The following is a 115,343-nucleotide window of genomic DNA, read 5'->3' as shown; positions in this document are numbered from 1 at the left end:
CACAGCTTCTGGCAAGACAAAACTGGCCATAGAAGTGGCCAAACGTATAAACGGCGCCATTATCAGTGCAGATTCACGGCAGGTATACCGGGGTATGGATATTGGCACGGGAAAGGACCTCGATGTATACGACGATGTCCCCCATTTCCTCATTGACATTCTTGACGCCGGCGAAGCTTACCACGTGGCTCAATATCATGCCGACTTCCACCGAGTTATGCTTACGCTCCAGAAACAGCAAAAACAACCGATTCTATGCGGTGGCACCGGCCTGTATATCCAGTCCATACTGCAGCCCTTTGAATACAGCATCGTACCGGTAGATCCTGCACTTCGGCATGCGCTTAACCTGCTAACCATGGATGCGTTGCTGCAAACACTGCACAACTTGCCTCTTCCTCCGGGGTTTCATGCTGACACACGTACCAGGAAACGACTCATTCGAGCCATCGAAATCGCCACTTGGTGCCTTCATCATTCCCTGCCGGCAAAGCCCTATCCACCTGTATCAGCCCAGCTATTCGGCATTAGTCCCCCGGTCGAACTACGCCGTCAGCGCATCACCGAGCGATTGCAGCAACGGCTCGAAAACGGGCTGTTAGCGGAAGTTCAAATGCTATTAGACCGCGGAATAGCTCCGGAAAAATTGCTTTATTATGGATTGGAGTACAAGTATGCCACACAATACCTATGTGGCGAATTCAACTACGATATCTTTTTTACCCGGCTAAACACCGAAATACACCGCTTTGCGAAACGGCAGATGACTTACTTCCGAAAAATGGAAAAAGATGGATTAACAATCCATTGGCTGCCGTTAGGGACGGTGGAGGAAATGGCAGACGAAGTAATCCGGAGTTTCAAGGAATAGGGGGCAATGCCCCCTATTTACTTATAGTTTAATCTCAACGTCCTTACCGTTGAAGAAATGGAATTCAGTGAGGTAATACGAGGCTACCGGCTTTACTTTTATCCAACGGCCAAACTTGGTAAACCACTTCATCCGGCGCGAAATAAAACCGGACTTAATATATGCATAAATATAAGGATGCACACATAACGTGATATCCTTTTCGTTTTGTTCATGCAGAATGAAACTCAGGTTGTTCTCGATATCATCCATCAATACGATACTCGAGCGTATTTCTCCCGTGCCATCGCAAGCTGGACATTTCTCGTTGGTTACAATCGTCATTTCCGGTCTAACCCGCTGCCGAGTTATCTGCACCAATCCAAATTTGCTAGGAGGCAGGATGGTATGGCGTGCCCGGTCAGCAGCCATGCATTGTTTGAGATATGCATATAATTCTTTACGATTGGCAGGTTTATGCATGTCAATGAAATCGATGACTACAATCCCTCCCATATCGCGCAGGCGCAATTGCCGGGCAATTTCTTTGGCAGCCTCCATGTTTACCTGCAACGCATTCTCCTCCTGGTTTTCCTTATTGGCTGTCCGGTTTCCACTATTGACATCAATAACATGTAAGGCCTCCGTATGTTCGATCACAAGGTAAGCACCTCCATGCAAGTTTACCGTCTTGCCAAAGGCCGCCTTGATCTGGCGTTCTACCCCAAAATGTTCGAAGATAGGTTCGCGGTGTTTGTAAAACTTTACGATTTTCTCTAGATCGGGAGAAATTTCCTGCACATAAGACCGCGTTTCCTCAAAGATCGCCTGATCATTAACATAAATGTGCGAAAACTCATCCGTTAGGATATCGCGCAAGATGGTTGACGTCCGATCCATTTCACCGAGTACTTTGTGGGTGGGCTCGGCCAGTCGCAATCGGTTGGTCAGGACCTCCCACTTGGAAATCACATCCAACAGATCTTTTTGAAGCTCGCTTACCCCTTTACCTTCGGAAACCGTACGGATAATGACGCCGAAATTAGCCGGTTTAATGCTTTCTACGATCTTTTTGAGCCGAGTACGTTCCGCATTACCTTTGATCCGCTTGGAAATAGATACTGCGCTGGAAAATGGCACTAAGACGACGTATCTTCCGGCGATGGATAAATCCGAACTCAGCCGGGGACCCTTGGTCGAAATGGGTTCCTTTGCGATCTGGACAGGCAACAGCATATTTCGGGTCAATACCTCCGAAATCTTACCTGCTTTGTTGATGTCCTTCTCTAATTTTAAACTATCGAGCAGCTTTTCCTTATAACTGCCATTCTTTACCAGCTTCGTAAGCTTGATGAGCGATTGGACTTGGGGGCCCAAGTCCAAATAATGCAGGAACGCATCTTTCGAATATCCAACATCTACAAATGCAGCATTAAGACCGGGCATGATTTTCTTGATCCTACCCAAGTAGATGTCGCCTACCGCATAATTGTTGTTTACCTGTTCCTTATTAAGCTCTACAAGCTGTTTGTCCTGAAGTAAAGCGATAGTAACTCCCTTGTCGGGAGCCGAATCGATGATTAACTCCTTTACCAACAGCTATTTTCTTTTGCAAAGCAGGCAACAGCAAACAAGAAGAGCAGCTACCTACTTTGAATAAAACAATAAAATACGTTTAAACGCCCATTGCGTCTTCTGATTTATAGGATGAGGCAGAGTTCGATTGTGTGAAAATCACGCTCATTTATATACCCCATTTCAGAAGTGGGCTTCTGTCAGACTAACAAAGAAATGAATTTATTTCTTCTTATGTCTGTTTTTTCTTAAACGTTTTTTACGTTTGTGGGTAGCCATTTTGTGTCTTTTTCTTTTCTTTCCGCTTGGCATAGCTAAATTTTTTTAATGAATAAATTAAATGATTATTTGCTCAATTCATCGATTTTCCGATTGATAAATTGAGTGAGGGTCGGATCGGCGGCAAGATCCCGGCTTTTTTCAAAGGCCGAAATTGCCTCCCGTTTCAACCCAATATTTTCGTAACTTGTTGCAAGGTAAAAATAAGATTCGGCGTCCGGCTGTACAGATATCACGGTCTTAAACCGTTCGATAGCCCGGTCGAATTGACGTGACTGCATAGAAAACAGACCCAAACTTTTATTTGCACCGATGTGGGAAGGATCTGCTTCAACCACTTCCCGGAGAAGTGCGATTCCCGCCATGGGGTTATTTGTGCCGCTTACGTATGCACTACCCAGCCCCGTTTTTGCATCTAGATCGTCAGCATTCAGTTCAAGTGCCTTTTGATACGCATTAATCGCATATCCGTTAAGCGCTTTTACCATTGTTGTATCCTGCAAATTGGTATATGCGGCACGATAGGCATCACCCGCTTTCAGCCAATAGTCAAATTTCGGATCGAGTTCGGCCAATTCTTCATAGACAAATCCTAAGGGGGCCGGTCTGTTTACATCGTCCCACTCCGTAGCAAGCTGCTGTAACAGCTCAATTTTCTCCTGCCCTGATGCGTCCGGCAACTGCGACTCAATCGTCGATATTTCCTGAAGGATGCTAGCATTGAGTCCCTGTTTAGCCTGTAGCGAAACACTTTCAAACGTCACTGTCGATGATGAACTACCGGAAGTAGTTGCTTCGGTTGTATCATCGTTGACCAGCCCTTTAATCGGTTGCGCCAATAATAACCCCATCACAATGACGATGGAGGTAACGGCAACGATTTGTTTGGTCTTTTGCTGCATGGCGATTATCCTACATTGCTTTGGCTAAGGAGAAGCTTATTTGTTGCCAGATTTTACCTTTTCTACAAATGTCTTAGCGGGTTTAAATGTGGGCACATAGTGTGCAGGAATAATAATCGCTGTATTCTTTGAAATATTGCGAGCGGTCTTTTCGGCCCTCTTTTTCACTACAAAACTACCGAACCCTCTTACGTAGACGTTATCCCCCCCAATCATTGCACCCTTTACTACTTTAAAAAAAGCTTCCACCGTTTCCTGAACATCTACTTTCTCTAACCCGGTCTTGTTAGCGATTTCTGCGATAATTTCTGCCTTAGTCATATCTATATTTTTTGTAATTAATTATTTTTCAAGACATAAGCCTCTCCAATGTTGGGGATGCAAAAGTATCGCTTTAAAACGATATCTTAAAATAAAATTGTTAATTTTTTGTAAACGAGTCTTTTTCCTCTTTTTGCTCTTTGAAGGTGCTACAACGTTTTCGTAGATATTTGTCAAAAAAGTAAGCAGGTTCAGCCCATTTTTGACTAATATTGAACGATTAAATACAATATAGACCTTATTTTAATACGATGGATGGAATACAACAGTTTTCTTTAGCAGACAAGGTAGTGGTCATTACAGGTGCCACAGGCGTTTTGGGCGAGTCTTTTGCGTTGGCTACTGCAGCTGCGGGAGCCAAGGTAGCTGTATTGGGGCGCAATAAAGAACGGGCGGACGCACGAGTAGCTGCCATCCGGGCGCAGGGAGGCGAAGCAATAGCTGTAATCACTGACGTATTGAGTGAGCAAGCAGTACATCAAGCGAAAAATGAGATATTGGACGCGTGGGGAACGATAGATGGCTTGGTAAATGCTGCGGGTGGTAATATACCGGGGGCGACCATCGGTCCAGAGCAGAACCTGTTCGACAGCAACATCGCCGATACCCAAAAAGCTGTAGAACTTAATCTTTTCGGCACCGTCATCCCCACCCATGTTTTCGGCCGGGTTATCGCCGAAAAAGGGAAGGGATCTATCGTGAATATCTCTTCGTTAGCGGCGCAGCAGGCCATTACACGCGTGATGGGTTATAACCTGGCCAAATGTGCAATTGAAGGCTATACAAAATGGATGGCCGTGGAATTGGCTCAGCGGTACGGTGACAAAGTGCGCGTGAATGCCATTGCCCCGGGCGTATTTCTTACGGAGCAAAACCGCACGTTGCTTACGAATGCCGATGGGTCTTATACAGACCGCGCCCAACGATTTGTCAACAATACGGCATATGGCCGACTGGGAAGTCCCCAAGAATTAACCGGTGCATTGATTTTTCTATTGAGCGACGCATCGGGCTTTATTTCAGGAGAAACTATTTTGGTAGATGGTGGCTTCAATGCATGGAGCGGAGTGTGAACGAGGGAATAAGGAATGCCAAATAGAGAATAGGATTAGCATCGAATAAGGAACAAGAAAAACGAGTAAGAATAAAGCTGATAGCTGATAGCCGAAAGCTGATACCAAGAAACAACATCATGACAAAAAAACTTGAACAGACTTGGCGGTGGTATGGTCCCGCAGACACCGTATCACTGCAGGACATCAAACAGGCCGGGGCTACGGGAATTGTGACCGCGCTCCATCACATTCCCCATGGAGCGGTATGGCCGCTAGCAGACATTCAAGAGCGCAAGTCGTTGATCGAAGCTGCCGGACTCACCTGGAGTGTGGTGGAAAGCGTTCCGGTGCACGAAGCCATCAAGACACGTAGGTCGGATGCACAGCCCTATATCGAAAATTACCGGCAGAGCTTGCATAACCTGGCGACCGTGGGAATCAAAACAATTTGCTACAATTTTATGCCGGTACTGGACTGGACACGTACCCAACTTGATTTAGAAATGAGGGACGGTTCAAAGGCTCTCTACTTTGACTGGAACGATCTAGCAGCTTTCGATTTGTTTGTCTTAAAACGGGAAGGAGCAGCCGCTGATTATCCGGAGACCATACGGACAGAAGCTCGAAAAAGGTTTGACGCCTATACGCCTGAACAAATCGATCTGTTGAATACCAACGTGCTTATGGGCATCCCAGGGGAGCGAAGCATTGAATTGGATGAGCTGCGCGAGAGTATACGTGAATACGCAGCTATCGGGTTTGACGGCCTACGACAAAATCTAATTTGGTTCTTATCATCCATCGCGGACATCTGTGAGGAAAACGGAATCCGGATGACAATCCACCCCGACGACCCTCCCTATCCAATTTTGGGATTGCCGCGTATCGCCAGCAATAAGGATGACCTCTTGTATATTATCCGCACACTGGATAAACCTTTCAACGGCATCTGCTTCTGTACCGGCTCATTGGGCGCCGGTGTTTCAAATGACATCCCGACTATTTTTGACGCCGTGAAGGAACGGGTTAACTTTGTACACCTCCGTAATGTCAGAAAAGACGAGCAGGGCAACTTTTTCGAGGCCGATCACTTGGATGGCGATGTAAACATGTATGCAGTCATGAAAGCGCTGATTGCAGAAAATCAGCGACGGTCCGATCCGATACCTTTCCGGCCAGATCATGGCCACCAAATGTTGGACGACTTAGCGAAAACTACTGCTCCCGGTTATTCAGCCATCGGCCGCCTGCGGGGCCTCGCTGAACTAAGGGGATTGGAATTGGGAATCACTGGACAATAACCTACATTAATCGGAATCGAAATGGCTAACTTTCTTCATGATAATTTCCTATTGCAGTCTGATACGGCTGAGGTGCTATACCACGAGTATGCCAAGGACTTACCGATTATCGACTACCATTCGCACCTTCCGCCTGATGCTGTGGCTAGTGATGAGAATTTCCGGAATATTACCCATATCTGGCTGGCTGGCGATCATTATAAGTGGCGCGCGCAACGCGTGCTAGGAATCCCTGAAAAATACATTACCGGCAACGCCGATGATCGTGAAAAGTTCAGGAAATGGGCAGAAGTTGTGCCGTATACTTTACGCAATCCATTGTACCACTGGACGCACATGGAGCTGAAAAATCCGTTCGGCATTGAAGAGTTGTTGGGACCGGAAAATGCGGATGCCGTTTTTGACCATACAGCCGTACAGTTGCAGACTCCTGTCTTTTCTCCGCGGGGTTTGTTGCGCCATTTTCGTGTGGAAATGGTCGGTACGACGGATGATCCGATTGATACCCTAGCTCATCATCGCGCCATTTCCGAATCAGGTTTTGACACCAAAGTACTCCCCTCATTCAGACCTGATAAGGCTTTTCAGCTGAGCAAAGGCGACCAATACCGTCGATATATCCAACAGCTTGAGGCAAGCAGTGGAATCGCCATTGTAGATCTGGATACACTTTTGGATGCGCTTTCAAACCGCTTTTACTATTTCCACCGTCACGGATGCCGCATTGCAGATCACGGGCTGAGCCATTTGCCACGCGCAACCTTCTCCTCCGTTTCACTGGATGAGGTATTTAAGCAGGTGCTCAATGGCGACGACCGCCTCGCTGCGGAGTATGAGGAAGCATTTACCTATGTGGTCCTTACCGAGCTCTGCAAATTATACCATGATAAGCAATGGGTTCAGCAATTCCATTTGGGACCGCTGCGCAATACCAATACCCGTAAGCTGAGTCAACTGGGGCCGGATACCGGATACGATTCCATTGGCGACTTCCAGCAGGCCGAAGCGATGCAGCGGTTTTTCAATGCCCTGGATGGTGAAAACCGGCTGGCCAAGACGGTGGTATATAACCTCAACCCCGCAGACAATGCCGTATTCGCAGCCATGATGGGAAATTTTCAAGACGAAGGAACCAAAGGCAAAATGCAGTTCGGTTCGGGTTGGTGGTTTTTAGACCAGTTAGATGGCATGACACAGCAGATGAACACGTTGTCAAACATTGGCCTCATCAGCTGTTTTGTGGGTATGCTAACCGATTCGCGCAGTTTCCTTTCCTATTCACGCCATGAATATTTCAGGCGTCTGCTGTGCAATCTGTTTGCCGACGATATCAATAAAGGACTTCTGCCCAACGATATCGGGTGGACCGGAAAAATTATTCAGGATATCTCGTATTACAACGCGAAGGCATATTTCGGATTATAGCACCCAAACGGCCGCCCCTTACTACCTCTTGGTTTGTGACGCGTCGAAATTTTTGATTTCAAAATGACTGATGGTAACGGGCTTGTTGTTTCCCCTGGCGGCTAGGCCAATGCGGAAACCCATGCCCCAAGGCACCAATGGAGCGGCATCATAATTTTGCAAGCCCGCTTGCCATTTGTCATCTCCTTCATTCCAATAGAAATCAACCATATGACCGTCGGAAACAGCCATCTTGAGAGCTACCGTGCCCGCCCCTTCCGTGAGAGGGAGTGTTTGCAACAGCTGTACATCATCTTTCGCAATGCGCCACACCCGAACTTCCTTTCCGAACACACCGATACCGATGCCCGCAATCGGGGCACCGAAACGGTTGTTGGCACCGCCGACCATGGCGATAGAGGCACCGGATTGATCGTCGGTCGTATTTGCTGCCACATGTGCCATTACTTCATAGTTGATGGATGTAATAGGTTGTACAAGCAATGAGCCTATCCCGTCATTGGCCTGCGACGTTGTCAGCGACAGGCCTTCATTGCCGGTGGTGTATTCTGCCGGCTGATTGACCCGCCACCGCCACGCTGGCGTCATCGCAGTGAAATCATCGCTGTAATCCGATGAGGCCGCATCCCGGTCGTAGCTCGCATTATTGGCAAAGACGGGCCAACCGTCTGAAGTCCAGTTAATCTTCTCTAAAACCCCCTCCCGGCCTACATATACACTGCCCGCTTGATTGTAAGCATGGTAGAGGTAATAGAAATTACCCCCTCGTTCCACCACGGTGCCGTGGCCAGCGCACTTCCAATCATCATTATCTACCAGTACGGGGTTCCGATCGTACTTTTCCCAAGGCCCCAGCAGCTGTTTAGCACGGGCCACGCCTGTTTTGTAATTGCAGGTAACCTCACAGCAGGCACCTGCAGAATAAGTAGCATAATAATAGCCATTATGCCTGAACACGCTGATTCCTTCCACCAACCGGCCCTCCCACTCACTGTCGTTGGTAAACAACTGATGCTTGTCTCCCAGCAATGCCGTCCGCTCCGGGTTGATTTCCTGTGCCCACATCGGTGTGGGCTGGCCCTTGCTATTGCCGTCTTCCTTCCAAAGCAAGTAGATCTTGCCATCATCGTCCTTTACTTCAAACGCGTCAATGGATCCCAGCTCCTGGCTCACCAGCGGCCCATGATCAACATAGGGTCCTTCTGGAGAAGATGCGCTTGCAACCGCCACGGCAAGACGTCCGGTCGATTTGTCGCGGGCGGTGTAATACAGGTATACCTTGTTCTGTGCTTCGTCATAGGCTAATTCGGGTGCCCAGAAGTTATTCCGTGCCCAGGGGGGTAAATCCGCAAACGCGTAGGATGCTAACTCCCAATTAATCAGATCGGTCGATTTATAAATCGGAAACAGCGGTGCCCACTCATTAGAGGTTGCAGATGCCCAGTATGTATCACCTATTTTGATGACTGTTGGATCGGGATGATCGCCCGGCAATACCGGGTTTACAATCGCTATGGTTTCGTCCTGTTGACGAGTAGATTGACTATTCGTACAGCCGCCTGCAATAAACAGAATCAGAGCAAGGTATAATAGCGTTGTCTTCATAATTAACTATAAACATTGTGTATAAATGGTACCGATAATACACACAGCCCGCAAATAAAATAAATTTAAACTGTAAACTATAAACACACCGTCTCAAAAAGTACCTATATTGTCTCATCGCTGTTCTGTCCATCTCCTTGTTTCACTTGCCAACCGGGAAATAATATCGGCCCTTCCGGCTCTGAAAGAATGGTCTATGCCTTCCAACCTCACCAGTGAAGCAGTCGGTAGTGATTGGCACACGGTCTCGATCAGCGTCCACGTCGCCAGCGCATCTTTAGCGCCTTGCAAAAAAAGCATAGGAATCTCCAGTAATCGGAGGTGATCAGCGCGATCAATAGCAGGCTTCCCGGCAGGATGAAGCGGAAATCCATAGAAAATCAATCCCCTGACAGTACTCTCGGGATTGGCGGCAAGGTATTGGGAGCTCATTCTTCCCCCGAAAGATTTGCCGGAAGCAAACAACGGCAGATCGGGGCATAGCTCATGTGCACTGGCAATTGCAGCCCCGATAGTTGCATGCGCCACTACCGGCGGGTCCGGTCTGGCTTTGCCGTGTTCGGAAAAGGGAAAATTGAATCGCAGTGTAGCAATTGCCTCCATTGCCAGCGAATGGGCCAACGCTTCCATAAATCCGTGATTCATCCCTGCCCCGGCACCGTGGGCCAATGTCAGGATGCATTCGGGTTCCTTCGGAGCAGTATAAATTGCCGATACTGTCCCTATGGAAGGGGAAACCATCAGCTTACTGGATTGTATATACATGCGGATATGTGATGTTAAACAAAAACCCACTTTACGTACTTGTAAAGTGGGTTGGTAGCCCCGACGGGAATCGAACCCATATCTAAAGTTTAGGAAACTTCTATTCTATCCGTTGAACTACAGGGCCGAGCTATTTTGGTGCAAAAATACGATTTTATATAAACAATGGTAATTCTTTATTGGGAAGCCCACACAATTTGTCTGAACCATTAAACGATAAATTGATGACAATCCTAAGAATTATTATAATATTATAGGTAGATAATAGGTGTTTTCTAGGGACTTCATAGGGAGAAATACCTATAAAGTATTTATTAATTATTATTGATTTATTAATTGTTTCTATTTAATTAGCGGATCTTGATATTCCTGAATTGAGAACAGTAGCGGTCATAGACAGCAATAGACGATGTATATACCCCATTGACAAAAACGATAATTTACCACCAAGATAAACCGTATCTTTGCACTCGAAAAATAAACAGATAGTCATGAGTTTAACAGGAAAAAAATTCCCAAACATTACGGTTGATGCAATTGATTACCTCGGTGATTACTTGTCTATCAACATTTTTGAAGAAGCTACCCAAAAAGGCAAAAAAGTATTGCTGTTCTGGTACCCAAAGGATTTTACGTTTGTATGTCCGACTGAACTACACGCATTCCAAGAAGCATTACCCGAATTTGAAAAACGTAACACCTTGGTAGTTGGTGCCTCGTGCGACACCAATGAAGTGCATTTTGCCTGGTTAAATACCTCGAAAGACAACGGCGGTATCGAAGGTGTGACTTATCCTATTTTGGCCGACACCAACCGCAATCTGTCACGCGTATTGGGTATATTAGAAGGCGAAGAAAAAGAAAGTGAAGAATTCGGATATTTATTTGACGGCTCAAATGTGACTTTCCGGGCGACATACCTGATTGACGAAGACGGCAAGGTGTTTCACGAGAGTGTAAATGACATGCCGTTGGGCCGTAACGTAAAAGAATACCTCCGGCTGATCGACGCGTATGCTCACGTACAGAAATTCGGCGAAGTATGCCCCGCCAACTGGGAGGAAGGCAAAGACGCCATGCACGCCACCCGCGACGGTGTAGCCAGCTACCTAGCCAGCCAAGTTTCGCTGAGCTAGCAACAACACACAAGTGATAGCGGTAGCGCTCCACTGAACGGGGGCTACCCTTATAAAAGGAGAATTAGTATGTTACAGGAATTAGAAAACGACAACCTTTTCGACATCGTAAAAAACAACGATGTGGTCTTGGTACAATATTCGGCCACTTGGTGCGGCAACTGCAAAATCATGAAACCGAAGTTCAAAAAGCTCGCTTCAGAAAATGAACAAATTTCCTTTGTCATTGCAGATGCCGAGCGGTTTCCGCAATCAAGGCAATTGGCCAATGTCAGTAACCTGCCCACCTTTGCTGCATTCAAAAACGGTCAACTGGTGAACCAGGTACAAACGAATAAATTTGACCCGTTAATCGAGTTATTGAATGAAGTTACCCATAATTAAACACCTGGCTGAATTCATCGAACAAAACGACCAGGACTATGTCTTGGAAACCATCGAAACCCTTGAATCGCTTATCGAAGTACCCACGCTGAAGGACGAAGAGTTAGATGTCATCGGTGAGTTAATTTCGAATATGTATGGCGCCATTGAAGTAGATAAGTTGGTGAAAAGCGGAGTTGAGCGGAAAGAAGCGGTCAATACATTTATGAAGCGGGTACTCGGGTCGATTGACAAGGCGTAACAATGTTTAAAACCGTTTATTTGTGGAAAACTTGTCGCCTTGCAGTCAACGATATCGTACATATTTTTGTAACTTTACCGTTGTTAAAGGTTAACTTCTTAAAGTTCTTTGGCGTTTGCTTAAAGGGCGGTTTTAAGATTTAAATGATTTTTTAATTGTTAATTTGCAGGAGCCGTCCCGATGTACTTCGGGACGGCTTTTGTTTTGTTCCCTCACAAACCTTATCTTTAAACCCTTGAAATCTGCCATGTCAGCGCCTAACGTATAAGGCGCTGAAAATGCAGGTTCGATGAGGCCATTAAAGAAAAAACCATTTCGAATGAACATAAGTCGTACTGCCCTTTTCTTTTCATTTCTTTTCGTTCCCCTATCCGCAATTACCCAAACGCAAAAACCGAAGCACGCTGGTGAAATCAAACAAGCTATCAAGAAATTAAACACCTTGGGTTCCGCCCTATATTTTGCCGCCCATCCGGACGACGAAAATACCCGGTTAATTGCCTGGTTGGCGAAAGAGAAACTATACCGGACCGGCTATCTTTCATTGACCCGTGGCGACGGCGGTCAAAACCTCATCGGCACCGAACAGGCAGAAGAACTCGGACTGATCCGTACGCAGGAGCTCCTTGCCGCACGGGGCGTCGACGGGGGGGAACAGTTTTTCTCGCGGGCACTCGACTTTGGATTTTCGAAAACATGGGATGAGACATTCCGATTCTGGGGCCGTGAAAATATATTGGCAGATGCTGTATGGACAATCCGAAAATTCCGGCCAGATGTCATTATCACTCGCTTTCCGCCTGATGAGCGGGCGGGACATGGGCACCATCAGGCATCAGCACTATTAGCTATCGAAGCATTCAAGGCAGCCGCAGATCCTTCCCAATTCCCCGAGCAACTTACCCAAGTATCCGTATGGCAGGCCAAACGGCTGCTTTGGAATACCTCCAGCTTCTTCCAGGGATCTCCGCCCTCGACAGCACATTTACTTATAAACATTGGTGATTACAACCCATTTCTTGGTGAGTCTTACGGTGAAATCGCCGCAGAAAGCCGGTCTAACCATAAAAGCCAAGGATTCGGATCTGCCAGACAACGAGGAAATAGCATCGAGCGGTTTGAGATGTTGGCCGGCGATGCCCCTGAAAAGGAACTATTCGACGGAATCGGAACGTCGTGGACGCGGGTGGAAGGAGGCAAGTCTATTTCGCAATTGGTCACTACTCTTTACGATGCCTTTGACGAAGCCCACCCCGAAAATTCGATCAATGGGTTGCTCTCCCTTCTCACAGAGGTGGAAAAAGTCAAAGATACCTACTGGAGGGAACGAAAAACTAACGAGATCAAAGAATTGATTATCGCATGCGGCGGAATCTGGTTTGAAAGTTATGCTCCTGTGGCTAAATATGCGGTCGGTGAAGAGATTCCCATCAGCACGACATTCATCGTACGACGCCCCGGTGTAGAAGTGTCCATCGGGAATACGACGTTGACCTACAACGAGCCTTACGAAGAGTCTTCTACCATTGCGGCTAACCGCATTACGCAACCCTACTGGCTCCGTAGCCCGCATGGCTTGGGCAGTTTTGTAATAAATCACCAAGAAGATGTGGGTCGACCTACTAACATCGACGTTCCCAAAACTTCCGTCACTTTGCGCATTAATGGCAAAGAACTCGCTTTTGAACGTCCGATTGTTTATAAATATACTCACCCAGTCCGGGGCGAAGTATATGAACCGTTGACCATTGCGCCACCGATAACGGCCAACCTTGGCCAAAAGGCGTTCGTATTCAACGGCGATGAACCAAAGACATTGGAAGCTGTCTTTACGGCGCATACACAGGATCAGGTATCTGCCACAGCCTTCGTCGATCTGCCATCAGGCTGGCGGGCTGAGCCCCGGCAGATACCGCTGTATTTCTCAGAAAAATCCGAAGAAGTCACTGCTAAATTCACGATCTACCCAGCAGCGGACGCATCGCTTTCCGATTCATTGACTATTACTTTGAAATATGCAGATTCGACAGAGAAGGCCTACGCTATCCGTTCAATTGCACACGATCATATTCCCCGCATTACATGGTTTCCTCCCGCTATCGTCCGCCTAAGCAAAGTTGAAACCGGTGTATCAGCAACGCGCATCGGCTATTTGCCAGGTGCAGGCGATTTGATTCCGCAAGCGCTGCGGGAAATTGGATTGCGTGTGGATATACTGAACGAACAAGATGTTCTCTCAGATAACTTATCGCAATACGACGCCATCGTTACTGGGATACGCTTATACAATGTAAATGAACGCATGCGGTATATGCAACCTCATTTACTAGCTTACGTTAAGAACGGCGGTACGTTACTGGTGCAATATAACGTAAGTAGCGGATTGCCAGTATCTAACTTGGGCCCTTACCCGTTGACCTTAAGCAGAAGCAGGGTAACCGACGAAACTGCCCCTGTGACGTTATTGAGCCCTAATAGCCGGGTGCTGAATTATCCAAACAAGATCACAACTGCCGATTTTGATGGCTGGATTCAGGAACGCGGTCTATATTTTGCCGGCAAGGCTGATCGTCAATATGACCAACCCCTGCGCATGGCAGACCCCGAAGAAGCTCCCAGCAATGGATCGCTGCTGGTAGCCCGGTATGGAAAAGGTAACTTTGTTTATACATCCCTTGCTTTTTTCAGACAATTGCCTGCCGGCGTGCCCGGGGCATATAGATTATTTGTAAATTTGCTCGCAAAACCCAATTGATTAAACAAGGTATTGTCATGGAAAAACACATCGAAGAGCCATCCACCGAAAAAAACATCACCGGTTATTTTTATTTGCTTGGTGCCGTATTTGGCGGACTAACGGGCGGTTACATCCAGGAAAGTTTTCTCGGTGCCATCATTGGTATCGTAGTAGGGGTGGCTCTTGCCGGCTTTTTTGTGGGCAATCTCCTCAAAGGGCGCGAGCATGACCGATAAGGGACTTCCTCCCTTTATCCGTAACTGGAAGCGCTTTTATTGGATCGTAGTGCTCTGGTTGCTGGTACTTATCCTGTTATTTTATTTGTTCACCAATCACTTCGGATGAGTACGACAGATTGGGCTGTGTTATTTTGCACGTTGTTGCTGATTGTCGCCTACGGCGTATACAAGAGCAAAGGAATTCGCAACATCGACGGATACCTTTTGGGTAATAAGTCACTACCTTGGTATCACGTAGCTTTATCTGTGATGGCCACCCAGGCAAGCGCCATTACCTTCCTTTCGGCTCCAGGGCTGGCTTATTCCTCCGGTATGAGTTTCGTCCAATTCTATTTTGGTTTGCCCCTGGCGATGATTGTATTGAGCATTTCGTTTGTCCCTATTTTCCATCGGTTGCGGGTCTATACAGCTTATGAATTCCTGGAGAAACGTTTTGACGTACGCACACGCGCGTTTACCGCATTGCTTTTTTTGATTCAACGGGGCCTATCTACCGGCATCACGATCTATGCGCCTGCAATTATCTTATCAAGCATTCTTCAGATCAATGTCGTTTATACCACCCTTTTCATGGGCACACTCGTAGTGCTCTATACCGTTTATGGTGGTACCAAAGCCGTGTCGTATACGCAACTGCTTCAAATGACCATTATTTTCGGCGGCCTCCTCACCGCAGGCATATTGGTGATTTATATGTTGCCCGACGATATTGGTCTTTCCAAGGCACTGCACATTGCCGGCAAATCGGGCAAGGCTAACGCCATCGATCTTTCTTTCGACTGGAACAATCAATATACCCTGTGGAGCGGCCTTATCGGCGGTTTTTTTCTACAGCTTTCCTATTTTGGTACGGATCAAAGCCAAGTGGGCCGTTACCTCACCGGCTCATCGATCCGTGACAGCCGAATCGGATTACTTATGAACGGGTTGCTTAAGGTCCCCATGCAGTTTGCCATTTTGCTGATCGGCGTTTTGGTATTCGCCTTTTATCAGTACAACAGTCCACCCATATTCTTCAACAAATATGAACTCCATCGAATTGAGAACAGTCCATATGCTGACCAAGTAGCGGAACTGAAAGCGGAGCACCACGCTATTTTTGAAGAAAAAAAGAAACAGATACATCGATTGACTGCGGCATTGGATAACGGCGATGAAGCTGTTATTGCAGAGGTCCGCGACCAACTGCAGGGTACAGACTTGCGAACCAAGGAAATCCGACAGGACTTGGTGGAGTTGATGCAAGCCAACGATGCCATGGCCGACACCAATGACAACAATTATATTTTTCTCTCCTTCGTGACGGAAAATTTCCCGAAAGGCCTGATTGGGCTGTTAGTAGCTATTGTATTTATGGCTTCCATGGGTGCGACATCCGGCGCTATCAATTCCCTGGCATCCACTACCGTCATCGATATCTACAAACGTTTTGTCAGCAAAACAGGCAGCGAACGCAGGTATCTGTCAGCTTCACGCGTATTCACTTTGATGTGGGGGATATTTTGCATCGTCATTGCCCTCTACGCCAGCAAACTGGGCAATTTATTGGAGGCCGTTAACATCTTGGGCTCGCTGTTTTACGGCACCATTCTGGGTATTTTTGTCGTCGCATTTTATGTAAAACGAGCCGGTGGGAAAGCCGTGCTTGCGGCAGCTGTTCTTACTGAGGTTGTCGTGGTATCCTTTTGGTGGTTTGATGTCATGGCTTTCCTCTGGCTTAATCTAGTGGGGTGTGCTGGAGTGGTTTTATTCTCGCTGCTATTTCAGGGCACGCGTTCAAATCAGCAATCCATCGGAACGAGCGTATCCACACAATAAGTAACGTTATCGCTTACGATATAGACTATACAACACGCTGAGATCGTAATCCGTTAGTTCGCCACTGACATCATTTTGTATATAGTGCAGTTTGAACGCTTTGATTGCTGCATCCAGATTGCTGGTGTCGTAACCGATGATGCGCAGTGCGTCTTCGGGATTAAAATTTTCGGGAGGTGTCATCAGCACCTCGTCGGGCCAAAGCCCGAAACCACACGCTGCAAGGCGCTTCCAGGGGAAGAATGCACTTGGATCCACTTTGCGGGATGGGGCAATATCCGAATGCGCAATGAAATTAGTAGGAGGGATGTTATATCGCTGCTGCAGCGTGTCCAGAAGATTCAACAAGCTATAAATCTGCGGTTCGGTGAAAGGCTCCTTACCATTGTTATCCAATTCGACCCCCAACGATATGGAATTTAAATCGGTTACGGTACCCCATTTTCCGACCCCCGCATGCCACCCGCGTACATAATCGTTAAGCAGTTGATAGACTTCCCCATCACGCCCGATTACATAATGTGCACTTACCTCTGAATGCGGGACGGTGAATGTACGCAGCGTTTGTTCCAGACTATCCTGTGCCGTGTGATGAATGATCACGTAATTGGGTTTGCGCAAATTAAAATGAATGGATGCGACCTGGCGTGCCTCGCGTTTGGTTTGTGGAATCTCAGATACGGCGGTCACGCCTGTCGTCGAATCATAGGTGGCAACCAGACGAGGAGTCGCATACGGCAAAGGCGCCTGCATCTGCTCTGTGAATACTTTCAGTTGCTGCCTATATTGCTTATTCGTTTTTGCATAGCGATTAGCGGTACATGCGGAGAACACCAATGCCGCCAACAAAATCGACATCGCTTTGTGTATCGTGCAAATGCCGCCTCGCACCATGGTTATCTCGGGATTTTGTACAGAAGGCCCAATGCCAGTGTTTGGCTGGTCTGGACTTCTTCGTGCTGTCGGCTGTCGTACAATAAGATACCGCTTAGCGTCACGTTAATCAACCGGGTTACCGATGCGGTAAGTGTGGCATCCAGCCGATGAGCCGGATCACTAAGCTCTTCGTAGTTAGCAAACATATTATAACGACTTTTCAGATTGAGATTCTTACCAATATTTCGATCCAAATTGGCCGTCAGCTGAAATGCGAGGTCGTTCCGAAATCTTCGTCCGGGTTCCACCCCGAATCGCGGAGTAAACGTCGGTACGACGCGATCATCCAAAATAAATGTTTGCCGAGCGGTTCCTGTACCGATACGCAGCGAAAATGTATTATCCGGCTTGTATTCAACCCCGAAAGATTCAGTGAGATACCCCGGAGCCATAAATGCAGAAAGGGTGGTATCTGTTCTCACAAATTCATTTCCTTCTTCATCTTTGCCATACATCAATCCCACATCAAATTGGCTTTCAAATGTCAGTGAGGTATAAATTGACCAAAAGTTAGAGATCTTCAACGACAGTTTATTATCCCAAAAAATACGGTCATTGTTTTTACGGGGCAGTTGGTCTTTGTTTTTCTGCTTTCCATACTGCAACATCAATTCGGTCACGAAATTCGTGTTATTGCGCGTATAGTCGGACTTATGGTTAATCAGCGCGCCTACTGAAATTGAATTAACACCCCCACCGGTCCAGTTATCACTGAAAGAAGCTTGATTGGCGTTAATACCAAAAGATGACCAATGCCGCCAATAAATCACTTTCAGATCCAAGGTAGACATCGGTAGTTTAACCGGGCGGATTCCCGGTTCAGATTTTTCTACCTTAAGGCTATTGGAATCGGGCCGGTAACGTAATTCATCCAAATCATAAATTTGAGCCCGGCCTATTGAGATGCAAACTAGCAACAATATAAGCAAAGAGTAAAACCGTCGTTTCATATCTGCTGCTAAATTAACAAATATCGTGCTGCTTTTTCTTTATGTGTTTTTATTTGTTGGTTTGAGGGAAAGAAGGGAGTCGACGTGCGGCGGGATTTTGTCGATATTGCGCGAGCGACGAACGGATATAAAAAGCCAAATTATAGTCGTTGGCACTTAAAATAAAGTAATAGGAAGGCCGGTATTGCCGCATAAAATCTGCTAGTGTAGCACCGGTCAAACCTGTCACGCTCCTTACCAAATCAGGTGTAAATCGATAATCGATCACGGATTCCCGATAATCCTGCTCGATGATTTCCTGCAATCTGCGCGAGTTCTTGCCTTCGCGACTAATCAACTTATACAAGGCATCAATACTTACTCCGGCGCCGGTTGGCCCTACTGAAAAGATGGATCCCGCATTTCCCTTACTATAAGCTGTGCCGTACTCCCGCTTGTTCTCTTCCAGCCGTTCTTCAGGACTACGCCGGGCGATAACAGAAACCTCGTCCAGCCAGATCGACGACCGCTCCATGTTGAACAACACAACGCTTTTATTGGAAACAACAAGCGTATCGGGGTAGTAGCCTTTGGCTGCCGCTATCAAAACATCCCCTGGAGAAGCCTGAAGTGAAAATTCGCCACGCGTGTTATTATATCCACCGTCGTCATTGGCCGTATTATAAATGTATACCTGTGAAATACGTTGCTTGGTATGATTGTCAAACACGATGCCCTGTATGGCTGTTTGGGCCAACACGACATCGAACTGGATACCGAAAACAAGCAATCCGATAAAAAAGTGCTTTATTTTATTCACTGCCCTAAAACTACAGCTAAGTTTGCAGTTGACGAAAATTTTAACATCAATTTGCAATATTGCGTTTTTATTGTGACACCAAGATAAGCTGACCGATAAAAAGAGATTCGGTTTTCAACCCGTTTAGATCCATCAATTCACTGGTAGACATCCCATGTTTACGGGCTATGGCCGCCAGCGTGTCTCCCTGCTTTACCTCGTGGATATCGATGCGTACGGGAGCCTTGGCTGATGCAGGCTGCAGCTCTTCCGGTTTATTTTCAACGATCTCGGTCTGAACCATCTCTTCTCGTTTCACTTTTTCCATCCGGCTCTCGGGTCGGTCATACTGATATAACTGATAGCGTTCGATTAACTCGACAAGCATGTCGGCATAACGCGGATTGGTAGCATAGCCGGCAGATTTCAAACCCTTCGCCCACCCCTTGTAATCGTCTTTGTCCAATTCGAAGAGCGCCGCGTAGCGCTTTCGCAACAAAAACTGTGAGTGATCTTTGAAAGAATCTTCGGGCCTTTCGTATACTCGGAAGCAATCATCGTGGCGATCGTCATCTTGATACGTTTTCTTTCCTGGCCATTCCGGAGTACATTTAATGCCGAAGTGATTGTTAGCTTGCCGCGCCAACGCACTGTTGCCGTTCCCCGATTCGAGAAGTGCCTGCGCCAATTTGATACTGGCAGGTATACCAAACCGTTCCATTTCCTCGATCGCAATAGCTTTATAACGCTCGATGTATTCCTGTCCCGATGTACTCGCATGCGAAGTGGATGGGCGTGGGCTTTGGCGATGTTGCTCCCTCGGCTTTTGTACGGGTACAGGGCGCTTTGTTACGTGGGGATTTTGAAGCACATCTTGCTTGGATAAGCAGGAAGAAAATAAGATAACAACCGACAGTACATATAAATACCTTTTCATTTACAAAATCAATTGTTGTCCGATCCGCAAGCGTGAATGGGTAAGGCCGTTATTGCGTTGCAGTTCTTTCACGGTTGTTCCATATTTCCGGGCAATGTCATACAGCGTATCCCCTTGCTTCACCGTATACAATTCTTCGGTCTCGTCCGACTCGTCCAACGAGGCGATGGCCCTATCACCCTCGGGCTGTATGTCTAATTCGTCTAGGTTATACTTATGGATGATGCCGATTACTTTCGATGACCAGGATGGACTATGAGCATATCCAGAGCGGGCGATTCCCTGTACCCATTTCCGGTATTCATAGGGTTGATATTGCTCAAACAGTTGCTCGGTCTTTTTACGTCTCCGTAAAAAATCAATAAAGTCGGCATAGGATTCTTCTACGGAAGCATAACCTTTGTAAGCCGATCGGATTACCTTGCTGTTGTTTGGCCCTTTAATACCAAAATGATTATTCAAATGGCGTGCTATGCGACTACCTCCATATGCGCTCTCATGCATGGCGATGGCTAAAATGATGCTTGCGGGACACCCATACTCTTCCATATACTGCACTGCAGCATCTTTATACTGCTCAATATAGGTATGCGGCGTATACTCCTGAGCCAGCGAGCGGACTGCATTTCCGCCGACCAACCCGATGGTAAGGAATAAGGTAATTAGAAAAGTCTTCCGGGTTTCGTTCATGCGTCAACAGGTTAACTTTATTATCGCTTGCGCAACACGTATACGCCATCGCGAATGGGGAGAATTAATTTATCAACACGATTATCAGCCGCCAACTGCTTATTCAACGCGGCAATCTGCTGGGTCTGGGAATCGCCGGCATCGGCCACTACTTTCCCTTTCCATAACACATTATCTATTAAAATTAAACCACCAGTGGGAATTTTTTCGAGGGCCAACTCATAATAAAGACCATTGTTCTTCTTATCCGCATCGATAAAGACCAACTCAAATGGTCCCTTTAGTTGGGGAATAATCGTAGCCGCATCTCCAACATGATAGCGGATTGCGTGGTTCCATTCGGATAGGGCAAAGTAACCACGTACACGATCTTCTAATTCTATGTTGCTATCGATGGTGTGTATTTCGCCGCCTGGAGCTAGACCTTCCGCCAAACATAACGTTGCATATCCTGTAAACGTACCAACTTCCAGAATCCGATGGGGCGACACCAACTTACTTAGAAAAGCCAGCAGCCTGCCTTGATAGTGGCCCGACAACATGTGGGGCCTGGTTTCTTTCACATAGGTTTCCCTGTGGATGTGCTGCAACAACGCAGGTTCCGCATCGCAGGTCCTTTCCAGATAGCTCGTCAATAAGTCATCGAACATATCCATCGGTCGCAAACTTAGATAAAAACCTCGGTATCACAAAAGGGTAAAAATTTACAGTTGGCCGATTCCTAATTTAGACGCTAATGCCTCCAAGTTTTTTTGTACCGCTTCAACGAGGGGAATCCCATTTTTCCGGCGATCCAATTCAGCTTCATATTCGGGCTCTCCGGGAATGATTACGGGTTGTTGCTCGTCAACGCGTTTGGCTTGTTTAAAGCGTGCGATCCACTGATCCATATTGGCCTTAAAATCGGCCGCAGGGCGAAATCCATCCACGCGCATAGCCCCAACGAAATGGCCGATGCCCTGACCCGGTTGGTTGACCACCGGCTGCAAGTAAGCCACAAATGGAGGCACCCAAGGGCCATAGTTCGCACCAGACAATACACCGGAAAGTATGTCGACTATAGCTGAAAGGCCGAAGCCTTTGTGGCTGCCATGGTCGCGGTCGCTTCCTAACGGAAGCAGGGCGCCCCCCTTTTTGACGGCTGTAGCGTCGATAGTAGGATGCCCCTTCGCATCAAGTACCCATCCTTCTGGAATTGATTTGCCAGCTCGCTCGGCAATTTCCAGCTTGCCGTTTGCGGCAGCAGAAGTTGCCATATCTACCACTACGGGCGGATAGTTTCCGGCAGGAAATGCATAACAAATGGGATTAGTACCCAACAGCCGTTCAGTCGAAAACGTGGGTGCAACCAAAGGGCTCGCGTTGGTGAGTGCATAGCCAATCATCTCCTGTTCGACGGCTTTGAGCGCATGGTAGCCAGCAATGCCGAAGTGATTGGAATTGCGGATGGCCACCCAGCCCGAACCGTACTGCCGCGCCTTTTCGATAGCGATATCCATGGCAAAAGGGGCGGTAACCAATCCGAGTCCGCCATCGCCATCAACAGTCGCCGTTGTTGGGGTTTCATGCACTACACGGATATGGGGAGTGGAATTGAGGCGACCACTTTCCCACAATCGTACGTAGCCGCTAAGGCGTGCAACGCCATGGGAATCAACCCCCCGCAGGTCGGCAGCAAGCAATACGTCTGCAGCCAATTGTGCATCTGCATCGGGACAACCGATGGCCTTAAATACCCCTGTTGTAAAATCACGTAATCGCTTTTCGGGGATCATTGTCCACTCCTCCTCGCCCGTTGCATGGGATTGGGGCCCGTAGATTCTCCTCGTGCGGGACCCTGTTGCTGCTTGAATAACTCGAACCGTGTAGGCGTATGGTGGCGTGGCCAAGCATTGTTTTCTTCGTCGATATCACCGGTTTCTCGCAGGGGGTCTACCAATACGGCTGTCACTTCTTTGCTTTTCGCGAAGACCTTGGTGACCTCGTTTTCATTTTTGCGCCAGATGTAGGCAGGGATACGTTCGACTTCGGTAGTGCCGTCGGCAAAGGTCCACTGTAAAATAATGGGCATTACCAAGCCCCCCTTATTGGAGAATCTCAGTTGATAAAAGTGATACTTCCCATCATATAACGCTTTTTCTTCGGGCGACAGCGAGTGATAGTATTGTTCAAAGGCCTGCCGGTCTTCATCAGCGACTTCAAAACGATCCCATTTATTGTAAAAATCCTGCAAGCTGGTATCAGCCTCGACGGCAAAATTCACCCCTTCCTCGATGTTACGTTGACGTGATACCGTGTTCAAATCTTTCTCAAACGCCGCTTTCGCTGCTGCCTGAGCATCGGGGATATTTCCCATAGGTTGAAAGTGTTCCACGTCGTCAAGGGAAATATCCACGGGATCGATGCCGAAAAACCAGCCTCGCCAAAACCAGTCGAGATCTACCGCAGAGGCGTCTTCCATTGTCCGGAAGAAGTCGGCCGGAGTGGGGTGTTTAAAGGCCCACCGTCGTGCATATTCTTTGAAGGCGTAGTCAAACAGTTCCCGTCCCATTACCGTTTCCCGCAGGATATTAAGCGCGGTTGCCGGTTTGGCGTAGGCATTGGGGCCAAATTCCACGATGTTTTCGGAGTTGGTCATGATGGGCTCCAGCTGGTCTTTGGGAAGCTTCATGTAATCGGCAATCTTGTGAGCCGGCCCTCGTCGCGAGGGATAGTCTTTGTCCCATTCCTGTTCAGCCAGAAACTGGCAGAACGTATTAAGCCCTTCGTCCATCCAGGTCCACTGCCGTTCGTCAGAGTTGACAATCATGGGAAAGAAATTGTGCCCTACTTCGTGGATAATTACGCTGAGCATTCCGTATTTCGTCGCTTCGGAGTAGGTACCGTCTTTATCTGCCCGCCCGTAATTGAAGCAGATCATCGGGTATTCCATACCATTGGAAGCTTCCACCGAAATCGCAACCGGATACGGATAGGGGATGGTATGCTTGGAATATACCTTGAGTGTATGAGCGACTACTTTGGTCGAATAGGGGCGGTAGAGGGAATATGCTTCGGGGCCGTAGTAGGACATGGCCATAGGCATGTGGCTTTCGATCCCATCTTTGACGCGCATCGCATCCCAAACCAGGCGGCGTGAAGAGACAAAGGCGAAATCGCGCACATTCTTGGCTTCGTACACCCACGTTTTTTTGTCGGTAGCTTTTTTCTTCATCGCTTGGCGAGCCTCATCGAGTGTTACCACCTCAACGGGCTCATCCGCTTGCTGCGCCTGTTTCCATCGATCTAACTGAACCGCCGTTAGTACACTGGCATAATTGCGGCACTCGCCCGTAGCACCTACCACGTGGTCTGCCGGCACAGTGATGTTGACCTTAAAATCGCCAAATACCAAGGCAAACTCGCCCCGGCCCGTGAACTGCTTATTTTGCCATCCCTGAAAGTCGGAATAGACCGCCATACGGGGGTACCATTGCGTGATGGTGTACAAGTAATTGTCGTCTTCAGCGAAGTATTCATAACCTCCGCGGCCTCCTTCGGCCATGCGGTCGCTGATGTTATACTGCCACTCGATCTGAAGAACAAATTTGGCTCCGGGTTTTAATACGGTGGGAAGATCCACCCGCATCATGGTGTAGTTGATGGTGTAGCTAAGGGGCTTTCCAGCGCCGTCGGCGACTTTCTGTATCCTAACCCCCAAATCCTTATCGCTGCTGATCAGGTTTTGCAGCTGATTGGTGGTCATCTGTTCATTCAGCGAACTTTCGTCGAATTTCTTGCTTTCCGCATCGGCCTTGTGCTCATTTTCATCAAGCTGGATCCATATGTAGGAGAGCGGATCCGGCGAATTGTTGGTGTAGGTAATGGTTTCCGACCCAATGACGCGTTGGTTATCGTCGTCTACCTCTACGTCAATGACATAATCGGCTTTCTGCTGCCAATACTGATGGCCGGGGGCTCCCGAAGCAGTACGGTATACATTCGGATCGCTCAACAACGTTCCCAGTTGTTCAAATTTGTTGCCATGGTTTGAAGTCGGGTTATTTTGGTGTTGAGCGTGGACTGAAAATACAGCCATGCAAACCGCAAACACAAAAAAATAAAGAGAAGATGGTTTCACGTGCGTCGTGTTTTGTGGGTAAAGTTACTATTTTTTTTAAATCCGCTCCAACGCCATCACCAGTGCGATACCGAAAACAGCGGCCGATAGAAAAAATGTCCAATCGCGTTTGGAAACCGAAAAAATGGTAGTAGCGATGAACGATAAGATCAAAACTACGAAAACAATAACGAGTTGACCCAATTCCAATCCAACATTGAAAGCAAACAACGGTCCTGTGATGCTGCTTTCTTTGCCAAGCAGTGAGCGCAGGTAATTGGAAAATCCCAAACCATGTATGAGCCCGAAAAATAGCGCATAACCATACGTAAGCCAATCGGTATTCACCCTTCGTCTTTTACGTCTTACAGCGATATTGCTGATAGCTGTAATGACAATGGTGACAGGAATGAGAAATTCAATCAACACAGTATCCACCCGGATCAGATTAAAAACACTCAATGCCAGTGTGAAGGAATGCCCAATGGTAAAGGCTGTAACCAATACGATAACTCTCCGCCAGTCTCCGACAAAATAGGTGCAGCAAAGGGCTATGACAAAAAGAATGTGGTCATAACCTGCCAAGTCCAAAATATGCTGTAACCCTAATTCAAAATATACACCAAAGTCTTGCATATTGCACGTTATGTTGCGGTATTCGTTACAATATTACGTTAATTTGTGTCGAAAACGCAATAGGCTAGTTAAAATATGGGTAACCTTTTTATTCAGGTATTCTGGTTGGTTCTTCATCCGTTTTATGTAAGTATCACCGCGGTTGACTACAATAAGGAGGCACAACGCGTGGAAATCAGTTGCCGGATTTTTTATGACGATCTGGAAACTGCACTAAAAGCAGCAGGAGGTGCCTCAACAGTTGACCTCATCAATCCGGCAAACAGAAATGAAACGGATAGTTTGATTGCCCGTTATCTACGACGCCATCTGAGTCTTTCCGTGAATGGGCAGTTGCAAACGCTCCGCTATCTTGGCTATGAAATTGAAGACGATGTGGCTTGGTGCTACCTGGAAGCCGAAGGGGTCACCTTCGTGCAACGTATCGCCGTCGACAACCGGGTGCTGCTTGACCAATTTGCCAACCAAAGCAATATCTTACATGTAACAGCCTATGGCAACCGGAAGAGCACGAAACTGGATAATCCAGAACACCGTGCTGTTTTTGAATTTACTCAAAATCTTCCTCGCTGAAATCTCCATCGAAGAGGCTTCCCAGCATATCAGTAAATCCAATGCCGTTTTGAAGGTAATTCTTGCTAAGCTGCGAATACTCGGCCAACCCGTGTAGTACAAATTCCATCAGCAGCAATTGCTGGCTTTCGACCAGCTTGGGATGGAACTTTTTGATCAATGCATGTAAGCCGGGTACTGCCATGAGCGCTTTCTTATATTGGCTGTCAGACAGTGCATCGGTAAGCAACACCTCGTTTCCCAGTGTAAACCAATCGACAATAGATGCATAAGGATTTTCGCTCTTCGACTTTTTGGCTTTTTCCGGATGGGGGAAATATTGGGTGAACAGCGTTTTGACGGCACCGCCGATTAGCCGGTGTGCTACGTGGACAGGGCCCTCCAGTTCACCCTCGTACACCAACTCGATTTTGCCGGTAATTGCGGGGATGATACCGGAAAAATCAGCCAACCTGGCAACCGTCTTCTTCTGCCCGGAAATCAGTAGCCTCCGCTCTGCGGCACTGACCAAGTTTTCATATGCGGAGATGGTGAGGCGTGCCGATACACCCGATTTCTGATCAATGAATTCACTTTGCCGGGCTTCAAATGCAACCTGCTCCACCAGATCTTTCAGCAAGCCATCGACTTCGATGGCCCTTTGTTGTTCGGGAGTGATGCGGGCTTCTTGGAAAGTGATCTTCCGGGAAATATCGATACGCTTCGGATAGTGGGTGAGGATCTGACTTTCGATACGGTCTTTCAGTGGCGTCACGATGGAACCGCGGTTGGTGTAGTCTTCGGGGTTCGCCGTAAACACAAACTGAATATCAAGGGGCAGCCGAAGTTTAAATCCGCGGATCTGGATGTCTTTTTCCTGCAGCATGTTGAACAGCGCAACCTGTATTCGGGCCTGCAGGTCGGGAAGCTCGTTGATCACGAAAATACCACGATGCGCCCTGGGAATCAATCCGAAATGGATGACACGTTCATCATTGTAAGTGAGTTTCAGCGTAGCTGCTTTGATAGGGTCCACGTCGCCCACTAAGTCGGCCACCGTTACATCGGGGGTAGCCAGCTTCTCGGTATATCGTTCCGAACGGTGTAACCACGCAATGGGCGTGTCGTCACCATGGGTCTGAATCTCGTTTCGAGCATACCACGAAATGGGATCCAGTGGGTCGTCGAACAGTTCACTACCGGCTACATATGGCACATATTCATCCAACAAATGGACCATAAGCCGCGCGATGCGGGTTTTTGCCTGACCGCGCAGCCCCAGCAGCAACACATTATGTCGGGAAAGAATGGCCGTCTGCAATTCGGGAATAACGGTTTCGTCATACCCAACGATGCCCTGAAAACCGGCTTTGTGTTCCTGCAGTTGTCTAATAAGGTTGGCCCTGAGTTCGTCTTTTACGGTTCGGTGCTGGTATCCTGATTTTTTAAGTTCTCCTAAGGTATGGATATGAGTCATTTTGCTGAGTTGCTGGTTTTGCTTTCGTTACGGATTGCACAATTACCGTACAGTTTTTCGCCGGTTACGGATGTAGTCTTCAAAGATGTACTCGCCGAGTCCTTGAAGAGAGCTGTAAAACGCCTTGCCTCCGTTGGTTTCCGTAAACTGGCGCACAAATTGTTGCAGATAAGGGTCGCGGGCAATCATAAACGTCGTGATGGGAATATTGAGCCGTTTACACTGGGCCGCCATGTTGAGTGTTTTGTTGACTACCTTACGGTCCAATCCGACACTGTTTTTATAATAGCGGCCATTTTCTTTCAGACAAGTTGGTTTGCCATCGGTAATCATAAAGATTTGTTTATTATGGGTCTTGCGCCTGCGTAGCAGGTCGGTAGCCAGTTCCAGGCCGGCCAGCGTATTGGTGTGATAGGGCCCCACCTGCAGATACGGCAGGTCTTTGAGGGTGATGGGCCACGCATCGTTGCCAAATACAACGATATCCAGCGTGTCCTTTGGATAGCGGGTATGGATCAGCTCCGCCAATGCCATGGCGACTTTCTTGGCGGGTGTGATGCGATCTTCGCCGTAGAGGATCATACTGTGGGAGATGTCGATCATCAGCACGGTGGACGTCAGTGTCTTGTAGTCGCGCTCTTCTACTTCCAGATCCCGTTCCGTGAGCATGAAATTACCAATTCCGTGATTTACCTGCGCATTGTGGATGGAGGTGGTCATGTCGATCTGGTCCAGGCTATCGCCATATTGGTATTCGCGCCGATCGGCATTCTTTTCTTCGCCCAAACCGGATAGATTGCTGTTGTGGTTGCCCCGGCCACTTTTGCGGAGTTTACCGAAAATTTCTTCTAATGCGGACTGGCGGATGGTTTGCTCGCTTTTGGCCGTAATCCGGAATTCCCCAGAACCTGAGTCGTCACTGAGGTATCCTTTGTCTTTAAGCTCCTGTATAAAATCACCGATCCCATACTCGTCGTTCGTCAGGTTGTATTGTTTGTCCAATTCATTGAGCCAAGCCAATGCTTCTTCGGCGTCTCCGGCCGTGTATTGCAGTAATTGCATGAAAAGCTTTAGCAGTTCGTCAAAACTGCCTTTGGGCAATGTGCTGGGAATATATTGTGAAAAAAGATAACCGCGCATATATTTCTGTCTAAGTTAGCTCTTTTTTACGACTGTGCCAATCGCCTGCTGTTTTTTTACATTACAGCGATTTGTCGACAATTCTGTATTTTTACGAAAACATTCATTAGGAACTAATTGTTTTTAGTGATCTAATGGGCCCTGCATTTTCACCGCCTTTGGCGTCAGGCGCTGAACTGGCAGGTTTCATAATCGTTATTGTTTCTCCGTCAACATTTGTACGGTTATATATAAAAAAAATTATCGATAGTAAGCGTTACCTTCTGATGTATGAAGCCGATTTGGAAATGGGTTATTGGTGTTATAACAAGCCTGCTGATAATCGTAATAGTGGGCGCATGGTATCTGGGCCGCCATTGGAAGCCAATATTGGATGCACAAATTAAGGAGGCCGTAATCAAGTCGACCGACAGTCTCTATGTGATTGGATACGACGATTTGAATTTCAACTTGATCACGGGCAATGCATCCATCAAAAGTCTGCGGCTAACCGTTGACAGTGCACGATATGCCGAACTGGAGCGCCAACATCAGGCGCCTGACAACGCGTATAACATCCGTATTGAAAACCTACGGATCCGAAGCTTTCATCCACGGCGGATTCTGACCGATCGCAGGTTGCAGATTGATGATATCACCATCGATACACCTAGTATCCACATCTTGAACAAATACCATGCATACAACGATACGATTGTTATAAAGCGAGATACACAAACACTTTACCAGCGCATATCAAGCATCCTTAATGAGGTGAGTGTGGGTAATGTGCATTTCAATGATATTCACTTCAAATTTTCAAAGAAAACAGACACGGCCATTAACGAAACGGTATTAAACAACCTGAATGTAAAAGTGAGTGACATTCTGATCGATTCGGCCTCACAGTTTGATTCCACCCGATTTTATCACACCCGGGCCATTGACGTGGATGTGCCTGGATTCCGGTATGAAACACCCGACAGCTTTTATTACGTAAGTTTCGACCGGCTGCAGATTGCAACATTATATAAACAGGTAACACTTACCGGATTTAAATATGCTCCACGGATGAGCAAAGAGGAATTTTATAAACGGAAAAAAATGGCGAAGGATATGGCGGTGATCGCGTTTCCGACCATACGTCTAGAAGACATAGACTTGCAACGCTTTGTGAACAATCAGAATATACATGCGGGCAGTCTGCACATAGACAGCGGAACAGTACTCATCTCCAACGACTTACGCTATCCAAAGCACCCTACCGATAAGATTGGTAAATCGCCGCATCAGTTACTGCTGAAAATGAAACAGTCGCTGAAAATCGATTCGGTTGTGCTGAATAACGTAGACATCAGTTATGCCGAAGTGAGCCGTAAATACCAAAAGGAGGGAAAAATCACTTTCGACCGGACAAACGGTGTGTTCTACAACGTGACCAACGATTCGCTGGCACTGATTGAGAATAAAACAATGACGGCAGACCTGACAACGTATCTAATGGATATCGGCAAATTGGATGTGGAATTTGCATTTGATATGCTGGATAAGCGTGGCGCGTATACCTATAAGGGATTACTTGGCCCGATGAATGGGAGGCCGCTCAATCGGATTGTAATCCCCCTGCTGAATGCGGAGGTAGCCAATGCCAACATCAAACGGGTAAGTTTTGACGTCTCAGCAGACGATTACCGATCAAGGGGATCACTGCGTTTTGACTATAACAATATGCGACTTAATTTGCTGACCACGGAAGAGAATGGCAAAAAGGGATCGATGAAAGTAGTTTCCTTCCTAGCGAATAGTTTCATCATCAATGACAGTAATCCCGACGCAAATGGCAAATACCACACCGGCAGAATCAATTATACGCGGCCGCATACCTATTCATTTTTTAAGACGGTATGGCAGAGCCTGCTCCAAGGAATCAAAGAATGCGCAGGCGTCAGTCCCGAAAGGGAACAAAAGATTATGAATGCGGCCGAAGACGCTAAAAAGGTAAAAGAAAAGACAGGCGGTTTCTTTAAACGCGTATTCCGAAAAAAGGACAAAGGAAATGACGATCGGGATTAATATTTCGGTTTGAACAAGTCTAAAAATTTGATAAATATACCATTTTTAGGAGGTTGCCCTGCCTGTTCACGTTCGAGGTTGATTGCCTCCCTGCGTGTAAGTGGAATCATATCCATGCGTTGGTCCTGTAGGGGTCGGTCGTAGCGATCAGTCTTTACAGCGGCGATGCGGTCGATGACATCGACGCCGGAAACGAGTTCGCCAAATACCGTATAGTTTTGATCGAGATGGGGCGTTCCGCCCAAGGTTTTATATACTTCACGTTGGTAAGCCGGAATTTTGCGCCCTCCCAATCGCAATTGCTCCAAACTATCGAGGCCCGCATCCGTAAATGTCCTACCCTGCACGAGATAAAATTGGGAGCCACTGGAAGCCTTTTCTGGGTTTTCATCGCGTGCAGCTGCAATCGCACCTTTTTTGTGGAACAGGCTGTCGTTGAATTCCGCCGGAATAGTGTAATCCGGTCCTCCTTTACCCAATTGCTGCCTTTCTGCGGCAAAGCGGGAGTCAGGATCGCCCCCCTGGATCATAAAATTACGGATGACGCGATGAAATAGCAGGTCATCGTAATATCCCTGGCGTGCCAGTTTGAGAAAGTTGTCGCGATGCAACGGTGTTTCGTCATATAGTTTCAGCAGGCATTCGCCCTGGGTGGTGATCACACGGACATATTTATGAGGCGGGGCTGCGTGTGATGATAGCGTAAAGAATATAAGAAGCGTTACTACGGCCAAAATTCGTTTCATAATGGGTTACCTGTTTTCTTCAAAATAATCGATAATGAGTGACTTTAGAAGCATTTCCTGTTCGAGAAGGGTGTAGTTGGGTATGGGTTTGATGAGTCGCCAATGTGGCCAGCCATCCTGATCCAACCCCTCCAATTCGTAAAAACCCATGGCACTGAAAAGCCTACAGGTAGCGATATGCATCAGCTCCTCTTTTTGCCGCTTGGAAAACTTCATCGGGCCTTTACCCAATTCCTGAACACCGATCAGGAACAGCATGATCTTGATGTCGGGCTTTTCCATCTCAAACTGCTCAGCGGTATCCGCTTGCAATTCGGCCCATTTCCGATTGATTAACGATGCGTTCACCGGGCAAAAGTACATAAAAATACACGTGTTTGGTGAATCCCCCTTTCAGAACAGCAGGCATGTAATTTGACTGGGGGAGACCGGCAACAGTTTGGGGAATAATTCCCCGGTCGGCGTGTGAGAAATGGTCAACAAATTGGAATTTCCCGTGTTGCCGTTACGAAACAAAACAAGCCTTCCCTCACTATGATATTGATTTTCAAATCAATTGAAAAGGGGTTAATAAAATAATGGCTATTTGCTAAATACACTTAAATTGTGGCACAGTATTGTTTACCTCACTAAGCGTTATTTGGAACTACAAGTAAGATTTTAACAACGTAATATCTCTCCCCGGGGTATATTGAAGAAAACGGTAAATTACTTAAATATAGTATGAACTGTTTGTTTTAGTATCTGGAAAGGCGTCGCTTCGGTGGCGCTTTTTTTTATTTTAGACCCGTTAACTCAAGATCTCGATCAGTTCGTTGCACCGCTGTTGCACCAGCTGATAAACGGGCTCAAACAGGTGATTGTCATAATACGGATCGGGAACTTCACTGTCTTCCAGGAACAGTTGTATACGTGCACGTTGTCCGGCTGTTTTGCCCCGGGCCATTAAATTGCGGAGGTTCGCACGATCCATAGCGAATATATGGTCGAACGCATCGAAATGGTCATCACGGAACTGCTGTGCCCGCTGTTGGCGAATGTCGATGCCATGCTGCTTGGCGACCATAATTGCGCGGTGATCTGGCGGATTTCCCACATGCCAGCCGCCGATACCGGCAGACTCTATGGTCCAGTTAAGCCCTCTTTGATTGGCCATGTGCTGCAATACACCATGCGCCAGCGGAGAGCGGCATATATTGCCGAGACACACCATTAAAATATTCATGGATCACTATTTAAAACTGCAAAGTAAACACACTGCCTTTTCCTTCTTCACTTTGGACCAAGATATTGCCACCATGTAGCAGCATAATTTGCTTGCTCAGGGTGAGGCCCACGCCGCTGCCGGTCTTTCGCGTGGTAAAGAACGGGATAAAAATACTTTCGAGCAAATCGGACGGGATACCTTTTCCATTGTCGCTTATCTTAATCTGCGGTTTTCCGTCATTAGCGGCAGCAGAGAGCGAAATGTACGGACTAGGCATCTCTTTAACAGCCTCCATCGCATTGAGTAGCAGATTAATTAGCACTTGTTCAACTAAATTCACATCCAGTTCCAGCTGCAGTTGTGTATCTTTTAAGATAATATCCAGCTCAATATTTTTCTGGATGAGCGAGGGCTCCATGAGCTGATATAAGTTTTCGAAAAGGTCAGCAGCGTATACCTTGCTGAGACTGGGGCGCTCGATTTTATTCAGTGAGCGGTAGGTGCCTGCAAATTTGAGCAGTCCTTCGCTTCGACGTTTTATCGTTTCAGTACCTAAGCGGACGTCGTCGAGATCTTCGCTGGTGGGCATGTTGTCCAAACGGCTTTTTAGGGTATCGGCCAACGACGATATAGGTGCAATGGAGTTCATGATCTCGTGCGTGAGTACACTCAGTAATTTTTGCCAGGCCTTGGATTCCGTTTCGTCGATAGCTTCATTAACATTTTGATACACTACGAGCCGAAATTTTCCTTCGGGCGTCTGAAAATAGCTTGCAGTGAGCAGAAGCTTAATATTTCCCCCCGCGGCATTGACACTGAGTAAGGTTTGCTCTCCAGGGACCAACTGCATGGTTTTATGATAAAGATCTTCATTCCTGCGTTGAAGTGCTTCGAACTTATGCAGGTAAGGAATGCGAAACAGCTTTTTGAATGCCTCATTCATCCAAACAATCTGGTGTGTGTCGGCATTATAAGACAATATGGCGGTATCGACGATTTCCAGAATCTGGTGCAAATACTGATATTGGGTTTCGCGTTCACTACTAATTTTCTTGAAAACGCCGTTTATCTCGTTAAAAGCACTCCGCAGGGGAAGCAATTCCGCCTTCGCATAGCTAAGCGGAAAATGACGCGTAAAATCGCGGTACCGGGCGGCTTCGGCAAATTCCTCCAGCTCTTTATATGCCCGTAATTGCGATCGAAAGTTGAGCGTAAGCATCCAGATGCAAAAGGGGCTTACTAATGCAGCATACAGGTAGCGTTCTTGGAATAGTAAATAAGCTAGACCAGTTAGCGCTACCAAAAGCAGCAAGGCCCGGAAAAAAATCAACCGCCGAAATCGCCGCATTTTTAAAGATCGTATTTACTCAGCCGTCGGTAAAGTGCGGTCCGTGTGATTCCGAGTTCTTTCGCAGCCTTGCTGATATTTCCGCCATGTTTTTCCACCACATTGGCGATGGTGATGCGTTCGAGTTCGACGAGATTATGCTCTTCCGGGAGCTGCCGTTGAACCGATTGGCTTTGTGAAGTTTGTTCTATGGCGGAGAAAATAAGATCTTCGGCTCCGAGAATTTCACCATCGGCCATAATAACAGCCCGCTCAATACTATATTGGAGCTCCCGGACATTCCCCGGATAGTGATACCGAAGAAGCTTTTGCGCAGCTCCCTGGTCGAAATCCACAATCGCCTTTCTATATTTCTCCGCATATTTTTGGAGGAAGTAACGAGCAATGCGAAGAATGTCGTCACCTCGTTCACGCAGTGGCGGCACTTGCAAGTCTACCGTGTTGATGCGGTAGATAAGATCTTTACGGAAACGGTTTTCGTTGGCTAAATCTGCCAGGGGAACATTGGTTGCGCAGACCAATCGGATATCTATTGGAATAGGGGTATTGCTTCCAAGTGGTATAACCTGCCTGTTTTGCAAAACGCTAAGTAATTTCGCTTGCTGTTGGAGTGAAATGTTACCTATTTCATCCAGGAATAGCGTACCGCCGTTTGCGGCCTCGAAACGGCCTACACGATCTTCCCGGGCATCGGTAAACGCTCCTTTTTTGTGACCGAAAAGCTCACTTTCAAACAAGGTTTCCGTGAGAGCTCCTACATCCACTTTGATAAAAGGTCGGTCTGACCGTGCAGATTGTTTATGGATTGCAGTTGCGATCAGGTCTTTTCCCGTACCATTCTCACCTAATACAAGAATATTGGCATCTGTAGGGGCAATTTTATTGACCTTATATAACAAATCAAGCACCACCTCCGATTGTCCGATGAATTCTGAATCCATACTTTTCGCGGGATTAGTAGCTCTCTTGCGATCTTTTTTGGATAGCAACCCGGTAATTACGCCGATCAGCTGTTCATTTTGCCAAGGCTTTACAACGAAATCAGCGGCTCCTTGTTTGAGTGATGTCACCGCTAAGTCAATCGCACCGTAAGCTGTAATCATGACCACCGGCAAATCGGGTTTGATGGCTTTTATACGACTGAGCCAATACAGCCCCTCGTTTCCGGTGTTAAGGGTGCTTTTAAAGTTCATGTCCAGCAACACAAGGTCGGGTGTCTCCTTCGCGAGTATCGACGGAATCTGCTCGGGATTATGTTCAGTAATGACTTTATCTACTTGCTGTTTAAGTAATAGTCGCACGGCGGTTAACACATCCGGATCGTCGTCTATGATTAATATGCGCGAATTTTTCATTGGGAATATTTAGTTCTTAAGCGGCGTCGTGTTTTTTCCTTGAACGTGGGCAGTACACACCGCCCAATCAAAACGTAAAACTACAATTATAAGTTCGGCTTGCAAAAAATGAAAAAAATAATTTTGAATATCGATTTACAGCACTATATTTGCAATCCCAAAACGATGGGAGCTTAGCTCAGCTGGTTCAGAGCACCTGCCTTACAAGCAGGGGGTCACTGGTTCGAACCCAGTAGCTCCCACAACACCCGCCAACTGGCGGGTGTTCTTTTTTCCTGAAAACCTATGCATTATCTTTACATCATTTATTCCGCTTCTTTGGACCGCTATTACATCGGATCCTGCAACGATATTCCCCAGCGGCTCAGAAGGCACAATACCAATCACAGCGGTTTCACCGGCCGCGCCAGTGACTGGATGCTGGTTTACCGGGAAGCCTATCCATCAAAACATGACGCTACGCTTCGCGAGCGGCAGATCAAATCATGGAAAAGCCGCACGATGATAGAACGGTTGATCAGCAAAGCTTAGCTCGGCTGGTTCAGAGCATCCCGACCATAAGTCGGGAGGGTCACTGGTTCGAACCCTGTAGCTCCCACAACACCCGCCAACTGGCAGGTATTCTTTTTTCTTGAGAAACAATCCCTTAATCGTAAAATTTCCAGGCAATACCTATCCGGAGATTGGCGTTATTCATCGGATACCTGCGCACCGTATAATATCCTACGGGCCATACGTGCTGGTTTACGAAATTATAGCTCAGGAAGAGATTGGCCCGCTTAAGGGTTGCTGTAGCCCATACATCTGCAATGGGGTAAGTAGAATATTCGATGCCCACATTGTCGTTGTAAAACTGACCGATATTAATCGCGTATGAGGGCGTCCGGAACGGAGTGTTGAAGCGGACATCAAAGCCAAGGTTGAAATCCACAATTTTATAAAGCAGTCCGTTGTAATAAAGACTATGCCAGGTGTACAATTCGGGGATGGCTAGTACCGCATTGTAATCTGACTTTTGGTACACCGCATAATTTTTGAAATGAAACCTTCCTAATGTAAAGTTTTGACCGACGGATAGCTTTAACAGGTTAATGTTATTTCCGAGTTGTGTTGGTTCGATAACGCGCAATTTACGGGGATCAAAACTCGGATTATCCACTTCTTTGTAATAGAGATGATTACTGATGAGAAAATATTCAGCCTTTCCCGAGAATCCGATAGTGGCATTCCGGTAAGAAAATGAAAAGTTAGTGGTTTTCGTCTTTTCAAAACTATGATCCCATTGATGGTATGTGTAATTAACGCGTTGAAACAGCCATTCAGGTGATTTGTTCTGCGTATAGGCACCCAACACAACCCGGCCAATGGCATTGCTTAGCAGAATATCAGCTTTGGCTTCGTAAAGATAGTCTCCAAAGTTCGCCCCCTGCACGATTTGGTTCAGGTCTCCGGTAATATTGACCCGATCACTGAAGCGGTATCCGATGCCGGCTTTAAGGGTGTTATTTTGCAAGAATGTATGGTATGCTCGGTCGCGATACCAATACATGTCGTGTTGGTATCCCAAATCAAGTTTCACCTCATTTTTAATAAACGCAAGCGATTTTCCCCGCAGATAAAAGCTATAACCAAAATCATTGGTAATGGTCGTAACCTGTGTCGTATCTTCTGTCAATTTGCTTTGTACAAAGGGGAAAGCTCCGTAACTATCCTCCTCATTCTTATAAAACTGAAAATTCTGAAAATGCAGCTTCAAGCTGTGTGACATTCGGTTAGTAGGCAGTATCTGCTGCTCGGGTTCACCTGCTTGTATGGTGTCCAGCCGCCCCACAAAGAGGCTTTGCCGGAGAAAGATCGTGTTGTCACGCCATGTGTGCCTAGGACGATCATCGCGTGTTTCGATAAGTTTTGTGCGTTCGGCGTCACTTGCTTCCCGCTCTGGATCGCGGAAAACCGTGTCGTTGAGTATGGATCCGTTTTCCGTAGAAATAAGCTTATTGAACACTGCATTCGTCAATAAATTATACCGATGGTTTGAAGATTCATACCAGGCAAATACGGCTGATTTTAAATCATTATATCGCTGGTTGGTATAATAGCCATCGGCGCGCGCGGCATGAAACTCGCCGCCAATGTTTAGCCGTGGAGTGATATTCTGGGTTACTTTGGCCCGAATGATTTGATCATCGAAAAAGAAACCCACATTATACAATTCTGAAAAGGGCGCGCGTGCGCGATAGTACTTGACGGAATCAGATCGGTAAAGGTATCGTTCCAAACTATGAAATCCGGTTTGGAAACTAATGGTTTTATTGGGAACGAATAGCAGGTCGCGCGTAGCCAGTCCGTAACTCCCCAGATGAATGCTGGGATTCATCGGCTGATTTTGTGGGTTATAATACTGGAAATTCTGGTGGAGCGTATCGATCTGATACGTGAATGTACCCTGCTTCATCATGTCAAGGGTGGTATACCGCACGTACCTTGCCGAATAAATCACCGTGTCTTCCTTGCTATCTTCTGCCGCGCGCGCCGAGTCGAGTGCGCTGCTGAATTCCCCCTCTTGCGCGTGCAGTACCGGCAGGAAAGACAACGAACACAGTGAGAGCAGCAAAACACGCAGCAGGATATTCATTGCTGCAAAGCTACCAATTCTTTCAATATTAACGCCATTTTTGGTTCGGCAGCAGCGGCTACCTCGACGATTTCGGCAAGCGAGACAGGCTTTAGGTCTTCATGGAATCCTTCGTCTGTAATGACCGAAATAGCGAAGACGGGCAATCCCATGTGATTCGCCACAATAACTTCGGGCACAGTACTCATTCCCACGATGTCTCCCCCGATGAAGCGCATATAGCGGTATTCAGCCCGAGTTTCCAGATTCGGTCCCGGCGTGGATACATAAACGGCACGGTGGGTTGTGATGCCCTTCTCTTGGGCGATGGCCAACCCTTGTTGAATCATCTCGGTGTCGTACGGTCTGCTCATATCTGGAAAGCGCGGGCCAAAGCGGACGTCGTTAGCTCCGCGCAACGGATTGTCTGGCAAAAGATTGATATGATCCTCAATAACGGCCAGGTTACCTTTCCGTATTGCCGGATTGAGCGAACCGGAGGCATTCGACACGAAGAGCTTTTGTATTCCCAGTGCCTTCATTACCCGGACGGGAAAAGTAATCTGTTGCATACTGTATCCTTCATAATAGTGAAGTCGTCCTTGCATCGCCACAATACGCCGGCCATGCAAGGTGCCGAATATCAATTTTCCGGTATGAAACTCTACAGTGGAAATTGGGAAGTTGGGGATATTGGCATACATCAACTGATAGTCGATTTCGACCTCTTCAGCAAGTTTGCCCAATCCTGTACCCAGAATAACCCCAAACTCGGGGGTGAAATCGCCGATACGGTGTGTAATAAACGATGTGGTCTCTTCAATTAAATGAAACATAGTCCCTAAAACTTGTTGCCCAAACTTAACGTAAAATTCGCAAGCTGCAAAAACTATGTCCGTGTATCGTTGCCATGGTAGATACTCAGGTAACTTTCGTAGCGGCTCGGAGCAATCTTTCCTTCACGAAGTGCGGTCAATACCGCACAACCAGGCTCGTTGATGTGACGGCAATTATTAAATCGGCAATCGTTCATCAACGCACGCATTTCAGGAAAGAAATGCCCAAGTTCCTGCTGTTCAATGTCGATGATCCCCAATTCGCGTATTCCAGGTGTATCGATCAGCTGTCCACCAAAGGGAAGCAAGAACATTTCGGCGAAGGTTGTCGTATGTTTACCTTTGTCCGACCATTCTGAGACGGCCGCCGTACGGAGTCCAGCTTCCGGGTGGATGGCATTGATCAGCGTAGATTTGCCCACACCGGAATGACCGGAAATCAGTGTGGTCTTATCCTGAAGTAGATCTTTGAAGGTTTCGATGTTAATACCCTTGAGCGCGGAAACCTCATGACAGGGGTATCCAATGTTTTGATAAATGGTTTCATAATCGCGCAGTATGGTTAACCCTTCTTCGGAAAACAGATCCAGTTTGTTGAATATCAATCCAGCAGGTATGTCGTATGCCTCTGCAGTAACCAGAAAGCGGTCAATGAATCCCAACGAGGTGAACGGCGAAGCCAATGTAACCACCAGAAACGCTTGGTCCAGATTAGCAGCAATAATCTGGGCTTGCTTTGATAGGTTTATGGACTTGCGGATGATGTAGTTTCTCCGTTCATGCAGGTGTACAATGATGGCCGTTTTGGCCATAGCGCCTGCTTCAAGGGTTATATCCACCCAATCGCCAACCGCAATAGGATTGGTTGTTTTGATATCCTTGGTTCGGAATTTTCCTTTGATCCGGCTGTTGTAGGTGCTGCCATCGTCGGCAAGCACCTCGTACCAGCTCCCCGTTGATTTGGTGACAAGACCTTTCATCCGATTACCTGGTTGTATCCCTTTGTACTTGCTGCCATTGTCACAAAAGTCGTAAAATTTAGCAAAAGACACATCGCCCATCTACAGGAAAAACGAAAAAACAAAAACCCGAAAAAACAAAACAGTATCTTTGCATCATACCAATACGTGGATTGCCCGTGAAAAAATTATTTCTTTTAGACGGTATGGCCTTAATTTACAGGGCTTATTTTGCATTGAGTAAAACGCCTCGAATTACGTCATCGGGATTTAACACGTCTGCAATATTCGGGTTTGCCAATACACTACTTGAATTATTGCGGACACAGCAACCTTCGCACATAGCCGTCGTATTTGATACAATGGCGCCCACCAATCGCCATGCCGAGTTCGAATCTTATAAAGCAAACCGACAAGCCATTCCTGAAGATCTGGCAGCAGCGATCCCCTACGTCTATAAATTGATAGAAGGATTCAATATCCCTCTTATCACATTAGATGGCTATGAGGCCGACGACATCATCGGCACGTTGGCAAAACAGGCTGAAACCCGAGGCTATACGGTATATTGCATGACACCTGACAAGGATTTCGGCCAATTGGTTTCGGAGCATATTTTCATCTATAAACCTGCCCGGTTGGGCAATGGAGCGGAAGTACTCGGTGTGAAGGAAATCCTGGAAAAATGGGAAGTAACAGACGTTCAGCAGGTCATCGATATCCTGGGCCTTTGGGGAGATTCGGTGGATAATATACCCGGTATACCGGGTATCGGCGAAAAGACGGCCAAAGACTTGATCAAGCGCTTCGGTTCTATGGAAAATATATTGGCCAATACAGATCAACTCAAAGGAAAGCAAAAGGAAAACCTCGAAACATTTGCTGAGCAGGGATTGATTTCGAAGAAGCTGGCGACCATTCAGCTGGATGTGCCCGTTGAGTTGGAAGAGGAGAAATTAGTACTCCGCGAACCCGACCGGGAAGCGCTAGAGCCGCTTTTTGCCGAATTAGAGTTCCGTACGCTGGGCAAGCGGGTTTTTGGTGAAGAATTTAACGTGCTGGACGCAAAACCAGCAGTCGGTGCACAGATGGATCTGTTCGGAAATGCAGCCGACAACAGCCTGCAAGCACCGGGTGCGGCAGCCGAATATGTGCCGCCCTCCGCTGGCCGAAGTGTTCACAATACACCGCATGCGTATTTTCTGGCAGATACGCCGGAGCTGCAACAGGAGCTGGCCGCTTTGCTGTCTAAACAGCAGCGTTTTTGTTTTGATACGGAAACCACCGGTACGGATGCCAACACCGCAGATTTGGTGGGACTTTCGTTTGCCGTTGAACCGGGAAAGGCTTGGTATGTTCCTGCTTGTCCTGACCGCGCCGAATGCCTGCGGTTATTGGCCTATTTCAAACCCGTATTCGAAAATGAGGCGATTGAAAAAATCGGCCAGAATATTAAGTATGATATCCTCTTACTCGCCCGGTATGGCATCGCCGTACACGGCCCCCTGTTTGACACTATGCTGGCACATTACCTGATCGATCCGGATACCCGGCACGGTATGGATGCGCTGGCTGAGAATTACCTTGGTTATACGCCCATCGCTATTACCGAGCTGATTGGTCCACGGGGCAAAAAACAGGGAAATATGCAAGATGTCGACATAGAAACCATCAAAGAATACGCCGCCGAGGATGCAGACATTACCTTACAGTTGAAAGCGGTTTTTGAGCCATTACTGGAACAGGCAGAGGCAACTGAACTAGCCCGGAACGTTGAATTTCCATTGGTGCATGTACTTGCCGAAATGGAACAATGCGGCGTCAATATCGATGTGCCGGTACTTAGGCAATTTTCGGAAACCTTAGAACGGGATTCTTCAGCAATTGAGAAAACCATTTATGAAAAGGCAGGCGTGCGGTTTAACATCGCTTCGCCAAAACAATTGGGCGAGGTGCTTTTTGAGAAATTACAGCTTGACCCCAAAGCCAAGAAAACCAAGACCGGACAGTACAAAACCGGCGAAGATGTACTCTTAGCACTGGCTCCTAAGAGTGACATTGTAAAGGATATTCTGGAATTCAGGCAATTGCAAAAACTCAAATCGACGTATGTGGATGCATTGCCCCAGTTGATCAATCCGATTACGGGGCGAGTGCACACGTCCTATAACCAAGCCGTGGCTGCCACGGGCCGGCTGAGTTCGACAAATCCCAATCTCCAAAATATCCCCATCCGGACGGAGCGCGGACGGGAGGTACGCAAAGCGTTTATCGCCAAGGACGACGACCATGTGATCTTGTCTGCCGATTATTCGCAGATTGAGTTGCGGCTGGTGGCTCACATGAGCGGTGATGAGGGTATGTTGGATGCATTTGCAAAAGGACTGGATGTGCATCGCGCTACCGCCGCCAAAGTATATGGCGTGTCGCTTGAAGCAGTGACATCCGAACAACGTAGAAACGCCAAAGCGGTTAATTTTGGCATTATCTATGGCCAGTCGGCCTTCGGCCTCTCCCAAAACCTAGGTATTCCGCGTACGGAGGCTGCACAGATCATTGAACAGTATTTTGCCCAATATCCCGGTATCAAGCGGTATATGAACGACACCATCAATTTCGCCAAAGAAAATGGCTTCGTGGAAACATTACTGAAACGGCGTCGTTACTTGAGAGATATCAATTCGGCCAACCAAACGGTAAGGGGTTTTGCCGAGCGAAATGCCATCAATGCGCCGATTCAAGGCTCGGCGGCGGATATGATCAAGGTAGCCATGATCGCGATTCACGAAGCAATCAAGCAACGCGGATTGCGTGGTAGAATGACGATGCAAGTACATGACGAGTTGGTGTTTGATGTCCCGAAGGAAGAGCTACCTATATTCCGGGAGCTTGCTGAAACGCATATGAAAAATGCGTTGGTCATGTCTGTGCCGATCGTGGTTGAATTGGGGGAGGGCCGTAATTGGCTGGAAGCACATTAGTGTATTGCTGTTTCGCTTAGTTTAGGTCGCTATGAGAGTATCTCTGCTCATCTATTTGTTGTTGATTCCTGCTTCGATGGTCTTGGCCCATGGGCTGGATACCGTCCCAAAGCCTCCTGTTTACTACGAGAGTGCTCCCAACGGACAGACTCGGTTTTTCTATGATGACCATTATTTTCTGGCAGATAAGAATTGCCAGTTCAAGGCAGTCGAACGTGTGGCAAACTATGATTTCCCGCAACGGATGTTTATCGGCCCATTCATCGATTTTAATAATGAGGGTCGGGTGGTTTTGCGGGGGAGTTACCTAAACGGCAAGAAAGAGGGAAAATTTACCGCGTATCATCCCAATGGGCACCTCAAGTGGGAAGGCACCTATATACAGGATGTTCCTGACGGATTATGGAAGTACTCCTACCCGGATGGAAAGCCGTTACTTGAAGTGGAATACGGCGATGAGGGGATAAAGATCCGCAATTTCTGGGACCGGCGTGGCCGCCAACAGGTAATCAACGGAAATGGAAAATACGAATTTGCCATTGAAGCCGATGGCTACAACGAGTTCGGGTACATGCGGTACAATCGGAAAGGAAAGGTGGTAGATGGTCAGCCGCATGGCAATTGGATCATCGAATATGTGTTTGACGACGGAAAGAAGGAGGGCGCAGGTCACGAATTCTATCAACACGGTCGTTTCATCCGTGGGTATGAAAGCTATAAAGACGAAGAGTTTTTCGATGCACCTAGATACCGACTGCTACCGGTGGATTTTTTTACCCGTGGGGAAGCACTTATCGGCAAAGAATGCGCAATCGATGAATATTCGGGATTTACAGGCTACCTGAGCCAACACCTGGAAGACTGGTTTGAAGGCAAAGTAGCTGAAATGCCGGATCCGCTGCACATTAAATTTACGGTTGCGGTGACCCGAACGGGGGAATCCGGAAAAATTGAAATGGACAGCACGTTTGCTGGGAAACGCTATGCCGATTTATTGAGGGAAGGAATCCAGTGGGTGACGTTTTGGTTTCCTTCATTTGCAAACGGGGAATTCATCAACGATACACTCACCGTGACGATGGAAGTATTTCCCGATGCTGCCGACCGTAAACTCCGTTTCTTTGACGTAAAGATACGGCGCGAGAAAGGTATTTGACACTTGCATAACCTCGGCAAGTTGCCTAACTTCGCCTACTAAATTCAAGATATGACAATTCACAAGGAAGGATATACCAGCATCGCGATCGCGGCATTGGTTATTTTTGTCGCGAATGCTTTGGTGCACTATTTTATACCAGATGCTACATGGATTGTCTGGCTCACTTACGTTCTGTCATTTTTGCTGTTTGTAACGATTCTTCAGTTTTTCAGAAGTCCCCGACGGCACATCACTACCGATGAAAATTTAATTTTGTGCCCGGCAGATGGTAAGGTAGTCGTGATTGAAGAAGTGGAGGAAATGGAATATTTTCAAGACAAACGCATACAGGTATCCATTTTCATGTCGCCCGTCAACGTGCACATCAATCGGAACCCGGTGAGCGGTTTGGTAACTTTTTTTCGCTACCATCCGGGTAAATATCTGGTGGCATGGCATCCCAAATCTTCAACCCTCAACGAGCGGACTACGATAGCCGTACGAACCGAACAAGGAAAGGAAGTGCTTTTTCGGCAGATTGCCGGAGCCATGGCCCGCCGTATCGTTTGGTATGTGGAAAAAGGCGCATCGGTACAACAGGGGAATGAGTTCGGGTTTATCAAATTTGGTTCGCGGGTGGATGTTTTTTTACCCCTGGACGCGAAAGTAGATGTGAAAATCGGCGATAAAGTCTCCGGCGGCCTTACGGTGTTGGGCCGGTTTCAGTAGCGTTTTAATCAGTCGCAGCGATGAGGTTTCTCTGGCTTGTTTTCATCAATGCATGTGCCGTTGGCATTTCCATCGCCTGCGTGAATTTTTATTTCCAGCATAGCTGGCTGCATTTTCTCGTTACCTTCGCGATATCTTTTGCCATCAGTTTCTTTGCGTTCTATTATTTATTCCAGCGGTATATCTATAACAAGATAAAGCTTATTTACAAGTTGATCCATAACCTCAAGCTAGGTAAGGACTTGAAAAACGCCCTGGGAGAAAAAATGAGCGATGATCCCATTAATGACGTAGAACAGCAGGTAAGGGATTGGGCTAAAGAAAAAAAAAGGGAAATAGACGCATTAAAGGATCAAGAAAAATTCCGAAGGGAATTTCTTGCCAATATCTCACATGAATTTAAAACGCCGCTGTTTGCTGTTCAGGGATATATTGATGCATTGCAAGACGGCATGATGCAGGAAGATCCGGAAATGGCGATGCAGTTTTTGACCAAAGCGTCTCAAAATCTGGATAGATTAGCGTTTTTAATTAAAGACCTCGATGAAATATCCAAGCTGGAAAGTGGACAGATCCCAATCAATTACCAAAAGTTTGATTTGGTGATTTTGATTAAAGAGGTGCTGGACTCGATGGAAGATAAAGCCAAAGCACACGATATTTCGTTGGTCTTCAAGGAAAAATATCATTCTTCCATGCTGGTAAAGGCCGACCGGGAGAAAATCAGACAGGTGTTGGTCAACCTCACAAGCAATTCTATTAAATATGGGAAAACGCAAGGCAATACCTATATACGGGTTTACGAATTGTTTGAAACTGTATTGGTGGAAGTGACCGACGATGGCATCGGAATTGACGAAAAGAATCTTCCAAGGATTTTTGAACGGTTTTACCGGACCGACAAGAGCCGTTCACGGAGAATCGGCGGTTCCGGATTGGGTCTTTCCATTGTGAAACACATCATCGAAGCTCACCAGCAGACCATCAACGTGCGAAGCACTGAAGGCATGGGAACCACCTTTGCATTCACACTCGAGAAAATAAAGAGTTAACATGAAACAACCTGTTACTTAACATTAAATTAACATTAAGGTTATATTTTTGCAGAAATATTTTGTTCTATGTCACTCAATAGCATATTCCAATATTTTGTTCCCAAAGACAAAAAGTTCTTTCCCCTGTTTGAGCAAGCTAGTAGTAACTTGATTGACATGGCGAAACTATTAAAGGAATTGGTAAACCTCTCTGATTCTGTCAAACGGAAAGAACTCAGCCGCAAAATTGAAGATTTGGAGCATAGGGGCGACGACATTTCCCACCAAATACACCTAGAGCTGGGCAAAAACTTCATTACCCCGTTTGACCGCGAAGATATCCATACATTGACCAGTTCGCTGGATGATGTGGCAGATTTTATCCACGGAGCATCCAACCGGATTGACCTATACAAGCTGGAAAAGATCACCGACCCAATTATCGAGATGGCCGATCTAATCCTTGAGGCTACAGAGGACGTGGCCAAGGCCGTTCACGAACTGCGCAACCTCAAAAACATTCGGAATATCACCGACTCGTGTGTACGTATTAATAGCATCGAAAACAAAGCGGACTACATTTTTGATAAGGCCGTGGGTGAACTGTTTGAGTTCGAAAAGGATGCGATTGCGTTGATCAAATACAAAGAGGTACTGTCTGCCATGGAAACTGCTACCGATAAGTGCGAAGACGTAGCCAATGTGTTGGAAAGCATCTTAGTGAAAAACGCCTAATTAAACAATCCGCAAGCGTATTATGGTCACCACACTATTGGTTATTGTTATCATCCTTGCTATAGCTTTTGATTATATCAACGGATTTCATGATGCCGCAAATTCCATCGCTACCATTGTGTCAACCAAAGTGTTGTCACCTTTCCAGGCTGTGCTATGGGCAGCTGCCTTCAATTTTGCCGCCTATTTTTATTTCACTGACCACAAAGTAGCCAACACGATCGCAAAGACGGTACTCGAACAATACATCACACTTGAGGTGATTTTTGCGGGGTTAATGGCCGCCATCGGTTGGAATCTTTTCACTTGGTATTATGGTGTGCCTTCCAGCTCTTCACACACCTTAATAGGCGGATTTGCAGGAGCGGGCATGGCCCATGCCTTTATCCTTGGAGATAGCGCCATCGGAGCGATCAACTTGGGTGCCACCCTTCAGATCATATCCTTTATTGTGCTTGCCCCGCTCATCGGTATGTTCATTGCTATCGTGATTACGCTATTGATCATCAATATATCAAAAAGGGCGAAACCTTCCGTTGCCGAATGGTGGTTCCGGAAGCTCCAACTGGTTTCATCGGCAGCGCTGAGCTTTGCGCATGGCGGTAATGACGCCCAAAAGGTGATGGGGATTATCTTCGTGGCAATGGTAGCGGGAGGATACCTGCAATCGGATGCCCCCATGCCGGAGTGGATACCCCTTGCTTGTTATTCAGCCATTGCACTGGGCACGATGAGCGGTGGATGGAAGATCGTAAAGACGATGGGCACCAAAATTACGAAAGTAAATGCTTTGGAAGGTGTGGGTGCAGAAACCGCCGCTGCGGTAACCCTCGGTTTCACCGAGCACTTTGGCATTCCGGTATCCACAACGCACACCATCACTGGTTCAATCATTGGAGTGGGTGTGGTAAAACGCGTTTCCGCCGTGAGGTGGGGTGTCACCATTAGCCTCCTGTGGGCGTGGGTATTAACGATTCCGGTATCGGCCATCCTTGCGGGTATTACGTATACGATCATTCACTATTTATTCTAACCGAAGCCAGCATACAGGATAGTCAATGTGGCGTATAATAAATATTTGGGATTTTTTAGGAAACGATGCGATTAATCCGTAGATTTACATCGTCTTTGCCAAACTGCCTATAAAAATAGACATTTTGAATGACAATTTATTGAAATGGCTGTCTTTCTTTTTTGGTTATACAGGCTAGCTTTTCGTTGCTATCGGAGAAGAATAGCATGTCATCGCGTCAAGCTGACAGAATCTATAACTAACTGTTTAGCAACCGAATATGTTCTTTGTCATTGACATTTAAAGCGTTTAGCGGGTAGTTTTTTTTAGAAAATAGTAGAAATTAAAAAAACTGGAATAGTATTTGCAAATATTGCGTGAATCAAACTATTGGTTATTTTTGCGAAAAATTAGACAATTAAAAATTTTTAACCTTAAAAAAAACAAGAGTATGAATTATTCTACAATCAAAACGGCAGTTGCTTGCTCGCTCGTTGCAGCCATAGGGCTGACCGACACGGTGCAAGCACAGGAGCCGACTGTATTTGGCGGAAGGCGCCAGTACAGAACGTGGTCAATTGGGGTCAATGGTGGTTTCACAACGCCATCAGTGATCATCGGTGGATCGAATGCATTTAACGAAAAAGTAGGCTTCGGCGGTTACAAATTGCGCGAATATTACGGACTTACCGTTCGGAAGCAATTGTCAAGCTGGTTTGGCTTGGAAGCTGCCGCCAATCGCGGTAGGATTTTCACTTACAATAACAGAGGTATTAGCAATTCGTACCTGTTTGATGCAGCTAACGGCGCTTCAGGTGCTGCTGGATATCAGTCCGCGGAAACTTCTGTACAGTATGCGGCTAGCTTGAACGGTGTATTCCAATTGGCTACCATCGATTTCTTGCGTCGTGAGAATGCCGTTAACTTCTATGCGAGTGTCGGTTACGGTGTGATGGCGTTTAACCCAGTTGGTTATACCGATGCAGAGGGTTCTTCCGGAGCTTGGGATAACAAAGGCGGTTGGGGCGAAGAGGTCAATTCCGATCGCGAATTGACAGGTGATCGTGACTTTAAACGCGAAGCATACATTCCTGTAGGTGTAGGTGTTAAATTCAAACTGTCTGACCGCGTAGCTTTAAACTTAGGTTATACGATGAACTTTGTTGATGACAAAGCATTGTTTGGACCGGTTGTTGACCGTGCGGCCAATGACAAATTCTCTTACACCTATGCTGGTTTGGAATTCTCTTTGGGTTCTTCTTCGAAACCGGATTTGACCTGGCACAACCCTGTATCAACGTTGTATGACGAGTTGAAAGATCCTTCTCTGCGCAACGAGCTTGAGGCTTTGAAACAACGCGTATCTACGTTGGAAGGTCTTGTTGACGAGTTGAGCCGCGACGAAGACGGTGATGGTGTATCTGATAAATTTGACAAGTGCCCAGGCACGCCTGCAGGTACACAGGTTGACGGTGCTGGATGTCCAATTAAATTCCCGGAGCCAAAATCGGAAACCTCTGCAACGTATTCTAACATCCAATTTGAATTTGATAGCTCTGTATTGAAGACTGAATCTTACTCAACCCTTGATCGGTTGTCTTCAGATCTGCGCGAAAGCGGTGCTACAGTTACATTGGATGGTCACGCATCTGCTGAAGGTTCAGAAGCATATAATCTGAACTTGTCAAGAGACCGTGCAAACTCTGTAAAACAATACTTGGTTAATTCAGGCGTGGATGCTGCCAAAATCAACGTACAAGCGTTGGGCGAATCTGCTCCGATTGCTTCCAATGCAACCGAAGAAGGCCGCGTACTTAACCGTCGTGTTGAAATCAAAAGATAAGTAATCCATCTGGATGACAAAATAAAGCGGCTGCCCAAACGGGCAGCCGCTTTATTTTTGAAAAGCTTTTTATAAAACTTGATCCGATAAGCTTCCTCTCCCTGCAAACTTTTTCAGGATATTGTTGTTTAGTTTTCAGTGTTAGATTTAAACGATATACAGTATGAGTAATCTGAAATTAAAAGGGACTTGGAACGAGTTAAAAGGAAAAGCTAAACAGCAATACGCTGAATTGACCGATGATGATTTATTATATGAAGAGGGAAAAGACGACGAACTGATCGGCCGTATTCAAAAGAAAACGGGCAAAGCTCGAGACGAGGTGGTAGATTGGTTAAATAGTTTGTAATCGCCTCATCATTTAAGAAGGGAAGCGTTATGGACAGTTGTCCATAACGCTTTTCTTTTTAACTTCGTCCCATGTCAAAAAAACAACCTTCTATACTCGTCGTCAATGATGATGGTATCACCGCGCCAGGTATCAAGGTATTAATTGAGGAGATGCAAAAGTTAGGTCAAGTAACCGTCGTGGCTCCAGAGGGACCCCAATCCGGCACCGGACATGCAATTACCATCGGAAAACCGTTGCGCATTGATCGCGTTTACATCTACCCGGATGTGGAAATGTATAAATGCTCCGGTACGCCGGTAGATTGTGTGAAGCTCGCCGTAAATCAAGTGTTCAAGGGAAGAAAACCCGATATCTGCGTGTCGGGCATCAACCATGGCCTCAATAGCTCTATCAACGTGCTATACTCCGGTACTATGTCTGCAGCGGTAGAAGGGGCAATCGAAGCGATTCCTTCAATTGGGTTCTCATACGACGATCTTGAAACCGATGCCGACTTCTCTAATTGTCGCCCGTATGTGAGAAGCATTGCAAAACAAGTATTAGCAAAGGGCTTGGCGAAGGGAACATTGCTTAACGTGAACTTTCCGAAAACCGATCGGATTAATGGAATCAAAATCTGCCGCCAGGCCGATGCAAAATGGGCGGAGGAATTTGATGAACGGAAAGATCCTAATAACCGTAGCTACTACTGGCTTACCGGTGTATTCCAGCTACGTGATCGGGGAGAAGATACTGACGTATGGGCATTGCAAAACGACTACGTTTCGATTGTTCCCGTTCAATTCGACATGACTGCCCATCACGCAATACCCGACTTAAACTCTTGGGAATTTGAAATTCAATGAATCAAATGCAGCAGAATTCGCTTTTATTGGGATTGAGTATTGGACTATTGGCGCCCCTGTGTGCACATATATTGACTACATTCACCACACTATCCGTTCCCTTCGGATCCAAACAGTTGGGCTTATATGTCATTGCTGCGTTAATTAATCTTTTTGTTGTTCGTTATTTCTATCGGAAGGGGCTTGAAAAAGCGGCACGTGGGGTGATTTTGATTACCTTTGTCTTGGCAATGTTGCTGATTTTTACCACAAAATTGTCATTGACATGAAATTGACACTTGGATTCTCTCCTTGCCCAAACGATACGTTTATTTTTGATGCGCTAATCCACCATAAAATCGATACCGAAGGCTTGGATTTTGACGTGTGCTATGAAGACGTGGAGACCTTAAATCACCGGGCATTCAACGGTGAATTGGACATCACCAAACTGAGTTATCATGCGTATGCTTACGCCGTGGAAAATTACGTGTTGCTAAATGCAGGAAGTGCTTTGGGATTTGGAGTAGGACCCTTGTTGATATGCAAACGCCCCGAGTTGATGAAACAGCTATCCGCTATCAGTCATTCGGCGGTTGATTTATCTCTTCAGTCCAATTTAACTGTAGGAATACCCGGGAAATATACGACTGCAAACTTCCTTCTGGGATTGGCATTCCCTAACCTAATAAAGAAACAGGAAATGGTATTTTCCGGGATTGAACAGGCGCTGCTTGACGAGCGCATCGATCTCGGATTGATCATCCACGAGAATCGCTTTACCTTCCACGACAAAGGACTGCATAAAATCATGGACCTCGGCGACTATTGGGAACACGCCACCGGTGCTCCCATTCCCTTGGGTGGAATTGTAGCGAGGCGGCAGCTCTCAGAAAAAACAGTCAAACAAATCGACCGCGTGATCCGCAAAAGTGTGGAATACGCATTTGCCCATCCCAAATCCGGTCTTGATTTTATCCGTTCGCATGCGCAGGAGATGAGCGAAGATATCATGTATAAACACATTGAATTGTACGTCAACCGGTTTTCCATATCGTTGGGCGACGAAGGGAAAACCGCTATCCGAACGCTTTTTCACAAGGCGTGGGAATTAGCGTTGATTCCCCAAACGACTAAAGATTTGTTTTTGTCTTAGCCTTTTGGTTCAACCGCGCCCCTCATTGGATGGCGATTGTCTGAAGTCAGATATCCCAAATCTCAAATCTAATAACTAACTTTGTCGATTATGCCATATTGGCGGTGCCGGGGTTTTGGTGCCATTATTGAGCATATGGCATATCATATAGAAAAAATAACCGATGTTAACATTTTTAAGTAAAATATTTGGTAGTAAGTCCGAACGGGACATTAAACATATCCAGCCGCTAGTTGAGAAAATCAAAGCAGAGTATCCGAAGCTGGAATCCCTTACCAACGACGAACTCCGATCAAAAACAGCCGATTTTAAACGGCGTATTACAGAATACCTGGCTGATATCGACGCAGAGATTGGTGCACTGAAAGCAGACGCAGAGCAAGAAGGGATTGATATGACCGAAAAAACGTCTATCTATGACAAGGTCGACAAACTGGGCAAAGATCGAGACCAAAAACTGGAAGAAGTGTTAATGCAGGTGCTGCCTGAGGCATTTGCTGTAGTAAAAGAAACGGCCCGCCGTTTTACGGAAAATGCCGCACTCGAAGTAACCGCATCCGATTTTGACCGCGAACTAGCAGCTTCCAAACCGCATGTACAAATTGTGGGCGATAAGGCTATCTGGAATCATACTTGGATCGCTGCTGGAAACGAGGTAACGTGGAACATGGTCCATTACGATGTACAGTTGATCGGGGGTATCGTGTTGCACGAGGGAAAAATCGCTGAAATGGCAACTGGAGAAGGTAAAACGTTGGTGGGAACCCTTCCCGCCTACTTGAATGCGCTATCCGGACAAGGGGTACATATTGTAACCGTAAATGATTACCTAGCCCGCCGTGACTCCGAGTGGAACGGTCCACTGTTTGAATTCCACGGTCTACGCGTCGATTGCATTGACAAGCATCAACCAAACTCCGCCGCGAGACGAAACGCCTACGCTGCTGACATCGTATTCGGTACAAACAATGAATTCGGCTTCGATTACCTGCGTGACAACATGGCGCAATCGCCCGATGCACTGGTACAACGAAAACTGCACTTCGCCATGGTGGATGAGGTGGACTCGGTGCTGATTGACGATGCCCGTACGCCGCTAATTATTTCCGGTCCGATACCAAGGGGCGACGAACACGAATTTTATGAGCTCAAGCCGCGCATTGAACGCTTGGTTAATACCCAAAAGGCATTCATCAATAACGTTTTGAATGACGCGAAAAAAAAGATTTCAGAAGGCGACACCGGCGCCGAAGGCGGCGGGCTTGCCCTATTGCGTGCACATCGGGGGCTACCCAAGTATAAGGCACTTATTAAGTTTCTCAGCGAAGGCAGCAATCGGCAGCTCCTTCAGAAAACGGAAAATTATTACCTGCAGGAACAAAGCAAGAATATGCCTAAGGTAGATACCGAGCTGTATTTTGTAATCGATGAAAAAAACAATCAGGTAGAGCTTACCGAAAAGGGTATAGAACTCATCACTGCATCCGGAGAAGATCCTAACTTTTTCATCATGCCGGATGTAGGTACGGATGTAGCAGAAATTGAAAAGTCGGGACTCAGCCCAGAAGAAAAATTGGCTAAAAAAGAGGAATTGATGCGTGATTTCTCAGTCAAATCCGAACGCATCCACTCGGTTAATCAGCTCCTCAAAGCCTATACATTGTTCGAGCGAGACGATGAATACATCATCGACGAGGGCAAGGTTAAGATCGTAGATGAACAGACGGGGCGTATCATGGAAGGACGCCGCTATTCAGATGGATTACACCAAGCCATCGAGGCGAAGGAAAATGTGAAAGTCGAAGATGCAACGCAGACCTACGCCACGATTACCTTGCAAAATTACTTCCGCATGTATCACAAGCTGGCCGGCATGACCGGTACTGCAATTACAGAAGCGGGAGAACTTTGGCAGATTTACAAACTGGATGTGGTTGAGATTCCAACCAATGTGTCTATCCAACGCGATGACCGCCACGATTTAATTTACCGTACGGCCCGCGAAAAGTACAACGCGGTGGCCGAAGAGATTCATCGACTTACCCAAGAAGGCCGACCGGTCTTGGTGGGCACTACTTCCGTGGAAATTTCGGAATTGCTGAGCCGCATGCTTAAACTGCGCGGGGTAAAACATAATGTGTTAAACGCCAAGTTACACCAACGCGAGGCAGATATCGTAGCCGAAGCAGGACAACCGGGTATGGTAACCATTGCCACCAACATGGCTGGTCGTGGTACCGACATTAAACTGGGTCCGGGCGTTAAGGAAGCGGGCGGTCTAGCCATTATCGGTACAGAACGCCACGAATCACGCCGTGTAGACCGACAGCTGCGCGGACGTGCCGGCCGACAGGGAGACCCGGGGTCATCCCAATTCTTTGTATCACTAGAGGACCCGTTGATGCGTTTGTTTGCCTCTGAACGGATTTCCAACATCATGGTGCGCATGGGCGTAGAGGAAGGTGAGGTCATGCAACATAGCATGCTTACCAAATCTATCGAACGGGCGCAAAAAAAGGTGGAGGAAAACAACTTCGGCATCCGCAAACGTCTATTGGAATATGACGATGTGATGAACTCCCAGCGTACGGTGATTTATGCCAAGCGGAAGAACGCATTGTTTGGTGAGCGCTTAGACGTAGATCTCAACAATACGATTTTTGATGTGGTGGAAGAATTGGTTGCAGCGAGCAAGGAATCGGGCACGTATGAGGAATTCCAATTGGAAGTAATCCGCATTTTCTCTGTTGATCCGGATCTTGGCGCAGACGAATTTGCGAACAGCAACATTGTATCGCTTACAGACAAGCTTTTCTCCCAGGTCATTGCTTACTATCATGAAAAGGGAGAAAAAATTGCTAAGCAGACATTGCCGGTCTTGACGGATGTATTTGCTACACGCGGCGGCCAGATCGAAAATATTGTGGTTCCCTTTTCGGACGGCCTGCGTGGTATCCAGGTAGCAACCAACCTCAAAAAGGCCGTCGAATCCGGCGGCAAGGAAGTGTTCAAATCCTTTGAAAAGGGCGTTGTCCTCGCGTTGATCGATGAGGCCTGGAAAGAACACCTACGGGATATGGACGAGCTAAAGCAATCCGTGCAAAATGCAGTGTATGAACAAAAAGACCCCATTATTATCTATAAAATGGAGGCATTCAACCTGTTTAAGGAGATGCTGGTCAACATGAACAAAGATGTGGTAGGGTTCCTTTTCAAGGGCGAAATTCCTAATCAGCAACCCCAGGATGTACGCGAAGCCCGTCCGTTGCCGAGGCAGGAAGCACGGGTTAAGACCTCCAAACCCGAGTTGGTGGCGTCCGGCGGCAGCAGTGCCCCGGTTGAAGACACCCGCGAGGTGCAGCGCACACAGCCAATCCGCAACGAGCAAAAAGTAGGGAGAAACGATCCCTGTCCCTGTGGAAGTGGCAAAAAATATAAAAACTGCCACGGCGCATAACACGCAAAAACAAATACGATGGTTAAAATAGGTTTTGCATGGGTTGGTCTACTGGTCTGTTTTTCGGGATTTACCGGTTATGCCCAGCAGAAAGGAAAAGTGGAAATAGTGGCCGATCCGCTCATTAGTTTGATGCAACGGAACCGCATGGGCACCCGTATTTCGGCGGCCTCGACAAGTGCCCCCCCCGTTGATAAAAAAAATGCGACACGCACCACGGCCATGGGATTTCGCGTCCAGATTTATTCCGGCGCAAACCGTTCGGAAGCTTACGCCGAGCAAGCCCGCTTTAAAACGCTATATAAGGATATCGACACGTATGTAAGTTACGAAGAGCCCAATTATCGGGTAAAAGTGGGCGATTTCCGAAGCCGAAGCGAAGCGCAGGATCTTATGCAGGGCCTACGGAGACAGTTTAACAACGTATTTATCTTTACCGAAGAGATATACGTGTATCAGTAAGGAAAAGAAAAAGCAATGAGGGAAAAAGTCAGTGCAATCGCAACACAAATCTATGAAAAAACGGTGGTCAACCGACGGCATCTCCACCAAAACCCAGAACTGTCATTTGAAGAGTACGAGACCGCTGCATTTGTAAAGTCCGAATTAGACAATCTGGGAATTCCCTACATCCCGATGGCAAATACGGGAGTGGTGGCACAAATAACCGGCGAAAAGCCTTCCGATCGCGTGGTAGCGCTACGTGCCGATATGGATGCGCTTCCCATTACCGAAGTTTCCGGCCGCGAATACGGTTCGAAACGCGAAGGCGTCATGCACGCTTGTGGTCACGATGTACATACCTCCTCTTTATTGGGAACGGCCCGTATTCTCCAGTCATTGAAAGCAGATTTCGGAGGAACAATTAAATTGATTTTCCAACCGGGAGAGGAACGGCTGCCCGGCGGCGCCAGCTTGATGATTAAAGAAGGGGTATTGCAGAACCCTGCTCCCCAAGCGGTCATCGGCCAGCATGTCATGCCGGCAATCCCGGCAGGCAAGGTAGGTTTCCGTGCAGGTAAGTACATGGCATCCACCGACGAACTCTATGTAACGGTTACGGGAAAGGGAGGGCACGGTGCACAGCCCCAGCAAAACATAGATCCGGTGGTCATTACCGCACACATTATTACCGCTTTGCAGCAGGTCATCAGTCGCATTGCCGACCCCCGGATGCCCAGTGTACTATCATTCGGCAAAGTAATCGCCAACGGTGCGACAAATGTCATCCCGAATGAGGTATACCTGGAAGGAACCTTTCGTACATTCGACGAGAAATGGCGGAAAGAAGCGCACACACGCATGAAAAAGATGGCTATGGGCATTGCTGAAAGCATGGGAGCCAGCTGCGATTTCGACATCCGGGTCGGATATCCCTTTTTGGTCAACGAAGAAAAATTAACCGGTGAGGTCCGCGGTTACGCGGAAGAGTTTCTCGGCAATGAACATGTAATTGATCTTGACCTTTGGCTGGCAGGGGAGGATTTTGCTTACTATTCGCAGGAAGCCGACGCCTGTTTCTACCGGCTGGGTACCGGCAACGAGGCAAAAGGGATTACATCCGCTGTGCATACGCCGACCTTTGATGTCGATGAAAGTGCCCTGGCGCTCAGCACGGGGCTAATGGCTTATATCGCTTTACGCCAGTTAGGCAATTAAGTGGGTATGCCGCATGTCTTCACATCATATTGTTAAAGAAGACCAAGAACCTGCACTGATCATTGCACAATTGGGTGGTATTCCCGATTCTATGCTAAGCCAATTGCTGGAATGGAATCCGATTGTCATCACGGATGCACAAAACATAGCACTTGTTACGCAGCAGGCAATCAAAGTGGATGTGCTGATCGCCAACGAACCGGTGGATTTGCCGCAGGATCATATCCTTCTTTTGCCCATGGCTACATCGTTTCTAGACACGGCTCTCACCTTTTTAATCGGAAGAAAATGCCGCGCCGCCAACCTAGTATCAACGGACACAGAGCCGGACCTGATACGTCAATATGCAGACCAAATCCACGCAGTTCTTTTGGTCAATGGCAAAAGGATCTTTGCCGCCAAGTCCGGATTCTCGAAATGGAAGCCTAAGGGGGAAACGGTGTTTCTCTACGGCGACGCGGTGGCCGATATCCGGGGGTTGCGCCCTACCGGTGAACGGGAATATATCACCGTGGCCGATGGCTTTTATTCCATTTATTTTGATAAACCTTATGGTTTGATAGGCGAACGGCTTTAGATCATGAACGAAACAGCAATTCAGGAGGCCACCCTAGCCGATGTAATGACAATTCACCGATTGGCCAATGAAATCTGGTGGCCCACTTACCACGATTTGCTGCCCCATGGACAGATTAAGCTGATGCTGGAATTAATGTATTCGGAGTCGGCTTTACTGAACCAACTCAAAAACGGCCAACAGTTTGCGCTTGCCATGAGAGATGAAACCCCCGTCGGTTTTGTCGGCTTTCAAATCAAGCCGGACTCGCCTGTTACGCGGATCGAAAAGTTGTACGTCCTGCCATCCGAACAAGGAAAAGGAAGCGGTAAGCGACTGATCAATTACGTTGCAGCGCTGGCGTTGGCGACAAATACACGTTGCCTGGAATTAAATGTATATCGCCATAATCCCGCAAAGGCTTTTTATGAACGCCAAGGCTTTAGGGTGGTGGCTGAAGTGAAGATTCCGTATCACGGCTATACACTGAAAGATTACGTCATGCAAAAGCCGTTGTCATTTCTTTTTGGCGGTGATGCCAAACAATGACATCCCTATGATTGTCTCTCCTCATGGAGCATCTCCTAAAGAGTTGCGATATCCATGAAAGCTGATGAACGATAAAATTGTTACGATTTATAGCGACGCGTTAGCCGTATTACAGAACTGCGAGTGCGAGTTCATGATTGGCGGCGGGTATGCCGTAGTGCATTATACGGGCGTGCCACGGGTCACTAAAGACCTGGATATCTTCTGCCTGCCGCAAGAATACCCGAAAATTCTTAAATGTTTTGCCGACCACGGATATCGCACTGAATTGACCGATTCACGCTGGCTGGCCAAGGTCTTCAAGGACGATTATTTTATCGATATCATTTTTGATACGGTCAATAATATCTGCAAGGTGGACGATACTTGGCATGAATATGCCGAAGAAGGTGGCTTTCACGGTATACCTGTTAAGTACATCCCGCTGGAAGAGTTGATATGGTGTAAAATATACGTACAGAACCGGGAGCGCTACGATGGTGCAGATATCAACCATTTGTTATTAAAAGCGGGCCATCGACTGGATTGGGCACGGCTTTGGAAGCGGATGGATACCCATTGGCATTTGCTATTGGCACAGCTATTGATCTTTCAATTCGTGTATCCTTCCGATTACCGGAACATTGTGCCCGATTGGCTATTTCTTGACCTGCTTGACCGTGCCAAAGAACAATATGACCTGCCCCCGTCTCTTGAACGGGTATGCCAAGGGCCGCTCATTGATCAAACGCAGTATGAGGTGGATATCAAAACGTGGAACTATAAGGCATATACGATAAAGACGGTATAAACATAGGTATGGAAACAGAAAACAAAAAACATATACGAATAGCAGCTATAGGCGATTTACATGTGCGCGACACAGATCGGGGAAAATGGAAGGACTATTTCACGGCAATAAATCGGGAAGCGGATGTTTTAGTGATCGCGGGCGATATTACCGACACGGGCGATGAAGACGAAGCCGCGGTGTTTACCGAAGAGCTACAGGGCAACCACCTTCCCATCGTCGGTGTGTTAGGCAACCACGATTACGAAAAAGGACGACATAAAATCATCAAGGAAGTGCTTTCTCATGCCAATATGCAGGTGTTAGACGGGGAATCAACGGTGATTGAAGGAATTGGATTTGCTGGTATTAAGGGATTTGGAGGCGGTTTTGGTCCACGTATGCTCTCTCGATTTGGCGAAGACATGATGAAATCATTTGTGCAGGAAGCGGTAGATGAAGGATTGAAATTGGAACGTGCCTTGTCTCGGTTGGGACAGCACCAAGGGGAAATAACCAAAATAGCCATCATGCACTATGCACCGATCCCCGAGACGGTGGAAGGCGAGCCTTTGGAAATTTATCCGTTTCTCGGTTCATCCCGATTGCTGGAACCCCTTCAGCGAACGGAAGTCGCGGCCGTATTCCACGGGCATGCCCACATGGGGCAATACCAGGGAGAAACCCCCGACGGCACCAAAGTGTGGAATGTTTCCTTGCCGGTTTTGGCCCGACAGGGAAAACCCCATCCGTTTCACCTACTGGAAATCGAAATTAACGAAATACCCGATACATTTGAACGGTTGCCCATTAAATAAAAACCGAAACACCTAACTAGCAAAACGCATGGAAAAACGTCATGTCTATAACAGCGGAATCATCGGAAATTGTGCATACCTCGCCCACATTCAAAAAGACACGAATGTCTCCTGGCTATGTTGGCCCTCATTTGACAGCTCGTTTGTTTTTGGAAGTCTCCTCGATGCCAAAAGAGGCGGACAGTTTTCCATCCGGCCGATGGGTGAATTTAAAACAAACCAATATTACATCGAAAACACCAATGTGCTACGCACTGAAGTCACGACAGCCGACGGCATATATCGGATTACCGATTTTGCTCCGCGATTCCGGCAATATGGACGGTATTTTAAGCCGCTGATGTTGATCCGAAAAATCGAGCCCCTGACGGGCAGCCCCCGAATTCAAGTGGTTTGTGAGCCTATCTCTGATTACGGCCGGCAATCTTTCAAAAAATTCAGGGGAAGTAACCATGTGGAATTCAGCAACGGAATCGAGCAAATGCGCTTAACAACCAATGTATCCATAAGCCATTTTTTCGGTGAAGAATCTTTCGTGCTGAGTGAAACCAAATACCTGGTGCTCACTTATGGCCTACCGCTGGAAGCTCCACTTGAGCATACGGCCGAGCATTTTCTCCGTGAAACAATCGGCTATTGGCGCACATGGATTAAGCATGCTACGATTTCTCCGTTTTACCAAGCGGCAGTCATCCGGTCGGCGCTTGCGTTGAAAATACACCAATATGAAGACACAGGAGCCATTATCGCAGCCGGGACCACCAGTCTGCCCGAACATCCGGGAAGTGGTCGCAATTGGGACTATCGTTATTGCTGGCTGCGCGACAGCTACTACGTCATCACGGCGCTGAACCACATCGGCCAGTTCGAGGAAATGGAGCTATATGCCCATTACATTACGAATATCACACATGCAGACCGGGGAAGGCTGCAACCGCTCTATGGTATAAATAGCCAGTTCGAATTGACAGAACACATTTTGGACGATTTGGATGGATACATGGGCAATAAACCCGTGCGCATCGGCAACCAAGCGTATGAGCACATTCAGAACGATGTGTATGGACAAGCGATGATTGCTTTGCTCCCGCTATACACCGATTACCGCTTTGTATTTAAAGAGCGTTCTGATGCAGGGCGTTGGGTCGATTACATCCTGCTGAAAATCGAGAAGACCATCGATGAGAAAGACGCGGGCATCTGGGAGTTCCGGAATTTTGCAAACCACCATTGTTATTCCAACCTTTTCCAGTGGGCAGGTAGTTCCGCTGCTTATAAAATCGGGAAAGTTATCGACGACCCGCAGCTGATGAAACGGGCAGAGGCGCTGATGAAACGGGCTGCTCATTACATTGAGGCCTGCTACGACAGCGAGCGTAATGTATATACCAACGCAGCCGACAGCCCGCATCTGGACGCCAGCACCTTGCAATTGATTATGATGCATTACCTAGACCCAGCATCCGAAAAAGCCCGTGCCCACTTGGAAGCATTGGAACGTAACCTGAAAACTCCGCAAGGTCTTTTCTATCGTTACCTGCATGCGGATGATTTCGGCAAACCAAAATCTACCTTCCTGATTTGCGCGTTTTGGTATGTAGAAGCGCTAGCCTGCGTAGGTCGCATCGACGAAGCCGTCGAAACGTTCGAGCGGCTGCTGACCTATGCCAACCACTTAATGCTCTTCAGCGAAGACGTCGATGAGTCTAACGGAAGCCAATGGGGCAATTTTCCCCAGGCATATAGCCACGTGGGTTTGATGAATGCCGCATATCGCATTTCAATGAAACTCGACCGGCCTATCTTCATTGGGTAGCAGTTGATGCGTCTGCCAGTTTCCGGAGTAACGCCCGCACATCGGACTGCTGCTTCAGGTAAAACCGCGCCGCAGACACTTCAGTTCCCACTTTAACAGTACATGCTTCTGGCGGCAATACCTGAAACGTATCCTCATCCGTCCGGTCATCGCCAATCGAAAAAATGAAGTCATAGTGGTTTTCATGGAGAATATCCAGCGTTGCACGGCCCTTGTTTACCTCCGCACTCCGTATTTCCACCACTTTATCGCCGTCTAAGAGTTGCAATCCGTATGTCGCCGAATAGTCACGCAGGCTATCGATCAACTCATGAGCCCTTAGCGGCCCCAGGTCCCGTTGCACCTTACGGTAATGCCATGCGAGCGAAAAGCTTTTTTCTTCAACGAAAGCACCCGGAGTACGGTCGGCAAACGCCTCCATGAGTGAGCCCACCTCATCTTTCCAACTGTTTGAAAGTCCACTTTTGAGTCTCCATTCGCTGCCAGGTTCCTTGGTCCAAACACCGTGTTCAGCCACTAAACTATAGTTTCTTCCCGGAAACCACTTTTCGAGTGTACTGTGTTTTCTTCCGCTGATGATCACCAGGTGGTTTAGAATGTCGGCTTCCAGCTGGTCGAGCAATTGATAAAGCTCTTCATCGGGTGAAGCCTTATCGATATCATCCTGGAAGCCAACCAATGTGCCATCGTAATCGAGCAGCAATAAGCGGCTACTGGCATTTTTATATTGTGTGATGATCTGTTCTTCAATACTTGCTCCCACCAATCTCGCTTTGGTGGTTGATTGTTCGTTCTTTATTTCCTGTAGTCTATTCATAAATAAGGTTGCCCAGTGTTGCACGGTAAATTTAAATACGATGGCCTGCATGGATTTCATACGTTTTTTCATTTCGGCCATCGGCATATTTAACGCTGCTAACAAGGCGTCGCGGGTGTCGTGGATATTATTTGGATTTACGATAATTGCGTCAATCAATTCTTTGGCTGCACCTGCCATTTCGCTAAGGATCAACACACCGGTTGCATCTTTTCTGCAGGCGATATACTCCTTGCTTACTAAGTTCATTCCATCGCGCATGGGAGTCACCAAACATACATCTGCCACGTTATAGAGGGCTGCTATCTCGGACATTGGGTATCCGTGATAAAAATACGCCACCGGATACCAATCGTACGCCCCGTACTGGGCATTGATGTGACCCACCAATCGATCGATGTGATCCTTAAGTTCGCGATAATGGGGCACCATATCGCGCGAGGGCACCACAATCATGTATAATGTTACCTCTTTATGGAAGGCGGGATTCTCACGGAGAAACAATTCAAAGGCCTCTAGCCGCTGAATGATACCTTTGCTGTAGTCGAGGCGATCGATGGAGAGAATGATTTTTTGCCCACCGAAATTGGATCTCAATTCGGCGACCCGGTTCGTGACGGCTTCGGCCTGCGATAAGTCTGCAAAACGCTTGCTGTCAATTCCCATGGGAAAAGGTTCGACGAAAACGGCCCGGCCCTCTACTTCCAGTCGGTTGGCGTTGTTATTTGTCCCGATCAGACGGGTCGCCGAACTGATAAAGTGGCGGACGTCATCAAACGTATGAAAGCCAAGCAAGTCTGCTCCCAGGATACCCTCCAGCAACTCCTTCCGCCAAGGAATTAGTCGAAATAACTCCTGCGATGGAAACGGGATGTGCTGAAAAAAACCAATGGATGCATCCGGCAGTGCTTTCCGAAGCATACCGGGAAGCAGCAACAATTGGTAGTCATGAACCCAAATGGTGTCATCCGGCTCGGCCACTTGTAAGATCAGCTCCAAGAACTTCTGATTAACACGGACATACGTTTCCCAGTTTTGCAGGTTGTAATTGGCGAAGTTAGGAAAGTAGTGAAAAATGGGCCACAACACTTCGTTAGAAAATCCCTCGTAAAAACCTTTGATTTCATCTTCATCCAAGAAAAGGGGAATTAACCGCTTTTCCTGTAAGGTTGAAGTGAAATAAGCTTGCTGCTGTGGGTCGTCAATTGAAATACCTGGCCAGCCAATCCAGCTGTTATCGCCTTGTGCGTGTATAGAGGCTAAGCCGGTTGCCAATCCTCCTTCGCTCGGTTGTAAGGCGTAGCCATTTTCATCTTCGGTAATTTTGATGGGTAAGCGATTGGATACAATGATTGTTTTACTCACTTTTGCTTTTACTGTTGATACGCGTACTTCTTTTCCTGCTTAAAAAAATGGATAGTTGGTGCAAAGAATGTGACCTTATCTCCTTCAGGGAGTGTTGCAGGAACAGGTACACCCGTATGATTTAACTTTCCTAATATAATGATAAACAAGCAAAGCGCCAAAAGTTTGTGCTTTTCTTGCCCTTTTTTAATTTAAACAATCCAGACTTCTCCGTGTTATCACAAAAAACCACCAAGATATGCGGAATGATACCAACCCCAAATTGGGACCAACTATGCGTACAAGAGATGGCATACTGCAAAGCCTATGGCAACAGACTGTCGCCGACTCCCTCAAACCGGTGAAGGCAAGGGATGCCGGGGCCGACGATACATGGGATGTATTGATCGTGGGCGGCGGCATCACAGGGTTGACCACCGCGTTGCTGCTGCAAGAAGCGGGGCTAACCTGTGCGATCGTCGAAGCGCACACCGTGGGCTTCGGTACGACGGGAGGAACAACGGCCCACATTAATACGATGCTCGACACGCCATATCATACCATTGAAAGCAATTTTGGCACGTCTGGCGCCGAAATTGTGGCCAACGCGGCACGGGCAGCACGGGATCTCATTGCCCGAAACGTCTCGAATTATCAAATCACCTGTGATTTTGAATACAAAGAAGGAATTCTGTTTGCCCAAACCGAAAAGGAAGCTGCCGAACTTGAGAAAATATATACAGCATCGCTACGCGCCGGGGTAGAAGTGGAACCGACAAACCACATCCCCGTTCCCTTGGAATTTAAGACGGCGATTAGCTATCACAAACAAGCGCAAATGCACCCGCTGAACTACGTGTATGCATTGGCAGATCGTTTTACAAGCAACGGGGGGGTCATCTTGGAGCATACCCGGGTAGTAGGCAGCAAACGCAACGACGACCTGCATCAAATTGAGACAACAGGTCGACCCCTCAAGAGTCGGCGTATCGTCTATGCAACGCACATTCCTCCGGGGTTAAATATGCTTCACCTGAGGTGCGCCCCCTACCGGAGTTACGTGTTAGCGATGCAACTCGCCGAAGGCGATTATCCGATCGACCTAGCATACGATATGCAGGAGCCGTACCACTATTTCCGTACGCATGTAATAGCGGATGTCCCTTACCTGATTATCGGTGGAGAAGACCATAAAACCGGGCACGGAACACCAACTAGTGCGTTCCAAACGCTTGAAGCCTATGCCCGAGCGCATTTTCAGGTGTCGTCGATTGATTACCGTTGGTCCGCTCAGTATTTTGAACCCACAGATGGCTTGCCTTACATTGGCAAGCTTCCGGGAGCCGATGAAGACACGTACGTAGCTACAGGGTTCAGTGGCAATGGCATTTTATTTGGAAGCTTTTCGGGATTGTTGTTAGCCGATTTAATTCTTGGCAGGGAAAATCCTTGCGAAAAGCTCTTCTCACCATCGAGGATAAAACCGGTTGCTGGTTTTGCCAATTTTGTAAAGGAAAATGCGGATGTAGCCTATCGGTTTGTGTCAGACCGGATCGGCGTAGAGCAACTGGATGCCTTGGTAGAGCTAGCGCCGGATACCGGCGCAGTGGTCAACTATGAACAGGAAAAGATTGCCCTATATAAATCGCCGGATGGAACGATCAGCGCTTTAAGTCCGGTGTGTACACATGCAGGGTGTATCGTGTCCTGGAATGACGCGGAAAAAAGCTGGGATTGCCCCTGTCACGGCGGACGTTACGATGTATACGGAAACGTGTTAACGGGTCCTCCCCGAAAGAACTTGCAGGTAATTTCTCTTTTTTAATGAATCCTGTACAATGACTGGTCACCGGAAGTAGTCGGCCTCGGAGATTGGGACGATAGCTTTTTCCAACGGGAAAAAGAAGCAGTCGTCGGCTTTGTAGGCAAAGTTCTGGCAAACCGTGCGATCAGCATCAATTCGCCCAAGGAAGTCGAAGGACGTAAGGGAATTTTTAACGATTGATGTGCAGATTCACGAAGATAGCCGCTCAAAAGAGAACACTCCTGAAATATGCTTGTTGAAATAACGGCCTTTTGAGCGCGCCTGTCGAAGCCCCGCATACACGGTTTCAGGGACTTCAAAATACTGATAGACTGCTCCCGTTTGGAAAGTAATTTTCAACAGATGAGTTTTCTCCTTGTAATCCATGTATTTGATAACACTTGAGGGCATCTTTTTTCATATATCTTGTATACATGGAATAACTTCCGAAATCTCCTGTTTGTTTCGATTCGAATTCCTGAAACAAATGCCGGCACGCACTGTTATACCCGTATATGGATAGATTGAAAGGCAAGGTGGCCCTGATTACCGGCTCGGACTCCGGGATTGGCCAAGCTATAGCGTTTGCATACGGTGCAGAAGGCGCAAAGGTTGTGGTTACCTATCATTCCGATGAAGAAGGAGGAAAACGTACGGCAGCAGACATTCAAGCTAAGGGCTCAGAAGCCCTATGTCTGTACCTGGATGTCAGCGACGAAAACCGTGTAGCTACTGCATTTGAGGAGATTATCCGCCGCTATGGACAGATTGATATCCTGGTCAACAACGCCGGGGTCAACGGCAGCAATATGCCGGTTGCCGAAATGGATACGGATACCTTTGACAGGTGCCTAAAAACCAATCTGTATGGCCCTTTCTTTTGCTGTCGGGAATACCTTCGCAGGCGAGCCGACAAAACCTCCGAAGGAACTATCATTTTCATAAGTTCGATTCATGAAACCGTGAATACTGCCGGAAACGCCGATTACAATGCGTCAAAAGCAGGGTTAAAGAATTTCAGTAGAAGTCTGGCGCTGGAGTTAGCGGATAAAAATATACGGGTCAACAATATCGCTCCCGGTATGATATTGACGGCGATGAACCAAGAAGCTGTCGAAAACAAGGAGGTGAGAAAGGAAAAAGAACAGCATATTCCCATGAAACGTGCAGGAACACCCGAAGATGTGGCAAACGTTGCTGTTTTCCTCGCGTCATCCGACAGTGGTTATGTGACAGGGTCTACCTATACAGTGGACGGAGGGTTAATGATTCAGCTCGGACAGGGAGCGTAACGTAATTAAATCGGCCACATATCAAGCTATTTGCCGTTCAACCCGGGTTACAAAGTTATCGATAGCAAACGGCTTCTCGATAAAATCAGCAGCATCGCAATCCAAGGGAAATTCATTGAAGTTTGCGGAAATCATTACAATTGGTAGTGTAACGTGAACTGTGTCATCCGGGGCTCCAAATCCGTGCGGCCGCTTTATGTAACCGTCATTATCACATGCGTACATAGCGATCGGCGAATCTTTTATTAATATGCTAATCGATTCATATTCCATGCTTACTTTTTTGGAGTGTGTTGACCTGCTCTTTTCTTACCTTTGGGTTCTCCTGAGTCATCCACTAGAAGTGCATCGGCCGAACCCGGAGCACCAGCCTCGGTGCCCTCGCGAGTAGATTTTGAGCCCGCACCCGCATCCATACCCGCTGTTGCCTTTTTCATAGCGGCGACGGCTGGTTCGGATTCCGTTGTGATGCTTCCGGTGTCGGGCAGCGGTAGCTGTTCTTCATCTGCCGGTTCGATGCTGGCATCGATATTGATGTCGCTTTCGGCCAACCGGGTAAGTATCCCATCGGTCTTTTTCTCTTCAGCCAAGGTTTGCTCCAACAGGTCTGTGGCTTCTTGAAAGCCCAATGTTTTTGCCAGCGTGCTCATACTGCCATAGGCGGCAATCTCGTAATGCTCTACCTTTTGGGCAGCCACAATCAGCGCAGCATCACGATGGGCTGAACCTTCCTCCGTTTCGTCGATTACCTGCCATCCTTCATCAAACAGGCCCTGCATGCCGACACAGAAAATTGGCTGTGCCCCCATGCCTTCGAGGTAAAAAATTTTTTCCAGCCGGGTTACATGGTTGTCAGTTTCCTTTCGATGGGTGCGGAAGGCCGATTTTAACTCATCGGTACTGGCCCGTTCTTCCATATTCTCCAATACATCGCGCAGGTGCAATTCACACCAATAGATTTCCTGCAGCATGGTCCGGTAAAATCGTTCCAAACCGGACGGTGCTTCTTTTTCTTGAGTTGCCATATCTATATAATTTCGTTTTCAGATCATCTCTCTTTAGGTGATGAGTTAACAAAAGCGCGGGTCATCGGTTTTAGGAATTTCATTATAAAACAGAATGTCACATCGCTTGTTATCCATTGCACAAGAGAAGGCAGAAATTCAAACGATAAACATCATGCAACAGAAAAAAGACACCAAGGCAGCAGATGCCCAGAAAAAAAAGGAAGAAAGGGATCGGAAGTTAGATGAAGAAATCGAGCAAACATTTCCTGCGAGCGACCCTCCATCTTACTCGCAGCCCCACAATGAGCCCGACGAAAAAGAGAAAGATGAAGATGAATAACAGCTGACCACGATGCGGACAAATGTCGAAAGAATCAAGCATTCGCTTGAACTGGAAGAAAAGTTGGACCATCAACTGAAAGGCTGGAGGGTTCAGAAAATGTGCCGTGTGGGAATTGGAATTATCATCTTACTAACCGCGCTCGGTCTGTTCGGCAATGGATTGCTAAGCAGTAAAAAGATTAAAAAAAATGGCATATCACTCCAATACGAGAAATTTTTGCGGTACGAGAAGGAAATGGACATTAGTTGGACAGTAACCGGTCAGGAAGAAATCCAATTTCTGATCCCAATGCAGTATCTCGACCGTTTTAAAATTGAAAAAGTCGTTCCGGAGGGATACGAAACGGCCCTAACCAATGGGTATGTTAGTTATACGTTTAAGGTAACCAAAGCAGGTGAGACCTTCGTTCATTTTTTTCTGAATCCGAAAAAGACCGGAAATATTGCCGGCGAGTGGTTGATCAATAAACAGGATTTTCAATTGAAGCACTTTATTTATCCCTGATATGGAACTTATTCTTCGCGGCGCTGCTATCTATTTGTTTCTTCTATTGCTCTTCCGCATACTCGGAAAACATAGTCTTTCCGAGACGACAACGTTTGATTTTGTCCTATTACTGATTATTGGAGAGGCGACACAACAGGCGCTTTTGGGCAGTGATTTTTCAATGACCAACGCATTGGTGCTTATCACCGTGCTGATGGGCATTGACATGGTTTTTGTAAAACTAAAGGGAAAATACAAGAAGCTGGACAGGTTGCTGGAGGGAACCCCGCTGATTTTGGTGGATCATGGAAAACCGTTACGAGGAAGGATGAAAGAAGCCAAGGTCGATACCGAAGACATCCTGGAGGCCGCACGTCTCAGCCATGGACTCGAGCAGATGCACCAAATAAAATATGCCGTGTTGGAACGGGATGGGCAAATTTCAATTATACCTTCTTCCTCGTAACGGAATCTAAAGATTTTGCTTAAATCTTCCGGTCGGCCGCTTTGGCGTAAGGCTTAAGCCTTCTCTTCAATTGCTGCCGGGCCATATGTATCCGGGTTTTTACCGTTCCGATCGGGATTTGAAATTGCTCAGCAATTTCGTGGTATTTATACCCTTCGTAATACATGGTAAAAGGATAGTAATATTCTTCGGAAAGCTTCGAAAGCGCATACTCGATGTCTTTCATAACAAATTTTCCTTCGGCTTGGTTGCGCAGCGAACTTATGTAAAGGTCCGAAGAAGAAAGAGCTTCCGATTTGACAATCAGGGAATTTGTTTTGACTTTCCTCCGATAATAATTAATAAACGTATTTTTGAGAATGGTATAAAGCCACGCCTGTAAATTCGTTCCCTCCCTGAATTTATTGTAATAAGAAAACGCTTTCAGCAGGGTGTCCTGTACCAAATCACTCGCATTCTCCGGATCGCGTGTAAAATACCGCGCATAACTGGTTAATGCACCTGTTTCCTGGACTACCTTGTTACTAAATTCTATCTTATTCATAACTTCATTATTAGAAAGTACATCAACAATTATTATTGTTTGTTAGCATCTTGGTTCCAGTGCTCTGGTAGAAAAGCAGACAAAAACACCCTGAAATTGTTTGAAATCTTTTAAAATTTATCGAATTTCGGGTAGGACATACTTACTGAAGTCAGTAATAAAGGTGCGCTGTTCCCGATTTACGTTGTGCAGGATCAATCCATCGACTCCCAGCGAAAGATACCTGTTCAACCACTCGACATGTTGTCGGAGATGACTGGAAATGTTTACCGACTGTCGCAGTTCGTCCGGACCCACAAATGCCGAAATCGCTTCAAATTGTTCGGGTTTCCAAAGTTCCGCCAGCATGCTGCTGTCCAACACATTGGTGCGCCATTGATCCAGCGCGCCGGTATACGCTTCCGTTTCGTCCCGCGAATAAGAGAGTTGTACCTTTACATACACTGGCTTACCATTTCCTCCTCCTTCGCGGAACTGCCGGATGACCCGTTTTAATTTTTCATAGGGGTGATTAATGGTCAACAGTCCTTCCGCCCAACTTCCAAGCCAGTGGGCTGTTTCCTCGGTAATGGCCGCACCATACAAGGGCGGTCGCTCGCGGGGGAGCGTATACAGGCGCGCTTCCTTTACGCAAACATGTCCTTGGTAAGTGACGGTCTTTCCTTCCAACAGCCTTCGGATAATGTTGAAAGACTCAAATAATCGCTCATTGCGCGTGACCTTACTTGGCCAATGGTGCCCCGTTATCTGTTCGTTAATAGCTTCGCCGCTGCCAAGCGCCAGCCAGAAACGGCCAGGGAATAACTCGGTCAGCGTGGCTGCGGCTTGCGCAATCATCGCAGGATGGTGACGCGGACCAGGAGCGCAGATCAATCCGAAGGGCAATGTACTTGCCTGCATGGCCGCCCCGAGCCAACTGAAGGAATGGCCACTTTCTCCCTGTCGTTCGTTCCACGGTTGGAAATGGTCTGATGAGTGGATGCCATCAAAGCCGGCCCGCTGCGCCAATACGACATAATCCAGCAATTCCGAAGGCCGGAATTGTTCGTGAGACGCGTGAAAAAGAATCTGGCTCATGTTACGGAGTCTGTCGGATAATCAACCAGCTGTATGCATACGCCCCTAATTCAACGATCAACCGGCCGTTGGAAAAGGCGGACCGGGCTGTGCCTATGAGCGAAATAGGCGCCGCATTTCCATGGATAGGCAACTCCAAAGTTGTTTCCTCAGTTTTTTCCGCAAAATGATGGACAGCAACCAGCCACTCGTTTTTCAGGTAATAGGCATAAGCCAGCACGGTATCGCAGTCGGTGTTCAACAGCATAAACTCTCCATGAGCAAATAGTTCATTTTCTTTATTTCGAATGTAAATCATCGTTTGGGTATCGTTTAGCAACGATCCGGGACGAGCGGCTTGGATAGCTACATTCACCTGTTTGTACGAAAATTTACCTTCCCGGATGAGCGGAGCCTTAAGCGCCTGTGGCACAACGTCCGAAAAGCCTCCATTTTGCTGGTCGGACCATTGCATCACGGTACGCACACCTTTTCGTTCGGGAAGATTGAGATCGTCTCCCATACCGATTTCCTCTCCGTAACGCAATACCGGGGTGCCAGGTAGCGTAAAAAGCAAGCTCATCGCCAATTTTATACGGCGATGGTCGTTGTCAACCATCGGCGCCAGCCTTCTCCGGATTCCCCGGTCGTAAATAATCATCGAAGGTTCGGGGGCGAATTGTGCATAGACCTGCTTCCGCTCCTTTTCGGTAAGGCGTTCCAGATCAAGTTCATCGTGGTTGCGTAAAAAGTTGAGATAAGGCCTACGATCTTTGAGTGGAAGCCGCTTTAATGCGCCAAACAGTGGGTCAGCGCATTGTGTAGCCAGTGCGAGGAAAGTGTAGTTATTAAGGTAAAAATTAAATAAGGCAGTTAACCGATCCTTCTGTACGAAGTCGGGATAATTCTCCGGCTCCACGTCGGCTTCCCCAATTAAGATGGCGTGTTCATTATATTCCAATACCGCTCGCCGCCAGTCTCCCAGCAAACCATAGGGGTCGCCGCTGAAACGACTGTCCCCCTTATCGCGCAGTATGTGTGGAACGGCATCGATCCGGAATCCGTCGATTCCTTTTCCCATCCAAAAATCAATGATATTGAGCACCTCGGTCTGTACGCGGGGGTTGGTCATGTTCAGATCAGGTTGATGCTTATAAAACGTATGGTAAAAATAAGCAGAGATGGACGGCTCGTATTCCCAGTTGCTTTCTTCGATCGTTTTAAACACCAAATCCTCCTTGTCGTGGGGCGGCTTTTCGGCTTTCCAAATGTAGTAATCGTGATAAAGCGAGCCGGGAGTTCCGGTTGCAGTTTTAAACCATGGGTGTGCGTCGCTGGTATGGTTTACGACCAAATCCAGCACGATTTTAATGCCGTTGGCTTTGGCTTTTTCAACGAGAAGTCTAAATTCTTCCATCGTACCCAATTGAGGGTCGATATGATAGTAATCTGTAACGTCGTATCCGTCGTCCTGTTGGTTGGAGCTATAAAACGGAGCCATCCAAATGCAGCGGATGCCTAGTTGGGTGAGGTAATCAAACTTGGAGAGTAACCCGTTAAAGTCTCCCTTTCCGTCGTGGTTCCCGTCCTTGAAACTTCGCACATCAATCGAATAAATAACTCCTTTTTTCAGCCAGTTGATTTCACGCATAAGGTGTCTTAATTTGGTAGATCATCGGAGCGCTTTTCCCATATATCGAGAAGATTATCCATCGTATCCTGGTGCTCATCAAATGAATCCAATACGCCTTCGTACCAGGTCTCAGCTTGTTCAAACACCTTAGTAAGGTCATCGGTTACATACCGATGCACAATAAATGCAAATTGCTCGATTTCGCCATATTTATTGACACGTTCCCACTCATAACGGGGGCTAATGGTTCGAAGTAACGGATTGTGAGCCTCCAAAAGTTCCAGGATGGTGTGCGTCGGGAAATGAAAAATTACCACCCGACCCGCCAGATTAGTTGCCTTAGGCGCCAACTCCGTTAACAGTGTGAAGTCAGGAATCGTAAATCTCACAAGCATTTCCTCCTTTCGCTGCGAACTGTTTTTTTCTAACCCACGACGGGCAGGTTTGTTTGGTTACAATTTTCCATTTGCATTTTTTTCAATTCCCACCAACAATTTCATTTCTTGGCTGTCATCTTGATGAACGTAAAACAAGGATACCGGCATGGCGACATTAACAAAAGAAAAAGAGAAACGCAGTCCCGAAAAGGCCCGTCCCGTAAAACGCGAAAAATCGAAAGAATCCGTCAAAAAGGATCTTTCGCCAAAAAAAGACCTTTCATCCAGTTATAATAAGTTGAAGAAATACGATGGAAAAGTCTATACCGGCATGCAAATCGGCAGGAGTCATCATTGGATCTATGATGCCGGCGATTGGCGGGAAACGAAAATCACGCCCGACCTGTGGGAGATTTCCTATGCCGTAACCAAACGGCGTAAGGGCAAGGCTCCCGAAGGATCCGGCGTGCCGGTTGGCACCGGATACCATTGGTATATCCTGGCCCATCAATACGTGGAAAAGCTGAACGCCAACGATTATTCCACGGCATTGACCGGACTTAAGTTTAAACTTGCGCATAAGCGCGCAAGCAAAAATAAGTGGAGCGTTTCGGGGCAGACACAGCGCAAACACCTCATCAAATTTTTAAAGGATCTCATCGCTCAATTGGAAAGCGACCCCATTCCCTTGGAGTTCGAATACAAGGGCGATTTATATAAAGGCGAGGGCGTCCCCATTTCCCAAACCTGCCAAAAGGGAATCTGCTATGAAGTAGATGTAAACTTAAATGACCAACCGATGGGCATCATCCGCTGCGCAAAAAGCGGTTGGAAAATGGACGGTGTTAACCAGGGATTGGTAGACGCCATTGGACATCAGATTTTTTTGCATTTTGAGTGAGCAGATCGTTTACAAATAAAACCTGCCAGCTGATAAATTCACTTTCGTAGACAGCAATGTCAGAAAACAGTACACAAGAAAAACCTTGCCATCAGCATTCTTGTTACAGCATCGGCTCGGAAAGGTTTTTGCCTCTGTCAAAGTAGAGAATAAAAAAAGGCATTCATTAAACAAAATTACTATGGCACTTGTAAAGGTAATCGAAGTAATTGCATCCTCCGAAACCAGTTTCGACGATGCAATCCGGAATGCAGTAACAGAAGTAACCAAAACCATCAAAAACGTCGACTCAGTTTACGTCAAAGATTTCAAAGTACATGTCCAGGGGACCGAAATTAAGAGTTTCGGAGCGGTCTGTAAGGTTTCGTTCCGGATCGACGAGAGTGAAAGGCAAAAGAACAACGCGTAATCAGGCGGACAATCATGAATGATTTAGACAAAAAAAGGTTACTTTTTGAAGACAGGGCCGATGCAGGAACCCGGCTGGCAGAACGGCTGATGCCTTATGAATCGGCCCGCCCGTTGATCTTCGGCGTAGCACGAGGAGGCGTTGAAGTCGCCTATTACGTTGCGTGCCGGTTGGACGCCGAAATGCATCCCATTATGGCCAAAAAATTGCCGTATCCGGGAAATCCCGAATATGGATTTGGTGCGGTCGCTGAAGACGGGACACGCTATGTAGACGAAGGCCGTGCGGAAGCGCTCGATGCGTCATCCATTGATGCCATCGTCGCCGGACAATTAGCTGAAATCAAGGAGCGTGTTCACAACTATCGGCAGGATCAGCCGTTGCCACCGATGGAAGGTCGGACCGTCATTCTTGTAGACGACGGGATCGCTACCGGCGTGACACTCGTACCCCTACTGGAACTTTGTCGAAAACGTGGAGCGTCCAAGGTGGTGATTGCGGCGCCTGTTTCTGGAACGCACTTTGACCAACGGCTGAAGGATGCAGATGAAATCGTAGTACTGGTACAGCCACCGAATTTCTATGCCGTAGGCCAAGCTTACCGCCACTTTGGCGATTTCCCAGACGACGAATTGTTGCAGTTGTTAACCGATTCAAGACGCTATGGATAACTCAACGAAACAACATTTATCTCTGGAACCGGATGGCAGCAGGCAGTTTGTCTTACGCCACACAGCAGATTTGGATCCGTTGATGGACCGGATCGGCGATGCGCACCACGTTTTGCTGGGAGAGGCCACCCATGGGACTCATGAATTTTACACCTGGCGCACAGCGATCAGCAAACGGCTGATCACTGAAAAAGGCTTCCGCTTCTTAGCAGTAGAAGGCGACTGGCCGGATTGCTACCGCATAAACCGGTATATCAAGGGGTATGCCGACTCAGACAAGCAACCAGCTGATGTATTAGCCGGATTTGACCGCTGGCCTACCTGGATGTGGGCCAATTGGGAGATTGCTGCGCTGGTTACCTGGCTCAAAGCGCATAACACGTCCTTGCCTGCCAACAAACGGGTAGGCTTTTATGGACTGGATGTGTATAGTCTTTGGGAATCGTTAGATAGTCTGATGAGCTACCTTTCCGAACACACCGATCACGATGTGCTGGCCTATGTAAAAGACGCCATCAGTTGTTTCCAGCCTTACGATGCGAATGAACATCGGTATGCCCGCGCACAGCATTATCAATTGGATCATTCCTGCCAGGAGGCGGTAATCGAGTTGCTCACGGCCATACGAAAGCGCGCACCGAGGTATGACCATGATCCCGAAGCGTCGTTGAATGCCGAACAGAACGCCGTGATTGCCGTCAATGCCGAGCGGTATTATCGGCATATGTTGGGGTTCGACGTGAATACATGGAATTTGCGTGATCGGCATATGATGGATACCCTGAACCGTTTGCTGCACTTCCATGGGCCGGACGCTAAAGTCATCGTATGGGAGCACAATACCCATATCGGCGATGCGCGGTACACCGATATGGTCCGCACGGGCGATATCAATGTAGGCCAGTTGGTGCGGGAAGAAAAAGGCGAAGCAGACACCGTCCTTGTCGGTTTTGGCACGTACCAAGGGCGTGTCATTGCCGGAGACAATTGGGGAGCACCCATGGCCGAAAAGGACATTCCTCAAGCCAAGGAAGGAAGTATAGAAGCGCTGATGCACCGCCAATCTGCGGAAGACAGGCTTCTCATCCTGGGGCATCCGGATCACGAACACCCGTTCTCCGGCTATTTGCCCCACCGGGCCATCGGTGTGGTGTACGAACCTGTTTACGAAAAGCGGGGTAATTATGTGCCGACAGTATTGAACCGACGGTACGACTGCTTCGTGTTTATCGATGAAACACGGGCGCTGCACCCGTTGCATCGGCAGCCCGACGGCGCTAAAATTCCCGAGACTTATCCATTTACGTACTAATAAGCGATGTTATGGCTTCTTACCCATCCAACGAAGAACTAAGTACTCCGGTCAGCGAAGTAACCCCCATGCCGCAACTCAATCCCATGCCCGGAGAAAAACTCGGCGTGGCACTTGTAGGGTTAGGCGAATACGCCAGCGGACAGCTCGGCCCGGCACTGAAAGAAACTGTTTACTGTCGCTTGACTGCCGTAGTAAGCGGCAGCGATGAAAAGCGGAAAAAATGGCTAGCCGACTACCAGCTGAAACCAGAAAACCTATACAGCTACGATGATTTCGATGCGATCAAAGATAATCCCGATATCGACATCGTATATGTCGTCTTACCCAATGCGATGCATGCCGAATATGTCATCCGTGCGGCCCGCGCGGGAAAACATGTCATCTGCGAAAAACCGCTGGCGACATCGGTAGAAGAGGGCAAACGCATGGTCGAGGCGTGCAACGAAGCGGGTGTCCTCTTATCCGTTGGTTATCGCCTCCACTTTGACCTCTTCCATCAGGAGATGATGCGGTTGGGGCAAAACCGGATTTTGGGCAAGGTAAATCGGATCATTGCAGACGATAGTATGGACATCGGCGACCCAAACCAATGGCGCGTGAAGCGCGAACTGGCCGGTGGCGGACCGCTGATGAATAACGGTATTTACTGCGTCCAAGCCGCTCAATACATCATCGGACAACTGCCTATCGCCGTCAACGCCCTATTCTTGCCAAAAACCGATCCCGAAAAGTTTACGGACATAGAAGAAGGGATCCAATGGGAAATGGAGTTTGCTGACGGAATGATCGCATCCTGCGAAACCAGTTATAGCCGAAACGGCAACTCCCTTCGAGCGGATACGGACGACGGTTGGTTTGAGTTAAGTCCCGCATATGAATACAGCGGATTGAAAGGCCGTACGTCTACCGGGGTATTGCGCTTCCCAGAAGTAAACCAGCAGGCACTTCAAATGGATGACTTTGCCATATGCGTAAAAACCAACAAGCACAGTAAAGTACTTGGCGAAATGGGTTTACGGGACCTCATCATCCTCGAAGCGATTTATAAATCGGCACACAACGGGCAGAAGGAGCCCTTGGATCTAGACGCTTTTAAATCACCTTCGTAAACCAAGCAATATAGGCATTTACCGCTTTCTGCAAGAAATCTTTGGTTTCCCCGCTTTTCAGGGTTCCCGATTCGTCAAAAAGTTCTTTTACCTGGGCTATGTAAACTTCGGGTTGTTGCATCGTGGGCATATTTAAGAAAACAAGGCTTTGCCTTAAATGATGATTCGCACCAAAAGCTGACAAATTGCCCGGAGAATTACTGAATACTGCCGCAGGCTTTCCGTTCCATACGCTACTGCCATAGGGTCTCGAACCAATATCCAGCGCATTTTTTAAAACGCCGGGAATCGAACGGTTGTATTCGGGAGTGACGAATATAACTCCGTCAACTGCCCTTACCGCATTTCTGAAAGCAACATAGGAGTCAGGAACCCTGTTTTCATCGTCGAAATCTTGGTTGTAAACCGGAAGGTCATCAAGCGGGATGATCTTGAATTCAAACCCTTCCGGAGCCATTGATGTAATAGCCTTTGCTATTTTCTTTGAAAAAGATTCCTTGCGGAGGCTCCCTGCTAGTATTCCGATAACCTTACTCATGTTACGTAACGTTTAATGTTTAACAGTTATTATACTTTCTCTAAGAACTCACGTACCTCGTGGAGATTATCAAAGGTACGCTCCACGGTCAGCGTCTGACGGATTGCTTCATGAGACTGCACACCAAAACAGGTCAAACCAGCGGATTTGGCGGCCGTGGTTCCGGTTAGTGAATCTTCCAATACTAAACAGTCATCGCCCGCCAAACCCAACTCTTCCAAGCAACGTAGATAAGGTTCCGCATCCGGCTTGGGTTGCTTTACGTCCGTTCGCGTCACCAGCACGGAAAAGAAATGCCGGATTACGTTCCGCTCAAGATGATAGATAGCGACTTCTCGTTTACTGGAGGTGACTACGGCCATAATGATCTCTCGCTCGTGCAGAAAATGGATCAAATCGCTAGCACCTGGCATCAAGGGTACAGATTCCTCGTCATGCTGTTGGGCGATGCGCGTCCTTACCGTTTCAAAGAATGCTTCCCTGTCTGCATCGAAAGCATATGTATTGTGCAGCAACTCGAAAGCCTGCCCATCGGTCTTTCCGGCCAGGTCATTCAGCCACAATTCGCTCCCAAGCGCAAAGCCATATTCCTTGAGGGCAGCTCTCCACGCTTTGTAATAGAACCACTCCGAATCGATGAGGGTTCCATCCATGTCAAACAACACAGCTTTCCAGTTTTTTATCATATCTTTTTGAAATTCTTGTAAACTTAGGCAAATTTGCCTTTATATACCAAAGAAAAGCCCCGAAACGGGGAGAATCGGGGCCTTCTAACTAACCAATTATAAACCTAAATTATGAAAAGACAATTTTAATTATTTACTATCTACTACTTAAACGTAAAATGGCTTCTTTCGTTACATCGAGAAGTGTTAAAATTTTGTTAAATTTCTTGAACAGCATCAATGGACGTTCAACTAAATAAACAGGCAATCGTCGTGACCGGTGGGCCTGGAATGGGTAAAACATCCCTTATTGAAAAGCTCGGACAGCTGGGCCACACCTGTATACAAGAGTCCGGCCGGCACATTATCCAAGCGGAGCTTAAATCGGAGGGCAATAGACTCCCCTGGGCAGACCGGCAAGGTTTTGCAGAGGAAATGTTCAATAGGGCTATGGCCGATTATAAACAAGCACTGAATAACCACGTGCTTACATTCTTTGACAGGGGGCTTCCTGACATAATCGGCTACCTGGTGTTGTGTGAACTTCCGATTCCCGATAGCATATGTTCGGCTGCAAAGACACATCGATATCATCCGCAAGTGTTCATTGCCCCGCCGTGGCACGAAATCTATGTTACGGATAACGAACGGAAACAATCTTTTGAAGAGGCAGAAGCCACTTACGAAGTTATGGTAAATGTGTATACCCAACTGGATTACTCCCTGATCGAAATCCCGAAAATGCCTATTGATGAAAGAGCCGAGTTTATAATCGAAAAATGCAGCCAAAAAAACATCAGGAAGTAGTTGCCTCGTAGGCCGATTTGAGCCGAGCAATGTCAAGCTTCTTTGACTGAAACATAACCTGTAATACGCGATTTACCTTTGCGGAATCCGGATCAAGTATCATATCATTCAATAGGGTAGGCACCACCTGCCATGATATGCCAAATCTGTCTTTAAGCCAACCGCACACCTGTGCCCGTTCATCACCGCCCTCGGTGAGTTTCTCCCAGTAATAATCCACCTCTTCCTGGGTTTCGCAATTAATTACAAGAGATATTGCCTCGTTGAACGTAAAGATCGGCCCTCCATTCAACGCAATGAATTCCTGTCCTTCGATGATAAATTCGATCGTCATTACCGATCCTTCGGGCTTTTGATGGTGTTCAAATCCTTCTTTCGTATAACGTGTAGTCCTGCCAATTCTGGAATCGTGGAAAACGGATGTATAAAATCTGGCCGCTTCCTCCGCTTGATTGTCGAACCAAAGGTTTGGAGTGATTTTTTGACTTGAAATGCGCTTTTCCATACGAATTATTTTAAAAGTGAAATAGTAACTGATTTATCCTTATTGGACAATACAAACATACCTTAGATAACGTATTCACATAAATAGGCAAAATTGACAATATAAGAGGGCAAATGCGACATTAGCCAATCTACCTAGGTTATTCTAAAAAGGAAACGAACTAAGCGTTGCGATCTCTTGAACACCGCTGAAAGCAAACGGGCAGTGAAAAATAATTTATGCAAGCTTCGTTGTCATAAAAAAGCAAACAGCGAAGCATTCATTAATGCCAAAACAGACAAGAAATTAATAACTGTTCAAATGAAAAAGTTTAAGAAATTTGTCGCTTGAAAGGAGCAAAAGAAATGCATGGCTAAACAGCAACAACGCAGGCACCTCAATATCACTGTATCCGGAAAGGTGCAAGGGGTATACTTCCGGCTGACGACCAAGGCGGTCGCGGATCAGCTGGGCATAAAAGGGATGGCCCTCAATAAATCCGACGGTACAGTCTATATTGAAGCAGAAGGCGATTCGTTTGCGCTGGAAGCCTTTTTGGAATGGTGCCACGAGGGGCCGGAAAATGCGGTAGTTGAAAATGTGGCGTCCGTTGAAGGCGATATGAAAAACTATCGTAACTTTGAAGTCATCAGGAAATCGCGTACCTCATCTTAATAGTTAGCACTTGTCTGTACTCCGAAAATTTGCCGGGCAAACGATTATCTATGGGCTGAGCACCATCATTGCCCGGTTGATTAATTTCCTGCTCACCCCTCTCTTTGTCAATAGATTCCCCCCTTCGGTATACGGGATTTTCACCAACATGTACAGCTGGGCCGCTATGCTCAATGCCATACTTGCTTTCGGCATGGAGACGACCTATTTCCGGTACCTGCAAAAGCACGATAATAACCGGGCCAAGGTATACGACAACAGTTTCACCATTATCCTGTTTGCCACGGCGCTCTTTGTCGTTACGATGCACCTTTTCTCGGTGAATATCGCCACCTGGCTTAACAACGGAAGTTATAATGTTGACTATAATCGGTATGTCCGTTATTTTACCTGGATGCTGGCTGCAGAGGCGCTGGCCGTTATCCCTTTTGCCCGGCTACGTGCCGAAGGACGGCCGATCCGGTTTGCCACGCTCAAGTTGATCAACGTCCTCACGTTCATTGGTTCGACTTTGTTTTTCATCGTAATCATCCCCTGGCTTATCGAGCAAGGAGGTGCCTATCCAGCCTACTTCGCCTCTTGGTATCGCGAAGGGTGGGTGGGGTATGTTTTCCTATCGAACCTCATCGCCAGTGGACTCACCCTCCTTTTGTTGTTACCCGAGATCGTCAAGCTGCGTCCTCGGCTCGACCGCAAGCTGGCCTTCGACATGCTTTCCTATAGCCTGCCCGTGTTGATTGCCAACATTTCCTTTATCATCAACGAGCATATCGATAAAATCATGATCCCGAAGCTACTTCCGGGCGAGGTGGGCGATCGCGATCTGGGCATCTACGGGGCCGTATCGAAAATCGCTGTATTTCTAAGCATTGCCGTGCAGGCGTTCCGCCTGGGTGCCGAGCCATTCTTCTTCAGCTATTCGAAAAATGCAAACGCCCGCCAAACGTATGCGTTGATCATGGATTACTTCATCATCGCCATGGTATTGGTGATGGTGGGCATCACCGTCAATATCGAATGGCTGAAGTATTTCATCGAGGGCAAAACTCCCGAAGAACAGGTCCAATATTGGTCGGGCCTGCATATTATCCCCATCCTGCTGCTCAACTATGTGCTTTTGGGCATCTACATGAATCTTTCGATCTGGTATAAATTGACCGACCAGACCCGCTTTGGGCTGTACATCTCCGGTATCGGTGCCATCATCACCATCGTGCTCAACATCCTATTGATACCCCATTACAGTTACGTCGGGGCTGTGTGGGTAACGGCAATCGCGTATGCCGCCATGGTGGGCACTTCTTATTTCTGGGGGCAGCAGCACTATCCCATTCCCTATCGCGTGGGCAAAAATGGTGCATATATCGTTGTGGGAATCACTATCTGCTGGCTGACATTCGACGTGTTCGACCGCCATCTCATCATTGGAAATTTACTTTTCATCAGCTTCGCGCTAGCCGCAGGGCTCATCGAACGGAAAACGCTCATGGCCATACTCAGAAAATAGCACAGATAAGTTTAGGCAACCTCCAGCTCAAATTGTTCGTTGATTTCGTCAAGCACGGCATGGATATCTGCGATATCATTGAGCGAAACCAGTTTCATACGGTATTCCTTGAAATGGGGAATGCCTTTGAAATAGTTGGCATAGTGACGGCGCATTTCAAAGATGCCGGTTTTTCCCCCTTTCCATGCTACAGATTTTTCCAGGTGCGTACGGCATACGGCTACCCGCTCGGCAATGGTTGGGCCGGGTAGGTATTCGCCGGTATGGAAAAAATGCTTGATCTCGCGGAATATCCATGGATAGCCGATGGAGGCCCGCCCAATCATAATGCCGTCCACCTCATATTCCATGCGCCATGCCGCGGCTTTTTCCACGCTGTCCACGTCTCCATTCCCGAATATTGGAATGCGGATGCGGGGGTTGCGCTTCACTTCGCGGATGAGGTGCCAATCGGCAAGCCCTTTATACATCTGCGAACGCGTACGGCCATGGATACTCAACGCCTGGATACCCACGTCCTGCAGGCGTTCGGCCACTTCATATACATTTTTGGTATCGTCGTCCCAGCCAAGGCGTGTTTTCACCGTCACAGGCAAGTGGGTAGCTTCGACAACGGCTTTGGTCATGGCCGTCATTTTATCGATATCCTGCAGCAAGCTCGCCCCGGCGCCCCGGCAGGCCACATTTTTTACAGGGCAACCGTAGTTAATGTCGATCAGATCGGGATTTACCTGACTGGCAATTTCGGTAGCCTCACGCATCGTGTCGATGTCACTTCCGAAAATCTGAATGCCGATGGGACGTTCGTATTCGAAGATATCCAGCTTTTGGCGGCTTTTGGCGGCATCGCGGATGAGCCCTTCGGACGAAATAAATTCGGTATACATCATATCCACTCCATTTTGCTTGCATACAAAGCGGAAAGGCGGATCGCTCACATCCTCCATGGGTGCGAGGAGCAGCGGGAAGTCACCCAGTTCAATATGAGCTCCAATTTTAACAGACATACCAATTACCTGCTGCAAAAATACAGAAAAAAATTCACGCGCAGCATACAGATGCCGTCTTACAATGCCGTTGCGAACTCCTTAATCGCCTGTGCAGGATTTCCGGTCTTCATGAAATTCTCGCCGATAAGAAACCCTTGGAAACCTGCCTTACGTAGTTGACGGATCGTTGCCGGGTCGCTGATCCCGCTTTCTGACACCTTAATAAATCGGTCGGGGATCAAGTCCACCAGCTCCAGCGAATGATCGAGCGATACAGAGAAATCCTTTAGATTGCGGTTGTTTACACCGATGGCATCCACACTATCTCCGATGTTGCGCTCCAGTTCTTCCCGGTTATGCACCTCCAGCAACACATGCAAGCCGAGCGACTGTGCAAACGCGGCCAATACTTGTACCCGCTTGGGGTCAAGCACAGCCGCAATCAACAAGATGATGTCGGCGCCGTATGCCTTCGCTTCGACAAGCTGAAATTCGTCAATAATAAATTCTTTGCGGAGCAGCGGAAGCTGCAAGGCCGCACGGGCCGCAGTCAGATCGGCAAGGCTACCCCTGAAAAATTCAGTGTCCGTAAGTACAGAAACCGCTGAAGCCCCCGCGGCTTGGTAACCCGCCGCCACCTCGGCTACGGACGAATGGTCGTTGATGATGCCTTTGGAGGGCGATGCCCGCTTATATTCCGCTACGATCCCATTCCGCTCGGGGTGATGTATCGAATCGCGCAGCGAATAACACGATCGCTCAAACAGTGGCATTGCCTCCAAATCGGCAATCGCCAAAGCGGCCTTTGCCTGTTCAACTTCCTCCTTCTTTTTAACAATAATTTTATCCAGGATGGTCATGCTTCGTTCTTTTGTGTACGTAATCGTTAAGCCGAATACAAGGTATGCGGATCGGTCTGGTCCACACCGTGTTGGTGCGGAGCAGCGTCGAGCCAATTGGCAATCATCTCTTTTCCATGTGCCGTGAGCACCGATTCGGGATGAAACTGCAGTCCTTTTACATCCAGTATTTTGTGAGATAACGCCATGATAACTCCCTGTTCATCCTCTGCCGTGATGGACAGCGAATCCGGAAAGTCCCCACGCGAAACCGCCCAAGAGTGGTATCGGCCTACGGAAAAAGACGATGGTAGTCCGCGGAAAATCGGTTCTTCGGAAACCGTAACATGGATAGGAGTGGCGGTACCGTGCACCGGCTTGGTCAGGTTGTAAAGCCTCCCTCCGTATACCTCCGCTATCGCTTGTTGGCCAAGGCAAATCCCCAATATGCTTTTGGAAGCCCCATAAGTACGGATGACATCCAATAACAACCCTGCCTCTTTCGGAATACCCGGACCGGGCGACAGGAGAATCTTGTCAAAAGCGGCAACTTCTGCCAACGCAAACTTGTCATTGCGCCATACGGTGGCATCGTGCCCGCACTCATGCAGGAGGTGCACTAAATTGAACGTAAAGGAATCATAATTGTCTATCACCAAAATGTTAGGCGATGGTTTTTGCAAGCTGTTCATCTTTCTATTAAATATCTTGTGCCAATTCCAATGCTTTGCGCAATGCGGCAATTTTGTTGTTTACCTCTTGGCGCTCCATCTCCGGATCCGAATCCGATACGATGCCCGCTCCCGCTTGGTAATGCAGCGTATTTTGGCGACTCAGAAACGACCGGATCATGATGGCATGGTTAAAATCCCCGTTGAACCCCATATAACCGATGGCGCCGCTGTAAAAACTCCGCTGTTGATTTTCATACCGGTCGATCAGTTGCATGGCCATATGTTTCGGCGCACCGCTGAGTGTACCTGCAGGAAACGTATCGCCCACCACATCAAATGAATTAACTCCCTCCTTCAGTGTGCCACATACTTTTGACACCAGGTGGATAATGTGTGAATAATACTGCGCCTCTTTGTACGATTTAACATGCACCTGCTCACAGTGCCGGCTCAAGTCATTCCGCGCCAGATCCACCAGCATAACGTGCTCAGCGCTTTCCTTGGGATCCGCTTTCAACGCTTCGGCTATTTTTTCATCCTGCTCCTGATTTCCACTCCGCTTGAAGGTGCCAGCGATGGGGTAAATGGTGGCTTCCCGATTGCGGATGGTCAATTGAGCCTCGGGCGATGAACCGAATAACTTGAAATCGCCATAGTCAAAATAAAACAAGTAGGGAGAGGGGTTGATGGACCGCAAGGTACGGTATACATTGAACTCATCGCCCAAAAAAGGCCGGGAAAAACTCCGGGACGGCACGATCTGAAAGACATCCCCCCGGTAAATATGGCTTTTCATTTTTACCACTAGCGATTCAAACCCTTCGTCGCTCATGTTAGACGTTTCCGCTCCATTAAGGGAAAAGCTATACTCAGGAAAATTCTTGTTTTGAATAAGGTATTGCATTTTTTCCAATCCCGACGACCGCACTTCATCTTCGAGCTGATGCTCGAAAATGTAAAGTTGATTGCGGAAATGGTCGATAGCGATCACATACCGATAGACATGATACTGTAAATAGGGGATATCCCGATTCGGATCAGGTAGGCTCGTCAACTCAATGTCCTCGAAATGGGTAACCGTATCAAAGGTGAAAAACCCAAAAAGTCCATTGGAGATAAACCTAAAATCCGTATCGGCGGCTTCCTGAAACGCATTCCTAAATTGGGATACTTCCTCCCGCAAGTCGATACCCGAAGCTGCCTTTCGTTCAGGCTTACCCTGTGGATACCATATTTCAAGGTGATGACGATCCAATTTGATGCCAGCGATCGGCTCACAGCAAATGTAACTCATGTTATTTTCGCGACTATGATAGTCGGAACTTTCCAATAGCAAGCTATTCGGGAATACATCCCGAAGCCGGAGATAAGTGCTTACCGGCGTGGTTGTATCGGCCAGCAACTGTTTGTACGTGGTTTTAAATCGATATGTCATTATCTCAACTTATAGTAACAAAAAAACCCGACGTTTCTAAAAATCCGTCGGGCGATATATTCCAAAGCCTTGGTTGATTAGGAATATGTACTTGTTCCTACTGGCCCGACGTTTTCTTCACCGAGCCACCACCATGATACCATGTGGAACGTATTCATCAACATAGAAGGCAAAAATATAAAAAATATTGTGCAAACAAATTTTTGGAACAAAAAATAATCCAGCCTACTTAACCAGTTCCAGTTTATCCAATTCCGAGGAGATGAAAGCGATTTCCTCGGCGGCAAGGCTTGCATCGGTCGTCTTTGCATTCTGAATGGCCTGCTCAGCATTCCGGGCGCCAACCAACGCAATGGTAATTCCGGGTTGTTCCAATGTCCATAGTAGGGTCAGCTGCCCCAGAGAAATCCCTTTTTCTGTTGCTAACGGTTTAATCGTTTCCAGAAATGCATTTGTACGCCGTAGATTTTCCTCACTGAAGAAATAAAGCTTCGCACGGTGATCGCCTTCACTAAACTTATGTCCGGGCTTCATCTTGCCGGTGAGCAATCCGCGTTCCATGGGGCTGTACGCCAAAATAGATTTCTCCTGGCCAAGACAATAGGGAACCACCTCGGCCTCAATGCCGCGTTTAACCATGCTGTAAGGCACCTGATTGGATACAATATCCACATACCTGGATGCTTCCGCCAGTTGCTCGACGTTGTAATTGCACACACCTGCATAGCGGATTTTGCCCTGTTGAATCAGCTGGGCCACGGCTTCCATGGTTTCCGATATCGGCGTGGTAACATCCGGCCAATGGATTTGATAAAGGTCGATATAATCGGTTCTCAGTCGACGAAGACTGTCTTCGCATTCTTTGATGACGCTTTCTTTTCCCGCATATTTATAAATATCGATATCTTCACCCGAATTGTTCTTACTGTGAGAAGCAAGCGTCCCCTTCACCAGGTCCCAACGCATCCCGTATTTGGTCAGAAGATAAACCTTATCACGTGGAATCCCCTTAATGGCTTCTCCAACAATTTCTTCGCTTGTGCCCTGTCCGTAGATGGGAGCCGTATCAATGGAGTTTACCCCCAGGTCATAAGAAGCCCTGATTGCTTCTACAGCATCTTTCCGTTCCGTACCGCCCCACATCCAACCGCCAGCGGCCCACGCACCAAATGTAATAACCGACAAATCTAATCCTGTCCCCGTCAATGTCCTGTATCGCATAGTAATGAAATTTACGTCCACAAAATAACACATCTCCCTTAGCAATGGCAATTGCTGCAACAATAAATGCCGCGTGCAAACTGGTGTTTCTAAGTACGGTCGGCAAACGCTACAAGATTGTTACGTTAATATCACGCAAATCGGTTTAATTTGGCGCTGATATTTAATAACAAACTGCGAAGCATTCATTGATGCCACTGAAAACAAACAAGAATCAATAACTATTTTCAAATGAAAACCAAAGTACTGTTGCTTTTTACCGCTTGCTCGTTGGCGCTGCTAGCCCATGGCCGTGATTTTTATCAACTGAAGATATATCACCTAAAAACTCACCAACAGTCGCAGCAACTGGAAGATTTCCTGCAAAATGCGTACCTTCCCGCCCTCCACCGGGCGGGCATCTCAAAAGTCGGTGTATTTAAACCCATTGCTGCTCCCGAAACTGAAAGCGAGCAGCTTGTTTATGTATTTATTCCCTATACCTCTTACGATCAATTTGCCGCATTGGAAGATGCCCTTCAACGGGACAAAATGTTCAAAACAGACGGAGAGGTCTACTTAAATGCTTCCTACGACCGTCCACCGTATGATCGGATTGAGACAATTCTGCTGAATGCGTTCGTTGATAGCCCGCATGTCCAGCTCCCGGATCTCACATCCCCCAAATCCGATCGCGTATACGAACTCAGAAGTTACGAAGGACCCACCGAGGCCTATTACCGTAACAAAGTGGAAATGTTTAACAAGGGCGACGAAATCGGGCTGTTCAAACGATTGGGATTCAATGCAGTTTTTTACGGAGAGGTCGTCGCCGGAAGCCGTATGCCCAACCTCATGTACCTCACCACCTTCGAAAACAAACAGTCGCGAGATGAGCACTGGGAGGCCTTCGGCAAGGACGCTTACTGGAAAGAGCTTTCCGCCCGGCCCGAATACCAACACAACGTATCCCGCAACCAGCAGATTTTCTTATACCCCGCAGAATATTCAGATTTTTGACGCCTGTTGCTTTCATCCCGCTTTTTAGCGGTTTCATCACACGGGCTACCTGATTTATCACGCGGCTGCTACCTTTGTGTCGAATCAAGCGGACTGTAACAATTTGCACATTCCGTTTGTCTTATGAATTGGAATAGCTCGACACGATGAACAAGGTGACGCAATTTTTTTGGTGGTGCAGCGGTATACACCAAGCAACGTTAGCGAAATATCCCGCTGAACACAATAAATACGTGGGGATTGGAGCCACCATTTTCTTTACGGGACTGTTTGCGGCCTTGTCAGGAGGATATGCATTATATTTCGTCTTCAGCGGAGCAGCGTTTTCGGTTGTATATGCACTCCTTTTCGGTCTCCTTTGGGGTTTAGCCATCTTCAACATGGATCGCTACATCGTATCGAGCATTAACAAAAACGCCAGCGGCTTCCGGCAATTCCTGCAAGCCACCCCCCGCATCTTGCTCGCCGTCCTCATCGGTATCGTTATCGCCCGCCCCTTGGAACTTAAGGTATTCGACAAAGAAATCCGCGAACAGTTGCGAACAACCTACCTTGACCGCCAACGGGCCCATATCGATACGCTCAATAAAGCCTTCGAGAGCAAATACGCAGTCGAACTAGTCAAAGTGGCAGAATTGAAAACCGAACGGGATTCGCTCGAAGCCACCCTAAAATCCGACCGCATCAAGCTGAAAATGGAAACCTTTGGCGAAAAAACCGTAGAAACTTCGGGCATCGTTGGGTACGGCCCCTATGCCAAGCAACGCCAGGCCGAACTTGACAAGCAGGAACAATACCTTGACACACTCCGAACACGGATCGGGCAGCAGGAAAGTTACCTCCAGCAACGTAAACAATTTGAAGGACTACTGGACCAACAATTGCTTACCGGTACCTCGCTGGACAGCGCTGTTAATGTAGCGGGATTCGCCGACCGCAATGCTGCCCTTGGCGACCTGAAATACAATCCCGATGGTACACGAAACGAATCCAATTACTGGTCGATCGCCTTCATCATGCTGCTTTTCGTCTTTTTTGAATGTCTCCCGGTCTTTGTAAAACTGATGAGCGCACGCGATGCATACGATATCACCCTACACGACCAACAGACCGTCGATATCCATCGTTCTGGCAAAGACCGCGATGCTGAAATCGCCATTGTGGATGGGGTGTATGATACCAAGGTGCAACGAGGCCTGGAAAAGCAAAAAGCCCGGCTTTGGGAAGATCAAACCTTATAGAATCTCTCGTTCATCACAAAACCGACCTATTTCACCCCATTTGATTGCTATCCCGCAAGCGATTGGCTTTTTTTGTTGAAAACATCCGATTATTATGAAGTTAAATCGTATCGAAACCATTCTGGCCACAGGGATTTATGGCTTTGTGCTTGTGCTTATTTTCAGTAACCAGGGCAATTCCGGCAGTGCCCGGCATGCGGTTTCGCTGATGGCCTACGCTACCGTGATTTATGGGGCCTACCTAGCATTCACCCAATGGATTTCGCCATCATTTTTCCAAGTCCGTAAAATCGATGTGGGTATTGCCACCACGTTGTTGCTTTTCTTTTTAGTTTGGCTGGGACTAACAAGTTGTATTTGGGTACGCGACTACCACCTAAGAGACTATCACCATTGGGACGATGGCAGGTTTGTTCCACACCTGAAGCGCGGGGAGTCATTGGGGGGTGCGTTGCTAGTGTTGTTGCTTCTCTTTGCCTATGAGGGAATCAAGCGGCTTATCCGCTACTTACAGCACACACGCAATACGCTCGCAACGCGCATTGCAAAGGAAAGCCTGGTGGTGCTGGGTGGAGGTACATTGATTTTTGTGATGTTGATGGCGGTTGAGGGAAAACTCGCAGCATTCTGGTTGGCGATCGTGCCTTATATCTACTTAATCTTTGCGCTGAACATCTATTGGTTGTTACCCTTGAAAGAAAAACGCCGGTATACCTTCCCGCTTTATTTGCTGATTGCGATTGGGCTGTCGTTTGTGGCCTTCATTCCTTCCGGACTGTTCCTTGTGAGTGTGATCAGGTCGGCCGAGGAGTTGTTTTTCGTGCTATGGATTTGCATCAACCTGATCATGATCCCGCTGGTCAATTTCGTGTACCAACGGCAAAAGGATCGCATCAGTCAATTGGTGAACCTCAAAATGGAACTCGGGCAGACCTCGGCGGACCTCAGCTTCCTGCGTTCGCAAATCAATCCCCATTTCCTGTTCAATATCTTAAATACACTGTATGGTACCGCGCTTCAGGAAGATGCTGAGCGTACGGCTACAGGCATCCAGAAATTGGGTGATATGATGCGCTTTATGCTGCATGAAAACAATCAGGATCGTATTCTACTAGCCCGCGAAATCGACTATCTCCGCAATTACATCGACCTGCAGCTGTTGCGTACCGCTACTTCCAAGGGGATTACCGTGGAGTGCGACATTGCGGACGCATTGGAAAGCACCTACATTGCGCCGATGCTGCTCATTCCGTTTGTGGAGAATGCCTTCAAACACGGTATCAGCCTGCAAGAAAAATCATGGATTAAAGTCAGTCTATATGAATCGGAAGGGAAGGTCCATTTCGACATCCATAATAGCATACACAGGAAGCCGGAATCTGATCCGGAGCGGCGCCATTCGGGCGTTGGATTGGAAAATGTGAAGCAGCGATTGGCAATGCTGTATCCCAACAGGTACGACCTGGTGATACGGGAAACTACACAGGAGTATTTTGTGCATCTAACCATCGTATGCTAAGGGATATGAAAATCATACTGACCCTTGTGGCCGTGTGCGGCTACCTAGTTTCGTACGCGCAATTTGACCTGAAGGGGCATATGAAAAATCTGCCAACAGGGGAGACAGTGATCGTGAATGCTCCCTTGGTATTTGGCTATTTTGATGACATGAATACACCCTTAACCACGGATGAAGATGGGAATTTTAGTGTCAAGCTACCATTGGATGAAGAAAAGATTGGCTACCTACGTTGGGGAGACCGCCAGGCTTTCCTATGGATGAGACCTGGCACCGACTTAACCGTGGAGCTAGACGGTTCCAATGGCCAAATCGCTTTTGGCGGTAACATGGCTGAGGCGAATGCGTTGCTTCACAAACTGGAATTGTGGAAAGCCCCGCTTTTCTTTACCGACAGCAAGCGGGTAGCGGTCAATGAAATGCAAACCCGTATTATCCAGCCCTACCTGAAACAGCTAGCCGCTAAAATAACCAAGGTAGACGCCAGCCCACTCACACCCTCGGAAAAGGAATTTCTGAAAGCCGAATTGCACTATCATTTCATTGTCTATGTTGATCTGTATGTGCGTACCGCCCGTTGGCCGCGTGAGGAGTGGTCGAATTTTATCATCGAATTCATGCAAGGGGAAACACCCCAACCCAAATCGGCATTGCAAGGACCGATGTACTATTCGTTTATCGATGCATACGTTGGTTTTTTAGCAAGCCGTGCGTTTTCCAACCGCGATGACCCGACAAAATTTGCCAAATCATTGAAATCGGTATACGGTGTAAGCAGTTTTGATAGCCTGATGTCGCTAGCTCATGAACATGGCGAAACATTCCTCAACTGGATGGCTGTAAAACGGGCATTCGACGCAAATACAACTGAACGTTATCTGGCCCAGCAAATTAAAGGAAAATACGACGATGGGGAAGTTTCCACTGGTAATCGCTTGTTCGAAGCACTTGAATTGCATAATCGGAACAGTACCTACCTTGACACGTTGACAAGCATACGTGCATCGCTGATGAAAAGAATGGCCACCATCAATAACGATATCATCGTTCCTGATGATTATCGGACTTTCCAACAGATCAAGACATTCGTAAAGCAATTCCAGGGAAAGGTTGTGTACCTGGATATTTGGGGCACGTGGTGTGGCCCGTGCAAAGAAGAGATGCGATACCTGCCATCCATCAAAGAACACATGGAAGGAAAGAATATTGTCTTCCTTTACCTGGATATGGACGATGATGAAAAGGACAACAAGTGGCGGGAATATATTCAGGCAAATGCCATTACCGGTGTGCATTTGAGAAAAAATAACGACGACATACAAGCTATCTGGAAAGAATTGATGCCAGACGACGCCTCCAAGCACGGCCGTTATCCAACTTATTTTATATTCGACAAGCACGGAAATTTAGTGGCCGACGATATTAAAAGGCCAAGCGATGGTAAAGATCTGGTGAAACAACTGGAGGAATATCTGTAAACTTAGTACCTTGGGGCAAAATGATTACCGCCATTGCCATAGACGACGAACCGATTGCACTTGATGTGGTGCGTAACCACGCAGCAAAAGTACCCTTTTTGGATCTTCAGGCTGTATTTACCAATGCTTTTGAAGCCATAGATTACCTGCGTCAACACCCCGTAGACCTGCTATTCCTCGATATCAAGATGCCGGACATCTCGGGCATCGAGTTTTTCAAAAGTCTCAGCAGAAAGCCGTTGGTCATCTTTACCACGGCCTATTCGGAGCACGCCGTTGCTGGCTTCGAACTGGATGCCGTGGACTACCTGCTCAAACCATTTTCATTGGCGCGATTTCTGAAAGCCTGTAATAAAGCACAGGAATGGCTGCAACTGCGCACTGCGTCCGACACTAAACCAGCATATATTTTTGTCAAAACGGGATACGATCAGATCAAGGTAAATTTTGATGACATCGATTACCTTGAGGCCACGGGCAACTACGTAAACTTTGTGCTGGGAGAGCGCCATGTACTGAGCCGGATGACCATCACGGAATGCGAGGAGCTGCTGCCAGCCGACCGGTTTGTACGTATCCACCGTTCGTTCATCACCGCCATAAGTAAGGTGAAAAAAATCGAACGGCATCAACTAACCGTAAGCGATAGCATTCTGCCCATCGGTTCGTCCTATCTAGCTGCTATTAAGCAACTGTCCGCCAAACCCTGAACAAACTGTCCGTTTCCGAACACCTAATGCACGATATCGAACAAGGACTCACACAAAACAATCAGCAACACACTCATATTCTATACGTTATAATTTTGGCGCAGACTATGTATTGCTTTATGCCAAAAATAAAACAACAATAATGTTTAGCCGTATCCGCTACATATTCTTTTTGATACCAACACTGTGTTTGACCAATCATGCCTCCCTTGCGCAGGAGAATACACTGACCCTCGAACGATGCATCCAGCTAGCGTTGGAAAATAACCTTGACGCCCAGCAAGGCCACATCCGTACGGAAGTCGGGCGTATTAACCTGAGACAATCGAAACAGAACCTACTGCCCAACTTAATCGGCAGTTTAAACCATAATTTCGAAATCGGGCGCGCCATCGATCCCGAAACCAACCAGTATTTGAATAACGTTACCAACAGATATGGGAATCAAAGCCTAAGCAGTTCTGTTGTATTATTTGACGGATTGCGCATGTTTCGCACCATCACGCAACAGGCTTATGCTTATCGAGCCACGCAGTTTGAGGAGCAAAATATAAAAGAGCAGCTCGCACTCGGTGTTACATCGGCATATATCCAAGCTCTTACGGCCAGAGATATGGTTGCGCAGGCCGACAGTCAAGCTGCCGTCACCCATCAACACGTCCAGCGGAATACATTGCTCCATGAACAAGGAGCCATCGCTCCCGGCGATTTTTATGACCTGAAAGGGCAATATGCAAACGATCTAAATAATGTCAACCAAGCCCGAAACGACTTTCAAGAAGCGTTGGTTTCGTTGTTCAGGCTTTTGAATCTACCATACGATGCGTCCGTCCAATTGGCTCCATTATCCGAACTTCCGCTCAAAAATGCTCCTGCAGTAACCGGCGAACAGCTTTTCCAACATGCCGTAGACCGGTTGAGTTTGATCAAAGCGGTAGACAACCGGCAACAACAAGCACGCTTGGGTTTAAAAGTGGCACGTTCTTATTATTTTCCGTCATTGTCCGCAGGTGCCGGACTGTCCAGCAGTTATATACACGGAAATGGTGGTTATATCGATCAAATTCAAGATCGGATCGGCAAAAACTTGGGATTCACTCTTGCCATTCCCATTTTCAACAAATGGCAGGCAAGAAATAACGTGTCGTTAGCCAAGCTCGACGTGCTAGACGCGGAAAACATTGCCCGAACCAGTCGAAATGAATTACAGCAGACCACCAACCAAGCCTTATTCAATTTGGAAGCCGCCAGGGAACGGTATAAGAACCTCGTCGAGCAAACCGAAAATTATGCGGAGTCGTTTCGGATAGCGGAAGTACGGTTCAATGCCGGAGCGATAAACTCGGTAGACTTTCTCATTGCGAAGAATAAGATGGATAACGCAAATGCTAATTTATTGATTGCACGCTATCAATGGCACCTCCAACAGCGGATTGTCGACTATTATAACGGGGAAATGGTGTTAAGCCAGGAAGACTAATGCAAGGCATGGAAACGGCCAATCTCAATATCGACACGGATGCCCGAAGCAAACGTGCCGGGCGCCGTGTTAATAACCCGGATCTGAAATTGCCCGTTTCCCACTAACAGCTCTTCGTAAAATCCTTTGAAATATACATGCTGTATCTTAAACAAAGCATCCGGATTTTCCCGCAAAGCCACCCATTCGGGATGAAGTGCAACCTCCGATTCTACCTTTATACCCAGCTGAAACGCTTCTTCTTTACTAAGGATATTACTTTTTGCCAGCAGTCTAGCGGTGTACGCATTGGGCGGATAATTATATAACCCTACGGGCTTACCCATTGCCACCAAATGCCCCGTCCTCAACACAAGGAGTTCATCGGCCATGGAAAGTACCTCTGCCGGGTCGTGCGACACCAGCACTACGGTCAGCCCGGTATCGGCCACAATGTTTCGGATATCCGCTTGCAGGGTTTCCCGGAACGACGCATCTACTTGATTAAAGGGCTCGTCCAACAACAATACTTCGGGCTCGTTAACCAATGCACGTGCAATGGCTACACGCTGCTTTTCACCTCCACTCAAATCCGCAATCCGCTGTTTTCTCAAATGCGCGATCCGCAGGCGATTCAAAATCTGCTCCGTATTGCGGAATTTTGCTTCCAGATCGGTATTCGGCAGCTGCGAAGCCACATTATCCCACACATTCGCATACGTGTTTAGGTCGTCGAATCCCTGTGACACCATGCGCATGGCGTCGTGTCCGGGAATTAGCTTCTCCCTCGGGTTAGGCACCCGCCAGCCCCGATAACGGATTTCGCCATGGTCAAGCTCCAACAATCCGTAAATGAGCTTGAGCATTGTACTTTTACCACTTCCGCTTTCTCCGATAATTGCGGTAATCCGACCTTCGCTAATCCCGAAGGACAATCCCCGGACCGCCACAATCGCCTCTTTGCCGTTAAAAAAGCGGCTTACATTGGTACCATGTATCAGCGGAAGGCCTTCGCGCTGCGTATCGTTGGGCACTGAACACACCATAAAAAAACCGTCCCGGTATCGTATCGGGACGGCACAAAAGTACGAAACATATTGACAATGGGCTAAAATCCAAGCATCAGCCCAAAAGTAAAGTTCTGTAAGCCCGCTTGGTTCGGACTGTTTTCGAAGAGATCATTGAAATAATATTTTCCATAAATACCAACCGGCCCTACACCGAACCGCGCAAATGCGCCGTAACGGAACTGTGTGAAATTGTAGTCGTCTTTGAATTTCTGTTTGCCCAGTTCCTCGCTTTTGAAACGCTGCGTCCCCTTCAATAAAAAGCCACCCTCAGGGCCGAAGGCAAAACGGAGCCTTCCGAGACCGCTGTAGCTTTTGCTACGAAACTCGAAGGTTAGCGGCAACCGCAGGTACGTCGATGTAAGCCGGTTTTTCGAATAATCAATGTCGGAATATTCCCAAGTAAGCGGCGTCGTGTTTTCCAGGAAATCAATGTTTTCCCGCAAACGTATGTAAGTCCAGTCGAAACCACCGGACAGAAAAATGCGGAAGTGGTCGTTGAACCGGTAGCCTGCCTGCAGCAGGTCAAAACCAAAATTGACAGTCTTGCCGGGGCGATACCTGAAATCCCGGTTGTCATCCGATAAGGTAAAACTACCGTTGTCGATTAGCTTAACCAACCCCAAATCAATCCGTGAAAACGTAATTCCATAAATGGGGCGTGATTTCCGGGAATTATCCTCCGTCTCGGATGCATGCGCTTCCTTTTTGTGCTGCCGCTCATTCTCCGGCGCATACTCGTAGGTCTTTTCCGATTTCTCGATCGTAATTACCCCCTCGTCCTTGCCCGGTATGATGATGCGCACCTTGCGCTTCTCTCCCGTGTTTACATCTTCCATGATCACGGTATCTATGGCGGTCCCACGGTTCTTTCGGAGACTATCGGGCTGCTTCTTCTCCTGTGCGGATGCCAGAAACAAAACGGCACAAAACAACATTGTAAGACTAACGTATTTCATCGTATCTATCTATTTAAGGTTTGATTTATTTAAGATTCTTCTTTTTATTCTTAGCCAGGCCAAAATTGAAATCCAGTTTTAACGACCCTTCTTCGTCATTCGAGAAGGTGACCAATTTTTCATCCCGCTGATCAACCGTGCCAACCACATAGTTAAGGATGTTGCTGAGCCCGAAAGGTTGCTTGGTTTGCTCGGTAGACGCAAGCATCGTTTCTTCCTCGTCCTCCAGCACCACCAAAGGCTCAATATCTGGCACATCGGCAATCTCGCTTTCTGCGCCTTCCAAGGTATCCCGCTGTTGCAAAAGCATCTCGGATGAAGGGCTTGCCGGTTCACGCATTGCCAACTGCTGAGGTTCAGCAGTTGCCATAGGAAGCGTTTCTTCCGACTGACGCTCGCGTACTGCTACCCGCGGACGTTCTTCGACCTTCCGATTCTTTTTTGCAAATACCCGCCTCAACCGCTCCAAATCCAACGGCTCCGCAACAGGCTCAGACGCTTCCACCGGTTTGGTTGGCTCAACAACGGCTTCCTCGGGGGTCTTCCCTGTGCCTGCATGTGCATGTAGATACGTAACGGATACGGGTCGGTTTTGCCAATAAAGCACTCCACACACCACCAGTAGCACGGCAGCGGCAGCCATCCACCATGCAGGGAGTCGGCGTCGTTTCGGCATCGGTACAACGGAACGGGGTTCTTCGGCATCCAATTGCGCAGCGATCTTGTCCCACAATCCTTCTGGAGCCCCCGGCCTGAAGCCTTCAAACTTCTCCCGCAGTTGCTTATCAAATTCGTTGTTTTCACCTGGATTCATAGTTTCCTCCTTCCAATTGTTTTAATTTCTCCTTGAGCCATGTCCTTGCCCTTGACAGCTGCGATTTAGACGCTCCCTCGCTGATCTGCAGGGCATCGGCAATTTCCTTGTGCGAAAAGCCTTCCAACGCGTACATGTTAAAGACTAGGCGGTAACCAGGGGGCAATGTTTGAATCACGCGCAATAAATCTTCGCATTCCAACGCATCCATCGAGAACGTTTGCTGGGCATCGTCATATACCTCATCTATTTCAACCGATAACCCGCCTCGTAGGTTTTTGCGATAAATCTCTATGGCCGTATTTACCATGATCCTTCGTATCCACCCTTCAAACGACCCTGCTCCCCGATAGCTATCTATATGACGAAACACCTTGATAAATCCCGATTGGAGCATGTCTTCTGCCTCAAACGTACTGCGTGCGTAGCGCAAGCAAACGCCCAACATCTTTGAGGCCATTGAATGGTACAGCTTTTCCTGCGCCTGTCGGTTGCCCTCCCTGCAACCCTCGTACAAACTTTCTATCGTAACCGTTTGCTCCAACTTGCGTGTGTTTATTACTAAGATGATCCGATTGGAAAAAAGGTTGCACCGACAATTGGTATTTTTATTTTAATCCGCGATTTCAATCCGTCGGCTGCCATCCGGCTGTGCCGTGATCCGTATCGAAATCGCATCGGAAGGCAACAGCGTGGCTATTTTCTCCGGCCATTCCACAAAGCAATAGCGATCGGAATAAAAATAATCTTCATAGCCCAGGTCAAAGGCCTCCTGCTCAGATTTGATGCGGTAAAAGTCAAAATGATAAACGGGGCCTTGGGGAGCGGTATATTCGTTGACGATGGCAAACGTGGGGCTGGAGGTAGCATCTACAACACCTAATTGCGTGCATAAGCCCTTGATGAGCGTGGTTTTTCCCGCACCCATTTCGCCAAAAAAAAGAAAAACATGCCGTTCGCCCGCAACGGCCAGTATGCGAACCGCCACATCCGGCAATTCCGCTAAATTCGCCATTTTAATAACCATGTGCGCAAAAATACGCTTTTTGGCTACTTGGTCGTATAGGTAGCAAAGGGGATGATCATTTCTTCCAGCGAGATGCCCCCGTGTTGAAAAGTTTCGTTGAAATAATTGACGAAGTGATTATAATTATTGGGATACACAAAATAAATGTCTTCCCGGGCAAAAATGAAACTGGAACTCACATGCAACTTCGGCAATAATGCGTCGTGCGGATTCTTTACATGAAAAACGTCCTTGGCAATGTAGTTAAGATTCTTCCCCTGCTTGTAGCGTAGATTCGTGTTGGTATTACGGTCGCCGATAACCTTGCTGGCACGTTTCACGCGGATGGTACCGTGGTCTGTCGTAATAATTACACGTACCTGTTTTTGAGCAAGCCATCTCAGTGCATCTAACAACGGAGAATGTTCAAACCAAGAAAGCGTAAGCGAGCGATAGGCCGCCTCGTCATTGGCCAATTCGCGGATCATTGCCATATCCGTGCGCGCATGCGAAAGCATATCCACAAAATTATACACCAACACATTGAGGTCATTCCCCATCAGGTTGCTTAAATTGTCGGCCACATCGCGCCCCTGTTCCAAGGTCAGTATCTTATGATAAGAATGCTTGCATTCTTTGCGGTACAAACGTTTGATCTGGTCGGCAAGAAATTTATCCTCGTGTAGGTTTTTACCCCCCTCGTCTTCGTCATTCTGCCAAAGACCCGGATGTTGTCGCTCCATCTCCAACGGCATCAACCCACTGAATATCGCATTGCGGGCATATTGTGTAGCCGTAGGCAGGATGCTGTAATAACTATCTTCCTCTTCTAAGCGGAAGTGATTGCCGATTACCTCATTGATCACCCGCCACTGATCGTACCGCAGGTTATCAATAAGAAAAAAAAACGTAGGTCTGTCTGCTTGCAACGTTGGAAAAACCTTTTTGCGAAACAGCTGATGCGACATAATCGGGCCTTTTTCGGGTTCCTTTACCCAACGGAGGTAATTTTTCTCGATAAACTTGAAAAATTGCATGTTTGCCTCCGCCTTTTGCAGGGTCAACACCTCGTGCATGCCCGCATCCTCCAGCTTCTCAAGAGATACCTCCCAATAAATCAATTTTTTGTAGACGTCTGCCCATTGTTCAAAATCCAAGTTATCGTTTAAAATCATCCCCAGATTCCGAAAGTCCTGCTGATACGCCATGGACGTTTTCTCACTGATAAGCCGCTTATTTTCCGTCAGCTTCTTGATCGTCAGTAAAATCTGTTTCGGGTTGACCGGCTTGATCAGGTAATCGTCTATTTTGGAGCCAATGGCATCTTCCATCAAATGCTCTTCTTCGTTTTTGGTAACCAATACCATCGGTACACCGGGATTGATGTTTTTCAATGCCGAAAGCGTTTCAAGACCGGTAAGGCCCGGCATGTTTTCATCCAAGAACACCAGATCATAAAACCCCTTTTTGAACGCATCCACCGCGTCATTACCATTTGTTACCGTTTTTACATCATACCCTTTTTCATTTAACAGCATGATATGCGGTTTCAGCAAATCGATTTCGTCATCTGCCCATAATATATTCGTCTCTTGCATGCCAACTCCTACTAACTAATACGTATAATTAATGTGTATGGGTTTTCTATCCATGGAAATAATCGCGAACATAGCGAAAAGTTTGGCGGCGTCGACATTTTTAACAAAAATTAACAGGCATCTGCCGTATCTTTGCAGGGTATTTTTGCGGAGGGCAGCAGTCCTACTGCAAAGCAAAATAAACGTTGAATAAAAAGAAGATCATTAACGACCCTGTTTATGGATTCATATCCATCCCATCCGGTTTTATATTTGACCTGATCCAACATCCCTACTTTCAACGCCTGCGGTATATCAAGCAGGTTAGCATGACGCATTTGGTCTACCCCGGAGCCCTGCATACCCGTTTTCAGCATGCATTGGGAGCGATGCATCTCATGGCGCTGGCTGTGGAGACACTTCGCGGTAAGGGAACCGTTATTACGGAAGCTGAAGAGGAAGCGGCGCTTGTAGCTATTCTTTTGCACGACATTGGTCATGGCCCGTTTTCGCATTCGCTCGAACATACATTGGTCGAAGGGGTATCGCACGAGCTGCTGTCAGCATTAATGATGGCGGAGCTCAACGAAGTGTTTGCCAGGAGACTCGACTTGGCCATTGAGATTTTCAATAACCGTCATCCCAAGAGATTCCTCCATCAGCTGATATCCGGCCAGCTTGATCTCGATCGCATGGATTACCTCAGCCGCGACAGTTTCTTTACCGGTGTGGCCGAAGGTGTCATTAGTTTCGACCGGATTATCAAAATGATGAATGTAGTTGGCAACGAATTGGTCATTGAACATAAGGGGATTTATTCAATCGAAAAATTTTTGATCGCCAGACGTCTGATGTATTGGCAAGTCTACCTGCATAAAACGGTGCTCGGTGCTGAGCAAATGCTGCTGAAAATCCTGCAACGGGCAAAAGAACTGTATGGAAACGGTATTTCTCTTTTTGCCTCACCATCCTTGGAACATTTTTTGCGCAATAAGATTACCCGAGCAAATTTCACCGAAAATGTGTCACATTTGACCCATTTTTCACGTCTCGATGACACAGACATCTTGTCTGCCGTGAAAACTTGGGCGTATCATGACGACCCCATTTTGCAGATGTTGTGTTCACGGCTTATGGCGCGCACCTTATACCATACCGAACTGTACAACAGCGAGTTGGATAGTCGGTTTATTGATGAGTTGAAGGCCCGGGCGGTAACGTACTTTGGTATAGATGTGGCTCACGTGGATTATTATGTATGGACACAATTGATTGAAAACAGTGCTTACGAACTAAATAGCAGTAACATTAAGATTTTAATGAAAGACGGTAGCATACAGGATATTGCGGAGGCGTCCGATCTGTCCAATTTAGAGACGCTATCAAAGAAAGTACGGAAATTTGCCGTGTCCTTTCCAAAAGAATTGTTAGCAACTCATCAATAAGCTGATAACCAGTAAAAATTTTAATATATATCGTTTAAACTTATACATTTGCAGATGCAATTTTCCGCACATCAAATAGCAACGCTCGTAAATGGTTCCCTTGAAGGGAATCCCGATGTGATGGTGGAGCAACTGGCCAAAATCGAAGAGGCAAAAGCAGGTAGCCTCTCTTTTTTGTCCAATCCGAAATACGAACAGTACCTGTACACAACCGAAGCATCGATCGTCATTGTCAATCACGATCTGAAGCTGGACAAGCCTGTGGTAAGTACCTTGATTCGGGTAAAAAATGCCTATTCCGCATTTTCCATGCTGCTGGAAGTTTACAACAAGATGCGTTTGGACAAAACCGGTATCGAAAACCCGGTGTTTATTCATCCGACTGCCAGAATTGGAAAAAATGTTTACATCGGCGCCTTCACCTATATAGACAAAGATGTGGTCATTCAGGATAACTGCAAAATATACCCGCATGTATACATTGGAGAGAATGTCAAAATAGGCAACGACACGACGCTGTTCCCAGGCGTATCCGTCTATTTTGATTGCGTGATCGGCGAGCGTGTCATCATCCACTCCGGCACGGTTATCGGCAGCGATGGCTTCGGCTTTGCACCCCAGGACGACGGAACGTATAACAAGATCAGTCAAATCGGGAATGTAATCATTGAAAACGACGTGGAAATAGGTGCCAATACGGTCATAGACCGGGCAACCATGGGTTCGACAGTTATTCGCCAGGGCGTAAAGCTGGACAACTTGATCCAAGTGGCGCATAACGTGGAAATCGGCAAAAATACCGTGATCGCTGCCCAATCGGGTATTTCAGGCAGTACCAAAATCGGCGAAAATGCCGTGGTAGGTGGACAGGTCGGCATCGTCGGGCACATCAGTATCGCCAATGGCAGCCAAATACAGGCACAATCCGGAGTGAATCGCACCATCGCCGATTCAGGCAAAAAATGGTCAGGCAGCCCGGCGGCTCCTTACAACGCACAGATGCGATCGCAGGTAGTGTATTCCCGCTTGCCCGAATTGGAACGCCGACTCGAGGAACTGGAGCAATTGTTATTAACTAAAGAACTATCAAAATAAACGAAGCGCTGTTCCGCCCATTGGCGGTTCAGCCAATTGACAGCGATGAACGTAAAACAACGAACAATCAAATCAGAAATCAGTATCTCCGGTGTAGGGCTCCACACGGGTAAACCCGTCACCATCACCCTGAAACCAGCTCCCGAACAACATTGGTACCGGTTCAGGCGCATCGACCTCGAAAAGCAACCGACCATCCTTGTCGACGCTGACAATGTGTCGGATACGTCGCGCGGAACGACCATCTCTCAAAACGGCGCAAGCGTGAGTACGATTGAGCACTTGATGGCCGCATTGGTGGGCTTGCAGATCGACAATGTGCTCATCGATATCGATGGTCCCGAAGTACCTATTATGGACGGTAGTTCCGCTCCCTTTGTCAAAGCAATTGAACAAATTGGCTATGTGGATCAACTGGCCGACCGCGATTATTATGAAATCCCGCACAACATTCACCATACCGAATCTGATCGGAAGGTTGAAATGGTCGCCATGCCACTGGATGGGTATCGCTTCACCTGCATGATAGACTTCAACTCTCCGGTACTGGGCAGTCAGCATGCCTCCATCAGCAACATCGACGAATTCTCCAAAGATATCGCCTCGTCGCGCACATTTTGCTTTCTGCACGAATTGGAGATGCTATTGAAAAACAACCTTATCAAAGGGGGCGACCTCAACAATGCCATTGTCGTTGTCGATAAAGAGGTCAGTAAAGACGAGCTGCGTCACTTGGCGAAATTGTTTAATCGCGATGATATCGACGTGGCCAAGGAAGGTATATTGGACAACATCGAACTGCGCCACCAAAATGAACCCGCCCGGCATAAGCTGCTTGACATGATCGGTGACCTTGCGCTGGTAGGACGCCCCATCAAAGGCCACATCATGGCAGCGCGGCCCGGACACGCCGCAAACGTAGCTTTCGCCAAAAAAATCAAAGCACAGATAAAAAAAGAAAAAGGCCGCAAATACATAAAGGTATACGATCCCAACATGCCGCCGCTGTACGACACGGTACAGATCATGAAAATTCTGCCCCACAGGCAGCCATTTCTGATGATCGATAAAATTCTGGAACTGACCAAAACGCATGTCGTTGGACTGAAAAACGTCACGATGAACGAAGATCTGTTCATGGGTCATTTCCCCGGAGCACCCGTTTTCCCGGGCGTGCTGCAGATAGAGGCCATGGCCCAAACCGGTGGAATCCTCGTTCTTAGTACCGTGCCTGATCCCGAAAACTACCTTACCCTCTTTCTTAAAATCGAAAATGCCCGGTTTAAGGCACAAGTGAATCCCGGAGACACCATCATTTTCCGCTGCGATCTCCTCGAACCCATCCGCAGGGGCATTGCCCAAATGAAAGGCGTGGGCATGGTTGGCGAAAAAATCGTGGTGGAAGCAGAGTTGATGGCTCAGATTGTAAAAGTAAAAGAGAGCCAAGCATCATGATACAACCCTTAGCATACATACACCCGCAGGCCAAGATTGCCGGCAATGTCGTCATCGAGCCTTTTGTCACCATCCATAAAGATGTAGTGATCGAAGAAGGCACATGGATCGGGTCCAACGTAACCATCATGGACGGAGCGCGGATCGGTAAAAACTGCCGCATATTCCCCGGCGCCGTTATTTCGGGCATCCCACAGGATCTTAAGTTTGACGGGGAGGAAACCACCGCCGAAATTGGTGACAACACCACCATCCGGGAGTGTGTCACCGTAAACCGGGGGACCAAGGACAAATGGAAAACCGTAATCGGTAAAAACTGCTTGATTCAAGCATACAGCCATATTGCGCACGACTGCATTGTGGGGGATAATTGTATTTTCTCCAATAATAGTACGCTTGCAGGCCACATCACCGTAGGCGATTACGTGGTATTAGCAGGGATGGTTGCCGTACACCAGTTTTGTCACATCGGCTCACATGCCTTTATCGCCGGTGGCTCGCTGGTACGCAAAGACGTGCCTCCCTTTGTCAAAGCTGCCCGGGAACCTTTATCGTACGTCGGAATCAATTCCGTCGGGCTACGGAGAAGAGGGTTTTCTTCCAACCAGATCAACGAGATACAAGATATCTACCGGGTACTGTTCGTCAAAAACAACAACCTAGCGAAAGCGTTGGATATTATTGAGGCAGAATACAAACCCACGGAAATACGGGATGAAATTCTCGACTTCGTGCGGAACTCCAATAGAGGAGTTATGAAAGGGTTTGGCCAAAGCAAAGGCTTACTCTAGGTTATGGTCATTTCGTTGGAAGACATCGGCAGGCGATTTAATCGTGAATGGGTTTTCCGGCACATCGACTATCAGTTCCAAACCGGCCAAAGCTACGCCGTATTGGGGCCGAATGGGTCGGGTAAATCTACTTTCTTGCAGGTCATTGCCGCCAGTCTGATCCCTTCTGCTGGTCATATTCGTTATATGGCGGCCGAAAAAAAGATCGAACCCGATTCCCTTTACCAGCACCTTTCGCTGGCGGCTCCTTACATGGAGCTCATCGAAGAGTTCACGCTCATCGAACAGATCCGCTTTCATTTTGCCCTCCGGAATTACCTAACCGGCTTCGACGAAGAAGCGTTTCTGGAACTGTTGGGACTCCGTCACGCCAAAGACCGGCAAATCCGGCACTTCTCTTCGGGCATGAAACAACGGGTAAAACTAGCCCTGGCCTGCTGTTCCGACGCCCCGCTTGTATTATTGGACGAACCAACGAGTAACCTGGACAAACAGGGGGTAGACTGGTACCTCAATCTGGTGACCGAAACACGAGCCACACGCCTGGTCATCGTTTGCTCAAACCAAGAAAAGGAATACGGATTTTGTGAGCAGGTAATCAACATTATAGATTACAAATTGTAAAAAGGAAGCCTGTTTTGTATCTTTGATCCCACATTATACATTGTCATAAATTTAATAGTATGTCCAAAGCCTCAGAAGTAAAAACCGGCAACATCTTACGCTTCAACGGTGAATTGGTGTCCGTTGATGAATATATCCATCGGACACCGGGTAACCTCCGCGCATTTTACCAAGCCAAAATGCGCAATGTTAAAACCGGAAAACTCGTAGAATACCGTTTTCGGACCGACGAGGAAGTGGAAATTGCCCGGGTAGAAACCAATGATTACCAGTACCTATACGAAGATGGGGACACTTTCGTTGTCATGGACAACAACACATTTGAACAGTTCAATATTCCAAAGCACCTATTTGGCAGTTCGGCACGTTTTTTGAAAGAGGGTATGCAGGTGCTGGTGGCGATGGAAAGTGATGAGCCTATTATGGCACAGGCGCCCACTACGGTAGAATTGGAAATCACCTATACAGAGCCGGCCGTGAAAGGTGATACGTCTACAAATGCGCTAAAAAGTGCGACAGTAGAAACAGGTGTAGAAATACGGGTACCACTTTTTGTGAACCAGGGAGATAAAGTGAAGGTTGATACGCGCTCGGGTGAGTATATTGAACGGGTGAAATAACGAAATTAAATTTTTAGGTTTAGGTTGATTATTCGGTCTTGGGGCTCCCCGCTTCAAGGCCGATGTTTTTTTGAAGAAAAGAGAACCCGACCAATTCCAATGAATAGGCCGGGTTCCAAACACAAACGAAATTTTAGGTTGTAATCTCAATAGCCGCTATTTTGCAGCATTCCCGGGTTTGCATCGATAACCACTTGGGGAATGGGCAACACGTTGCTTTTACCTTCCATATATCCCTTGCTGCCCAACTCTTCGGCAGCCTTATGCCAACGGACTAAGTTCACAAATCGGCCTCCCTCTTTTGGCATTTCAATTCTCCAGAGCGTATGCAATTGATCGGCAAATGCTTGAGCAGATACGGCCTCGCCAATCGGAGGGATTCCGCGCCGAGAAGCCAGTTGATTATAAACTTGGCCGGCTTCTGTCAGCTTGCCGCTCGCGGCCTTAGCTTCCGCATTCATGAGCATCACTTCAGTATACCGAATGATGGGAAACACACTGCGGTTATAGAAGAACCGTTTTATATCTTCCCTCATCGTTTCAGAATGATCCCAAATAACCTCACTGCCGCTCGGCTTGAAAATCTGGGTTGTGTTGGCCGCCAACGCATAAGCTCCCGAAGCGATAATCTGGTCCGTCAACGTAATTGCAAGCTGGAAATTGCCTTTGAACAAAGCGGCCTTCGCCAGCAGCGCCTGTGCTGCTCCCTTGGAAACACCACCATCCGCAGCCTGTTGAGGTAATTGCCCACTGACCTGTTCAAGCTCTGCAACAATAAAATTATAAACCGCGTCCGGGTCGGAATTGGAAAGGCTGGCTCCTTGAGTTTCCACCGTAAGCAGGGGGACCTTTCCAAAATAATGCATCAGTTGCATATAGATATAAGCCCTGAATAACCGTAATGTTCCCAATTCTGCCGCCTGCGGAGCACGGCTCTCTATCGCATTCAATGAGTGGATAACCGAATAACCGCCTTGCCAAAGCTGGTTGATTACTGGGACTGCCGGTGTAAAAGAAAAGTTGTTCAGCGGTCCGAATTGACCATTCAACGCCGCACCTAATGTGTCTGAAACTGCCTCCCCTCCCAGCAACGCATCGGCCACCGCTAGTTCCTTTTGCCATCCCCCAATTCGGTCATGAGCCGTATTTAGCTGTGCATCAAATTCCTCCAGTGTCAATGGTTTTTGTGCAGCGTTGTTGTCATATCCGACAAATATTTCAACGGTTTTAACCCTTCCATCCTTTATCTCGGCATTCTCGTAGGGCATTTTTACCATGTCGCCGGCATTAATCACACCATCCGAATTGGAATCTGTCCATTTGAAATTGCCCACTGCTGCATCCGGCTGCTCAGCCCATCCATCAACGTCGCTTTGTGACTGAAAGATCCCTGCTGCGGCCATCCCAAAATAATATCCGTCTTGAGCTTCTTCACCTTCATAAAAGATGTTATACTTATCTCCATACTCCACCTCTACATAGTAAGTGCCCGCTTTAATATCCTCAAATATCGCCTTCCCGGTGTCAATCGCTGCTTCATACGCCACCACGCTGTTCGCATAGTCTTCCTGACTGGCATACAGCCAAACTGTGCCGCTTTCTGCCCGGACCCCCTTCGGCTTTTCCGGTGTCCAAGCCGTTGCATCCCAAACTACTACTTCCAGTGAAGTGGTCTGTAGTTCGTCATCAACGGAGGTGCCCGAAAGCAAGGTCTTCACCGTATAGACGACCTGATCATCCGTCGCTCCGATCTCGTCACTTCCAATTTGAACCCCGTTTATCCAGATCTTCTTCCCAACACGGCTTACTTTTAGTTCTTTTCCGCTTAGGCTGGTTAGCATTCGATCGTTCGTTAAATCCGCAAGTTTAATAACTCCTTTCACGATATGGTCTTTCAACACTGACGACGTAAGATCTTCGGTTCCAAAAGCTTGTATGGAAGACCTTTTGCTGCCCATCATACGCGCTTGCTGTGCTCGCGCTTCGTCATCATTCAACGGTGCAAACACGGTGATACCTTCTTCCACATCTGTGGCAGAGAGCTCGAGTCCTTTCAATGCGTCGACAAATACGCTGATGGTATCTGCTGTTTCCAGGTTGCTGATGACATTACCAATTACTTCCTCCGGCTCCCGAGGCTCTTCCGGGGGAGTCACGGGGTCTTTCTTGCATCCAAAGGCAAAGGAAAGAATGACCACCGCAATGGCTACTCGATTTAAAAATTTCATTGATTTAGAATTTAAATTATAAACTGTTTTTCTGATGCTGCTAATTTAGTAGGACCCAAAGCACCAAAAAATACCCGCAAGTGAGTATTTTTGGGCGATGCAATCCATAAGTAAACAGGAACTACGAAAAATATACCGCGAAAAACGGTTGAACCTTTCCAACGAACAATTTCAGGTGCTGAATGGTGAGTTGATAAGTCGGGTGCAGAAATGGGATGTTGCTCGGGTTTCAACGGTGCATCTCTTCCTTCCCATCGAAGGCAACCGCGAGCCAGATACCTATGCAATTGCTGAATGGCTACGGCATACCTACCCGTATATACGATTGGTACTATCCCGGACAGATCGGATCAATCACCGTATGCACCACGTTATCTGGGATGATTCTACCATCCTCAAACAAAACCATTGGGGCATACCGGAGCCGCAGAATGGAGTAGCTGTTTCCGCCAAAGAGATAGACGCCGTGTTTGTTCCCCTACTTGCCTTTGACATTCACGGGAACCGCGTAGGATATGGAAAGGGGTTCTACGATCGTTTCCTGGCCGAATGCGGTCCTCAAACGATCAAAATCGGCCTTTCGCTGTTTGATGCGGAGCCGGCCATCACCGGCATAGACGCCTTCGATGTCCCGCTCGATTATTGCATAACCCCTCGGCAGGTTTGGACGTTTAGTATAGCACCCTGAACTTTATTGTGTTTTCTATCTGTCTGAGTTGCTTCAGCAGCCGCTTGTCGTACTGGGTATCCACATCCGTCACTGCATAGCCGATATCTCCTTTGGTCATCAAAAACTGGGCAACAATGTTGATCTGGTTTTCGGCGAAAACCTGATTGATGTGCGCCATTACGCCGGGCACATTCCGATGGATATGAAGCAGTCTATGTGCTTTTTCGATCTTGGGCAACAACAAATTTGGGAAATTACGACTCATATACGTATCCCCTTTGTTGATAAAGTCAGCCATGCGCCGCGGGATGAATTCGTTGTTGCGCTTCTTACCTTTCTTGTCGTCAAAAAGTACAATCCCCTTCTCGTTGCAGATTTCCCGGTTTACCTGATATTTGCTGTCTCCTAAATAGCCTATTGTCTTAAGCTTGTCTGCCCTCACCAGCTGTTCGTCGTCCAGCTTCACGTCTTTTCCCAACAGCAACATCCCCACATCTTTGACGTATTTTTCCTCAAACGTCTGCTTTACCCGGATGGAAAAACCATCTCGCTTGAGTATGTGGGCCGAAATTTCAGGCACACTGCCCACAATCAAGCAAAGGATGCGGTTCTTAGGATAAGAGATCGCCCGTGGAAGGTCGTTCACGTATAGAAATTCATCGAAACTGGGCGTAACGTGGTCGGCTTTCTCCGATACGCTCTTCCGCTCAATATTTTCGGTGAACGCAAAGAAACGCTCAATAAGCCCCGACTCTTTCAGCTGGAAATCGGAATAGCCATCGCCGATACCGTAAATCTTGCCTGGCAACTTCAACTGCCGTAGAAGCTTCACTTTGCCTCCCTCTTCCGATAAGGGGTTGCCTTCATCGTATCCGGTTATCTTCCCCTCTTCATCAAACGTAAAGGTATTGGCATAGACATTCTCCTGCTTGATATGGTAGGGACTCACTACAGGCACGATAAACTCTTTGAATCCCCCCGATACAATCAATGCACTATCGCTGTGTTTCTTGAAAAACTCACGATTGCGTAGAAATGATGGAGAAACCTTCCTCTTGAGTATGCTAATTAATTTCTTCAGGTGTTCCCGATTGGCCTCCAGCAACCGTACCCTGGCCGAAAGGCTCTCCCGGAAAGACAGCTGGCCATTCATGGATAGGTTCGTCAGCCGGTCGATCTCTGCATAAATCAGCTCTTTTGCTGGATGATTGGCCAACGAAATGCGAGCCAATTCGTCTAACGCTTCTACCTGGGTAAAGGTACTGTCAAAATCGATAATGTAATAATTGTCCAATTTACTGTACGGTTAAAAGTCTGCTACATATTTCGCGCAACGTCTCATCAATCGGTTTGAATGCGATGCCCGTTGCATCTAGGATTTTCTTATTTGCAAACCGCATCTGCTGGTTTGCGGCATGGGCGGTTTCGCGTGTCAAAAGCGGCCGTTTGCCGCTGAAGAGTGAGAGCACCTTGGCAGCACGCCAAGCCATTCCCAGCATCAAGCGCGTCGCCTTGAACTTAGGAGCGGGCCGACCGAGGTAAGCGCTGCACCGTGCCATCAACTCCTGATACGTCATGTTCACGTTACTCAACAGAAACCGCTGTCCGCTGATTGCTTTGTTTTCCATTAACAACATCATCGCCCTGGCTACATCTTCGACGTCGATCAGGCCAACCGAACCCGCCGTGTAAAAGTTGAGGCCATCATGCAGTTGGGCAAAAATAGACCCGCTGCTTCCGATTCCTTCAAGTGGAGCCGATGGACCGATAATCAATGCCGGATTCACGATCACGGCGTCCAGCCCTTCGGCAACTCCCCGCCATACCTCCATCTCGGCCTCATATTTGGCAATCGCATAGCCAGATTGACCGCTATCGTATTCCCATAGATCGTCTTCCGTTATTTCACGCCCATTCTTTCCCCCCCCCACAGCAGCAATGGAACTGACATGCAACAAACGTACTCCCCGCTCGAGTGCAAGGGTAACCACCTGTGCCGTGCCTTCCACATTCACCACACTCATCCGCTTACGATCGGCTGTATGATAAGAAATTACCGCCGCACAATGGTATACCTGTGTTACACCTTCAAATGCATCGGCCAAGGCAAAGAAGTCGTTTACATCTGCTTGAACCCAATCTACCCCCGGTAGTCCGTCAAGCAACTGCGGAATTGTAGACGTCTCCCGCCTCGTAGCCCGGACCTGAAATCCCGCTGCGATCAATTGTTTGATAAGAATGGAGCCCAGAAAACCTGTCCCGCCTGTTACTAAAACCACCGTCTTAGAATAGTTGATATAACGCCTCAAAAGTAAGGTAATAAATGGATATTACCTATACCGAATTAAAATGTAAAAAACTTCCTGTACCTTTGCCGAATAATTTGCCAAACAATAGACAACTGCCCATGTCCCTCTCGGTTTTCTTTTCTTCTATTTCCCTTGGAGATTTCACGCCAGAAACGGGCTTTTTCCGCTCGCAGATCGGTGCCTCCTTGCGTGTTTATGACGAAACATTCCCCGATTTGGAGGGCGACAGGCCCGATTTGGCTTTATTCGGTGTGTTGGACGATCGGATGGCACTCGGAAATGCGGGCTGCAGCGAGGCCGCCAACGCCATCCGTCGGCAGCTGTATCCTCTCTATCAGGGAGAGTATAAACTACGACTGGCCGACTTGGGCAACATCAAGGCCGGAGAAACTGTTACAGACACCTATGCAGCGGTAAAAACCGTTTGCGAGGAACTTATCCGTTCAGGCATTGTCCCGGTCCTTATCGGTGGCGGACAAGATATTACTTATGCCCAGTACCTCGCCTATGAAAAACTCGAACAAAAAATCGAAGTGGCCCTCATAGACTCCCGGTTCGACCTCGATCAGGACAATACCGAAAACGCTCCCCTTAATTCGCAGACTTATCTCAACCACATTATTCTTCACGAGCCGGACTACCTTTTCAATTTGAACAACTTAGCTTATCAAACCTATTTTGTGAGTAAAGAGTCCGTTGCCATGTACGATAAGCTCTATTTTACTGCCGTGCGTCTCGGTCTGATTGCCGATCAGGTAGGCCAGGTGGAACCCATCATCCGGGCCTCGGATATGCTAAGCTTTGACATCAATGCCATTCGGTTTTCGGATGCACCCGGTAACGCCCATGCCACCCCCAATGGCTTGTTCGGCGACGAAGCCTGTCAGTTATGTCGATATGCGGGTATGAGCGATAAGCTTACTTCTGTCGGCTTTTATGAATACAATCCCTTGCTGGACAAACGCGGACAAACCGCGATCCTGGTGGCGCAGATGATTTGGTATTTCATCGAAGGTTTCTACAGCCGTAAGCATGACGCTCCGCCCGTACCAAAGTCAGCCTACATCACTTACCGTACCACCGTGCACAACGACGCCTACGAATTGGTATTCATAAAAAGCAAAAAATCAGATCGTTGGTGGATGCAGGTGCCGTACTCGGGATCTCAGTCAATTAACGAGCGGTATCACCTCATGCCTTGCCGTTATGAAGATTACCAAACGGCCGTTGCCGGCGAGATGCCCGACCTGTGGTGGAAAACACATCAGAAGTTGATATAAGGTAGTCGGTTTTTTACCTTTGCTTACCATGGAATTATATCTCATCGTCATTGCTGTTGTCATTCTGGTTATTGCGGTGATTTTGTTCATCAAACGCCCGCAGTCCACCACCAATGTGTTGGACGCGGAAAACATTCGCCGCCTGGCTCGGGCCGAGCAGCAAGTGGAAAATCTCACTGCCGAAAAAGAACGGATTGCCGTCCTGCTAAGAGAAGAACAACAGCGACTGCTCGAATCCGAGAGATCGCTTGAAAGTACCCGCGCTTACTACCAATCCCAGCAGGAAAAACTCCGGGAACAAAAAGCAGACATCGAAACCATCAAACAGCAATTTAACACCGAATTTCAGGTAATTGCCAACAAAATACTCGAAGAGAAAACGCAGAAGTTTACGGAAACCAATAGCAAATCGCTCGATCAGATTTTAAACCCACTCAAGGAAAAAATCAAAACCTTTGAGGAAAAAGTGGAAAAAACGTACCAGCATGAGGCAGCCGAACGCAACTCCCTGAAAGGGGTCGTGCAGCAGCTGATGGAGCAGAGCCTCCGGATCAAGGATGAGGCCAACAGCCTGACGCGCGCGTTGCGTGGCGACAGCAAAAAACAAGGCAATTGGGGAGAAGTCATTCTCGAACGGGTGCTGGAGCGCTCGGGACTGGTGAAAGACCGCGAGTACAGGCTGCAAGCAGCGCTGACAGACGAGGAGGGCAGGCGCCTGCAACCCGATGCAATCATCGATCTGCCGGATGAAAAGCACTTGGTGGTCGACTCGAAAGTTTCGCTGCTCGCGTATGAGCGCTGGGTAAATGCCGAAACGGACGACGAGCGCGAAGGATACGCCAAACAGCACATCCAATCCATCGAAAATCACGTAAAAAGCCTATCGGCGAAGAACTACCACGACCTTTATCAGATCCATTCACCCGATTTTGTATTGTTGTTCATGCCCATTGAGTCGGCATTCAGCATGTCAATCACCTCCAAAGCCGATCTCTTCAGTGATGCCTGGGACCGCAAGGTGGTCATCGTTAGCCCTTCAACCTTATTGGCCACCTTACGCACCATTGCCAGCATGTGGAAACAAGAGCGACAAACGCGTAACGTCCTGGAAATCGCCAAAGAGGCAGGGGCGCTGTATGATAAGTTCGTTGGATTTCTTCAGGATTTGGAAAAGGTGGGCGAGTATCTTACCCGCGCGGTACGCGCTCATGAAGATGCTACCCGCAAACTTAGCACCGGGCCGGGCAATGTCGTGACCAAGGTGGAGAAACTTAAGAAACTTGGTGCACGCGCCAATAAGCAAATCGATAACGATTTGTTGGATGACGAGAAATAATCTCAACTACACACATCGGTCAACACTCCTATAAAAATTAACTCGTTGTCTATGGTTTTGTTGTAAAAAGTTCCCACCTTTGCACCTTACTTCTACCATATTACATATGAATAACATACAATTAAGATAAAGAATCACACGAAGCTTCGGCTATCTTGCGCCGTTACTCTATCGACCGCATAACATTAGTTATGGAAATTAGAATGCCTGTGCATTAAGTCAAAAGAGATTTAAGCCTGTAGTCAACGTTACCTATGAAAAATAAATTACTTTTCATATTAATAGCGTCCGTTTTCTTTGTCCCAGCATTTGCCCAGCAAAAGATAAAAGACAATACCGCCCCTGGCGAAGTCTTACCCAATAAAGATGCGCTGCTGGAATTAGAAAGCACTAATAAAGGATTGCTACACGCAAGGGTGCAACTCATCCGTACGGATGATGCTGCTCCGTTGTCGCAGCATCGTGCTGGTATGATGGTATACAATACGGCTACTGTTAATGATGTCTCTCCCGGGATATACTACAACAATGGTTCCCATTGGATATTGGTGGCGGCGATGGACGATGTCAAATCCATCAGCTACAATCCCGTTGCCTATGAACTCTCCTTTGTAGATAGGAATGGCGAGACACAGGTCATCAATTTGGAAGAGGTAGTGAAGGCAGTGGAAACCGTTACTGCCTTAGACTATGACCGTGCTGCACATATACTTGATTACATCGACGAGGACGGCGTAGCGCATACGTTCAACCTGAATGTCGGAACGCTGGCTTTCGATAATCAAACCAATGTACTTAATTATACTTCGGAAGACGGTCGTACCACGGACATTCCGTTGAACAATACTTCGCTTTCATATGATCCTTCATCCGGTACGCTGCAATACGTCAACACCCTAGGTCAGCTTCAACAATTTGATTTTTCGGATATTGTTGATCAGTTAGAGACGGTAACGTCTCTGAATTATGATCCTGCAACGCATGTACTCACGTACGTTGATGAGGATCGGATTACGCATACGCTTAGCCTTGATGTTGGGCGGTTGGCATATGATAATCCAACGAATACGCTTACATATACAGCTGAGGATGGGACGATATTGACGATTCCACTTAATGCTACTGATCTAACATATAGTTCGGCCACTGGTGTCCTGACCTACGTGAACTCGTTGGGACAAACACAGACATTCGACCTCGGCGCAATCGTGGAGGCACAACAGACCCTAACCAAGCTCACATACGACCCCGACAATCACCTGCTTACCTACACCGACGAGAACGGGGATCCCGTAAACATTGATATGAATGTCGGAAAGCTGGAATACGATCCAGACAACCACCTGCTCACCTATACCGATGAGAACGGCGATCCCGTAAACATTGATATGAATGTCGGAAAGCTGGAATACGATCCAGACGATCACCTGCTCACCTATACCGATGAGAACGGCGATCCTGTAAACATCGATATGAATGTCGGAAAGCTGGAATACGATCCAGACAACCACCTGCTTACCTACACCGACGAGAACGGCGATCCTGTAAACATTGATATGAATGTCGGTAGGCTCGAGTATGATCCCGACAATCACCTGCTTACCTACACCGATGAGAACGGGGACAGGGTGGATATCGATATGAATGTCGGAAAGTTGGAATACGATCCTGACAACCACCTGCTCACCTATACCGATGAGAACGGCGATCCCGTAAACATCGATATGAATGTCGGAAAGCTGGAATACGATCCAGACAACCACCTGCTCACCTATACCGATGAGAACGGCGATCCTGTAAACATTGATATGAATGTCGGTAGGCTCGAGTATGATCCCGACAATCACCTGCTTACCTACACCGACGAGAACGGCGATCCT

General features: G+C 47.5%; 109 protein-coding genes and 3 tRNA genes (1 of these 112 cut by a window edge). 63 read left to right on the top strand and 49 right to left on the bottom strand.

All coding sequences use genetic code 11. The annotated features are described in order from the left end of the window. Window positions 1–871: the 3' portion of a tRNA (adenosine(37)-N6)-dimethylallyltransferase MiaA gene (gene miaA, locus BMZ56_RS12645; protein WP_218146554.1), read on the top strand. Its footprint begins 26 nt before the window's first position; the window shows 871 of its 897 coding nt (coding positions 27–897); the start codon falls outside the window, past its left edge; it ends in the stop codon at window positions 869–871. Between the two features lie 21 nt (window positions 872–892). Here miaA and BMZ56_RS12640 read toward each other — a convergent pair whose 3' ends face one another. From BMZ56_RS12640 to BMZ56_RS12630, 3 genes are all read right to left on the bottom strand, one after another. Continuing rightward, on the bottom strand, window positions 893–2,446 hold the full coding sequence (locus BMZ56_RS12640) for an Rne/Rng family ribonuclease (protein WP_090627137.1): 1,554 nt from the start codon (window positions 2,444–2,446) through the stop codon (window positions 893–895). A gap of 323 nt (window positions 2,447–2,769) precedes the next feature. After that, window positions 2,770–3,606, bottom strand: a complete 837-nt coding sequence (locus BMZ56_RS12635; RefSeq protein ID WP_090627134.1) for a tetratricopeptide repeat protein — start codon at window positions 3,604–3,606, stop codon at window positions 2,770–2,772. A 36-nt stretch (window positions 3,607–3,642) separates the two neighbouring features. Continuing rightward, the gene (locus tag BMZ56_RS12630; RefSeq protein ID WP_090627131.1) at window positions 3,643–3,927 is read right to left on the bottom strand and encodes an HU family DNA-binding protein; all 285 of its coding nucleotides are present in this window, start codon (window positions 3,925–3,927) and stop codon (window positions 3,643–3,645) included. Window positions 3,928–4,178: 251 nt separating this feature from the next. On the opposite strand from BMZ56_RS12630, the gene BMZ56_RS12625 reads away from it, so the two are divergent. From BMZ56_RS12625 to uxaC, 3 genes are all read left to right on the top strand, one after another. After that, window positions 4,179–5,000 (top strand): SDR family oxidoreductase, encoded by an 822-nt coding sequence (locus BMZ56_RS12625; RefSeq protein ID WP_090627129.1) that lies wholly within the window; start codon window positions 4,179–4,181, stop codon window positions 4,998–5,000. 119 nt (window positions 5,001–5,119) lie between these two features. After that, window positions 5,120–6,283: a mannonate dehydratase gene (gene uxuA / locus BMZ56_RS12620; protein WP_090627126.1), complete on the top strand. Its 1,164-nt coding sequence runs from the start codon at window positions 5,120–5,122 to the stop codon at window positions 6,281–6,283. A 21-nt stretch (window positions 6,284–6,304) separates the two neighbouring features. After that, window positions 6,305–7,708 (top strand): glucuronate isomerase, encoded by a 1,404-nt coding sequence (gene uxaC, locus BMZ56_RS12615; RefSeq protein WP_090627123.1) that lies wholly within the window; start codon window positions 6,305–6,307, stop codon window positions 7,706–7,708. Between the two features lie 21 nt (window positions 7,709–7,729). Here the strand turns inward: uxaC and BMZ56_RS12610 are convergent, their stop codons facing one another. The 3 genes from BMZ56_RS12610 to BMZ56_RS12600 all read right to left on the bottom strand — a co-directional run bounded on the left by BMZ56_RS12610 (window position 7,730) and on the right by BMZ56_RS12600 (window position 10,205). Continuing rightward, a complete protein-coding gene (locus tag BMZ56_RS12610) occupies window positions 7,730–9,313 on the bottom strand; it encodes a glycoside hydrolase family 43 protein (protein ID WP_090627120.1) in 1,584 nt (527 codons plus the stop codon). 114 nt (window positions 9,314–9,427) lie between these two features. After that, entirely contained in the window at window positions 9,428–10,078 is a 651-nt protein-coding gene (locus BMZ56_RS12605) for an alpha/beta hydrolase family protein (RefSeq protein ID WP_090627117.1), read from the bottom strand. A 52-nt stretch (window positions 10,079–10,130) separates the two neighbouring features. Next, a tRNA-Arg gene (locus BMZ56_RS12600) sits at window positions 10,131–10,205 on the bottom strand. 364 nt (window positions 10,206–10,569) lie between these two features. Between BMZ56_RS12600 and BMZ56_RS12595 the strand changes: the two genes are divergently transcribed. The 6 genes from BMZ56_RS12595 (at window position 10,570) to BMZ56_RS12570 (ending at window position 16,633) form a co-directional block, all read left to right on the top strand. Next, window positions 10,570–11,214 (top strand): peroxiredoxin, encoded by a 645-nt coding sequence (locus BMZ56_RS12595; protein WP_090627114.1) that lies wholly within the window; start codon window positions 10,570–10,572, stop codon window positions 11,212–11,214. A 69-nt stretch (window positions 11,215–11,283) separates the two neighbouring features. Continuing rightward, window positions 11,284–11,598 (top strand): thioredoxin family protein, encoded by a 315-nt coding sequence (locus BMZ56_RS12590; RefSeq protein WP_090627111.1) that lies wholly within the window; start codon window positions 11,284–11,286, stop codon window positions 11,596–11,598. Beyond that, window positions 11,579–11,839, top strand: coding sequence for a DUF6952 family protein (locus BMZ56_RS12585; protein WP_090627107.1), 261 nt, complete (start codon window positions 11,579–11,581; stop codon window positions 11,837–11,839). Before BMZ56_RS12590 ends, BMZ56_RS12585 begins: the two co-directional genes overlap by 20 nt. A gap of 319 nt (window positions 11,840–12,158) precedes the next feature. Next, a complete protein-coding gene (locus tag BMZ56_RS12580) occupies window positions 12,159–14,594 on the top strand; it encodes a PIG-L family deacetylase (RefSeq protein ID WP_090627104.1) in 2,436 nt (811 codons plus the stop codon). Window positions 14,595–14,611: 17 nt separating this feature from the next. Beyond that, the gene (locus BMZ56_RS12575) at window positions 14,612–14,812 is read left to right on the top strand and encodes a hypothetical protein (protein WP_143072915.1); all 201 of its coding nucleotides are present in this window, start codon (window positions 14,612–14,614) and stop codon (window positions 14,810–14,812) included. Between the two features lie 105 nt (window positions 14,813–14,917). Further along, window positions 14,918–16,633, top strand: a complete 1,716-nt coding sequence (locus BMZ56_RS12570; protein WP_090627099.1) for a sodium:solute symporter family protein — start codon at window positions 14,918–14,920, stop codon at window positions 16,631–16,633. A 6-nt stretch (window positions 16,634–16,639) separates the two neighbouring features. Here BMZ56_RS12570 and BMZ56_RS12565 read toward each other — a convergent pair whose 3' ends face one another. From BMZ56_RS12565 to BMZ56_RS12525, 9 genes are all read right to left on the bottom strand, one after another. Next, a complete protein-coding gene (locus tag BMZ56_RS12565; RefSeq protein ID WP_090627097.1) occupies window positions 16,640–17,491 on the bottom strand; it encodes an N-acetylmuramoyl-L-alanine amidase in 852 nt (283 codons plus the stop codon). A 38-nt stretch (window positions 17,492–17,529) separates the two neighbouring features. Beyond that, window positions 17,530–18,444, bottom strand: coding sequence for a DUF3078 domain-containing protein (locus BMZ56_RS12560; protein WP_245893198.1), 915 nt, complete (start codon window positions 18,442–18,444; stop codon window positions 17,530–17,532). Between the two features lie 124 nt (window positions 18,445–18,568). Continuing rightward, window positions 18,569–19,318, bottom strand: coding sequence for a peptidase associated/transthyretin-like domain-containing protein (locus BMZ56_RS12555; protein WP_245893197.1), 750 nt, complete (start codon window positions 19,316–19,318; stop codon window positions 18,569–18,571). Window positions 19,319–19,385: 67 nt separating this feature from the next. Next, window positions 19,386–20,234 (bottom strand): glucosaminidase domain-containing protein, encoded by an 849-nt coding sequence (locus BMZ56_RS12550; RefSeq protein ID WP_090627092.1) that lies wholly within the window; start codon window positions 20,232–20,234, stop codon window positions 19,386–19,388. After that, complete coding sequence (locus tag BMZ56_RS12545) at window positions 20,235–20,924, bottom strand: glucosaminidase domain and LysM peptidoglycan-binding domain-containing protein (RefSeq protein ID WP_090627089.1); 690 nt, start codon at window positions 20,922–20,924, stop codon at window positions 20,235–20,237. A 20-nt stretch (window positions 20,925–20,944) separates the two neighbouring features. Beyond that, a complete protein-coding gene (locus BMZ56_RS12540) occupies window positions 20,945–21,580 on the bottom strand; it encodes an O-methyltransferase (protein ID WP_090627087.1) in 636 nt (211 codons plus the stop codon). A 48-nt stretch (window positions 21,581–21,628) separates the two neighbouring features. Further along, window positions 21,629–22,699 (bottom strand): Ldh family oxidoreductase, encoded by a 1,071-nt coding sequence (locus BMZ56_RS12535; protein ID WP_090627085.1) that lies wholly within the window; start codon window positions 22,697–22,699, stop codon window positions 21,629–21,631. Then, window positions 22,696–25,044: a M1 family metallopeptidase gene (locus BMZ56_RS12530; RefSeq protein ID WP_245893195.1), complete on the bottom strand. Its 2,349-nt coding sequence runs from the start codon at window positions 25,042–25,044 to the stop codon at window positions 22,696–22,698. The genes BMZ56_RS12535 and BMZ56_RS12530 overlap by 4 nt, the downstream gene beginning before the upstream one ends. 36 nt (window positions 25,045–25,080) lie before the next feature. Then, complete coding sequence (locus BMZ56_RS12525) at window positions 25,081–25,659, bottom strand: HupE/UreJ family protein (protein ID WP_090627079.1); 579 nt, start codon at window positions 25,657–25,659, stop codon at window positions 25,081–25,083. A 75-nt stretch (window positions 25,660–25,734) separates the two neighbouring features. Here BMZ56_RS12525 and BMZ56_RS12520 point away from each other — a divergent pair, with 75 nt between their 5' ends. Further along, complete coding sequence (locus BMZ56_RS12520) at window positions 25,735–26,232, top strand: DUF6702 family protein (RefSeq protein ID WP_090627077.1); 498 nt, start codon at window positions 25,735–25,737, stop codon at window positions 26,230–26,232. Here the strand turns inward: BMZ56_RS12520 and BMZ56_RS12515 are convergent. Then, window positions 26,210–27,688, bottom strand: a complete 1,479-nt coding sequence (locus tag BMZ56_RS12515; protein ID WP_090627074.1) for a sigma 54-interacting transcriptional regulator — start codon at window positions 27,686–27,688, stop codon at window positions 26,210–26,212. The two genes, BMZ56_RS12520 and BMZ56_RS12515, sit on opposite strands and share 23 nt — an antisense overlap. 42 nt (window positions 27,689–27,730) lie before the next feature. Next, a complete protein-coding gene (locus tag BMZ56_RS12510; protein ID WP_090627071.1) occupies window positions 27,731–28,828 on the bottom strand; it encodes a vWA domain-containing protein in 1,098 nt (365 codons plus the stop codon). A gap of 270 nt (window positions 28,829–29,098) precedes the next feature. Between BMZ56_RS12510 and BMZ56_RS12505 the strand changes: the two genes are divergently transcribed. Further along, window positions 29,099–30,880 carry an AsmA family protein gene (locus BMZ56_RS12505; protein WP_090627068.1) on the top strand — a complete coding sequence of 594 codons (1,782 nt, stop codon included), beginning with the start codon at window positions 29,099–29,101 and terminating at the stop codon, window positions 30,878–30,880. On the opposite strand, the gene BMZ56_RS12500 is transcribed toward BMZ56_RS12505, so the two are convergent. The 5 genes from BMZ56_RS12500 to BMZ56_RS12480 all read right to left on the bottom strand — a co-directional run bounded on the left by BMZ56_RS12500 (window position 30,877) and on the right by BMZ56_RS12480 (window position 35,536). Beyond that, window positions 30,877–31,626 carry a peptidylprolyl isomerase gene (locus BMZ56_RS12500; RefSeq protein ID WP_090627065.1) on the bottom strand — a complete coding sequence of 250 codons (750 nt, stop codon included), beginning with the start codon at window positions 31,624–31,626 and terminating at the stop codon, window positions 30,877–30,879. The genes BMZ56_RS12505 and BMZ56_RS12500 overlap by 4 nt on opposite strands. A 6-nt stretch (window positions 31,627–31,632) precedes the next feature. Continuing rightward, on the bottom strand, window positions 31,633–31,974 hold the full coding sequence (locus tag BMZ56_RS12495) for a hypothetical protein (RefSeq protein WP_090627284.1): 342 nt from the start codon (window positions 31,972–31,974) through the stop codon (window positions 31,633–31,635). A 442-nt stretch (window positions 31,975–32,416) separates the two neighbouring features. After that, complete coding sequence (locus tag BMZ56_RS12490; protein ID WP_090627063.1) at window positions 32,417–32,851, bottom strand: low molecular weight protein-tyrosine-phosphatase; 435 nt, start codon at window positions 32,849–32,851, stop codon at window positions 32,417–32,419. 10 nt (window positions 32,852–32,861) lie between these two features. Further along, window positions 32,862–34,181, bottom strand: coding sequence for a sensor histidine kinase (locus tag BMZ56_RS12485; RefSeq protein ID WP_090627060.1), 1,320 nt, complete (start codon window positions 34,179–34,181; stop codon window positions 32,862–32,864). 2 nt (window positions 34,182–34,183) lie between these two features. Further along, window positions 34,184–35,536: a sigma-54-dependent transcriptional regulator gene (locus tag BMZ56_RS12480; RefSeq protein WP_090627057.1), complete on the bottom strand. Its 1,353-nt coding sequence runs from the start codon at window positions 35,534–35,536 to the stop codon at window positions 34,184–34,186. A gap of 167 nt (window positions 35,537–35,703) precedes the next feature. Between BMZ56_RS12480 and BMZ56_RS12475 the strand changes: the two genes are divergently transcribed. The 3 genes from BMZ56_RS12475 to BMZ56_RS12465 all read left to right on the top strand — a co-directional run bounded on the left by BMZ56_RS12475 (window position 35,704) and on the right by BMZ56_RS12465 (window position 36,134). After that, window positions 35,704–35,778, top strand: a tRNA-Val gene (locus BMZ56_RS12475). A gap of 43 nt (window positions 35,779–35,821) precedes the next feature. Beyond that, entirely contained in the window at window positions 35,822–36,067 is a 246-nt protein-coding gene (locus BMZ56_RS12470; RefSeq protein ID WP_090627054.1) for a GIY-YIG nuclease family protein, read from the top strand. After that, a tRNA-Tyr gene (locus BMZ56_RS12465) sits at window positions 36,061–36,134 on the top strand. The genes BMZ56_RS12470 and BMZ56_RS12465 overlap by 7 nt, the downstream gene beginning before the upstream one ends. A 48-nt stretch (window positions 36,135–36,182) precedes the next feature. Here BMZ56_RS12465 and BMZ56_RS12460 read toward each other — a convergent pair. From BMZ56_RS12460 to rsgA, 3 genes are read right to left on the bottom strand one after another with little or no spacing between them, the layout of a single operon-like run. After that, window positions 36,183–38,171, bottom strand: coding sequence for a putative porin (locus BMZ56_RS12460; protein WP_090627051.1), 1,989 nt, complete (start codon window positions 38,169–38,171; stop codon window positions 36,183–36,185). Then, complete coding sequence (locus BMZ56_RS12455) at window positions 38,168–38,986, bottom strand: purine-nucleoside phosphorylase (protein WP_090627049.1); 819 nt, start codon at window positions 38,984–38,986, stop codon at window positions 38,168–38,170. The genes BMZ56_RS12460 and BMZ56_RS12455 overlap by 4 nt, the downstream gene beginning before the upstream one ends. A 53-nt stretch (window positions 38,987–39,039) precedes the next feature. Further along, window positions 39,040–39,966 (bottom strand): ribosome small subunit-dependent GTPase A, encoded by a 927-nt coding sequence (gene rsgA, locus BMZ56_RS12450; RefSeq protein WP_090627282.1) that lies wholly within the window; start codon window positions 39,964–39,966, stop codon window positions 39,040–39,042. Between the two features lie 158 nt (window positions 39,967–40,124). On the opposite strand from rsgA, the gene polA reads away from it, so the two are divergent. From polA to BMZ56_RS12355, 19 genes are all read left to right on the top strand, one after another. Then, complete coding sequence (gene polA, locus BMZ56_RS12445; protein WP_090627279.1) at window positions 40,125–42,926, top strand: DNA polymerase I; 2,802 nt, start codon at window positions 40,125–40,127, stop codon at window positions 42,924–42,926. Window positions 42,927–42,957: 31 nt separating this feature from the next. Next, the gene (locus BMZ56_RS12440; RefSeq protein ID WP_104443713.1) at window positions 42,958–44,082 is read left to right on the top strand and encodes a toxin-antitoxin system YwqK family antitoxin; all 1,125 of its coding nucleotides are present in this window, start codon (window positions 42,958–42,960) and stop codon (window positions 44,080–44,082) included. Between the two features lie 51 nt (window positions 44,083–44,133). Then, window positions 44,134–44,793 (top strand): phosphatidylserine decarboxylase family protein, encoded by a 660-nt coding sequence (locus BMZ56_RS12435; protein WP_090627043.1) that lies wholly within the window; start codon window positions 44,134–44,136, stop codon window positions 44,791–44,793. 20 nt (window positions 44,794–44,813) lie between these two features. After that, window positions 44,814–45,845, top strand: a complete 1,032-nt coding sequence (locus tag BMZ56_RS12430) for a sensor histidine kinase (RefSeq protein ID WP_090627041.1) — start codon at window positions 44,814–44,816, stop codon at window positions 45,843–45,845. Window positions 45,846–45,914: 69 nt separating this feature from the next. Further along, window positions 45,915–46,562, top strand: coding sequence for a DUF47 domain-containing protein (locus tag BMZ56_RS12425; protein WP_090627038.1), 648 nt, complete (start codon window positions 45,915–45,917; stop codon window positions 46,560–46,562). Between the two features lie 22 nt (window positions 46,563–46,584). After that, a complete protein-coding gene (locus BMZ56_RS12420; protein ID WP_090627036.1) occupies window positions 46,585–47,595 on the top strand; it encodes an inorganic phosphate transporter in 1,011 nt (336 codons plus the stop codon). 430 nt (window positions 47,596–48,025) lie between these two features. After that, a complete protein-coding gene (locus tag BMZ56_RS12415) occupies window positions 48,026–49,417 on the top strand; it encodes an OmpA family protein (protein ID WP_090627277.1) in 1,392 nt (463 codons plus the stop codon). 163 nt (window positions 49,418–49,580) lie between these two features. Continuing rightward, the gene (locus tag BMZ56_RS12410) at window positions 49,581–49,766 is read left to right on the top strand and encodes a CsbD family protein (protein WP_090627033.1); all 186 of its coding nucleotides are present in this window, start codon (window positions 49,581–49,583) and stop codon (window positions 49,764–49,766) included. Window positions 49,767–49,837: 71 nt separating this feature from the next. Beyond that, window positions 49,838–50,614, top strand: coding sequence for a 5'/3'-nucleotidase SurE (gene surE / locus BMZ56_RS12405; protein ID WP_090627030.1), 777 nt, complete (start codon window positions 49,838–49,840; stop codon window positions 50,612–50,614). Continuing rightward, window positions 50,611–50,883, top strand: a complete 273-nt coding sequence (locus BMZ56_RS12400; RefSeq protein ID WP_090627028.1) for a hypothetical protein — start codon at window positions 50,611–50,613, stop codon at window positions 50,881–50,883. The genes surE and BMZ56_RS12400 overlap by 4 nt, the downstream gene beginning before the upstream one ends. Continuing rightward, window positions 50,880–51,749: a menaquinone biosynthesis family protein gene (locus tag BMZ56_RS12395; protein WP_090627026.1), complete on the top strand. Its 870-nt coding sequence runs from the start codon at window positions 50,880–50,882 to the stop codon at window positions 51,747–51,749. The genes BMZ56_RS12400 and BMZ56_RS12395 overlap by 4 nt, the downstream gene beginning before the upstream one ends. A 163-nt stretch (window positions 51,750–51,912) precedes the next feature. After that, window positions 51,913–55,206 (top strand): preprotein translocase subunit SecA, encoded by a 3,294-nt coding sequence (secA, locus tag BMZ56_RS12390; RefSeq protein ID WP_090627024.1) that lies wholly within the window; start codon window positions 51,913–51,915, stop codon window positions 55,204–55,206. Between the two features lie 18 nt (window positions 55,207–55,224). Beyond that, window positions 55,225–55,668 (top strand): SPOR domain-containing protein, encoded by a 444-nt coding sequence (locus BMZ56_RS12385; RefSeq protein ID WP_090627021.1) that lies wholly within the window; start codon window positions 55,225–55,227, stop codon window positions 55,666–55,668. Window positions 55,669–55,683: 15 nt separating this feature from the next. After that, on the top strand, window positions 55,684–56,865 hold the full coding sequence (locus BMZ56_RS12380) for a M20 metallopeptidase family protein (protein ID WP_090627019.1): 1,182 nt from the start codon (window positions 55,684–55,686) through the stop codon (window positions 56,863–56,865). Between the two features lie 13 nt (window positions 56,866–56,878). Beyond that, complete coding sequence (locus BMZ56_RS12375) at window positions 56,879–57,442, top strand: hypothetical protein (RefSeq protein ID WP_090627016.1); 564 nt, start codon at window positions 56,879–56,881, stop codon at window positions 57,440–57,442. A 3-nt stretch (window positions 57,443–57,445) separates the two neighbouring features. Then, window positions 57,446–57,970, top strand: coding sequence for a GNAT family N-acetyltransferase (locus BMZ56_RS12370; RefSeq protein WP_090627014.1), 525 nt, complete (start codon window positions 57,446–57,448; stop codon window positions 57,968–57,970). Between the two features lie 64 nt (window positions 57,971–58,034). Next, a complete protein-coding gene (locus BMZ56_RS12365; RefSeq protein WP_090627012.1) occupies window positions 58,035–58,760 on the top strand; it encodes a nucleotidyltransferase in 726 nt (241 codons plus the stop codon). An 8-nt stretch (window positions 58,761–58,768) separates the two neighbouring features. Then, window positions 58,769–59,557 (top strand): metallophosphoesterase family protein, encoded by a 789-nt coding sequence (locus BMZ56_RS12360; protein WP_090627010.1) that lies wholly within the window; start codon window positions 58,769–58,771, stop codon window positions 59,555–59,557. A 28-nt stretch (window positions 59,558–59,585) separates the two neighbouring features. Beyond that, on the top strand, window positions 59,586–61,373 hold the full coding sequence (locus BMZ56_RS12355) for a glycoside hydrolase family 15 protein (protein ID WP_090627007.1): 1,788 nt from the start codon (window positions 59,586–59,588) through the stop codon (window positions 61,371–61,373). Here BMZ56_RS12355 and BMZ56_RS12350 read toward each other — a convergent pair. Then, a complete protein-coding gene (locus tag BMZ56_RS12350; protein WP_090627005.1) occupies window positions 61,363–63,555 on the bottom strand; it encodes a bifunctional alpha,alpha-trehalose-phosphate synthase (UDP-forming)/trehalose-phosphatase in 2,193 nt (730 codons plus the stop codon). The genes BMZ56_RS12355 and BMZ56_RS12350 overlap by 11 nt on opposite strands. A gap of 238 nt (window positions 63,556–63,793) precedes the next feature. On the opposite strand from BMZ56_RS12350, the gene BMZ56_RS12345 reads away from it, so the two are divergent. After that, window positions 63,794–65,359, top strand: a complete 1,566-nt coding sequence (locus BMZ56_RS12345; protein WP_218146553.1) for an FAD-dependent oxidoreductase — start codon at window positions 63,794–63,796, stop codon at window positions 65,357–65,359. A gap of 189 nt (window positions 65,360–65,548) precedes the next feature. Here the strand turns inward: BMZ56_RS12345 and BMZ56_RS12340 are convergent, their stop codons facing one another. Continuing rightward, window positions 65,549–65,749 (bottom strand): KTSC domain-containing protein, encoded by a 201-nt coding sequence (locus BMZ56_RS12340; protein ID WP_090627002.1) that lies wholly within the window; start codon window positions 65,747–65,749, stop codon window positions 65,549–65,551. A gap of 104 nt (window positions 65,750–65,853) precedes the next feature. Here BMZ56_RS12340 and BMZ56_RS12335 point away from each other — a divergent pair, with 104 nt between their 5' ends. Beyond that, window positions 65,854–66,630, top strand: a complete 777-nt coding sequence (locus BMZ56_RS12335) for an SDR family NAD(P)-dependent oxidoreductase (RefSeq protein ID WP_090627000.1) — start codon at window positions 65,854–65,856, stop codon at window positions 66,628–66,630. Between the two features lie 275 nt (window positions 66,631–66,905). Here BMZ56_RS12335 and BMZ56_RS12325 read toward each other — a convergent pair whose 3' ends face one another. Further along, window positions 66,906–67,655: a YciE/YciF ferroxidase family protein gene (locus tag BMZ56_RS12325; protein WP_090626994.1), complete on the bottom strand. Its 750-nt coding sequence runs from the start codon at window positions 67,653–67,655 to the stop codon at window positions 66,906–66,908. Between the two features lie 94 nt (window positions 67,656–67,749). Here BMZ56_RS12325 and BMZ56_RS12320 point away from each other — a divergent pair, with 94 nt between their 5' ends. The 3 genes from BMZ56_RS12320 to BMZ56_RS12310 are packed head-to-tail and all read left to right on the top strand — an operon-like array spanning window position 67,750 to window position 68,932. Beyond that, window positions 67,750–67,977, top strand: a complete 228-nt coding sequence (locus BMZ56_RS12320; RefSeq protein ID WP_090626992.1) for a hypothetical protein — start codon at window positions 67,750–67,752, stop codon at window positions 67,975–67,977. 12 nt (window positions 67,978–67,989) lie between these two features. Continuing rightward, entirely contained in the window at window positions 67,990–68,484 is a 495-nt protein-coding gene (locus BMZ56_RS12315; RefSeq protein ID WP_090626990.1) for a hypothetical protein, read from the top strand. A 1-nt stretch (window position 68,485) separates the two neighbouring features. Continuing rightward, the gene (locus tag BMZ56_RS12310; protein ID WP_090626987.1) at window positions 68,486–68,932 is read left to right on the top strand and encodes a DUF421 domain-containing protein; all 447 of its coding nucleotides are present in this window, start codon (window positions 68,486–68,488) and stop codon (window positions 68,930–68,932) included. 19 nt (window positions 68,933–68,951) lie between these two features. Here BMZ56_RS12310 and BMZ56_RS12305 read toward each other — a convergent pair whose 3' ends face one another. From BMZ56_RS12305 to BMZ56_RS12290, 4 genes are all read right to left on the bottom strand, one after another. Next, a complete protein-coding gene (locus BMZ56_RS12305; protein ID WP_090626985.1) occupies window positions 68,952–69,476 on the bottom strand; it encodes an RNA polymerase sigma factor in 525 nt (174 codons plus the stop codon). A gap of 117 nt (window positions 69,477–69,593) precedes the next feature. Further along, entirely contained in the window at window positions 69,594–70,553 is a 960-nt protein-coding gene (locus BMZ56_RS12300) for a TIGR03885 family FMN-dependent LLM class oxidoreductase (RefSeq protein WP_090626982.1), read from the bottom strand. Window position 70,554: 1 nt separating this feature from the next. Further along, entirely contained in the window at window positions 70,555–72,183 is a 1,629-nt protein-coding gene (locus BMZ56_RS12295) for an alpha-amylase family protein (RefSeq protein WP_090626980.1), read from the bottom strand. 8 nt (window positions 72,184–72,191) lie between these two features. Continuing rightward, complete coding sequence (locus BMZ56_RS12290) at window positions 72,192–72,554, bottom strand: hypothetical protein (RefSeq protein WP_143072914.1); 363 nt, start codon at window positions 72,552–72,554, stop codon at window positions 72,192–72,194. Between the two features lie 154 nt (window positions 72,555–72,708). Here BMZ56_RS12290 and BMZ56_RS12285 point away from each other — a divergent pair, with 154 nt between their 5' ends. The 5 genes from BMZ56_RS12285 (at window position 72,709) to BMZ56_RS12265 (ending at window position 76,947) form a co-directional block, all read left to right on the top strand. Continuing rightward, window positions 72,709–73,443 (top strand): hypothetical protein, encoded by a 735-nt coding sequence (locus BMZ56_RS12285; protein ID WP_245893193.1) that lies wholly within the window; start codon window positions 72,709–72,711, stop codon window positions 73,441–73,443. Between the two features lie 181 nt (window positions 73,444–73,624). After that, window positions 73,625–73,852 carry a dodecin family protein gene (locus BMZ56_RS12280; protein WP_090626974.1) on the top strand — a complete coding sequence of 76 codons (228 nt, stop codon included), beginning with the start codon at window positions 73,625–73,627 and terminating at the stop codon, window positions 73,850–73,852. 14 nt (window positions 73,853–73,866) lie between these two features. Further along, window positions 73,867–74,523 (top strand): phosphoribosyltransferase, encoded by a 657-nt coding sequence (locus tag BMZ56_RS12275; protein ID WP_090626971.1) that lies wholly within the window; start codon window positions 73,867–73,869, stop codon window positions 74,521–74,523. Then, window positions 74,516–75,835 (top strand): erythromycin esterase family protein, encoded by a 1,320-nt coding sequence (locus tag BMZ56_RS12270; protein ID WP_090626969.1) that lies wholly within the window; start codon window positions 74,516–74,518, stop codon window positions 75,833–75,835. Before BMZ56_RS12275 ends, BMZ56_RS12270 begins: the two co-directional genes overlap by 8 nt. Before the next feature lie 11 nt (window positions 75,836–75,846). Continuing rightward, window positions 75,847–76,947, top strand: a complete 1,101-nt coding sequence (locus BMZ56_RS12265; protein WP_218146552.1) for a Gfo/Idh/MocA family protein — start codon at window positions 75,847–75,849, stop codon at window positions 76,945–76,947. On the opposite strand, the gene BMZ56_RS12260 is transcribed toward BMZ56_RS12265, so the two are convergent. Then, on the bottom strand, window positions 76,931–77,485 hold the full coding sequence (locus BMZ56_RS12260) for an NADPH-dependent FMN reductase (RefSeq protein WP_090626967.1): 555 nt from the start codon (window positions 77,483–77,485) through the stop codon (window positions 76,931–76,933). The genes BMZ56_RS12265 and BMZ56_RS12260 overlap by 17 nt on opposite strands. A 29-nt stretch (window positions 77,486–77,514) precedes the next feature. Continuing rightward, window positions 77,515–78,171: an HAD family hydrolase gene (locus BMZ56_RS12255; RefSeq protein WP_090626965.1), complete on the bottom strand. Its 657-nt coding sequence runs from the start codon at window positions 78,169–78,171 to the stop codon at window positions 77,515–77,517. Between the two features lie 219 nt (window positions 78,172–78,390). Here BMZ56_RS12255 and BMZ56_RS12250 point away from each other — a divergent pair, with 219 nt between their 5' ends. Continuing rightward, complete coding sequence (locus tag BMZ56_RS12250) at window positions 78,391–78,957, top strand: AAA family ATPase (RefSeq protein ID WP_090626963.1); 567 nt, start codon at window positions 78,391–78,393, stop codon at window positions 78,955–78,957. Here BMZ56_RS12250 and BMZ56_RS12245 read toward each other — a convergent pair. Further along, window positions 78,947–79,462: a VOC family protein gene (locus BMZ56_RS12245; protein WP_090626961.1), complete on the bottom strand. Its 516-nt coding sequence runs from the start codon at window positions 79,460–79,462 to the stop codon at window positions 78,947–78,949. The genes BMZ56_RS12250 and BMZ56_RS12245 overlap by 11 nt on opposite strands. A 348-nt stretch (window positions 79,463–79,810) precedes the next feature. On the opposite strand from BMZ56_RS12245, the gene BMZ56_RS12240 reads away from it, so the two are divergent. Both BMZ56_RS12240 and BMZ56_RS12235 read left to right on the top strand, forming a co-directional pair. Next, complete coding sequence (locus BMZ56_RS12240) at window positions 79,811–80,116, top strand: acylphosphatase (protein WP_090626958.1); 306 nt, start codon at window positions 79,811–79,813, stop codon at window positions 80,114–80,116. A 10-nt stretch (window positions 80,117–80,126) separates the two neighbouring features. Then, complete coding sequence (locus BMZ56_RS12235) at window positions 80,127–81,623, top strand: lipopolysaccharide biosynthesis protein (protein ID WP_090626956.1); 1,497 nt, start codon at window positions 80,127–80,129, stop codon at window positions 81,621–81,623. Between the two features lie 11 nt (window positions 81,624–81,634). Here BMZ56_RS12235 and dusB read toward each other — a convergent pair whose 3' ends face one another. The 5 genes from dusB to BMZ56_RS12210 form a co-directional block, all read right to left on the bottom strand. Further along, complete coding sequence (gene dusB / locus BMZ56_RS12230) at window positions 81,635–82,630, bottom strand: tRNA dihydrouridine synthase DusB (RefSeq protein WP_090626954.1); 996 nt, start codon at window positions 82,628–82,630, stop codon at window positions 81,635–81,637. A gap of 59 nt (window positions 82,631–82,689) precedes the next feature. Continuing rightward, on the bottom strand, window positions 82,690–83,472 hold the full coding sequence (gene trpC, locus BMZ56_RS12225) for an indole-3-glycerol phosphate synthase TrpC (RefSeq protein WP_090626952.1): 783 nt from the start codon (window positions 83,470–83,472) through the stop codon (window positions 82,690–82,692). Between the two features lie 26 nt (window positions 83,473–83,498). Then, window positions 83,499–84,143: an anthranilate synthase component II gene (locus BMZ56_RS12220; RefSeq protein ID WP_090626950.1), complete on the bottom strand. Its 645-nt coding sequence runs from the start codon at window positions 84,141–84,143 to the stop codon at window positions 83,499–83,501. A 7-nt stretch (window positions 84,144–84,150) separates the two neighbouring features. Continuing rightward, complete coding sequence (locus BMZ56_RS12215) at window positions 84,151–85,560, bottom strand: anthranilate synthase component I family protein (RefSeq protein ID WP_090626947.1); 1,410 nt, start codon at window positions 85,558–85,560, stop codon at window positions 84,151–84,153. A 225-nt stretch (window positions 85,561–85,785) separates the two neighbouring features. Then, window positions 85,786–86,781 carry an aldo/keto reductase gene (locus tag BMZ56_RS12210; RefSeq protein WP_090627268.1) on the bottom strand — a complete coding sequence of 332 codons (996 nt, stop codon included), beginning with the start codon at window positions 86,779–86,781 and terminating at the stop codon, window positions 85,786–85,788. Window positions 86,782–87,012: 231 nt separating this feature from the next. Between BMZ56_RS12210 and BMZ56_RS12205 the strand changes: the two genes are divergently transcribed. From BMZ56_RS12205 to BMZ56_RS12180, 6 genes are all read left to right on the top strand, one after another. Next, window positions 87,013–87,780, top strand: coding sequence for an NIPSNAP family protein (locus tag BMZ56_RS12205; RefSeq protein WP_090626945.1), 768 nt, complete (start codon window positions 87,013–87,015; stop codon window positions 87,778–87,780). Between the two features lie 146 nt (window positions 87,781–87,926). Beyond that, a complete protein-coding gene (locus tag BMZ56_RS12200) occupies window positions 87,927–89,021 on the top strand; it encodes a DUF4407 domain-containing protein (protein WP_090626943.1) in 1,095 nt (364 codons plus the stop codon). Between the two features lie 94 nt (window positions 89,022–89,115). After that, window positions 89,116–90,540 (top strand): sensor histidine kinase, encoded by a 1,425-nt coding sequence (locus BMZ56_RS12195; protein WP_218146551.1) that lies wholly within the window; start codon window positions 89,116–89,118, stop codon window positions 90,538–90,540. A gap of 5 nt (window positions 90,541–90,545) precedes the next feature. Continuing rightward, window positions 90,546–92,018, top strand: a complete 1,473-nt coding sequence (locus BMZ56_RS12190; protein ID WP_177195142.1) for a TlpA family protein disulfide reductase — start codon at window positions 90,546–90,548, stop codon at window positions 92,016–92,018. 20 nt (window positions 92,019–92,038) lie between these two features. Further along, a complete protein-coding gene (locus BMZ56_RS12185) occupies window positions 92,039–92,728 on the top strand; it encodes a LytR/AlgR family response regulator transcription factor (protein ID WP_090626938.1) in 690 nt (229 codons plus the stop codon). A 190-nt stretch (window positions 92,729–92,918) separates the two neighbouring features. Next, a complete protein-coding gene (locus BMZ56_RS12180) occupies window positions 92,919–94,208 on the top strand; it encodes a TolC family protein (RefSeq protein ID WP_177195141.1) in 1,290 nt (429 codons plus the stop codon). On the opposite strand, the gene BMZ56_RS12175 is transcribed toward BMZ56_RS12180, so the two are convergent. The 6 genes from BMZ56_RS12175 to porX all read right to left on the bottom strand — a co-directional run bounded on the left by BMZ56_RS12175 (window position 94,205) and on the right by porX (window position 99,631). Further along, window positions 94,205–95,233: an ABC transporter ATP-binding protein gene (locus tag BMZ56_RS12175; protein ID WP_090626934.1), complete on the bottom strand. Its 1,029-nt coding sequence runs from the start codon at window positions 95,231–95,233 to the stop codon at window positions 94,205–94,207. The two genes, BMZ56_RS12180 and BMZ56_RS12175, sit on opposite strands and share 4 nt — an antisense overlap. A 62-nt stretch (window positions 95,234–95,295) precedes the next feature. After that, on the bottom strand, window positions 95,296–96,213 hold the full coding sequence (locus tag BMZ56_RS12170; protein WP_245893191.1) for an outer membrane beta-barrel protein: 918 nt from the start codon (window positions 96,211–96,213) through the stop codon (window positions 95,296–95,298). A gap of 25 nt (window positions 96,214–96,238) precedes the next feature. Beyond that, window positions 96,239–97,027: a FecR family protein gene (locus BMZ56_RS12165; protein ID WP_090626929.1), complete on the bottom strand. Its 789-nt coding sequence runs from the start codon at window positions 97,025–97,027 to the stop codon at window positions 96,239–96,241. Continuing rightward, window positions 97,014–97,571 carry an RNA polymerase sigma factor gene (locus tag BMZ56_RS12160; protein WP_090626926.1) on the bottom strand — a complete coding sequence of 186 codons (558 nt, stop codon included), beginning with the start codon at window positions 97,569–97,571 and terminating at the stop codon, window positions 97,014–97,016. The genes BMZ56_RS12165 and BMZ56_RS12160 overlap by 14 nt, the downstream gene beginning before the upstream one ends. Window positions 97,572–97,640: 69 nt before the next feature. After that, a complete protein-coding gene (gene tsaE, locus BMZ56_RS12155; protein WP_317048187.1) occupies window positions 97,641–98,042 on the bottom strand; it encodes a tRNA (adenosine(37)-N6)-threonylcarbamoyltransferase complex ATPase subunit type 1 TsaE in 402 nt (133 codons plus the stop codon). Between the two features lie 35 nt (window positions 98,043–98,077). Continuing rightward, window positions 98,078–99,631, bottom strand: coding sequence for a T9SS response regulator signal transducer PorX (porX, locus tag BMZ56_RS12150; protein WP_090626921.1), 1,554 nt, complete (start codon window positions 99,629–99,631; stop codon window positions 98,078–98,080). 185 nt (window positions 99,632–99,816) lie between these two features. Here porX and BMZ56_RS12145 point away from each other — a divergent pair, with 185 nt between their 5' ends. From BMZ56_RS12145 to efp, 6 genes are read left to right on the top strand one after another with little or no spacing between them, the layout of a single operon-like run. Beyond that, entirely contained in the window at window positions 99,817–101,055 is a 1,239-nt protein-coding gene (locus tag BMZ56_RS12145) for an HD domain-containing protein (RefSeq protein ID WP_090626918.1), read from the top strand. 54 nt (window positions 101,056–101,109) lie between these two features. Then, complete coding sequence (lpxD, locus tag BMZ56_RS12140; RefSeq protein ID WP_090626916.1) at window positions 101,110–102,150, top strand: UDP-3-O-(3-hydroxymyristoyl)glucosamine N-acyltransferase; 1,041 nt, start codon at window positions 101,110–101,112, stop codon at window positions 102,148–102,150. Window positions 102,151–102,195: 45 nt separating this feature from the next. Beyond that, window positions 102,196–103,605 (top strand): bifunctional UDP-3-O-[3-hydroxymyristoyl] N-acetylglucosamine deacetylase/3-hydroxyacyl-ACP dehydratase, encoded by a 1,410-nt coding sequence (locus BMZ56_RS12135; protein ID WP_177195140.1) that lies wholly within the window; start codon window positions 102,196–102,198, stop codon window positions 103,603–103,605. After that, a complete protein-coding gene (gene lpxA / locus BMZ56_RS12130; protein ID WP_090626911.1) occupies window positions 103,602–104,396 on the top strand; it encodes an acyl-ACP--UDP-N-acetylglucosamine O-acyltransferase in 795 nt (264 codons plus the stop codon). The genes BMZ56_RS12135 and lpxA overlap by 4 nt, the downstream gene beginning before the upstream one ends. Window positions 104,397–104,399: 3 nt before the next feature. Further along, window positions 104,400–105,020 (top strand): ABC transporter ATP-binding protein, encoded by a 621-nt coding sequence (locus tag BMZ56_RS12125; RefSeq protein WP_090626909.1) that lies wholly within the window; start codon window positions 104,400–104,402, stop codon window positions 105,018–105,020. A gap of 59 nt (window positions 105,021–105,079) precedes the next feature. Then, window positions 105,080–105,640, top strand: a complete 561-nt coding sequence (gene efp / locus BMZ56_RS12120; RefSeq protein ID WP_090626906.1) for an elongation factor P — start codon at window positions 105,080–105,082, stop codon at window positions 105,638–105,640. 146 nt (window positions 105,641–105,786) lie between these two features. Here efp and BMZ56_RS12115 read toward each other — a convergent pair whose 3' ends face one another. Next, window positions 105,787–107,868 carry a RagB/SusD family nutrient uptake outer membrane protein gene (locus BMZ56_RS12115; RefSeq protein WP_090626903.1) on the bottom strand — a complete coding sequence of 694 codons (2,082 nt, stop codon included), beginning with the start codon at window positions 107,866–107,868 and terminating at the stop codon, window positions 105,787–105,789. A gap of 97 nt (window positions 107,869–107,965) precedes the next feature. On the opposite strand from BMZ56_RS12115, the gene BMZ56_RS12110 reads away from it, so the two are divergent. Further along, window positions 107,966–108,556 (top strand): 5-formyltetrahydrofolate cyclo-ligase, encoded by a 591-nt coding sequence (locus tag BMZ56_RS12110; RefSeq protein WP_090626901.1) that lies wholly within the window; start codon window positions 107,966–107,968, stop codon window positions 108,554–108,556. Here the strand turns inward: BMZ56_RS12110 and BMZ56_RS12105 are convergent. After that, entirely contained in the window at window positions 108,540–109,832 is a 1,293-nt protein-coding gene (locus tag BMZ56_RS12105) for an HAD-IB family phosphatase (RefSeq protein WP_090626899.1), read from the bottom strand. The two genes, BMZ56_RS12110 and BMZ56_RS12105, sit on opposite strands and share 17 nt — an antisense overlap. A 1-nt stretch (window position 109,833) precedes the next feature. Further along, window positions 109,834–110,817, bottom strand: a complete 984-nt coding sequence (locus BMZ56_RS12100) for an NAD-dependent epimerase/dehydratase family protein (RefSeq protein ID WP_090627263.1) — start codon at window positions 110,815–110,817, stop codon at window positions 109,834–109,836. A 128-nt stretch (window positions 110,818–110,945) separates the two neighbouring features. Here BMZ56_RS12100 and BMZ56_RS12095 point away from each other — a divergent pair, with 128 nt between their 5' ends. From BMZ56_RS12095 to BMZ56_RS12085, 3 genes are all read left to right on the top strand, one after another. Continuing rightward, window positions 110,946–112,127 carry a formimidoylglutamase gene (locus BMZ56_RS12095; protein ID WP_090627260.1) on the top strand — a complete coding sequence of 394 codons (1,182 nt, stop codon included), beginning with the start codon at window positions 110,946–110,948 and terminating at the stop codon, window positions 112,125–112,127. A gap of 28 nt (window positions 112,128–112,155) precedes the next feature. After that, window positions 112,156–113,463 (top strand): DNA recombination protein RmuC, encoded by a 1,308-nt coding sequence (locus tag BMZ56_RS12090; RefSeq protein WP_090626896.1) that lies wholly within the window; start codon window positions 112,156–112,158, stop codon window positions 113,461–113,463. A 254-nt stretch (window positions 113,464–113,717) separates the two neighbouring features. Beyond that, a partial coding sequence (locus tag BMZ56_RS12085) for a phage tail-like protein (protein ID WP_218146550.1) occupies window positions 113,718–115,343 on the top strand: 1,626 nt, incomplete at its 3' end.

It is taken from the genome of Parapedobacter indicus (assembly GCF_900113765.1).
GTDB lineage: Bacteria > Bacteroidota > Bacteroidia > Sphingobacteriales > Sphingobacteriaceae > Parapedobacter > Parapedobacter indicus.
The sequence above is the reverse complement of the archived record's forward strand: the minus strand, read 5'-3'. Positions and strand labels throughout refer to the sequence as shown.

Excerpts from the sequence above, each read along its gene's own strand:
- uxaC (WP_090627123.1), top strand. The coding sequence starts at position 6,305 with ATGGCTAACTTTCTTCATGATAATTTCCTATTGCAGTCTGATACGGCT.
- BMZ56_RS12265 (WP_218146552.1), top strand. The coding sequence starts at position 75,847 with ATGGCTTCTTACCCATCCAACGAAGAACTAAGTACTCCGGTCAGCGAA.
- BMZ56_RS12430 (WP_090627041.1), top strand. The coding sequence starts at position 44,814 with ATGAGGTTTCTCTGGCTTGTTTTCATCAATGCATGTGCCGTTGGCATT.
- BMZ56_RS12400 (WP_090627028.1), top strand. The coding sequence starts at position 50,611 with ATGAATCAAATGCAGCAGAATTCGCTTTTATTGGGATTGAGTATTGGA.
- BMZ56_RS12325 (WP_090626994.1), bottom strand. The coding sequence starts at position 67,655 with ATGGCAACTCAAGAAAAAGAAGCACCGTCCGGTTTGGAACGATTTTAC.
- dusB (WP_090626954.1), bottom strand. The coding sequence starts at position 82,630 with ATGTCTGTTAAAATTGGAGCTCATATTGAACTGGGTGACTTCCCGCTG.
- BMZ56_RS12250 (WP_090626963.1), top strand. The coding sequence starts at position 78,391 with ATGGACGTTCAACTAAATAAACAGGCAATCGTCGTGACCGGTGGGCCT.
- BMZ56_RS12200 (WP_090626943.1), top strand. The coding sequence starts at position 87,927 with ATGAACAAGGTGACGCAATTTTTTTGGTGGTGCAGCGGTATACACCAA.
- BMZ56_RS12570 (WP_090627099.1), top strand. The coding sequence starts at position 14,918 with ATGAGTACGACAGATTGGGCTGTGTTATTTTGCACGTTGTTGCTGATT.
- BMZ56_RS12365 (WP_090627012.1), top strand. The coding sequence starts at position 58,035 with ATGAACGATAAAATTGTTACGATTTATAGCGACGCGTTAGCCGTATTA.
- BMZ56_RS12490 (WP_090627063.1), bottom strand. The coding sequence starts at position 32,851 with ATGAATATTTTAATGGTGTGTCTCGGCAATATATGCCGCTCTCCGCTG.
- BMZ56_RS12305 (WP_090626985.1), bottom strand. The coding sequence starts at position 69,476 with ATGAATAAGATAGAATTTAGTAACAAGGTAGTCCAGGAAACAGGTGCA.
- BMZ56_RS12195 (WP_218146551.1), top strand. The coding sequence starts at position 89,116 with ATGAAGTTAAATCGTATCGAAACCATTCTGGCCACAGGGATTTATGGC.
- BMZ56_RS12485 (WP_090627060.1), bottom strand. The coding sequence starts at position 34,181 with ATGCGGCGATTTCGGCGGTTGATTTTTTTCCGGGCCTTGCTGCTTTTG.
- BMZ56_RS12605 (WP_090627117.1), bottom strand. The coding sequence starts at position 10,078 with ATGTATATACAATCCAGTAAGCTGATGGTTTCCCCTTCCATAGGGACA.
- BMZ56_RS12565 (WP_090627097.1), bottom strand. The coding sequence starts at position 17,491 with ATGTCGATTTTGTTGGCGGCATTGGTGTTCTCCGCATGTACCGCTAAT.
- BMZ56_RS12455 (WP_090627049.1), bottom strand. The coding sequence starts at position 38,986 with ATGTTTCATTTAATTGAAGAGACCACATCGTTTATTACACACCGTATC.
- BMZ56_RS12240 (WP_090626958.1), top strand. The coding sequence starts at position 79,811 with ATGGCTAAACAGCAACAACGCAGGCACCTCAATATCACTGTATCCGGA.
- BMZ56_RS12245 (WP_090626961.1), bottom strand. The coding sequence starts at position 79,462 with ATGGAAAAGCGCATTTCAAGTCAAAAAATCACTCCAAACCTTTGGTTC.
- BMZ56_RS12360 (WP_090627010.1), top strand. The coding sequence starts at position 58,769 with ATGGAAACAGAAAACAAAAAACATATACGAATAGCAGCTATAGGCGAT.
- BMZ56_RS12590 (WP_090627111.1), top strand. The coding sequence starts at position 11,284 with ATGTTACAGGAATTAGAAAACGACAACCTTTTCGACATCGTAAAAAAC.
- porX (WP_090626921.1), bottom strand. The coding sequence starts at position 99,631 with ATGCAAGAGACGAATATATTATGGGCAGATGACGAAATCGATTTGCTG.
- BMZ56_RS12270 (WP_090626969.1), top strand. The coding sequence starts at position 74,516 with ATGGATAACTCAACGAAACAACATTTATCTCTGGAACCGGATGGCAGC.
- BMZ56_RS12420 (WP_090627036.1), top strand. The coding sequence starts at position 46,585 with ATGGTCACCACACTATTGGTTATTGTTATCATCCTTGCTATAGCTTTT.
- BMZ56_RS12375 (WP_090627016.1), top strand. The coding sequence starts at position 56,879 with ATGTCTTCACATCATATTGTTAAAGAAGACCAAGAACCTGCACTGATC.
- BMZ56_RS12115 (WP_090626903.1), bottom strand. The coding sequence starts at position 107,868 with ATGAAATTTTTAAATCGAGTAGCCATTGCGGTGGTCATTCTTTCCTTT.
- rsgA (WP_090627282.1), bottom strand. The coding sequence starts at position 39,966 with ATGAAAGGTCTTGTCACCAAATCAACGGGGAGCTGGTACGAGGTGCTT.
- lpxD (WP_090626916.1), top strand. The coding sequence starts at position 101,110 with ATGCAATTTTCCGCACATCAAATAGCAACGCTCGTAAATGGTTCCCTT.
- BMZ56_RS12520 (WP_090627077.1), top strand. The coding sequence starts at position 25,735 with ATGGGTAACCTTTTTATTCAGGTATTCTGGTTGGTTCTTCATCCGTTT.
- BMZ56_RS12320 (WP_090626992.1), top strand. The coding sequence starts at position 67,750 with ATGTCACATCGCTTGTTATCCATTGCACAAGAGAAGGCAGAAATTCAA.
- BMZ56_RS12545 (WP_090627089.1), bottom strand. The coding sequence starts at position 20,924 with ATGAACGAAACCCGGAAGACTTTTCTAATTACCTTATTCCTTACCATC.
- BMZ56_RS12385 (WP_090627021.1), top strand. The coding sequence starts at position 55,225 with ATGGTTAAAATAGGTTTTGCATGGGTTGGTCTACTGGTCTGTTTTTCG.
- BMZ56_RS12535 (WP_090627085.1), bottom strand. The coding sequence starts at position 22,699 with ATGATCCCCGAAAAGCGATTACGTGATTTTACAACAGGGGTATTTAAG.
- BMZ56_RS12220 (WP_090626950.1), bottom strand. The coding sequence starts at position 84,143 with ATGAACAGCTTGCAAAAACCATCGCCTAACATTTTGGTGATAGACAAT.
- BMZ56_RS12340 (WP_090627002.1), bottom strand. The coding sequence starts at position 65,749 with ATGCCCTCAAGTGTTATCAAATACATGGATTACAAGGAGAAAACTCAT.
- BMZ56_RS12550 (WP_090627092.1), bottom strand. The coding sequence starts at position 20,234 with ATGAAAAGGTATTTATATGTACTGTCGGTTGTTATCTTATTTTCTTCC.
- tsaE (WP_317048187.1), bottom strand. The coding sequence starts at position 98,042 with ATGGCGAATTTAGCGGAATTGCCGGATGTGGCGGTTCGCATACTGGCC.
- BMZ56_RS12260 (WP_090626967.1), bottom strand. The coding sequence starts at position 77,485 with ATGAGTAAGGTTATCGGAATACTAGCAGGGAGCCTCCGCAAGGAATCT.
- trpC (WP_090626952.1), bottom strand. The coding sequence starts at position 83,472 with ATGACCATCCTGGATAAAATTATTGTTAAAAAGAAGGAGGAAGTTGAA.
- secA (WP_090627024.1), top strand. The coding sequence starts at position 51,913 with ATGTTAACATTTTTAAGTAAAATATTTGGTAGTAAGTCCGAACGGGAC.
- BMZ56_RS12190 (WP_177195142.1), top strand. The coding sequence starts at position 90,546 with ATGAAAATCATACTGACCCTTGTGGCCGTGTGCGGCTACCTAGTTTCG.
- BMZ56_RS12300 (WP_090626982.1), bottom strand. The coding sequence starts at position 70,553 with ATGAGCCAGATTCTTTTTCACGCGTCTCACGAACAATTCCGGCCTTCG.
- BMZ56_RS12470 (WP_090627054.1), top strand. The coding sequence starts at position 35,822 with ATGCATTATCTTTACATCATTTATTCCGCTTCTTTGGACCGCTATTAC.
- BMZ56_RS12395 (WP_090627026.1), top strand. The coding sequence starts at position 50,880 with ATGAAATTGACACTTGGATTCTCTCCTTGCCCAAACGATACGTTTATT.
- lpxA (WP_090626911.1), top strand. The coding sequence starts at position 103,602 with ATGATACAACCCTTAGCATACATACACCCGCAGGCCAAGATTGCCGGC.
- BMZ56_RS12410 (WP_090627033.1), top strand. The coding sequence starts at position 49,581 with ATGAGTAATCTGAAATTAAAAGGGACTTGGAACGAGTTAAAAGGAAAA.
- BMZ56_RS12185 (WP_090626938.1), top strand. The coding sequence starts at position 92,039 with ATGATTACCGCCATTGCCATAGACGACGAACCGATTGCACTTGATGTG.
- BMZ56_RS12125 (WP_090626909.1), top strand. The coding sequence starts at position 104,400 with ATGGTCATTTCGTTGGAAGACATCGGCAGGCGATTTAATCGTGAATGG.
- BMZ56_RS12630 (WP_090627131.1), bottom strand. The coding sequence starts at position 3,927 with ATGACTAAGGCAGAAATTATCGCAGAAATCGCTAACAAGACCGGGTTA.
- BMZ56_RS12275 (WP_090626971.1), top strand. The coding sequence starts at position 73,867 with ATGAATGATTTAGACAAAAAAAGGTTACTTTTTGAAGACAGGGCCGAT.
- BMZ56_RS12295 (WP_090626980.1), bottom strand. The coding sequence starts at position 72,183 with ATGCGTGAAATCAACTGGCTGAAAAAAGGAGTTATTTATTCGATTGAT.
- BMZ56_RS12595 (WP_090627114.1), top strand. The coding sequence starts at position 10,570 with ATGAGTTTAACAGGAAAAAAATTCCCAAACATTACGGTTGATGCAATT.
- BMZ56_RS12500 (WP_090627065.1), bottom strand. The coding sequence starts at position 31,626 with ATGAAACGAATTTTGGCCGTAGTAACGCTTCTTATATTCTTTACGCTA.
- BMZ56_RS12210 (WP_090627268.1), bottom strand. The coding sequence starts at position 86,781 with ATGCGATACAGGACATTGACGGGGACAGGATTAGATTTGTCGGTTATT.
- BMZ56_RS12255 (WP_090626965.1), bottom strand. The coding sequence starts at position 78,171 with ATGATAAAAAACTGGAAAGCTGTGTTGTTTGACATGGATGGAACCCTC.
- BMZ56_RS12165 (WP_090626929.1), bottom strand. The coding sequence starts at position 97,027 with ATGAATCCAGGTGAAAACAACGAATTTGATAAGCAACTGCGGGAGAAG.
- BMZ56_RS12380 (WP_090627019.1), top strand. The coding sequence starts at position 55,684 with ATGAGGGAAAAAGTCAGTGCAATCGCAACACAAATCTATGAAAAAACG.
- BMZ56_RS12110 (WP_090626901.1), top strand. The coding sequence starts at position 107,966 with ATGCAATCCATAAGTAAACAGGAACTACGAAAAATATACCGCGAAAAA.
- BMZ56_RS12580 (WP_090627104.1), top strand. The coding sequence starts at position 12,159 with ATGAACATAAGTCGTACTGCCCTTTTCTTTTCATTTCTTTTCGTTCCC.
- BMZ56_RS12425 (WP_090627038.1), top strand. The coding sequence starts at position 45,915 with ATGTCACTCAATAGCATATTCCAATATTTTGTTCCCAAAGACAAAAAG.
- BMZ56_RS12310 (WP_090626987.1), top strand. The coding sequence starts at position 68,486 with ATGGAACTTATTCTTCGCGGCGCTGCTATCTATTTGTTTCTTCTATTG.
- BMZ56_RS12525 (WP_090627079.1), bottom strand. The coding sequence starts at position 25,659 with ATGCAAGACTTTGGTGTATATTTTGAATTAGGGTTACAGCATATTTTG.
- BMZ56_RS12135 (WP_177195140.1), top strand. The coding sequence starts at position 102,196 with ATGAACGTAAAACAACGAACAATCAAATCAGAAATCAGTATCTCCGGT.
- BMZ56_RS12610 (WP_090627120.1), bottom strand. The coding sequence starts at position 9,313 with ATGAAGACAACGCTATTATACCTTGCTCTGATTCTGTTTATTGCAGGC.
- BMZ56_RS12355 (WP_090627007.1), top strand. The coding sequence starts at position 59,586 with ATGGAAAAACGTCATGTCTATAACAGCGGAATCATCGGAAATTGTGCA.
- BMZ56_RS12285 (WP_245893193.1), top strand. The coding sequence starts at position 72,709 with ATGGCGACATTAACAAAAGAAAAAGAGAAACGCAGTCCCGAAAAGGCC.
- BMZ56_RS12635 (WP_090627134.1), bottom strand. The coding sequence starts at position 3,606 with ATGCAGCAAAAGACCAAACAAATCGTTGCCGTTACCTCCATCGTCATT.
- BMZ56_RS12170 (WP_245893191.1), bottom strand. The coding sequence starts at position 96,213 with ATGAAATACGTTAGTCTTACAATGTTGTTTTGTGCCGTTTTGTTTCTG.
- BMZ56_RS12370 (WP_090627014.1), top strand. The coding sequence starts at position 57,446 with ATGAACGAAACAGCAATTCAGGAGGCCACCCTAGCCGATGTAATGACA.
- BMZ56_RS12480 (WP_090627057.1), bottom strand. The coding sequence starts at position 35,536 with ATGAAAAATTCGCGCATATTAATCATAGACGACGATCCGGATGTGTTA.
- BMZ56_RS12175 (WP_090626934.1), bottom strand. The coding sequence starts at position 95,233 with ATGGTGTGTTCAGTGCCCAACGATACGCAGCGCGAAGGCCTTCCGCTG.
- BMZ56_RS12515 (WP_090627074.1), bottom strand. The coding sequence starts at position 27,688 with ATGACTCATATCCATACCTTAGGAGAACTTAAAAAATCAGGATACCAG.
- BMZ56_RS12280 (WP_090626974.1), top strand. The coding sequence starts at position 73,625 with ATGGCACTTGTAAAGGTAATCGAAGTAATTGCATCCTCCGAAACCAGT.
- BMZ56_RS12215 (WP_090626947.1), bottom strand. The coding sequence starts at position 85,560 with ATGACATATCGATTTAAAACCACGTACAAACAGTTGCTGGCCGATACA.
- BMZ56_RS12505 (WP_090627068.1), top strand. The coding sequence starts at position 29,099 with ATGAAGCCGATTTGGAAATGGGTTATTGGTGTTATAACAAGCCTGCTG.
- BMZ56_RS12585 (WP_090627107.1), top strand. The coding sequence starts at position 11,579 with ATGAAGTTACCCATAATTAAACACCTGGCTGAATTCATCGAACAAAAC.
- surE (WP_090627030.1), top strand. The coding sequence starts at position 49,838 with ATGTCAAAAAAACAACCTTCTATACTCGTCGTCAATGATGATGGTATC.
- BMZ56_RS12460 (WP_090627051.1), bottom strand. The coding sequence starts at position 38,171 with ATGAATATCCTGCTGCGTGTTTTGCTGCTCTCACTGTGTTCGTTGTCT.
- BMZ56_RS12540 (WP_090627087.1), bottom strand. The coding sequence starts at position 21,580 with ATGGATATGTTCGATGACTTATTGACGAGCTATCTGGAAAGGACCTGC.
- BMZ56_RS12510 (WP_090627071.1), bottom strand. The coding sequence starts at position 28,828 with ATGCGCGGTTATCTTTTTTCACAATATATTCCCAGCACATTGCCCAAA.
- BMZ56_RS12345 (WP_218146553.1), top strand. The coding sequence starts at position 63,794 with ATGCGGAATGATACCAACCCCAAATTGGGACCAACTATGCGTACAAGA.
- uxuA (WP_090627126.1), top strand. The coding sequence starts at position 5,120 with ATGACAAAAAAACTTGAACAGACTTGGCGGTGGTATGGTCCCGCAGAC.
- efp (WP_090626906.1), top strand. The coding sequence starts at position 105,080 with ATGTCCAAAGCCTCAGAAGTAAAAACCGGCAACATCTTACGCTTCAAC.
- BMZ56_RS12575 (WP_143072915.1), top strand. The coding sequence starts at position 14,612 with ATGGAAAAACACATCGAAGAGCCATCCACCGAAAAAAACATCACCGGT.
- BMZ56_RS12090 (WP_090626896.1), top strand. The coding sequence starts at position 112,156 with ATGGAATTATATCTCATCGTCATTGCTGTTGTCATTCTGGTTATTGCG.
- BMZ56_RS12205 (WP_090626945.1), top strand. The coding sequence starts at position 87,013 with ATGAAAACCAAAGTACTGTTGCTTTTTACCGCTTGCTCGTTGGCGCTG.
- BMZ56_RS12315 (WP_090626990.1), top strand. The coding sequence starts at position 67,990 with ATGCGGACAAATGTCGAAAGAATCAAGCATTCGCTTGAACTGGAAGAA.
- BMZ56_RS12435 (WP_090627043.1), top strand. The coding sequence starts at position 44,134 with ATGACAATTCACAAGGAAGGATATACCAGCATCGCGATCGCGGCATTG.
- BMZ56_RS12335 (WP_090627000.1), top strand. The coding sequence starts at position 65,854 with ATGGATAGATTGAAAGGCAAGGTGGCCCTGATTACCGGCTCGGACTCC.
- BMZ56_RS12625 (WP_090627129.1), top strand. The coding sequence starts at position 4,179 with ATGGATGGAATACAACAGTTTTCTTTAGCAGACAAGGTAGTGGTCATT.
- BMZ56_RS12095 (WP_090627260.1), top strand. The coding sequence starts at position 110,946 with ATGTCCCTCTCGGTTTTCTTTTCTTCTATTTCCCTTGGAGATTTCACG.
- BMZ56_RS12415 (WP_090627277.1), top strand. The coding sequence starts at position 48,026 with ATGAATTATTCTACAATCAAAACGGCAGTTGCTTGCTCGCTCGTTGCA.
- BMZ56_RS12440 (WP_104443713.1), top strand. The coding sequence starts at position 42,958 with ATGAGAGTATCTCTGCTCATCTATTTGTTGTTGATTCCTGCTTCGATG.